Source organism: Flavobacterium sp. LAR06 (genome assembly GCF_041946075.1).
Classification (GTDB): domain Bacteria; phylum Bacteroidota; class Bacteroidia; order Flavobacteriales; family Flavobacteriaceae; genus Flavobacterium.
The window spans coordinates 1-115343 of sequence record NZ_JAUTYT010000009.1 but is presented as its reverse complement, the minus strand read 5'-3'; the positions used below and the strand labels follow the sequence as shown (position 1 = coordinate 115343).

Here is a 115343-nt window from a genome sequence, read left to right as displayed (position 1 = left end):
AATTAAGCTGGGAGCTTTTCCTTGCAGGGCCTGAGTTGCATTAACATTTGGCCTCCCTTTAAAAGCGTCGCTGCCTACCTGATCAATAGCACTGATTACTTTACGTTTCTTTTGTGTACCGTAACCCACAACAACAACTTCGTCTAAAGTCGAGACATCAAGGTCTAAAGAGACATTAATAGTAGTTCTATTGTTTACTTTAACCTCAATTGATTTATAACCAACCATCGAGAATCTTAAAGTTGCATTGGCATTGGTTACTGCTATAGTATAGTGTCCGTCAAAATCTGCACTAACTGCACTTTTAGGATTACTCACATCGACTACAGTAGCTCCAGGAAGAGATAAGTTATCGGAAAGACCGATGATAACTCCAGTGACCTGGATTTTTTGAGTCTGGGCGTACATATTATACCCCGAACAAATGAGAATAATTAGGAAAAAGAAATGCGTATGCAGCATTCTTTTCTTTCTGAAATCTGATTGTTTCATCATAAAAAATTTTGGTTAGTTACTACTTAATAAAATAATAAGTGAAATTTAAAAGTCATTGAAATCCGATTTCTCAAACTTTTATGGTTATTGAATTAAATAAGCTTTTATCCCTTAAAATGCTCCGGAAAATCTTAATTGATAAAAATTATACAGTTACTATATTATTTAATTCCTAACAAACATACTAAAACGTTTTAGTAATAAAAAATTTTTTTTACTATGTATAATTTTAATGTTAATTTTATAAGAAATGAATTTAATTGAGGTAGTTTTTTAAATATAATTCAATATATTTTCACGAAAACGTTATAAAACGATGTTAAAAAAAAAGAAACCAAAAATTGACAAATAAACAAATTGTCAGAAAAATTGGGGTAATTAAATAAAGAATCGTCTAAAAAAAAAACTAATCTGAATATCAATAGAAAGTATTGACATTCAGATTAGTTTTAAGAGGGTAAAACGTTTTAGTATTTATCGATAAAATACAAGAATAAATTTTATTTAGGCAAGGAAGATTCCCTTACAATCAATTCTGTTTTTAGCACAATTTGATGTGTAATTTCTGCTACATCTTTTTTCTTTAAAAGCGGTAACATTACTTCCATCAAAGCAGTACTTATTTCATTCAAAGGCTGGTAAACAGAAGTAATGGCAGGATCGTAGATTTTAAACATATCATTATCGTCAAATGCGATAATTCCAATCTCATGAATTAATTTTAGATTTTTCTCCTTAAAAACTTCAAGTCCACTCTGAGCCAGATAGTTAGTAGCAAAAAATACCGCATCTAAATCCGGATTTTGATCAAGGAAGCTCTTAATATATTCCTTGCTTTTTCCCTTATTGACTTCACTATAAGGGATTTGAAGTGTAATCGATTTTAAATTATTCTGAGAAACGGCCTTATCGTAACCGGAAAGACGGCCTAACATCTGTGTTTGATCAGATGCTGTAGTAATAAAACCAATGTTCTTAAATTCATTTTGTATCAAATGCAATGTTGCATCAAAAGAAGCCTGTTCATTATCAATAACAACACTATTACAATCTAAACCTTCAAAAAATCTGTCTAATAAAATTACTGGTATATTGTCTTTTATTAAATTTTCGATGGTATCTTTTATACCAGGCGACGGTACAATTATAAAGCCATCAACTTGTCGAAAGTTAAACAAAGTGATTAATTCATTTGATTTCTCATCGTCATTTTCATTACTGCAAAAGATAACTTTATACCCTTTATCGTACGCAATATCTTCAAAGATACGAGCCAGTTTAGAAAAGAAATTATTAGAAATATCTTCCATCATAAAAACCAGGATTTTTGATTTCCCGGTTCGCAGACTTTGTGCAATTTGGTTAGGTCTGTAATTTATTAATTTTGCATAATCTAAAACCTTTTTTGTAAGTTCTTTAGAAATGTGTTTTTCTTTTGCTTTACCATTTAATACAAAAGATACTGTAGTTACAGATATCTTTAATTCATCAGCAATATTTCTAATCGAAACAGGTTTTTTTTTCATTTGAAAATCAATTTAATTTACACTCACAAATTTTCGTCAAATATAGTAAAGTTATTATTGTAGCCTAAAATTAGGGAACTCATCTTTTTGAATTTTTAGTGTGCTTTTTTTTGCATTTAACATTCATTAAATCAGATTTATAAAAGCAAAAGCATACTTCGTATTGTGATTTTTAGATTTAAAATTAAAAAAATGATTTCAAGTAATAATACACTGCAATTTTAGCGACCAAAATCATCCTGAAGGCGAACAATATCTTCTTCGTCAGAAGGGTTGTTCTGATCTGTGTGTTGCCATATTTCAGCAATAACACCCCAGGAGTCAAGACCAATTAATCGATGGCGCTCTCCTATTTCCATTTTTATAAAATCCTGATCATGAAGCGTTTTAAGTTCGCCTTCAACATCTGTATTACTGATTTTCACTCCTACAGGACCTTTAACGACTTTCCAAATTTCAGATCTTCTAAAATGATACTGCCAGGAAAGCCTACGTTCTGGAGCTACCACTAATATTTTCGGACTTAACTTATTTGTAATTTGTACTTCGTCCAGTTTTAGATGCGAAAAAAAAGTTTGTATAAACTCATTTGCCTGATCTTCATCAATTACAAAGAAACCACCCCAAGACCTGGTTTGGTCTTCCTTTATAATAGTAAAATTATGTTTTTCTATTTCATTTCTAACCTTGTCAAAAACAACGGCTTTGCTATCTGTATCGGATATTTGTATACTCATTTGTTATATATTTAAAAATAATAAATTATCAATAACCTAAAAATAAGGCAATTCTGCTTTTAACTTTTCCCAAAAAACTTCATTAAAAAGATAGCTTGAACCCAAAATGCTGGTTTCTTCTGTATTTTCTATAATACTTATGGGTAAACTAATATTTTGATTTCTAAAATTTTCTTCCAGTTTATTCAAAAACAAACGATTCGATTTTGCAATATTTCCGCCTATTACTAGCAAATCGGCCTCAAAATTAATAATATACGGAGTCAAAAATTCGCTTAAATTATTTGCAAAATCATCAAATATTTTTGCTGTTACATAATTTTCAATACTCGCAATCTCTTTTACGCCATCGTTAAGTTTTTGACCTGTACTCTTTTCGTACTGATTTAAAAACCATCTTGTCGAAAAATAATTATCTGCAATATTATCCTCATATGGTTTATCCCATAAGCAGCCATTATGAGGCACGTTACTTCCTTGTGTTACAGGTAATTTATTATCTAAAAAAGCCGCTCCAAAACCAGTTCCCAGCGTAATTGCAATCACTTTATTTTTACCCGACTTTGCTCCTTGTTTAAGTGCTCCGCCTACTCCAAAGCAGCTGGCGTCATTTAGAAATCTAAAACTAATATCCTTTTTAATTAAATACTTTAAAAGCTCATCAGATACAGAAACGTTATACAATGCTTCATATTTATCATTCCCTTCAAACATTGCAATTCCGGTTTGGTATTGAAAAGGTCCGGGCATTGAAAAGGCAATTCCTATTGTTTCGTTTAATTCCTGAGTTTCCCCGATTGCCTGAATAGTTTGATTAATTACTTCAGCCCACTTTTTAATAATTATTTCTTTAGAAGCTTTACTGTCAACAGCACCACAAAAATATGTTCCCGGAACTATCTTAAAATTATCATCACTTACAGCAGCACTACTAATATGACTCCCTCCTATATCAACACCTATTGTTATTGCCATTTTTTATTCCTTTTAATTATTTTTTATTTAATAATCAATTATTAAATTCATTATTACTTTTACTTTTATCTTATTATGGATCCTTCTATTTTCGGGTTTAAAATACTTTTCAAACCTAAAAAGAAAGATTTTCGACATCCAATACTATATTGTCAAAAGACAATACTTTTATCCTAATTGGTTAAACTATTTTACCACTATGCTATAAATTCCCTCTAAGGCTATGGAAAAAGCCTCTTTTATATTAGAAATAAGTAGCTGATTACGTTTTAATTGAAAGAATATCATATTATTTTTTGAGCACCTTTGAAATAGTCTTTTGCAAGATTGGCTCCATTATCGCATACCCGGCTTCATTAGGATGAACACCATCTGTTCCTAATTCTTCTTTTAAACCAAATTTTTCATTAACCATAGCTGAAAAATAATCGACATAAAAAAGTTTGTTTTTTTCTGCATACTCTTTTAAAACTTTGTTCAGCTCAATCACTTTTTGAGCTGGCTCTACACCGCGTTTCCACGGAAAATCTGCTGCAGGAAGAACAGAACAAAGAATAACTTTGATACCATTTTGTTTTGCCAGCTCGCACATAGAAAATAAATTTCCAGATGTTGCCTCAAGAGAATAAGGCCCCGTATTTTGTGCTATATCATTTATTCCGGCTAAAATGACAACTACTGAAGGCTTTAACGCAATTACATCTTGTCTAAATCGTAATAGCATTTGCGGGGTTGTCTGTCCGCTTATGCCTCTGTTAATATATTTATTGACAGAAAAAAAGTCAGGTCTTTTACTTAGCCAGCCTTCCGTAATTGAATTTCCCATAAAAACCACGCGGCTATGATCTTTAGCATTTAGAACCTGCACCTTTGAGTTTTCTTCTTTATACCGATTTAAATTTGGCCAATCCTGACCGTATGATATACTACATAAAGAATTGAGAAAGGCTAAATAAAAGAATTTCTTGATATTCATTATCGAACTAAAAAGATTAAATTAAAATATAGTTTTAATATTTAATAAAATTATATTTCAAATATTTTTGGGTTAATAAAAAATTATTATGCAAAATTTTAACGTTATACATATCAAATAAGTAAGCCAATTACAAAATAACAAAAAGAATATGCAATTTTGGAGCAAATATACTAAAACGTTTTAGCAAAAAAAATATTTTATCTTTTTTTTCTGTTTTTTTTTATAAAAAATAGAATCGATTTAATAATCAATAATTTCACATTCAATTATTTCTGAAAATATTACTATAAATTTTGATCCATTTTATCGTGAAAAAACCAGCCGCAATACTAAATACAGATATCATCTTTTATTTTTTTAACAATTATGAAAGCTATTGTCAAAAAAAGAATAACAAAAACATTCACTAAAGATGTATATTAGTAAAACTAAATCGTTTTATGCGTTTTGTTTTTTTGCAAAAAACAGAAAATTTATAGTAAATTAAACCACTGCTTTATCTAACCTTTTACATTAACTAAACCACAGAAGAATGAAACAAATCACAACAATCTTTTTTTTATTGATCGCATTTAGTTCTGGAGCGCAATCAAATAACTGGCAATCCTTATTTGATGGAAAAACGCTTAATGGATGGAAACAGTTTACAGGTTCTGCCACTTATACGGTAGAAAACGGGATGATCGTTGGTACAACGGTAGATAAATCTCCTAATTCTTTTCTTGTAAGCGACAAACGTTTAACCGGAGATTTTGTATTGGAGATGGAAACCATGATGACGGATGCAAACACCAATTCGGGTATACAATTTAAAAGTAATTTTGATGCAAAAGCCAATGATGGTAAAGGACGTGTATACGGTTACCAGTACGAATTAGATCCCTCTGCCCGTAAATGGAGCGGCGGAATTTATGATGAAGGAAGAAGAGAATGGTTATATCCCGCATCAAACAATCCAAAAGGTCAGCTACTTTTTACACCCAATGTCTTTCATAAAATTCGTGTAGAATGTATTGGGAATACGGTCAAAACATGGCTGGACGGTACTCCGGTTTCTTATCTGGCAGATTCTATAACAAGCAACGAAGGTATACTTGCTTTACAAGTACATTCTATTGGCAAAGCTAAAGATGCAGGTATTAAAATATTTTGGAAGAACATCAGAGTTCAGACAAAGAATATTAAACCGCTTGCCTTTCCGGAAGGTATTTATGTTGCTAACCTTATCCCAAATAAGCTTACCCCGTATGAAGAAAAGAGCGATTGGAAATTATTGTTTGATGGAAAAACTTCAACTGGATGGGTTGGCGCTTACAAAAAATCTTTTCCGGATAAAGGATGGGAATTGAAAGACGGTCTTTTAAAAGTACTGACGTCAAACGGAAGTGAATCGACAAATGGCGGTGATATTGTCACTCAAAAAGAGTATACTGCATTTGATTTGTCATTTGATTTCAAATTGACAGACGGAGCCAATAGCGGTATCAAATATTTTGTAACACTGAGCGAAAAAAATAGTGGGTCTGCGATAGGATTAGAATATCAATTGCTTGATGATGTTCTTCACCCTGATGCAAAATTAGGCAGAGACGGTAACCGTACACTTGGTTCTTTGTATGATTTAATCAAAGCTCAAAAAACAGAACGTTTCTTCCGTAAACCTGGAAATTGGAACACGGGTCGCGTTATTGTTTATCCCAATAACCATGTTGAACATTATCTAAATGGTGTGAAAGTATTGGAATACGACAGGGGTTCACAAGCATTCCGCGATTTAGTAGCCCAAAGTAAATACAAAGTATGGCCAAACTTTGGCGAAGCAGAAAAAGGACATATTTTGATACAGGATCACGGTAACCAAGTAAGCTTTAGAAGTATTAAAATCAGAGAGTTGAAATAGTACTTCGACTGATACTAAATAATAAAAAAAGCCAATCTGTTTTAGGATTGGCTTTCCCTTTATATTAATTTATGCAAAAAATTATACTTTATAATATTGTTCCCATCCTTTGCGCGGCGGCGGCCCAACTAATAATTCATTTGCATTTTTACTACTGGTAATTATTTTTTTACTTCTGTCAAAAACAATTTTTTCACCTGTCCATTGCGCTAAAACTCCAAGGCAAAAAACCTGGCTTAAAGGTCCTGCGATCTCAAAAGGAGAACGTGTTTTTTCCTGTCCTTTACATGCTTTTAGAAAATTAGCGAAGTGATTCGATGTACTTTCCGGAACAGCAGGTAAACGCGAAGCCATCTCTTTTGCTTTTTCTTCAGGAATAATCGACAATGTACTGCCGTGTGAACCACCTTTAAAAGTCAAATCCTTGCTATAAATAATTTTACCCGGATTTAATTTTGCAGGAACAATTGCTCCATTGCTAGGTGGCGGAATATTAGGATCGAGCCCCTGTACACCATATCCTGCCGGTATTGGCGGAAGGTTATCTACTCCGTCATACCACTTAATTTCGACCGGCGGCATGCTGTCCCGTTTAGGAAATTTGAATGAAAGGGTCGTAGACATAGGATAAAAAAAGTCGTTATGTCCTTCTAATTTAATAGGGTCAACTTCATAAGGAAGTCCTAGGTCCAGAAACTGGTGGGCAGTATCCAGAATATGTGCTCCCCAATCGCCTAATGCCCCCATGCCAAAGTCGTACCAACAACGCCATTGACCATTTACAAAGTCTTTGTTATATTGATGTCCCTGGGTTTGCATTTGCCACATATCCCAATCGAGCGTACCTGGTATAGGTTCGGCTGGTGGAAAGGAAGTGATTTTCGGGTTCCAGCTGTGCCAGCGTCTGGGAGAATTCATATGTGCCGTAATAGCGGTTACATCTTTTATTATTCCAGCATCAACCCAGGCTTTAAACTGAAAATAATTAGCCTCAGAGTGTCCTTGATTTCCCATTTGGGTAACCACTTTTGGATGTTTTCTGGCCGCTTTTATCATAAGCTCTACTTCGTTGAAAGTACGGGCCATTGGTTTTTCTACATATACATGTTTACCAAGGCCAATTGCCATCATAGTAATTGGAAAATGAGAAAAATCAGGTGTCCCGATAGAAACTGCTTCTATCTGATTGCCCATTTTATCAAACATCTGTCTAAAATCTTTAAACCGGGGTACATTTGGAAACTCTTTTAATATTTCCAAAGTATGAGGCGCTTCCATATCTACATCGCAAAGCGCCACAATATTGGCTAATCCCGTTTTGTAGAGTTCACGAATAATCTCTCCACCTCTGTTACCAATTCCAACACAGGCTAGATTTACTTTTTCAGCACTTCCAAAACCAGAAAATTTTAGCTCGTTGGCAAACAAAAAACCAGGTGTTGCAACTGCAGCTGATGCCAATATAGCTTGCGTTAAAAACTTTCTTCTTGAATAATTATTGTCAGACATATAAAAGTGATTTTTTTTTAAATATAAAAATTAAACAAACTCAATATCAAATCAAAAGCAATGGTAGTACTACAAACTTAATAAAAAAATACGCACTTTTTTGTAGCTTTTTAAACGAGGTTAAATTCAGACTGCCATTTTTCAAGGCCGTTCTTATAAATTGCTTTATTCATAAGATGCACACAACAAGCTGTTTTAGCACCAGTTATAACATTAGATACGGGCGTAGCATTTGTTGTGATGCTTTTATAAAATTCCTGTAGGGCATACCAGCTTCCATCTTTTGATTTTTCCTTAAGGATAGGAGTACCTCCATCCTTGTTCCATTCAATTTTTGAAGCGCCGGTAACGCCATCAACTGTTTCAAGTTCCTTCCTTGTTTGTTTCTCAGGATAAAATAGTCCTTCATCCATCAACAATTCAATTGTTCCTTTAGTTCCTTTCAGCTTAAAAAGATAGCCGTCTTTTTCATTAGCGCAAGTAGCTCCAAAATTCCCGATCATTCCCTCTTTATTGTAACGAAGAATGGTTTGTACATTATCAAAAGTTTCTCTTCCATCTTTGTAAAAATCAACTCCGCCAGTTCCCAATATTTCATCAGGGTGGGTGTTAAAAGCCCAGTTAATAAAATCAACCTGATGCGATAACAATTCAGCCGGCAAACCACCTGAATATTCCTTATACATTCGCCAGTTTATTTGTTGATCTGTATAACCTGCAGGTACAGTTCTTCTCCAGTTTGCGTTACGGTCCCATCGACAATCAATCTGTGTCACCTTGCCCAGATAACCGCTATCAATCATTTGTTTTACTTTAAAATAAAGTGGTGTGTAGCGATATTGATGGCCGACCTGTAAAACCAGATTAGGATTTTCCTTTTTCAGCGAAACAAGTTCAATGGCCTGTTTTGCATTGTAGGTCATTGTTTTTTCTAAATATACATGCTTCCCTGCTTTGATGGCAGCTGTTGCAATTTCGTAATGATTGTAAAGAGGCGTCGCAATAATTACTGCATCAATTGTTTTATCATCCAACAATCTTCGGTAATCTTTTTCGTAACGTATATTATTATATTTATCCAATATCTTGGCCTGTTCCAACCGAAATGGCAATACATCGCAAACCGATTTCAATTGAAACTCTTCAGGCATATTGTTAATCACACTCCCCAGACCTTTGCCTCTGTCTCCACAACCTATTATTCCAATTGAAATGATTTTTGCTGTTTCTGTAAAAGAGTATGCCTGCAACATTTGCTGATGCAATAAAAGTCCAGCTGTAAATAAACCTGATTGGCGAATAAAATTCCTGCGCTTCATATAGTAAACAAGATTAAAAATTAAAAAGCAAGATTTGCTTTATGGCTAAAATAAATTATCCTTCTAATATAGAAATTAATACTTTCAAAAAATGAAGTGCTAAAAATTTTCAGTAAAAATCAAATTACAATCTTCTACTTTATTTGTTTAAATATTTCTGCTATCTAATTTGAAATAAGCTCATTCAAAAAAGGGCTTAATATTGGTTATTTCCTTGTTTTTTAAGTTTAAAACTTAACCAATCTATGAAAAGATATCTAAGGTTAAGTTTTTCTTATTTAGCAGTATTGAAGTAAAAACATTTATTAGAAATCAATTCATTTTAGTGGTATTAACTCCATGTATTGCATCATTTGTTTTAGAGAATGCTTCAAATGTACTACTATCGGTGCTCTTGTAAAACTACATTTACAATCCAAAAAAATTCACAGTTTGATGCACGCAAACTTGTGAATTTTATTAGCGAAAATAAGCCACGCAAAAAAATAATGCTTTACATACTTTAATAACTTTTATAAAAACTAAAACCACAATGATGAAAAAACAAATTAAAGAATATGTCTTTCTATTTCTAATCCTTTTTGGAAACGGATATGCACAAACAAAAAAGCATATGGATACCACTAAGCCTATTGAAGATCGAATTTCACTCTTGATGAAAGAAATGACATTAGATGAAAAAGTAGGTCAAATGAATCAATACAATGGCTTTTGGGATGTAACGGGACCGGCACCAAAAGGCGGAAGCGCTGAATTAAAATACGAACACTTACGAAAAGGCCTGGTGGGATCAATGCTTACCGTTCGAGGTGTAAAAGAAGTTCGTGCGGTACAGAAAATTGCTGTAGAAGAAACTCGTTTGGGAATTCCTTTGATAATTGGTTTTGATGTTATTCACGGTTATAAGACATTAAGCCCTATTCCACTGGCAGAAGCGGCAAGCTGGGATTTGGAAGCTATTAAAAAATCGGCGGCAATTGCAGCAGCTGAGGCTTCAGCATCCGGTATTAACTGGACATTTGCACCCAATGTTGACGTTTCAAATGATGCACGCTGGGGACGTGTGATGGAAGGTGCTGGTGAAGATCCATATTTGGGAAGTAAAATAGGATACGCAAGAGTAAAAGGTTTTCAGGGAGAAACTGTTGCTGATTTGGCTAAAGTAAATACGATTGCGGCTTGTGCAAAACACTTTGCAGCATACGGTTTTGTTGAAGCTGGATTAGAATATAATAGTGTAGACATTAGTACTTCGAAATTATACAACTCCGTTTTCCCTCCTTTTGAAGCTACTATACAAGCGGGAATTCGTACGTTTATGAATTCGTTTAATACTTTGAATGGAATTCCGGCGACAGGAAATACCTTTTTACAAAGAGATATTTTAAAAGGAAAATGGAAGTTTGACGGGTTTGTGGTTTCAGATTATGCTTCTATTCGTGAAATGATTGCACACGGTTATGCAAAAGACGAAGCCGATGCAACAGCGAAAGCGGTCAATGCAGGTTCTGATATGGATATGGAATCGTATTTATATGTAGCAAAGTTAGTTGCACTTGTAAAAGAAGGAAAAGTAAAAGAAGTATTGGTTGATGATGCCGTTCGCAGAATTTTGCGTGTAAAATTTGAATTAGGCTTATTTGATGATCCGTACAGATATTGCGACGAAAAGCGTGAAAAAGAAGTTGTTGGAAGCAAAGCCAATAATGACGGTGTTTTAGATATGGCAAAAAAATCTATCGTTTTGTTGAAAAATGATAAAAATTTGCTTCCCCTGAAGAAATCCGGGCAAAAAATTGCTTTGATCGGTGCTTTGGCAAATGATAAAAATAGTCCGCTTGGAAGCTGGAGAATTGCAGCAGATGATAACACTGCGGTTTCTGTTTTAGAAGGAATGCAGCAATACAAAGACAATCAATTGACTTTTGAAAAAGGTGCCGATTTGCTTTCGCAGAAAGCTACTTTCCTTACAGAAACCGTTTTCAATACAACAGATAAAAGCGGTTTTGAAGCGGCAAAAACAGCAGCAAAAAATGCTGACGTTGTTGTAATGGTTTTAGGCGAATACGGTTTTCAAAGCGGAGAAGCAAGAAGCAGAACCGATCTTAACTTGCCTGGAATTCAGCAGGAATTATTAGAAGAAATTTACAAAGTAAATCCGAATATCGTTTTAGTTTTAAATAACGGTCGTCCGCTTTCTATTCCTTGGGCGGCAGAACATATTCCTTCAATTGTAGAAGCCTGGCATTTAGGAACTCAAACAGGTAATGCAGTTGCTCAGGTTTTATATGGCGATTATAATCCAAGTGGTAAATTACCTATGTCTTTCCCGAGAAATGTTGGGCAAGTACCTATCTACTATAACAAATACAGTACAGGAAGACCAATTGATAGTGATAAAAATGTTTTTTGGTCACATTATATGGATGTAGAAAAAACACCTCAATTTCCTTTTGGTTTTGGATTGAGTTATACCAAATTCGATTATAAAAACCTTAAAATAAATAAAACATCTTTTGCAAAAGGAGAAAAAATTCAAGTGAGTATTGACGTTACAAACTCAGGAAATTATGACGGAAAAGAAGTAGTCCAGTTGTATGTAAATGATCCTGTTGCAAGTATAGTGAGACCCCTTAAAGAATTAAAAGGTTTTGAGCTTATTTTACTAAAAAAGGGAGAAACTAAAACAGTTCAATTTACATTGACAGGCAAAGAACTTGGTTTTTATGATAATGAAGGTAAATTTTTAGTAGAACCTGGTTTGTTCAATATCATGGTCGGCTGGAATTCTAATGAAGGTCTTACCAGTAAATTTGAACTAAAATAAAGGGAAAGAAATTCATAATTCTTTCCTAACATAAAGTTGTTTTTAAACAACCTAATAACCTGAGTACGATTCATTAATAATCGAGCTCAGGTTTTTGGCAATATGATAAAATTTACATCTAAAAAGTATAATTCCTATTTAGTTTTATTAATATTGTTTATTGCACTTAAAACAAAAGGGGATTTTCAGCGGGAATTGATCAATACTACCATTAAATGAAAAATATTACATATACTCTCGTATGCTATTTTATATGTCTAAATTGTCTGTTTTCTCAAGATAAATTTGACAACTACCAATTTAGAAGTATACAGGAAACTACTTCAAAAAGAGCCATTTCCTCAATTATTCAGGATAAAAATGGTTTTATTTGGATAGGTACAAACGGTAAGGGCCTGTATCGATATGATGGTGTAAATTATTTTGGATACGAATACAACAAAAAGCCCGGTTCCCTAAACAGTAATTTCATTTATGCAACCTTTATTGATTCTGATAATAACTTATGGATTGGTACTGATGATGGTTTATGCTTATACAACAGGGATTTAGATAATTTTACCAAAATAAATATTGAAGATGTAATTAGAAAAGGGTATGACGAACCCATTACTGTAAAAACAATTATTCAGGATAACAACGGCAATTTAATCTTAGGTACTTACGGTTTTGGATTATTCAAACTCAATATAAAAACTTTAAAAGCTTCTCTGATTCCGTCAAAGGTGTTGGAAAAATTTAATTTTCTAATAAAATCTTCAGTAAAAAATAAGTCCGGAATTATTTATTTAGGAACAAGTTATGGCCTTTTAGAACTCGATTTAAACGGAAAACTTAAACAGGTTTATAAAGATAAATTTAAAAGAGAACCTTTATTAGATGACATCGAAAATCTTGTTATAGATAAATTTGGATACATATGGCTTGGAACGACTGAAAACGGTCTGATAAAAATTAAACCTGAAACAGATAATTACCAATTCGAAAATTATTCTATTACCAAAAACAAAATCTTATCGATTATAGAAAGCAGTCATGGTTATATAATTTGTGGTACCGAAAATGACGGATTATTGGTTGTAAATTACAAAGGTCAAGTACTGCAAAAATACCTGCACAGTAAATACAATGACTTTAGTTTAAAATCTAATTCGGTTTGGTCACTATTCGAAGACAAAGAAAAGAGGCTTTGGTTAGGCTATTTTAATAAAGGACTTGGCGTATTTGACAAACCCAATAACAAATTCAACTCACTTGAATCGCAAGTAAACAACAATAATTCTTTACAAACCAGTTATGTAACTTCGGTCATAAAAGATAAAAAGGGTAATCTATTAATTAGTAATGAAGGCGGAGGCCTCGACATTTATAATCTTATCAATAAAAGTTACATTCATGTCAACAAAAACAATCAAAACTACTATTCCGGATTAGATGCTACTGATATTCAGACTATATTTTTAGACAGTAAGCAAAATATCTGGATAGGAAGCTGGGATCGTGGGATCTTCTTTTTAAAAAATGGCACTACCCGATTCATAAACTACAATACAGCAAATACAGCAGGTTTAAAATCGAATCGGATTTTTAGTTTTTCAGAAGATTCTAAAGGCAGAATCTGGATTGGAACTTTTATAAAAGGATTGCATTATTTTGATAATAAAAACAATACATTTATTCATTGTGATTCAAAATCATTTGTAGACAATGCTTTAGATAACGCTTTTATCCGTAAAGTTTTTGTAGACTCTGATAATGTTTTGTGGGTAGGAACGATCTTGGGACTATATCAGGTAAGTTTAAAAGACGACTCTGATTTTAAAGTGACCAAAATGCGCGATGATATGTTTAAAGACAAAACGAAATATAATAGCATTCAGACTATTTTATCGATCTATGAGTCCAATGATAAAAAAATATGGATAGGAACAGATGGTGAAGGATTATTTAATTATAATAAAAAAGACAAGACATTTTCAAACTATAATAATTTTCCGGGTTTTAAGGAAAAATCTGTTCGTGCTATAATTTCTGACAACAATGGTTCTTTATGGATAAGCGGCGGATCCGGATTAACAAAACTCGATTTTAAGAATAAGAAAAGTACCAATTTTAATAAAGATGATGGTCTTATCGACAATGATTTTAATAATAATGCAGTCTTTAAAGATGGAAATGGAGAACTGTATTTTGGCAGTTACGAGGGAGTAAATTATTTTAATCCTAACGAGATCAAAAAAACAGAGAAAGCACCAAAATTGTATTTCAGTGATTTCAAATTATTCAATCGATCCGTAAAACCTAATGAAGATGCCTCACCCTTAACCAAAGTAATTTCTCAAACTAAAGAAATTACCCTTAACTACACTCAATCTGTTTTTACAATTGAATATGTTGGAATTAACTATAACTATTCTAAAAAAAATCAATATGCCTATTATCTTGAAGGTTTTGAAAAGGATTGGAATTATGTAGGGAATAACAGAACAGCAACTTATACCAATCTGGCACCGGGTAATTATACTTTTAAAGTAAAATCGGCCAATGCAGATGGTTCCTGGAGCAATACTGCATTAGAACTAAAAATAAAAATCCTGCCGCCGTGGTGGAAAACCTTTTGGGCTTATTTACTATACGCAGCTGTTCTAATTTTCCTGATTAGATATTTCAATAAAATTTATCAAAATCGTTTTAAAGCCGCACAAGCCATAATTTTAGAAAGAGAAAAGAATATTCAGTCAGAGAAATTAAATAATAATAAATTACAGTTTTTCACGAATATCTCACATGAATTCAGGACTCCATTAACGCTTATTATTAACCCTTTGGAAGATATTTTAAGGAGCAAAAATCTATCTCCTGAAATACATAATAAATTAAAAATTGTACACAAAAGTTCGGATAGACTTTCGAGACTGATCAATGAGCTTATGGATTTTAATAAACTAGAGTTTAATAAAATTTTCCTTCAGGCTAAGAAAATCGAAGTCGTAGCATTTACACAAGGAATTATTGGCTACTTTGATGAAGAAGCTGCTGCCCGGAATATTACTATTAATTTTGAATCAGCATTTGAAGAACTTGAAGACTGGCTAGATCCCAAAATGCTGGAAAAAATACTCTTTAATATTATTTCAAATGCATTTAAATTTACACCGGATCATGGTTCTATTACTATCTCGATAGACAAATCAAGTCCTGATAATTCGTTGTTAATTAATGGCAATAGCGTTCCCTCTTTTTCAATAATAATTACAGATACCGGCTCCGGAATTCATAAAAAAGATCTAAAAAGAATATTTGACCGGTTTTATCAGGTCAATAATGTAAATAAAGAGTACTACGGCAGTACCGGAATTGGTTTAGAGGTCGTAAAAGAATTTATTGAGCTGCATAAAGGAGGGATTGATGTTGAAAGTCAGTTAGGACAAGGCACAAAATTTACGGTAACCTTTCCTTTAGGCAAATCTTTTTATAAGAAAAGCGAAATAGTGGACGAAGTTTTTAAAGTAGAAAAAAATAAAAATCAATTTCTGTCTGAATCTCTTAATCATTTATCTGAAGACAGTGATTTTACAAATGAACCCCTCGAAAATACTGTTGTAGAAATTGCAAAACCATACACTGTTTTAATTGTTGAAGACAATCCTGAATTAAGAAATTATCTTAAGGAAGAACTAAGCAAATCCTATAAGGTTATTGCAGCCGAAAATGGTCAGAAAGGTTATGAACTTGCTGTTCAGAAATTACCTGATCTAATAATTACAGACGTTATTATGCCGGTAATGGATGGGTTGCAATTGTGTAAAAACATAAAAGGCGATTTAAAAACAAGCCATATTCCTTTATTAATGCTCTCTGCAAAAGCAATGGTAAAAGACAGACTCGAAGGTATCGATTCTGGCGCTGATATGTATTTGAGTAAACCATTTGAATTAGATATTTTAAAATCGAGTCTGGCACAGCTTATTACAAGCAGGCAAATCATGTTTAAGAAATTTTATAGCGGAATCACAAAAGATGGTAAAGAAAAAACAACTTCACTCGATAATGATTTCATTCAAAAGATTCTGCATTTTATCAACGAAAATATCAGTGAACCTGAGTTGACTGTAGAATTACTGTCTTCTAAGATTTTCTTAAGCAGAAGTCAGCTGTATCGAAAAATAAAAACATTAACAGGGGTTTCTGTTAATGAGTTTATCAGAAACGTGCGACTAGAAAAAGCAAAACAACTGATCGAAAAAGGAAACAATAATATTAATGAAATAAGTTATAAAGTAGGATTTACTTCTCCCTCCTACTTTGCTAAATGTTATAAAATTAAGTACGGATATCTTCCAACGCAAGAAAAAAAGAATTAAAAAAAAGTACAGGCGTTAAAAAAGCAAGTAAAAAGAGCTTCTGTTTTATCAACCGGAGCTCTTTTTTTGTAAGTCAATTTTTTCAAAAAGCCCTTTATTTGAATTACAATAAAAATCACATAAACAAAATATTTTAGCCTTTTTTCTAGATAAACGATATTTTTAAAGCATATTTTTTAGCAATACCTCAGTTGTGCTTTTACCACTATAATTAGCTTATTTAGCCAGAACATCGTTTTCGCTCTCCTTTTTTGCATCATTTGTTGCACAATATGCTTCATCTGTTCTACAACTGCATACCCCTACATTTTACTTTCGTTAAGAAATATTTAAGAAATAATTCTATTGTCTTAACTCAGATAGTAGACCATGGTATTAAATGTTTTTGAAGACCAAAAATTGACTAATTATTTAAACTAAACTCTAACAACCAATTTTATGCAGAAAAGAACATTAAAAAAACTATTGTGTTTAATAGTATTGATGTGGGGGAATTTTTTCTTCGCTCAAACTGTTAAAGGAAAAGTAACGTCAGGCGGACTCGGATTACCCGGTGTTGGTGTAATCGTACAAGGGACAAAAAATGCAACAACCACCGATTTTGATGGTGGATTTGTTTTAAACAATGTAGATCCAAAAAGCACATTAATCTTTAGTTATATAGGCTATAAAAATGTAACCTTGCCAGCAGACACAAAATCGATGATGCAGGTCGTTATGACTAATGAACTGGAAAAATTAAATGAAGTAGTCGTAATCGGATATGGAACTTCTAAAAGGAAAGATATCAATGGCGCCGTTTCATCAATTAAAGCTTCAGAAATTCAGGACAAACCCTTTACTTCTCTCGATCAGGCTCTTGTAGGTAAAGCAGCAGGTGTAAATGTTACTCAAAATTCTGGTACACCGGGAGGAGGAATTTCAGTTCAAATTCGAGGAATTACTTCTATTAATGGTAATGAACCCTTATATGTTATTGATGGAACCCCGGTTTTTGCGGACAAAAACAACGATTCCTTTTCATTTAGCGCATTAGGTGGAGGAAACGGACAAACTAAAAACTCGGCTTTATCAGGATTGAATATCTCGGATATCGAAACTATTGATATTTTAAAAGATGCATCAGCAACGGCAATATATGGTGCAAATGGTGCAAACGGTGTCGTTTTGATTACAACCAAAAAAGGTAAAAAAGGAAAATCAAAGCTAACCTATGAAACCTATATGGCTACTCAGGCAGTAACCAACACTGTTGATGTTTTAAACTTACCCCAATATGCTGCCTATCAGGCAAAAATTTTCAAATTAAACGGTGAGCCTGTTCCGTATCAATATCAAAAGCCTGATTTATTAGGACAGGGAACAAACTGGCAGGATGAACTTTTTAGAACAGCTACTATGTATAATCATCAGCTGTCATTTTCAGGTGAAAAAGAAGGAACACGTTACTATACCTCTTTAAATTATTTTGATCAGGAAGGAATTGTTTTGAATTCAGATTTTCACAGATTATCTATGCGATTAAATGTAGATTCTAATGTAAAATCATGGCTAAAGATTGGTAATAACTTATCGGTAAGCAAATCATCTCAGCAGGTAGTCCGAAATGATGACCGAGGCGGTTTAGTAATGAACACCTTAAGACAATCGCCGGAATTACCGGTTAGATCAGCTGATGGTTCTTATGCAGGACCAACAACTGGTTTGGGCTCTTCGGCAAATGAAGCTACTAATCCAATTGCTTTGTCGGAATACAACAATGCTACTACAGAAAGATTTAAAATTAATGGTAATTTATTTGCTGATTTTACGATTATCAAAGGGTTGGTTTTTAGATCTGAATTGGGTTATGACCTGAATTTTGCAAAAAGCAGCACTTTCGTACCAAAATATACTCTAGGAACTGTATCTGAACTTTTAAATAAATCATTCAAACAGCAGGATCAAAGCTATTACTGGAATATTAAAAATTATCTAACCTATAATAAGACGATAAACGACAATCATAATTTTACTTTCTTATTAGGTCAGGAAGCACAAGAAAGCCGTTACGAATATTTAAGCGGTTACAGAACAGGTGAGTTTTTAAATAAAGATTTTACGAACTTAAATATTGGTGATATTGATACTGCTCTTAACGGAAATGGTTCTGGAAGATGGTCTATGGCCTCTTATATTTCAAGATTAAACTATAGCTTTTCTGATCGATATTCTTTTTCGGCTTCTTTAAGAGCAGATGCTTCATCAAATTTTGGTCCTAATAACAAATGGGGTTATTTCCCTTCATTTTCAGGAGGATGGACAGCAAGTAACGAAAAGTTCTTTGAGCCTTTATCCAATACTATAAATTATTTAAAATTTAGAGTGGGTTACGGTTCGGTTGGAAATCAAAATATTCCGCCTAATAGATATGACACTATGTTAACATTAACCGCCTCTCCATTTGGAGGCGTTTCTCCAACAATTGATAATTTAGGTAATCCTGATGTTAAATGGGAATCTCTTAAGTCTTTCAATGCCGGTTTTGAATTAGCATTATTTAACAACAGAGTAAAAGTAGATTTTGATTATTATATTAAAAATTCTTCTGATTTCCTTACCAAACAAATCAATGACGAATCCAATCAAAGTGCTCTTAACTTGTATTTTAATACAGGTGAAATTGTCACTAAAGGAGTAGAATTTACATTGAACACAAGAAATATTGTAACCGAAAATTTTACCTGGGACAGTACGCTTATTTTATCAAAATACAATAATGAATTAACTTCTTTTCAAAATGAGGGCCAATATTTATTAGGAAAAGTACAGTTCGATGCCTATACCGTTACTAAAACAATAGCAGGACAGCCAGTAGGTCAATTTTATGGATATGTTACCGACGGATTGTTTAAAAATGCTGCCGACTTAGCTGCAGGACCAACTCAGGAAACAGGAACCGGAATTGGGGATATTCGTTTTAAAGATCTTAATCAGGATGGAAAAATTGATGCTAAAGATCAAACTGCTATAGGAAGTGCAATTCCTGATTTTACGTACTCGTTCACCAATAATCTGAAATACAAAAACTTTAATTTTTCAGTTGTATTAACAGGAAGCGAGGGTAACGAAATTTATAATTTTACCCGCCATTATACTGATGGTGTTTACCCTGGATTTGGAGACCGTTTTGGAAATGTTACAACTCAGGCGCTGCAGGCTTTTGAACCTGGAGTAAATGAAAATACTGATGTTCCGAGAATCACACTTAATGATCCAAATGGGAATGGCAGAATTTCAAATCGATTTGTAGAAGATGGTTCTTATTTAAGAATTCAGAATGTTTCTTTAAGCTATGACTTACCTGAAAAGATATTCGAAAAATCTATTTTCTCTAAAGTTAGATTATATGCCAATGTCCAAAATCTATACACATTTACAAAATACTCCGGTTTTGATCCTGCCCTTGGAAATTTAGATCAAAATATAACCTTGAGTGGTATTGATTTGGGTAGATATCCTGTGCCAAGAACGATTTCTATTGGAATGAATTTAGAATTCTAAGATTTATAAAAAATACATTTAACTTAATGATTCATAATCGTTAACATAAAAAAAATAGTTATGAAAAAACTTTTTAAACTTTTTCTGATGGGAATGCTAATACCATTGCTGTCTTTATTTTCCTGTTCAGATGATTTTTTGGATGCACCATCTGAAAACCAATTGACCCCGGCTGATTTACCCGAAGGCATTACTGCTTTTGATGGGATAGCGGAGAGTTTGTACTTCAAGCCGTGGTTTACTTTTAATGATAAATTCCTGATTGCTGTAGGAGATATGTATGCCGGAAATGCTTTTTCGTTTGATGGTGCGTACGCCCAATTTAAAGATGCACAGGTAACCTCGCAAAACCCAATCCTGGCAGAAGGATATGTTTCGTTATTTTCTGTGGTCGATCAGTCCAATAACCTAATGAAATTGGTTGAAGACAGAAAAAGTGAATTGCCTGAAGCCTCTTATAAAAATGCTATAGCAATATCAAGATTTATGAGAGCCAATGCGTATTTCTATTTGGTTAGAACATTTGGTGCTGTTCCAATTATTAGTAAAGCAGGTTCTGCAAAACAACCAAAAAGGAATCTTATTTCAGATATCTATAAATTCATAAAACAGGATTTGGAATATGCCGTTCAAAATTTACCTGAAAAATCAGCGAAAAAAGGGTATGTTACTAAATTTGTTGCTATGGGTATTCTTGCAAAAGTCCATTTAACCTTAAATGAATATACAGACAGTGCCGCTTTAACCCAGCAAATTATTGGAAACCAATATACTTTAATTCAGGATTACGGGAACTTATTTAGCAGTCCTGAAAATAACAATAGTGCCGAAAGCATGTTTGCCCTGCAATGGAAAGCAATTGCTACCGAATGGGGAACTCAAAATACCAATCAGGCGTATATAGTTCCGGGAGACACAGGAATAACCGGTGGCGGCGACGGCTGGGGAGTTTACCTCCCTTCTATTTCATTGCAGGATGATTTTGAACCAAATGATACCAGAAAAAAGAACACCATCATGACAGATGGCGATTTTTATCCTGAATTGCTAAAAACTCAGGGCGGTTTCAGATATAAAAAAATATACTCTTCTACGGCAGCTAATTTCAGAAAATACATTGTAGGTTCTGCAGCTGAAAGGAATGATGTGTTTTTTATGAGAACGTCACAAAACACCATTATTTTAAGATATTCTGATGTTTTATTAATGCATGCCGAAGCCATTATGGGCAGAGCAGGTTCTACTACTTCTGAAGCTGCTTTAAGCGCTTTTAATGAAGTGAGATTAAGAGCTGGATTACCAGCTAAAACAATACTTACCAGAGATGATTTGTTTAATGAAAGAAGAGTTGAATTTGCACTTGAAGGACAGTACTTTTTCGATCTAAAACGTCGTGGCCTGGCTGAAGCTACAGCAATTATTTCACAGCAGGAAGTCGGTTTTTATTCTGACCCTGCCAGAACAGAATTAGTTTCCAGAAAGATAACCCCGGGAAACAATTATTTTGAATTGCCATTACCTCAATCTGCGATTGATACCAATCCATCATTATTAGAACCGCCAGTTCCTTTTAACTTCAACTAATTTTTATACTATGATCACTAAAATAAAATATAGCATTATAATTCTTTTGGCACTGGCTTCTTTTACAGCTTGCCAAAATGATGATAATACAGTTACTGCAAATATAGATGCAATGGTTGCTGAACCCGGAGATTTACTTAACCAGGCCTTTCCGCTTAATAAAGTCAGAGTCGAAGGTGAAGGTTTGGCAGGATTAAAAAAGATTACACTGGACAATAAAATTAATATCAGTTTCAATCCGAATCATAATTCAGATAAAGCGTTCATTTTTACTGTTCCCTTTGATGAAAAATTAGGAAGCAGATTTGGTGTGCAGCCCATTACGTTTGTAACTGCTACTACTTCCTTTACAAAAAACATTGAGATTTTACAGCCTGTTCCTACCATTACAAAAACAATTCCGGCTGTCGCAACTCCTGGATTTCCTCTGGAAATTGAGGGAACCTGGTTTTATAATGTTTCTTCGGTTACTTTAGGAGGAAAAGCATTGACTTATACGCTAAAATCGTCTTCTTCAATTGTTATTGGTTTACCTGCCAATGCCGTTTCGGGATCGGAGCTGGTAATTACCACACCGGGCGGTGCAGCAAAAAAGATAATAGAATTTGCTACACTAATCCTTGTATCTGATTTTGACGGGAATGGTATAAGAAAAGACTGGTTCTCTTACGGTGATGTTGCTGCTTTTAATGCAAATAGTGCTGGTGGTCCATCAGGTAATTACGCAACCTTTACTTGGTCTGGTTCGACTTCAAATGGCTACAACGGAAGCAGTGCCGGAGGAGGAAGCAGTTTCTTAAGCGCAACTAATACGGATGCTAAAAAAGCGTATATCGATATTGATATAAGTGCGAATGTTACAGGTGCTCAATTTACCATTCAGTTAAATACTATTAACAATGACAACTATGCTTATAATTTTAAAGTTACGGATGTAAACTGGACGACCAAAACAATTTCAATAGCCGATTTTAAAGATAATTATGGTTTTGGCTCAAATACAGCAGCTACATTGAATGTTTCTAAAATAAATGAAATCAAAATTGGCGTTATTCAGGATGACACCCCTAATCCAAGTGTAATTAAATTTGATAATATCAGGATCCGTTACCAATAATTGATGGTTGTACATTAAAAAAAAGGGGCTGTCGTAAAGCAGCCTCTTTACTAACGTAAATCATACAATAAATAATAAAACAGAAACCATAAATGAGCGTATTCTCTCCAAGTAGAAGAATATTCTATAATACAAAACAATATGAAAATTAAATTTTTACTAGTACTCACCAGCCTCTTCTTTTTTTTAAGTGCCTGCTCTAAAGATGACAGCGAAGTCGCTGATACTTTAGAAACTCCCGTAGCCAACCCGGCAAAAGACGTGAAGGATGGCGGTTTTAAAGCTAAATGGAATTACGTTTCCAATTCGAAAAGTTATCTTTTGGATGTTTCAACCAGCGAAAATTTTGCAACACTTATACCTAATTACAATTCAAAAGAAGTTACGGACTTAAACGAAGTTGTAGTTGGTTTAGCAGGAGGCACGCAGTATTACTACAGAGTGAGAGCAAAAAATCAGACACAAATTTCAGATTATTCAAATATTATTAGTGTGGTAACTACAGGTTCCAGCAATATCCCTGAAGATCCAACTTTCCTAAAAGTAAAAGTCAATAAACTGACTAATCCCTTTTTTATTGGTATGGCAATAAAGGCTTCGCAATTAAGCAGCGGAAGCCCTTATGATATTATTTTAAAAAATGAATTCAGCAGTATTTCTGCCGAATACGAAATGAAAATGGATCAGATTTCTACCGCAAGTGGTGTTTATAACTGGACTGTGGCAGATAAAATTGTGGCTTACGGAAATGCCAATGGTATCAATGTTCACGGTCATGCTTTGGTATGGCATAATTCAGTACCACAATGGTTAAAAGATTTTTCCGGTACCGATGCCGAATTTAAAGCAGAAGTAAAAAAATACATTACGGCGGTAGTTACTCATTATGCAGGAAAAGTAAAATCATGGGATGTGGTTAATGAAGCAGTGGATGACAATGGCGGCACTATGAGAAATACAATTTTTCTGCAACGAATGGGTGCCAACTATGTAAAAGATTGTTTTCAATGGGCAAAAGATGCAGCAATCGCAGCTGATGACAGCTCTCTATTGTTGTTTTATAATGATTATGCAACCTCAACTAATATCCCAAAACAAGATAAAGTTTTTAGCATTGTTGACGATTTAAAAGCAAGTAATCTTATTGATGGTGTTGGTTTTCAAATGCATAATACTTATTTAAGTCCAACCAAAGCGCAGATAGAAACTGACATTAACAAAGCTGTAGTAAAAGGCCTGAAAATCCATGTTTCAGAATTAGATATACAGGTAAATCAGTCAAATGACATCTCTACTTTTACAAATGAGAGAAGGTTAGCCCAAAAGGAAAAATACAAAGAAATTGTAAAAATCTATAACGCTCTACCGGCTGCTAATAAATATGCCTTAACCGTTTGGGGCATGAAGGATAATGAGTCCTGGATTCCATTTAGTACAGAACTTAACCACCCAGGAAATGACTGGCCTTTATTGTACGATTCGAATTTTGCAATTAAAAGCTCGCATACTGGATTTCTGGAAGGTTTAGATTAGTTTTTTGAAAATAATACTTTACTACAACTATTAATTAACCAAAAAAGAAAATTATGAAAAAATTAAATTTGTTCGCATTAGCAGTGACATGTGTATTAGGTTTAGGATTTACATCCTGCGCAGAAGACACAAGTCCAATAGCAAAAGACCAATCAGTAACTGCAAGTGCAAATACAAAAAACAGTACAGGCAAAGTAGCTGCTGCACCATGGGTCAAACAATTTGAAGATACCTTTAACGTTGGCTCAAGCCTGTCACAATGGACCAAAGAGCAACGAGCGGATTATAATTCATGGTATTGTGACTATTACAGCTCTGTGCCAACTACACAATGGCGGGACGGAAGACAATGCTTAGAAATCAAGACTACAAAATTGAGCACGTACAAATATCAGTCTGGGTTCATAACTTCTAATTACCAATACAAACCGGAAAACAATACAGAGTATATGCTTTCTGCCAATATTAAATTAATAGCGATGGATGGCGGGACTTACAAGTCTTTCACAGATACTTATGGTGCCTGGCCTGCCTTTTGGTCTGTACAGGGAAATGCCTGGCCAACCAAAGGAGAAATTGATATCATGGAAGGTTATTCTTTTGCTCCTAATACTAGTCGTTTTACTTCAAATCTTTTTTATGGAACTTCTAGCGGAACAAACTTATTAGGAAACGCCGCCGAAAGAAACTATCCTGGTAGTTTTAATATAAACGGAAATGGCGGATGGCATTTATACGAGTCCTTTTGGAAGATGAAAAACAATGTCGTAACAGTTACTATTATGGTAGACAATATAACAGTTGCAACGTATACCAATAGCAGTGCCGCCAATCTTAATCTAAATAATTTCGGACCCCACTCGATTATGTTAAATATGAACGTTGGATCTAAAGACTCCAATTTTATTGATCCTAACAAAATTAACTTATTTACAAGTGCAATGATGTGGGTAGATGATGTAACAGTCTACAAAAGACCTATCTAATTTATACTATCGTTGCAATTATCCAAAATTACTTAAAAATAGACAAGCCACAGTAGTTTAAGATGTGATATAGACACGTGTTTAGGCGATTAAACTCAAATCCTGCTCTCCCCAAGAAATAGGAAAAAGAAGAAAAGGCTGACTTTTTTCAATCTTATAAAAAAGCCAAAATCGTGCAAAAACCTGTAAATCTAAGGATTCGCAGGTTTTTTTGTTTTATGGCAGTTTTTAATATAATATATGCGGCTACTTAAACCGCAACCCCTTCCTATCGCCTGGAGAATTTCCAGTTTGCCTAACCCTAAAAAAATACAAGATTACTATTTTTCTTAATCTACATTAATCAACAGGCTTTCGCAGTTTCTGTAAGTTTGTAAAAGAAATTTAACAACTGAAAAAAAAGAATTTAGGACTTTGATTCTGTCTGGAGCTACCATGATAGCTCATTAATCATAACACACTGAAAACTAAGCTAAAACAGATTTAAAATTGCAAATTTATTATAATCATAGTATCTTTAAGAAAAGATTATTGATTCTCTTTTATCTGCTAAAAACAAAAATATAATTTAACATATATGGAAACTATCAAACTGGAATTAGACGAGAAAAAACATGGCGCTTTTAATCTTTATGTGGATGATAAAAAATTAGGCGAAATGACGGTCAGCATCAAAGATGATTTATTAACTGTTTACCATACTGGAGTTGAACCAGAAGGAGAAGGAAAAGGTTATGCTAAGAAACTTCTGGAAGAAATGACAACGTATGTGCGTGCTAATAATATGATGGTTTTACCGCTTTGCCCATACGTGCATGCACAATTCAAAAGACATCCGGATGAATATCAGGATATCTGGAAAAAACAATCTTAAAACATACTATTATGAACATAGAAACCTTAACAAACGGTGTACCTTTAAATGAAGCTAAAAAGGCCTTAATTATGATTCACGGACGTGGCGCTGGTGCACATGACATCCTTTCTATTGCAAAGCATCTTAAAGTTGACGATTTTGCATTGGTTGCACCGCAGGCAGAAAACAGAACCTGGTATCCGTATTCGTTTTTAGTGCCTATTAACGAAAATGAACCTTCTTTTTCAAAATCATTAGAGGCCATTCATCAGGTTGTTGTGGCAGTTCAGCAAAACGGAATTGAAAAAGAGAATATCTATTTCCTTGGTTTTTCACAGGGAGCTTGTCTTGCCTTAGAATTTACGGCCAGAAATGCTGCAAAATACGGAGGAGTTATAGCTTTTACAGGTGGACTTATAGGCGATAAAGTTTATGAAGATCATTATGCCGGAAATTTCGAAAACACTCCTATTTTCATCGGAACAAGCGATCCTGATTTCCATGTTCCGGTTGAAAGAGTAAATGAAACCGAAGCACTTCTGCAAAAAATGGGCGCAGATGTTACCAAGAAAATCTACCCGAATATGGGACATACTATAAGTCAGGACGAGGTAGATTGTGCAAACGCATTGGTTTTTAATAAAAAATAATGATTCAGATAACCCGGGTTTACAGCGACGCAAATGGCGAAAGTCATTTTGAGGATTTCGAAGTTCCGTTGAAAAACAATGGTGATATTGGTTTTTTATCTGATGATGAACCGGTAAAGTCAATTGTTTTTAGAGAAGTCAATCCTTCTTATGATTATGATTTTCATAATGCTCCAGACCGCCAATATATTGTTTTATTGGAAGGTGGAGTAGAAATCGAAACTTCACTAGGAGAAAAAAGGACATTTGAAACAGGATCAATTCTACTGGTTGAAGACACCACAGGAAAAGGACACAAAACAAAAAACATTGAATCGAAACTTCGAAAATCAATATTTATAAAATTATAAAATTGGAAAAAGAAACGGTAGTACCAGAGATGGGGCTTTTAAATTCCTATAGGTTTTCTAAATATAGGGAATGCAATTCTTAAAATTACGATATATCGAGGGATTAAAAACCCAACCAAGCAATAAACAGCTTATTTACAACAACTTAACCCAGATGGAATATTATTTGGTTATTAATGGACAAATGAAAACTGAACTGCTTTTTATTTCTTAATCTAGGTTAATCGATGCAGAAGTATAACAGAAGTAAATTTGTATAAGAAAATCAATAACAACTAAATAAATAAAAATACCATGGAAAATAAAATTTTAGGCTTACACCATATTACTGCAATTGCAGGTGACGCTAAACGCAATTTTAACTTTTACTCTAATATATTAGGATTACGTTTTATAAAAAAAACAGTGAATTTTGATGATCCGGGAACCTATCACTTTTACTTTGGCGATGAAGTTGGAAGTGCCGGAACCATCTTGACTTTTTTCCCTTGGGGAGAAGGAATTCAACAAGCAAGAAAAGGTTCTGGAATGGCAACCGAAATTGGATATTCTGTTCCAAAAGGAAGCCTGGATTTCTGGCAAAAACGTTTTGAGCAACACAATGTTATTTACAATAAACCTGCTGAAAAATTCGGCGAAAAATATCTTACTTTCTTAGATCCCGATGGTTTAAAATTAGAATTAATCGAATCTAAAACTGGTGATGACAGAAAACCCTGGGAAACTGATGAAGTAAAAGCTGATGTAGCAACAAGAGGTTTCCATAACATTACTTTGACTTTAAACAGCATTAAAGCTACAGCTGCCATCTTAACTGATATTTTTGGTTACAAACTGATCCAACAAGATGTAAACCGTTACCGTTATGCAACTGATGCTGTAGAGAATGCAGCCATTGTTGACTTAGTGGAATTGGCTGAAGAAAAACGTGGCCATGTGGCAAACGGATCTGTTCACCACGTAGCTTTCCGAGTTCAAAATGATGAAATTTTAATGCACTTCCGTGAAAAAATTGAGGAATACGGATTGTCTATTACACCACAGATTGACAGAAACTATTTCCACTCTCTTTATTTTAGAGAACCAGGAGGAGTTTTGTTTGAAATCGCTACAGAAAATCCTGGATTTACTGTTGATGAAAGTTTAGCAGAATTAGGTAAAAACTTAAAACTTCCTGCACAATACGAGTCAGACAGAGCTGCTATTGAGGCGCATTTGGTTAAAATTAATTAATATTATAATCTCTTAATAATTTGTTATTAAAAGCTGTCTGTTTTTAGGCAGCTTTTTTTTTACATATTATACAAATAACATTATAAAATACTCATCGTTAATTGAATAACTTCTGTTTAAAGTATTTTATTGAATTAAATAGAATTTAGCTCAATAAAAATATTAATAATAAAAACACTATTTCAACTGGCTTAATGCATTTTCCAGTTTATTTTTTTCTAGTACATAGTCTGCTTCTAATGAGTCAAGTTGAGGCTGTAGAGATGAATCATAATGTTCTATATGTCCAACAAACTCTTTAGTAAATTTTACTTTTTTCTTCAATTGGTCAAGATGCTGCTGAGCTTCTGTAATATAATTACTCATGTACTCACGCTCATCCTGCGGGTGGGACTCTACCTCTTCTCTCTGCTGTTGAATAATCCGCTGAGCCGAGTTAATTATACTGTCTGATTCTTTATTTAATGAGAACCACTTTCTAAGCATAGTATCATTGACACCCGAAATTTCATCCGGATCTATCTCTGTGTCGTTTTCTTTTTTCTGGCAGCAAAATAGCAACGCAACAATAATAGCGAGTATGTAAAACTTTGTTTTCATGGTAGTACTTATTTGATTTTCCATACGATTATTACGTTAAAATTTAATTACTAAAGATTTAATCTACTTTACTTTCTATTTCTTAACCATCTTTCAACAGGTTCAAGAGCAGTATTAACAAATGTTACTAAAAAAGTGCACATTAAAGCTTCTATAAAATAACCTGAAGCAGCAATACACCCAATAGCAGCACTACACCAAATTGTAGCTGCAGAGTTTAAACCATGTACATTAGGTCCTTCTCTAAAAATAACTCCTGCCCCCAGAAAACCAACTCCCATCACTACTTGCGCCGTAATTCTGGTAACATCAATATTTGGAGCGGTGGCAGCAACTTTTATAGATAATAATACAAAGGCTGCCGCACCTGTGGCTACCAGCATATTGGTTTTGAGGCCCGTTTCTTTATGATGCCATTGTCTTTCAAAACCAATAATTAATCCAGCGAACAATGCTATTATCAAACGGGTTAAAAATTCTGTTGTAGTCAAAACGTCCATTTTTTAAATTACTAAAACAATTGCTTTTTCTTCTATTGATACCTTAAACATTCTGCTGTTGGTTCAATTCCTGCAGACGAGCTTGTGTCGCAAAATAGGCTTGTCCAAGCGCTACCGGTTTTAAAGTAGGATCTGCATTTTGAATTATAAGATAACAGCCGTAGCGTGATAATTTTATGTCTCCCCCATTCCTTTGCAAATCATTACCACCTGATTTTATTGCTCTAAAATCTTTAAAATGTAATGCCGTCTCCTGATCGGTATTAATGCAGGCAGCCTTTGCTTTATCGACCACCTTGATAAATAAACTATACTTAGTGTACCCTAGTAATTTTGCTACATCCTTGGCACTCCAATACTCATTACCAGTCTTATCTGTTTTTCTCACTTTCTCAAATACTGATATGCTTTTATATTATGATTTATTTGTTTCCATTTTAGTTCTTATTTAAAACTTGAAATTACTTTTCTAAACCTGACCATTAAGTAATCGAATAAGACAAATTTCATCTATTATCTCAAATAGTAAAATGATCTGCGTCACTTGGTACAAATGTTCTAAATCGTAAAAGATGATTACGATCATTTCCCTTTTTTAAGCATCGAACTATCTTTAATTCAAATTAAAACTATAGAGATGAGAGATTTGAAAATAATGAAAATGGAAAAATATATTTTAAAGTTTAGTCAGATCGGAATTAAGGATATTAACAAAGTAGGAGGCAAAAATGCTTCTCTTGGAGAGATGTACAATAATCTTAGTGCTCATGGCATTAGAATTCCCAATGGTTTTGCCATAACTACAACTGCTTACAAAGATTTTATAGAATATAATAAATTAGGTTTAGCACTGAATGAACTAATGCAACTTCTGGATAAGAAAGACTTTAGCAACTTAACCGAAATTGGTGAGAAAACAAGAAAGCTGCTACTTGATGCAAAATTTCCTCTGGATCTTCAAACCGAAATTTCAGACGCTTACTTCTCCTTATGTGAAAACCACGATATGGCAGTTGCCGTTAGAAGCAGTGCCACTGCAGAGGATCTTGCCAATGCAAGCTTCGCTGGACAGCACGATTCATTTCTGAATATTAAAGGTGAAATGCCGCTGATTTATGCGGTGAAATGTTGTTTTGTATCACTCTATACAGACAGAGCCATCAAGTACAGACTCGATAAAGGTTTTGAGCATGACAAAGTATTTCTTTCTGTAGGCATACAACAAATGGTTCGTTCAGATTTAGCTTGTTCCGGTATCGGATTTACGCTGGAACCTGAGTCAGGATTCCTTGATGTAATTCATATTGCAGGAACCTGGGGTCTGGGTGAAACAATAGTACAGGGTACTGTCACTCCTGACGAGTTTCTTATATTTAAAAGAGCTATTAAAAATAATAAAAAAGCTATTTTGCAGAAAAATCTTGGAGCAAAAAATAAAATGCTCGTTTATAATGATAATTCATCAGGCACTAATTCAACGGTTTTAAAAATTACGCCCCGAAAATGGTGCAACAAATTTGTCCTTGACGACTCCGAAATTGAAAAACTCGCCAGATGGGCACTTATTATAGAAGAACATTATAATAAACCAATGGATTTTGAATGGGCGAAAGATGGCCTTAATGGTGAGCTTTATATTATTCAGGCAAGACCAGAAACGGTACATTCCCTCGTAAAACCAATATCAATTACTACTTATAAATTAGAAAAAAAAGGAGTAGCACTGGTACAGGGCGAGGCTATAGGAAAACGTATAATTTGCGGTACTGCAAGAATTCTACTATCATCAAAAGAAGCTTCAAAACTCCAAAGCGGTGAAATTCTGGTTACTAATTTTACCAGCCCGGATTGGGATCCTATCCTAAAAAAAGTGGCTGGAATCATTACCAATAAAGGTGGACGAACAAGTCATGCCTCTATAGTAGCCAGAGAAATGGGAACACCAGCCATTGTCGGAACGGGCAATGCCACTGAAATTATTAAAGACGGAGATCTTATTACCCTGAGCTGTGCAGAAGGAAAAACCGGTTATGTCTACAAAGGCAAACTAAAATACCTGCAAACAACTTCTCCTCTCAGCAAAATACAACTACCCGAAAAACCAAAAGTGCAGCTAATAGTTTCTGAACCTGAAAAAGCATTTGAATTATCATTTTATCCAAATGATGGCGTAGGCTTACTTCGCATTGAATTTATAATAAGCCACGAGGTAAAAATACATCCCATGGCGCTCATTCATCCAGAAAAAGTACTTGACCCTGATCAAAGTTTAGCAATAAAAGAACTCACACAAAATTATAATCACAAACCAAATTACCTCATCGAAAAACTCTCACAGGGTGTCGCTACAATTGCTGCAGCCTTTTATCCCAAAGAAGTCATTGTCAGAATGAGTGATTTTAAAAGCAATGAATATTCTCAACTTCTTGGAGGCACTTTTTTTGAGCCTCACGAAGAAAATCCGATGCTCGGTTTCCGGGGCGCTTCTCGTTATTACCATGAAAAATATCGCGAAGGATTCAGGCTTGAATGTGAAGCGATGAAAATAGTTCGGGATGAAATGGGGCTTACCAATGTAAAACTCATGATTCCATTTTGTCGTACGCCCGAGGAAGGGAAAAAAGTAATCGCTCTAATGGAGGAATACGGTTTAAAACAGCATAATAATGGCCTTGAAATATATGTCATGGCCGAATTACCCTCTAATATTTTACTGGCGAAAGAATTTGGGAAAATTTTTGATGGTTTCTCTATAGGATCTAACGACCTAACACAACTCACCTTGGGTATAGATCGTGACTCTGAGCTAATTTCAGATTTATTTGATGAGGAAAATGAAGCTCCGGAACAGCTGATATTTCAAATGATTCATACAGCAAACAATCTAGGAAAGAAAATTGGTCTTTGCGGACAGGCACCAAGCAACTCGCCAGGTTTTACATTTTTTTTGGTTGCGGCAGGAATTAATAGTATCTCATTCAATTCAGATGCTTTAATAAATGGCATTGAAATTATAAATGCGGCTGTAAACACCTCTAAAATAAGGGATACAATGCCTGGTGAAATGGCAATAGTCCATTTTAACAAATTAAAAATATAAGCAACTGATTATCAAAAACATTTCACGATATTTGTTATAAAAAAATCGATTGCGAAATGAAAAACCAGGCACTTTTAAATGCAATTATTGAAAATGCAATCGATGGAATTATTACAATCAACGAAAAGGGAATTGTTGAATCAATTAATCCTTCTGCCTGCCGACTTTTTTTATATACTCCTGATGAAATAATAGGCAAAAACATTGCTTTGTTGATGCCTTCTCCTGATAGAGAAAAACACGATTCTTATATAGAAAATTATAAATCTTCCGGAATTCCACATATTATTGGCCATGACAGAGATGTACTTGGACGGAAAAAAGACGGAAACATTTTTCCTTTTAGACTTGGAGTAAGTGAAGTCAAATTTGAGGGACAGCGAATTTTTGCAGGTTTCATTCACGATATGAGCCATCAAAAAGAAGCAGAAAACCGCTTAATGCAATACACTCAGCATCTGGAAGAACTCGTAAAAGATCGCACACAGACATTAAATAAAACCATTAAAGCCCTAACCGTCACACAAGAAGAAGTTAGTAACACCCTCGAAAAAGAGAAAGAACTTAATAAAATTAAAAGCCGGCTTTTATCTATGGCCTCCCACGAATTTAGAACACCGTTGAGCACTATTCAGCTCTCCACGTCCCTACTTCAGCGTTACGTAGAAAATATCGATAATCCGAAAATTGAACCCCATATTCGAAAAATCAAAAGCGCTATTGCAAATCTTACTGCAATTCTGGATGATTTTCTGCTCCTTGAAAAAGCAGAATCAAATAAAATAACCTTACAGATAACCAGTTTTAATCTGCAGGATTTTATCAAAGAAATTATAGGAGAACTGAAGCTTCTCACAAAAAAGAAACAAAAGATAATCAGTATCCCTAATACTGAAATTACATTGGTAAAACTAGACAAAAACCTACTCAAAAATTGTATTATTAATCTCGTATCCAATGCCATAAAATATTCTGGAGAAGAAACAGAAATCGAACTATCGACTTCTATAACTGATACTATAGTAACCATCAATGTAAAAGATAACGGCATTGGTATTCCCGAGGAAGATCATAAACATTTGTTTGAAGCTTTCTTCAGAGCGCATAATACAGGAAATATTCCCGGGACTGGTCTGGGACTCCATATTGTTTCACGCTATGTATCACTAATGCATGGTACTATTTCATTTAAAAGCGCCATAGATAAAGGAACCTTATTTACTATTGAACTGCCACGTTATGACTAAAATACTTATCATTGAAGATAATGACAATATTAGAGAAAATGTTGTTGAAATACTTGAACTCTCCGGATATGAGGTTTTTGCGGCTGCTAATGGAAAAACAGGAGTTGAAACAGCACTTAAAATATTGCCTGATCTTATACTCTGTGATATTATGATGCCTGAACTTGATGGATATGGCGTTTTACATATTCTTCACAAACACCCTGAAACACAAGCAACACCTATTATATTTTTGACTGCCAAAGCGGAAAGAGCCGATATCCGAAAAGGAATGGAACTAGGAGTTGATGATTACCTTACCAAACCATTTGATGATATTGAACTCCTGAAGGCAATAGAAGCCCGGTTGAAGAAAAAAGAACTGCAACAACTTTTTTATGGACAGAGTGCAGAAAACCTCAACGCAGTTATTTCTAAAGAAGACGGACTCGTAAAACTAAAAGAAATCATGCTTGATCGCAGTACGCGACATTATAAAAAAAATCAATATATTCATTACGAAGGCGATCATGTACTAGGGATCTATTATATCATAAGCGGAAAAGTCAAAACCGTAAAACTTACTCAGGAAGGACGTGAACTTATTACGGGTGTTTATAAAGAAAACGATTATTTGGATATTAGTATACTGTTCTCAAACGATACCTATAACGATACAACTATCGCACTCGAAGAAACCGTTTTAAGCTTTTTGCCAACAGAACAACTTGATAAACTTCTTTTTCTGTATCCTGATGTAGGTGCCAAATTCATTAAAATTCTCGCAAATGATATGCGAGAAAAAGAAGAACGATTGCTGCAGATTGCCTATATGTCAGTACGAAAAAGAATTGCCCAAGGCATTGTACACCTGCTACAGCAGCACAGCTCTGATGGAACCAGTATTAAATTCTCCAGAGACGATCTTGCAGCTTTTTCAGGAACTTCACCCGAAACTGTAAGCCGAACCCTAAGTGATTTTAAAGAAGAAGGATTGATAGAAAAGACTTCGAGCATTATACATGTACTGAATTTAGAGAAACTAAGCAGAATAAAAAACTAAAAACTCAATTTATGATGAAGATCATATTCGCAAATGATTGTTGTCACCCTGTCTAGGGATAATCTATAGTAATTTTGATTTGACTATTTCAACAAAACAGATAAAATCTTATTTCCTTTTAATCAAAGTATTCTAATCGTCTTGTAAAACTCTTGAATAATGAAAGTAATTAAGCACTCAGGACATGTTGTACCTTTCGATATTGAAAAGTTAAAACTTTCTCTTCAAAAATCAGGAGCTGATCCTGATCTTATCAGCGAGTGCCTTGTACAGATACAAAATCAAATGTATGAAGGCATAACCACCAAGCAAATATATAAACTGGCATTTGCGATCTTAAAAAAAGCATCAAACGGACATGCTGCGCGATATAACCTGCGCTACGCATTACAACTGCTTGGACCGGCAGGTTTTTTCTTTGAAAAATTCATATCCAGACTTTATGCTGCTGAAGGTTATAAAACAAGGACAAATCTAACGCTGCAAGGAAAATGTGTATCGCATGAAGTAGATGTAGCACTCAAAAAAGAGAACAAAGTCCAGATGGTTGAATGCAAATTTCACAGCAGCAGAGAAGGCACTTCAGATGTAAAAGTCCCCATGTATATTCTGTCACGGTTTAATGATCTCAAATCAAAACAACACACTATTTTTAGCGGAAGTGAAAACATAGACTCCTGTATAATAGTCACTAACAACCGATTTACTAAAGATGCTGAAAATTTTGCCATTTGTAGTGGAGTAACACTCTTAAGCTGGGACTATCCTAAAAATGACAGCATTAAAAACAAAATAGATAAAGGAGGACTCTACCCGATTACCTGCCTCACGACGCTCTCAATGGTTGAAAAAGAAAAATTACTTATTCTGGATCAAATATTGGTAAAAGATCTTATTAATGATTCGAAAAGTCTTCATAAGATAGGAATTAGCGAAAACCGGATCAGAAATGTATTAAAAGAAGCTTCACAAATTTGTAAACTTATTTGAAATGAAAATAAAATTTATTGGAGGCGCCGGAACCGTAACAGGCTCAAAGACACTCATAGAAAGTAATGGTAGTAGAATATTGATTGATTGTGGGCTTTTTCAGGGCCTTAAAGCTCTTAGACAACTTAACTGGGATCCTCTGCCTGTTTTACCTGCCACCATAGATTATGTGCTTCTTACCCATGGTCACCTGGATCATTGTGGATGGCTTCCCAGACTCGTTGCACAGGGATTCACAGGTAAAATATACTGCACTTCCCCTACCAAGGATGTGGCCAAACTTGTTCTTTTAGACAGTGCTAAAATTCAGGAAGAAGAAGCCAATAAAGCCAACAAAGAGCATTATTCCAAACATGAAAAGGCAGAGCCTCTTTATACTTTAGAACAAGCTGAAGCTGTTCTTCCCTATTTTAAAATCGTACAACCCGACATTTCAACTGACATTGCTCCTGATATTACTGCTACTTATACTGGTGCAGGACATATTATAGGTGCCTGCACTATTACACTAATACTTGAAGGCAAAACTTTGGTGTTTTCAGGGGACATAGGACGTGATGATGATGTCTTGATGTTTCCGCCAATAAAACCCATACTAGGGGATTATCTCTTTTTAGAAAGTACTTATGGCAACCGCCTTCATCCTGATCTGGATGCAAAAAAAGAGCTTGAAAACTATATCAATACCACTATAGAACAAAAAGGAACTGTAATTATTCCAGGATTTGCCGTTGAAAGAGCACAATCCATAATGTATTTGCTATGGCAGCTTAAAACGGAGGGCAGAATTCCAAATATTCCTTATATTCTGGATACACCGATGGGTGCCAGTGTCCTGGATATTTTTTTACAGAATATGCAATGGCACAAACTCGCTGCCAATGACTGTCACGAAATGTGCAAAATGTTTAAAATAGTTTCTGAATACGAACAGACTATGCGAATCATTGAAGATCCTCAGCCCAAAGTAATCATTGCCGCAAGCGGAATGGCCACAGGAGGTCGCGTATTATCGTATTTTGAACATTATATAGGCCTGGAGAAAACTACTGTTGTAATGGTAGGTTATCAGGCTGAAGGCACTCGAGGAAGAAGACTTCTTGAAGGTGCCAATGAAATTAAAATATACGGAAACTACTATAACGTAGCGGCTAAAATAGTTCAGATTGAAGGACTCTCTGCTCATGGAGATCAACAAGATCTTGTAAACTGGCTTTCAGCACTTAAAAATGTTCCCAAATGTATTTACTTAGTACATGGAGAAAATCTTCCGGCAGATGAACTTCGAATTAAAATTCAGGAGCGATATGGTTTTAACTGCAGTGTTCCGCTCATAGGAAGCGAAATAGAAATCTAGTAGATTTTTCATTTCCTTCTAAGATATTTTGGAACCTCAAACCATAATACGGATACTGATCCTGCCAATACACATACAATGAGCTGAAAAAATGTAGGCATTTCAAAATTAAATAAAGAACGCAAAAAGGGTACTGCAAATAGTAGTATAGCCAAAAGCACTGTAATGCCTATTAAAAGCGAAACCATGAAATTTTTATATTGAAGTGTTACCCATAATGAATAATAAAAAGATCTGTTTACCAATGTGAGTACAACATTGGCCGTAATCAAAGTTAAAAAAACCATACTTCGCGTGCTGTCTTCATTCCATTGATTGTATACTGACCACCGATATATACCTAATACCCCTATGGTAATAACAAATCCCTGCAAAATACTTGTTATTAATTCTTTTGTCTTGAAAAAAGTAGATGTTAATGCTCTTGGCCCCCTTTGCATGGTATCGGCTTCAGCAGGTTCATTCTCATAGAGTATTGAACAGGTTGGTCCCATAATTAGTTCTAGCAGAATTACATGCAGCGGACTGAATATATTGGGATAAATCCATCCTAAAGCAAGTGGAATAAAAACGATCAGAATTATGGGTATATGTATTGATATAATGTATTGAATTGCCTTTTTCAGATTCGTATAAATTCTTCTTCCCATTGCTACGGCCTCTACCATTTTAGAAAGATCATCTTCTACCAAAATCAATGAGGCAGCATCTTTTGCTATAGCTGTTCCCTTTTTCCCCATGGCAATACCGATATGCGCTGCTTTAAGAGAAGGTCCATCATTAACACCATCTCCAGTCATAGCAACAATTTGTCCATTTGCTTTCAAAGCGTTGACAATTCTTAGTTTGGCTTCTGGAAACATTCGGCTAAACAAATTGATATCCATTACTTTACTTTGTAATTCTGCATTGTTTAGTTTCATAAGTTCATCACCTGTAATGGATTTTTCAAATCCCCTAAAGCCGATCTGCTGAGCAATTGCGTTTGTTGTACGGGCATTATCTCCGGTAATAATCTTTACTCCTATTCCGGCTTCGTAAAAAGACTGCAGTACCTGCGAAATATTATCCTTTGGTGGATCATAGAAAGCAACAAGGCCTTTAAACGCAAAGGGAATTTCCTGCTGTTTTTCAGGATAACTATTTCCTTCCAAAACACCTTTGGCAACACCAAGAACCCTGTAGCCTTTTCCGGTTAATTTATCCATAGCCAATTGTACAACTTCTCTTTCCTTAGTTGTAAGATGGCAAACTTCAAAAATTGCTTCAGGTGCCCCTTTTGCAGCAATAATTCGATTTCCTCCATCATCTTCAAAAATATGAGTCATCATTGGCGGCTTGCCTGATAATGGATATTCATGAATCATTTTAAAGTTGGCAGTCAAATCTTTAGCTGTAAACTTTTTATAAGTAGTGTGAAGAGCAATTTCCATCGGATCAAAAGGTATGGGCTCACTTGCCCACATCGCAGTTGTTATAAGATCCTCGGTTTCTTTTAATTCTCTAAAAGTATTTACGTCTGTATCTAACCCTGACGGTAAATAAAGACCTGCTAACTCCATTTTATTCTGAGTTATGGTTCCTGTTTTATCTGTACAGATAATGGTGGCACTGCCCAAAGTTTCAACTGTTTTCATTTGTTTGACTACAATACCCATCTTCATTAACCGGCGTGCTCCCAGTGCCATAAATGTTGTAAAAGCAACAGGAATCTCCTCTGGTAATATACTCATTGCCAAAGTAAGCGCTACCAAAAGGCTTCCCAGAATATTACCCATTCTGGAATAATTGATAGCCCATACCAGAATAAAAACCAGAACCCCAACAAAAACCATCTTTTTTATAAAATTCCCAATCTGAAGCTCTAATGGTGTCTTTTCTTCGGTAATAGCTTCGAGACTGCTCCCTATTTTACCCAGCCTTGTTTCATTGCCAACTTCTGTTACTTTAATTATAGCTAATCCGCTTACAATGGTAGTTCCCGAAAACACTTTATTATCTTCTTTTTCTTTATCTTTAAAAACACTCATCGACTCACCGGTAAGTATCGATTCGTTTACTGAAAAATCATTTGAACTCATGATAACTCCGTCAGCAGGGACCAATCCCCCTTCCTCTACAATTACCATGTCACTAACGACAATATCTTGTGTTTTAATATTTTGCTGTTTCCCCTGCCGAATAACTTTGCACAGCGGCTCTGTAAATTCCTGTAATTTTGCCAAAGCATTTTGGCTTCTCTTTTCCTGATAAAGTGATATTGCCGCTATTAATAAAATTGAAAGAGTAAGAAATACTGCGTCGCTATATTGTTTATTGATAAAATAAATTCCGGCAGCAACGAGTAATAAAAGAATCATGGGTTCTGCAAAGATGCTTTTTAGAAAAGCTACAAGCCTGTTCTCTTTTTTGTAATTATACTTATTGATTCCATATTTTGCTCTAAAGTCAAGTACTTCTTCAATATTTAGTCCCTGTAATTCTTGTTCCTTATTATTCATAGGTTAGCTACATAAATTGGATCACAGTATAATATCTTAAAGATACGAAATAAGTTTTTGTTTTAACAGCCGCTTGGAAGTATTGAAAGAGCTTTTCATTTTCATTCCAGATTAACCGATGGAAAGATGTGTAGTCTTACTTTTAAGGCCTTTAAAACCAAACAATGTTGCGTACAGAGCGAAAAAATTTTCAATGTTTTATTAATCTGATTACTTTCTTCAATACTTACTACAGGTTTTAGAATGATATCAGTTATCTCTGAAAATTCATCTGATACTAGTATAGCTGCCCGGGCGGTACTTTTGAACTTTTTAAACTTGATTCCTTTGTGTTTGGCTGTATTAAAAAAGGCGGTCATATACGAACTTTCTACGGCGGCGAGAAATAAATGTTCTGCTGACCAGGTATTTTCATCGAGATTTTTTAAACACGAATAAGACGATATTTCTATATCATTATTAAAGATGACGGCACTTACTCTTCCAGTTCCATTTACCTGACATTCCAAATCTACCTGATATTCGTGTGAAGTTTTCATAATAACTAAATTAGTTAGTTCTTCACTAGTAATAAATGATATCCAACATATCTTTTTATCTGGTAGTAAATTAAAAACTAAAAATAAAAGTGCTAAAAGTCATCAATACAAATGATTTAGATCATTTTAATTTTTTGTTTTTTAATGCAATTTTACACAGCAAATCAACAGGAGTTAATGGTTAATTTTAGATTTAAGAGTTCCAGTAGCTTCTAATTTCTAAAAACCTAATAGAATCTTATACTAACCCAAAAAAAGATAGCCATGGAAAATCAACAATTATTCGTAGCAAATTATAAATCACTGCAGCATGCTGAAGATGCAATCAAAAAATTAAAAAAAAGTGGATACGACATTACAAAACTTTCAATAATTGGTAAAGATTGCTATACCGAACAAAATGTTCTTGAATACTTTAACATTTATGATAAAATGGAAAAATGGAGTACTACCGGGTTATTCGCTATAGGGTTATGCGGGTTATTGTTTGGATTACTTTTTATTTTCAACCTCACTGCCAATCTTCCTTACTTCAGAATACCAATCATATATGCCTGTGTCGCCGTACTTCTAGGAGCTACGTTGCCCTTAATAGGTATGGGATTTTCAAAAGACAAAACCATAAAATATAAAACCGAAGTAAAAGCCCGTAAATATGTGCTGCTTGCTCAGGAAACAAATGCCAACATTGAAATTATGAGAACCACACTTAATACTCATGTTCCTAAAGAAAATTCAATAGAGGAAAAAGAGAACCGAGCTATATTAGAGAACGAAGCTTTTCACCTCTAACAAATAAAACGCTATAAATTCAAATTAAGCAACTATCTAAATGAAAATAATATGAAAACAAATGAAGAATTGCAAAGAGATGTTCAAGACGCCATTAAATGGGAGCCACAATTGCATGCAGCAGAAATTGGTGTAACTGCAAAAGATGGTGTAGTAACCCTAATGGGAACTGTAGACGCCTATTATAAAAAAATTGAAGCTGAAAATGCCGCCAAAAATGTTGATGGCGTCAAAGCAGTTGTTGAAGAAATTGAAATCAAATATTCCAGCAATACCAAGTCTGATGAAGATATAGCCAACGATGCCTTAAAGGCTCTAACAGATAACTGGAATGTACCTCAGGAAAAGATTCAGATTAAAGTTGAAAAAGGCTGGGTCACCCTGGAGGGTCAGGTAATCTGGAATTATCAAAAAGAAGCCGCTAATAAATCCGTCGGCCATCTTACAGGTGTGAAAGGCGTAACCAACCGTATCAAAATAAAATCTGAAATACAGGATGAAATTGAGAAAAAAAATATTGTAAGAGCCTTAGAAAGCAACTGGACACTCCACTCTGAAAACATATTCGTTAAAGTCAATGGTACAACGGTGACATTAACAGGAGCTGTTTCTTCCCTTTTTCAAAAAGATCTTGCAGAAAAAATAGTTTGGAAGACCCCGGGAATCTGGTCCGTCAATAATCAGCTTGTTGTGGAACATAAGTATGCCATATCAGAATAACTTTAAAAGGGAGATGAAATTCTCCCCTCTATTCCAGTTTTTTAAAACGCATAAGAGGTTTCATTTTGACAGTTTTCCCTGAAAATTATTTTTAAGATTAAAAATCATGAAAACAATAATAACCTTAATGGCAATTACAGCCATCACTGCTGTAATTCTGATTATAACATAAAACCAAAAAAAACTAACTCTTAAATATCAATATCATGGAACCAAGCTGGATCATATTAGCATTTCTTAGCATCGTAATTTTAATCGTGATGATTTACATCTTTATACAAAACAACAAAGACCGAAAACAATATGAAAAAGATTTAAATTCAACTTCAAATTTCTATGAGGACGAATCTGAAGTAAATAACTTAGATAAATTTTAATTTTTTTATCCTGTAAAGAATATGAAAACTACAATACTGTATGTCCTGTTTCTCATAACTGCGACACTTACGCTAGTAAATCGCTACACTCCTTTTTATATCAATAATTCAGTACTTCATTTTATCATCCTTTTTATTGCATCTTTGACTTTTGTATTTATTATAGGCCAGTTAGTTGGAAAATTAAAAAGATCAAGATCACAGTTACTGGCATTCATTATTGTTGGAGTTATCTGTTTTATTAAATCCTTCCTTACTTGGGGTGGTGACTGGAAAACACAAACAATTATCTACAAGAACTTGACCAATGATAATAAAACTATAGAGTTTCAAATGCGAGGGGATCGCTTTTCATTCGGATATAAAAAACGTATTGTAAACAGGTTAAAATTATTTCCCGGATTTGACTGGACTACTGATATTGATACCACAACAATCGATCACAAACACTGGAAAAAAATGAATCTTTATGTTAATGAAATGAAGTTTGCTTCAAAATAATACTAAACTGAATTCCTCATTAATTAAAATAATTAGGGCTTCGTTCCCGATCTAAAAATCTAGAAAGCATGAAAAAAATACTTGTTACAACCGACTTATCTCATAGCTCCAAAGTAGCTGTACGTTTTGCTATTCAGCTGGCCTCTCAAATAGGTTATGAACTTACATTTCTATATGTAAATACGTCATTTATTATTGATCCCTTTTCAGCTGTTACTTTTGTAGGTCTTCCGGAGCCAGATAACAAAAAACAGGAACAAGCTCTTATAAAATTTGTACATACGCTCTACAGACAAACCAACAAACAGCCAGGTAAAACAACCTATATTGCGGAAAATAAACTTGATGTAAGCGAAGCCATTTTAAATTGTGCCAAAAGAATTAAAGCTGATTATATCTGTATGAGTACAAGAGGCGGTGGTCTTGTAAATAAGCTATTGGGAAGTCATACGACCAGAATATTACATGACTCTCCGATCCCACTTCTGGTTGTTCCAAGACATTACAGAATAAAAAAATTAAGTACTATTTTATACCCGTCAGATTTAGAAAAAATAGAAGCTGAACTTCCGTTGATTAAAAAATTTGGATCCACGTTTGATGCTTCGATCGCTGTTTACCATTATGATTATTTTACAGAGGAAGAAGAAATCAACAAAAAACTCAATAAAATAGAGCATAAATTTAAGTCTGACAAAGTATCTTTTCATTTCAAAAAGTTAAATCCGGAAGTATCTCTATTACGGCACTTACAAATTGATATTATGACAATCAAACCATCTATCATAACCATGTTTGCTAAAGAAAACCGAAACTGGTTGGAGCAATTATTTCAACCACTTAAAACTTCTGAAAAAGGTTTTAATACCAGAACTCCAATGCTTGTATTTAAAAAATAATAATTGGCAGGAAAATCAGATATACGATTTAACCTGCCAATACTTTATATCTTAAACAATCCTGCTTTTTCGTAATAGCAGTAGTATCTTTAATGGTTCATAATCTTTGAATATTACTTTTAAAAATCCTCTTTATATTCAATCAAGGTTGAAATCATAATCTCATACTGTTATAGAACGGGTAATCAAAAAACAATTACAATGAAAAGAAGTATATGGTTCATTATAGTATTGTCTGTTTTTTTAGTTCAATGCTCTAGCTCAAGTATAATTAGTTCATGGCAGGCCTCTGAGAAGCTAAATGTAAAAACTGGTCGTATCGTCGTAGTTGGATTGATAAAAGAATCAGACAAATCGCTTCAGTGGCAAATGGAAAATCACCTTGCTGACGATCTCTGCAATCTTGGTTATGATGCCATTCCATCTATTGAACTTTATGGCTTTGAAGCGTTTAAAGCAAAGGATGAAAAAGAGATTCTAAAACAATTAGAGCAAGATGATATAGCTGCCGTTTTAACGATTGTATTGCTTAATAAACAAAAAGAAAAGTACTATGCTCTAAAAAGTATGTATGATTTGGCAGACCCCTATAATGATAATGACTTCTCTATTTATTATAACGCCATTTACACCAAAATCTACCAGGAAGGATATTATGTCAATGATACCTATTATTTTTGGGAAAGTAATCTGTTTACAATGCCAGATCAAAAATTAGAATATTCCGTACAGACACAATCCTTTAATCCCTTAAACGCTACTAGTCTTGCACATACATATGGAAAACTAATTATACAGGATATGCTTAGCAATAATATAATTCATAATAGTCATAAACAAAAATAGAGCCATTCGGCTTCAAAAAGCTGTTGTAAAAAATGATTTCAAAAGACTACATTTTAAATTACGATATGTAAAATGAAAAGCCAAAAAACTTAAATCCAACGAATGGGCGTATGCTGAAATTTTGGTTTTAATCCATAATTTTTAATGCTATGCTCAATTATAAAAAGCCTTGCCTGTTCAATATCATCTGTAATCATGAATAATTTCGAATCAGCATCATTAATGGTTCCTTCTCTTTTCATTAGGCCAATATGCTCAATGACCGCTTTATGGTATTGTGTATTGAAAATTATTATTGGAAAGTTTTTAATCTTGCCCGTCTGTATAAGTGTAAGCGCTTCAAAATATTCATCTAATGTTCCAAAACCTCCAGGCACAACTACAAAGGCAAAAGAATATTTTACCAAAAGTATTTTACGAACAAAAAAATGTTTTGCCTCTACCCATTTATCAAGGTAAGAGTTAGGCGTTTGACCACTAGGAAGCTTAATATTACATCCAACAGACTTTCCACCCACTTCTTTTGCGCCGCGATTAGCCGCTTCCATAAGACCTGGTCCTCCACCTGTCATTATTGTAAAACCAAGTTTGGCAAATTCACCTGCAGCCCTTTTGGTAAATTCATAATAAAGGTGATCTTCCTTAAAACGGGAAGAGCCAAAAAAAGTAATGCAGGGACCAATATAATAGAGTTTACGAAAGCATTTTATCAGTTCCCATAAAATAATAATTATAAATTTCAGTTCAGCAAATCTCGACTGTGGCCCTTCTAAAAACTTAATTTCTGACTTATCACTTTGAGTTTTTTGCTCTGTCATAATTTCAATCGATTTATTATTTAACACAAATAAGGCTGTTCAAGGTTCACTTTTAAATGATTGATAACTTTGATTACTCCCGGCGTTTTATACGCAATCCTTTCCGCTTCTTCTTTTTGAAAAATTGAACCAACCGTTCCAGATAACTGCACAGTTGCACCGGCAACCGCAACATCGATCTCATCTGTATCAAACGCCCAATGTCTTTGTAATGCCTTTTCCAGTAATTCTTTCTCCACCTGATCGTATACTTCTCTTTTAAGTTTAATGTTATTGGTAACTTCCCTTACCCCTTTCTGGTTTTTAATTAACTCTAAAGCGTGCTCTCTTTGAAAATTCCATGGTAAAATACCCTCTGCTGTGACACAGCCTTTTTCTACAATTATACCAACGGTATTTTGTGGAACGATCTGATTCTCTTTCAATTTTGTGACAATTTGAGTTGCAATTTCCTGATCAGAGGTATAGGATTTTTTTCCAAGTACAACCTGAATTTCGTCGACAATTGCCGCTACACCTTTAATTCTCTTTGCAGCATGAAGGGCTTCTGTCTTTTTAACAAGCAAGTCAACATTTCCCGTAAGGGTCACTACACCTTCTTTTACAATAACACCAATTTCGGCTGCATGCAGCAAAGGCTCAAATTTAAGTGCTTCCTGAATTTCCTTTTGTAAAATATCATTACTTCTCATATTTTTTAAATTTATGGTTAAAAATCAATCAACTTCGACTAAAAGCTCATTATCTACAAAGCAAACACCAGGTGTATTCCATGCAATTCTTTCTGCTTCCTCTTTCTGAAATAAGGAGCTGACAATGCCACTAAGGATAATCGTCTTATTATCAACTCTGACCCTGATATTATCAATATCAAGAAGCCAGCTGCGGCGAAGCGCTTTTTCAACGAACTCCTTTTCTAGTTCGTTTTTTATTTCAGCCTCAATTTTTATTTTATCAATTACTCCCCTAACACCTTCTAAATAACGAATAGCATTGTCTGCTGCTTTTCTTTGAAAATTCCAGTGCAAAATCCCCTCAAGTGTTACCCACCCATTCTCTACCGTTACTTTGAGCAAATGGTCTGGAACAGCCCAGTTTTCGCGCAATACTTTAATAACCGCAGCAGCTATATCAGTATCACTTTTAATTGCTGAAAAATATAAATCAACTTTTACATCGTCTACAACTGCTTTTACACCAGCAATATTTTTAACAGTTTGCTCCGCCTCTTTTTTCTGCGTATAATTATCTACCGTACCTCCTAGCGTAACAATACCATCATCAACGCTAACATCTATTTCGTTAGAATTTAAAATAGGCTCCCATTTGATCGCTTCTATTACTTCTTTACGTAAAACATCATTACTTTTTTTCATGACAAAAAAATTTAAAAATTATAGCTTTGAATGATAATAAACAAAGCATTATCCTTTTTTATAGTTAGGTAAAATTCAAAAAAGCAGATTGAAAAACAAATGATCCCTATCAATCTCAAAAGTGATGTAAATCATTATCAATAAGTAAGAGATATACTAAATTTATCGAAAGTATTTGAAAGATTTATGAATGTAAATTATAATTATTCTGGGCAGATATTTAAAAGTCTGCAACCTCATTACTCTTAGCTCTTATCCCAAAATAATTAATAGCTTAAATTATATTGTTCTAAAAAAACTGCCTTATTTATAAGAAGTCACACAGTATTAAAATGAATAGAACGCCTTAAAATAATTTGATTGCAAATTTGCCACAAAACTTAAGGCGTTTTTTTAGAAATATTTCTACGTGCTTTGAGTTATAGAATTTCCCTTGTTCATTGCCAGAAAGTACGCTTGCGCAATACACCAAACTAAAATGAAATTCAAGCAGAATACAAATTGAATTTTAATTTTATCTGAGCGAACCTTGACGTTTTTTGATTTTTGGAATCCTTTCTAACATCATATGCAAAACCAAATCATTTTAGAATTAGCTGCTTCATAATTTTGAAGAAGATTTTAAGATCAGCTTAACATTGAAAGATATTGGCTAAAAACATGATTGTTAATGTAAATAATTAATCATGACAATAAAAGTAAAGTCTTTTTTAATATTGTAGTATTTTTATTTACTTTTGAGCGATATTCACATTTAACTATTATAGTAACAATTCCTAATTAAAACCATTAAAACTAACACCGCTAACAACCAAAACCTCGCAAAAAAATTATGAATTTCATAATACCAAGTCACTACACTTCAGTAAACCTGTATCAAAAGGTACTATTTCAATTTCTATTTTAGGATCTACAATCTTGCTTACACAAAAACAAATCACACACAAGTGCATTTTATTTCTATTTTTCAAAAAATAGAATAGAACTATAATGCCTCTTTTTCAAAAAACCAAAACCAATTAATGAGACAAACAATTCTAGCATTATGTTGCGTTCTTTTTTTATCAAATACTTTACAGGCACAAATATCAGGCACAGTTAAAGGATATGTAACAGATACCATAAACAATTCTTCTTTAACGAAAGCATCAGTCTCTTTGTTAAGAGCACAAGATTCCATTTTAGTAAAATTTACCCGAGCCAAAGAAAATGGTTATTTTGAGTTGAATAATATTAAAGCCGGTAAATTTATTTTGCTGGTTTCTTATCCCAAATATGCTGATTTTGTAGATCAATTTTCTGTTGATTCCACAAAGTTAATCAAAGATTATGGTAAAATTAATTTGGCTGATAAGGGTAGACTGCTGTCAGAAATAATTATAAAAGGCAATAGAGCCGCCATGAAAATCAAAGGGGATACGTTAGAATTTGATCCAAAAGCATTTAAAATAGAGCCTAATGCAAAAGTGGAAGATCTGATAAAACAATTCCCAGGAATACAAATTGATAAGGATGGAAAAATTACCGCTCAGGGCGAAACTGTAACCAAAGTTTTGGTTGATGGTGAAGAATTTTTTGGTGATGATCCCACTTTAGTTACAAAAAATCTACGTGCGGACATGGTTGATAAAGTACAATTGTACGACAAAAAAAGTGATCAGGCCGCTTTTACAGGAATTGATGATGGTCAGAAAACCAAAACGCTAAATGTTAAACTTAAAGAAGACAAAAAAAATGGCCATTTCGGTAAAGTAGAACTCGGAGGAGGAACTGATAATTTTTACAAAGGTCAAGCCATGTTTAATAAGTTTTGGGATAAGAAAAAATTAGCAGCTTATGGCATTTTAGGCAACACCGGACAAGTAGGATTAGGATGGGGAGATAAAGATAAATATGGCCAAAGCAGTTATCAAGTAACTGATGACGGCGGTATTAACTTTTCAAACAATGGAAATGATGAATTTGAAAGTTGGGATGGACAATTTAATGGTGAAGGAATTCCGGTAGCTCAAACTGGCGGAATACATTTTGACAATAAATGGAACAACGATAAAGAATCTATCAATGCAAATTATAAAATTGGCGATATCAAACTTTCAGGAAGTCGCAATGATATTAACCAGCAAAATTTAAGTTCTAGCAGCATTTATAATACTTCAGACAAGAGTTTTGAAAAAAACATGACTAAAAATAAACTTGATCTGGCTTATGAAATTAAAATTGATACTACTTTAACTTTAAAATTAAATGTAGATGGGTTATTTAAAAATAGTAATTCAAGTGAAGCAGAAATGCGAAAAGGTACTGACGAACAAGGTAACCAATTGAATAATTTGAAACAGACCACTACAAACGATGTTGATGATAAAGCTTTTAATATAAATACTTTATTAACCAAAAGACTAAAAAAAACGGGCCGAACATTATCTCTTAATTTAAGCCAATCAAGTACAGATAGTAAAAGTGATGGTTACTTAAATTCCAGAGCTGAATTTTTTACAGCATCCGTAATTAGTCCCGATAGCACCAAAGTAGTCGATCAAAATAAAGTCAATAATATTAGCAATACAGCTTTTAAATCAAATTTAATCTATACCGAACCGTTATCCAAAAGTCTATCTGTAATTCTTAATTATGGCTTCAACATTAGTAACGGAAAAGCTGATCGTAAATCTTTTAATCAATCTCCAAATGGCGATTATAATGTTTTGGATTCCATCTTTAGTAATAATTATGAATTAGACCAAACGATAAACCAACTTGGAGCTATTTTTAATTACAAAAAAAATAAAACTGTTTTTTCTTTTGGCTCTAAATTTAGTGGTGTAAACTTTAAACAATATGATGTTTATACAGATAGTTCTTTTAAGCAAAAATTTGTCAACTACATGCCTCAGATAAACTATCAATATAATTTCAAACAAAGAGAATCATTGCGTTTGTCGTATAACGGAAACACCGATCAGCCAACATTAGAACAAATACAGCCTATCCGAAACAATCAAAATCAATTGAATACAATTGTGGGTAATCCAAATTTAGATCCTTCTTTTAGAAATAATTTTAGAGGAAATTATTATTCGTATAAAGTACTTAGCAATCAATATTTTTCGGTTAATGGATCGTATAATTTTACGCTAAATCCAATAATAAGTAATGTGGTTACAAATGACAGAGGAGAAAGTATATCAAAATTTGTAAACCTAAAAGACAAAGCTACAACAAGTTATTATTTGAATAGTAATTTTGGCAAAACAATCAAAGCCATAGACATGACAGCAGGAATTGGTTTAAGCGCCAACAAAAATGTAAACTATAATTACATCAATACAAAACTGAATCAAACTAAAAATTCAAGTTATTCCTTTAATTTAAACTTATCAAAGTATAAAGAAAAAAAATACAATTTTAATACCAGCTTCGGACCTGTTTACAACGTTGCTAATGCAAGTATCAACGAAAATAGTGATAGTAATGGTTGGGGTTTTAATGGAAATTTCTGGACCAGTGTAGAATTGCCTTTCAAACTAGAAATTAGCACAGATGGTAATTATCAATATAATGGAAAAACGCAAGTGATTCAGGAAACTTTTGAACGTTTTATTTGGAATGCATCTATCACCAAAAAATTCTTAAAAACCGATAATTTAAGAGTTTCTATAACGGGAAGAGATCTTTTGAACCAAAATGTAGGATTTAATCGTTCTGCATTCAATGGAAATATCAACCAAAGTACTTATACCACTATCCAAAGATACTTTATGTTCTCTGTAAGCTGGGATTTCAGCAAAATGGGCGGAGGAGAAATTAAACAAAACTAAAACCATGAAAACAATAATAAATCGCATCTTAATTCTAATAATTGTATTGACAAGCTGCAATAATTTTGCACAAAATGACCACTTTGTACAAAATGGCGTAATCGAATTTGAGAAAAAATCGAATATGTATGCTTTGATTACAAAAAAAATAAAAGGAGAAACTGATAGCTATTATCAAGCTGCTTTTGAAAGTTATAAAAAAACCAATCCACAATTTAAAACTACAAAAAGCATTCTCAGTTTTTCGAAAAACAAGAGTTTATACAAATGGGATGAAACAAATCAATCAGCAAGCAACAGTTGGATTGCTGACGATGCAATGGCTAATTTAAAAAATGTTATCGCTACAGATCTAGATACCCAAACCAGCATTACCCAAAAAAACGTTTACGATGATTTATACCTAGTTAAAGACAGTTTACGCAAAATTGATTGGAAAATCACCGATGAAACCAGAGAAATTGCGGGTTATGAATGCCGCAGAGCGAATGCTATAATTATCGATTCTGTTTATGTTGTTGCCTATTATACAATTCAAATTCCATTCTCAGGCGGCCCTGAATCTTTTACAGGCTTACCCGGAACAATTTTAGGATTGGCTCTGCCACACGAAAATATGACATGGTTTGCTACAAAAGTTACAGAAATTCCAGTCTCTGACAAAGATTTAGCCCCACCAATTAAAGGCAAACCTACTGACAATAAAGGACTAAACAAAATACTTTTGGATGCTTTGAAAGACTGGGGAAAATGGGCAAAAAAAACATTACAAGCCTACTCCTTGTAACAAGCTATTAAAACTTATTTCTTACACAAAAACTAATCTAAATGGTTCCTGAGATTTCCAGAATATATCAATGGAGCCAATGGAGCTACCTTCAAAACTGCCACACAAAGCTAAGGCGGTTTTTTAAAATATTTTTGCACGGTTTGAGTTAGAGAATTCAGAATAGAACAACCATTATTCGAAAACACGCGAAATAAATTCTTAAAAAAAAATCTATCAAGAATGAAATAATATCTATTTGAAATGCTCAGATAAGCCATAAAAAAATCCATTATTTCTAATGGATTTTTTTATGAAACTCAAATTTGGGTCGAGTCCAAAATTGTGCTTTATTACTGCTCGGTTTGGGGCATGAAAATTTATTATTTTTTCCTCTATTCAAAAGTCTCTGAGGCTACAAATTCTAGTTTTAATTTCCTTTTTTTAGCTCAAATACGAAGCATTTCAAAAGCATTCTTATTTTTAAAAAATCATTATTTCCACTTAATTACGTTAAATAAAATAATGCTTTTTGAAGTATATCTAGCTGTATTTTAGATATCTTTGAGTCTACGATTTTTTTTCTACGCGCTATTTTGGGGATTAAACCTGATGGTTTTTTAAAATACAATTTCAAATCTTCAAAAAGTTCTGCCTTATTTTTTGAAGCATCTATTAAAACTAAGTCTTTAATTTCTTCTATCAATGATAAACTATTGTAAAGATGTTTACTAAATAAGCAAACCGTAAAATTTGTTCTTATATTATCTAATTCGAAAAATTCTACCAGCTCTGAATAATCATATACTACAAATACCGAATAATCAAATTTATCCCGTTTGTTCTTATTTTTCAGTAAAAAAGAATCTTCAGAAAATTCAAATTCATCTTTAAACTTTCTTTTAAACATTTTTAAAAAAATTCCTTTATTATCCCGAACTAAAACTCTTTTTTTAATCATCTTTAAGAATTAACATTTATCTTTCTTATAATAATTTATACTCTAATTATACAGTGACAGGGAATTATCCCGGAATATAAAAAAGAGCTTATTTTATATTCAGAACACTTTAAAGACATGCTTAAAACAAGGAAAGAATTATTATTAAATTCAATTATAAACTCTGCGAAACTTTTGAGTGCAAACAAGTATCAATTTTGGCAAAAAATAATAAAAGACAATATTATTTCACTTCACAAAAAATCATAACCGATAAGGTTGATTTTTGCAAAACATTCCTGGAAAAAATAAACGAAGAAAATGATTCTAACCAACATTAAGATTCGAAGTTCCTGTTGAACTCAAATTCTTAATTTTTTTAATTTTATCATTCAATTTCAAAACCCGATCCAATTGTTTTTGTTGAATCGTGTATTTCGTATAATATTTATACCATTCTTTCCCAATAAAAAAGGTCGTCACAGAAACTCCTGTAAGTAAACCAACAAAGTAATTAGTAATATCCATAATTTCTATTTTTTAGTTAAAAAGCATTTTTATCTCCTTTCAAGGTTACAATAACTGTTAATAAGCAAATTTTAATATCAGTGATTAAGCTCCAGCGCTGCACATATTCGATGTCTGTCGTAACGCGGCGCTTCATATCGGATACTTTTTTGGTTTCGCCTCTAAGTCCCGATACCTGAGCCAGACCGGTAATTCCCGGTTTGACAAAATGACGAACCATAAAATTATTAATATGACCATTGTAGTCTGAGGTATGTTTGATCATATGAGGCCGTGGTCCTACTATACTCATTTTTCCCATCAGGACATTAAAAAATTGAGGCATCTCATCCAGACTAGTACGTCGAAGGAATTTCCCAATTGGTGTAATTCGGGAATCTTCTCTTTTTGCCTGTTCACTTTCATCACCCATATTTACATACATACTTCGGAATTTATAACACCAAAAATGTTCGTTTTTTTTACCCGTTCGCATTTGTTTGAATAAAACAGGTCCTTTACTTTGTCTCTTAATAAGAATGGCTAACAAAGGATAAAGCCATGACAAAATGAAAATAATGACCAACATGCTGAAAACAAGATCAAATATTCTCTTAACTAACCGATTGTAGGCATTTTGTAATGGTTCAAAACGTGGTTTGATAACATGAAAATTATTTAAATGGCTGGAATTAAAATGTTTTTTTGAAATGGATGAAAAATCAGGAACAAATTTCAAACGCATACAATGTTTATCTCCCAGCTCAAAGAAATAATTCAAATCTGAGATAAAATCAGGCTTAGATACTATGAATAATTCATTAATATTATCTCTCGATGCATTATCAATAGCTTCGGAAAGCGCTTCACTGAAATCTTCATTATTTATGTATTCAACAGAAGAATTTTCGTTGAGAATACCTACGAAATCAATAAAAAAAGAGTTGCTCTCTAAATGAGATGCCAATTCGATACTTGTTTTGTTAAACCCCCATATCGCAACTGTATAACGTTTGAAAACCCATCCTTTAATTTGTCCTATAACTACAGTAAATAAAATTCTGGATAGCAAAAAATAGAACAGCAAAAAACTTATTTGAAATAAATTTGCCCTGCTACTAAAGAAGTACAATACATTATCCTGAAAAATAAATATATAACTGTGCCACAGTATTCTTTGTGTAAAGAAAGCACGCCAGCTATTACGGAAAAAGGTTTCTAAACTGAAAAGAACATTTACTTTATATAATTGAAAATAAGTAACCGAGAATAACCAACTTAAAATTGTAATTGGAATCATCTTGTTCAAAAATAAGGCATTCCATCCAATCTTTTCTTCACTTGCATAATTCAAAAATAGTATGGTAGCAAATACCATAGCGATCATGTCTGCAATAGCACAGCAAATTATGAACGCAAATTTATGTCTGTTTCGCATTTCTGATTTTTTTTAAATAAATTGTAACCTACTGCTCCTATTACACTTCCAATAATTCCGTAAAAAACATCCATTAAATCCGGACTTCTTTTATGAATTAAAAATTGCCCGCCCTCAGCTATACAAACAATTATTGTCGCGATACCAATATTTTGTATAAAATTGAAATTTTTAGCAGGATTTAATTCATTTGAATTCTTGTACTTCGTATAGGCTTCGAGTAAAAAACCGACAGCTATAAAAGGAATAGCAGTACGCAAATTATAATAATGATTACTCCACTTCAAAAGCCAGTTTGGCAAATAGCTTTCACTTTTAAGGCCGGGATCAGGTAACCAGGAAAAATAAAAAACGACAGCGATAATTAAAAGCAATATCATTAGAAGTATTTTATGAACCATTTTTATCTTTTAATATTAATAAACCGTTTTTTGTTTGAGATGGATTTGTAGCGCCAGACTATTATTAGGCTTCTTTCATCGTAAGGCCTCTCTTATACCACGGGCGTCTTACTTTTACCTCCTTGTATTGATAACCATAGTTTAGTCCATAGCCGTAGCTATAAGCGGTTTTCATATTTACTCCGTTGATAAGGATCCCTACATTTTTCAACTGCTCTTTCTTAATAAAATTATTTATGTGAACTAAATTACTTTTATCTGTAAAACCATATTTTACTACAAATACGGTAACATCAGCCAAATAACTAAAATTGAGTGTGTCAGATACTATTTGTACCGGAGCAGTATCCAGTAGTATAAAATCATAAAGCTTTTTTGCCTCTTCAATTAAGGATTCAAAATTAGAATTGGTTATTAATTGTGAAGGATTAGGGGGAGCCTCTCCTGCAAATAAAATATCCAGGTTTTTAGAAAAAATAGTATCTTTTTGTACGAATCCTTTCCAGTCATCACTTTTATTAGCCAGGAAATTGGTGAGCCCTAATTTATTTTTATCCACTTTAAAATAATCATGCAATTGAGGATTTCTTAGATCAACACCTATTAACAATACTTTTTTATTGAGGTTACTAACGGTTATAGCATTATGAAATGCGCTAAAGGATTTCCCTTCTCCCTGAATAGAAGAAGTAAACAATATTACTCGTCCTTTCTTTTCCTCTTTTTTGGGTAGTAAATAAGATATATTTGAAACCACAGTACGTGTTGCTTCTGCTATCATAGAACGTGAAGTAGCTGTGTTATCGAGTTTTTCACCATTATCTACTTTAGGAATGTACCCTAAAATAGGAATATTAGACATTATTTTCAGAATATCGTCTTCGTTATGTATTTTGGTATCTAAGACTAAACGCAGGTATATGAATCCAAAAGGAAGAAGGAAACCAAACATAAACGCACCAAGTAAAAATGATTTTGGTTGCGGAAATATTGCCGTATAATTCGTTTCGGGCGCGTTTAAAGTATTTAAATTTGATTCTAAAATCGCACCATTTAAAACAGCCTCTTCCCTCTTTTGTAATAATGCTATATAAGTTTCTTCTTTCATACTAAGATCACTATTGATATTGCCCAAAACTTTATCTTGCGTAGGAATGTTTTTAACTTTTGATTCGGCAATATTTTCTTCCGATTTATTAACTCTGTTATTTTGATTTAAAAAGTTTAAATAACCTTCTAAAGTATTCACTATCTGCTGCTTTTGACTAGTTAATTGGGTTATTAAAGTAATGTAGGCAGGATTGTTTTTTTGTGCTCTTTCCAGGATTACTTCACTCTCAAGGAGTTTTGCATTATAATTTAAAAGCATTTGATTAACTATCGGTGATTCTAAATTATAATCTGTACCTAAAGTTTGGGTAGCACCAGCTCTCTTAATATCACTAATAGCATAACTAGTAAGCGTAATTTGTTTTTCATTAAGCATAGAGCTTTCTTTTTTCTGGCTTCTCTCGGCGGTTCTTTCGATAGCATAATTGTCCATTACCGCTATATCATTATTTTGCAAATATTTTTCCTTTACACTTTCAATAGAATCTTTTTCTTTAGTGAAACTTTTTATTCTTTGATTTAAGTAAGAAACCGTATTTGTAAATAATTTTTGCTTGTTGATAACAATATTTTTATCCAGCAAAACGATAATTTCATTTAATATTTTTCTTGAAAGCACAGGACTTGAACCAGTGTGATTTAATTCTATTGTTCCTTTTGACTTTTCATCGGACAAAACGATAAGCGATGACTTTAGATTTTTTAAAGCAATAGCTGTAGGTTCAAGACTCACTTTATATTCGTTTTCGAAATAATAGGCTGGATTTTTCCTCGCTTTTTGAGATAACTGAATTTTAAATGGTAAGCCTTTAATGATCTGATCTCCTTTGTATCCTTTAGCGTTATACTTTTCTTCGGTCTCAGGATCTGTAATGGTAAATCCTTCTTTATTTACTTTAATGTCATAAGAAACTTGTGGTAACGAATCATTAGAAACCGTAAATTTCAAAATGAAGGGAACTTCATTTACATTATTATTTTGGATAGTATATACTTTTTCAAAATAGCTAATATTTAAATTCACATTTTTTACTACATCCATCAAAAATTCATTAGAGGTAATCAGACGGATTTCTTCCTCTACATTATCATCATCATTTTTTTGATTCGTAGTGATGGTAATTATTTTTGTTTTGTCTTCTTGTTTTTTATCTATAAAGATCAAAGCCGAAGTTTGGTATGTTGGTGGTACTATTTTGATAAAAATAAAAGCGGCACCTACACATAAAATTAAGCTTAGCAAAAACCAAGGCCAATACTGTAAATACTTTAAAAACTCTTTTTTAAAATCCATAATTATTTTAATTAAGTAGAAAAATGGTAGTACTATTTAAGAAGCACAACAAATTGAATGCTAAAGTGTAAAATTCTCTTTTATATCAGTATTAATCTGTCAGCAAAAGAATAACTGTTAAAATAGAGGCAGATATAGCCAGCAGTTGTATCGGGTCCTTGATTAATCCCCCGCTATTTACTTTTAGTTTATTAGGTGTGACCACAATAACATCGTTTTGTCTTATTCGGAAATTTGGATTAGACATCCAGGCAGCCGTAGTTAAATCGATGTGGTAAACCAAACGCTTTCCGTCTTGTTCTCTAATAAGTTTTACATCTTTTCGAATGGCTGAATAAGTTAAATCTTTTGCCAGCCCTATTGCATCAAGTAAGCTAATAGACTCTTCACTAAAAGATATTACACCTGGAGCATTTACTTCTCCCAAAATGGTAAATTTATTATTGAGAACGCGAACCTGCACTGTAGGATTTACTAAATAACCTTCATTTACAAGACGCCCTTTTATTTTTATCTCTGCATCGGCCGGTGTTAAACCACCCACTTTAATTTCGTTTAAAATTGGCATCGTGATATTCCCCTGAGGAGTTACTAAATAGCCTGATAATCTCATCATTTCAACTGATGTTTGTGAAGTCGAAGTCGTATTTATATTAAAAGGCGCCGCTACTAAAGGGTTAAGATCACCAACTTCAACTTTTAAAATATCATTCGGTTGTATTTTACTCGATGTATAATTTAAATTAGAGTTCGCATAGCTATCTAAATCTTGTAAATACAACATTTGTTTTTTGGTTGTACAAGACTGCAGCATCAATAAAAGCAATAAAATAATCGAAAGGAAAATTTTCTTCATTTTAACTGTATATATGTTAATATTTATCTATTCCAGATTCTAATCAATTAAAATGAAAACTTTTTCAGTGCTGAAAATATCCTTATTCAGAATGTTCTCATAAACGAAAAAAGTTTTCATTTTCTGGTTATAATTACTGGTTTTATTTAATTTATCTATTTGGCAAATCCTTCTGTGAACCCACTTTTTCCCTGATGATTTAGACTATCAAAAAACAAAGTAGACAGATTAATTTTGATCTTTTATAAATGCAGCATGTATTGTCTTAAAGCAATAGTCTTTTTAAGAAAGACAGTCTGAATTGCTGTTAAACCATGAAACTTATAAATCTTATAATCTTCATATAAAACTTCAAACGCAGATTTAAAACTGGTACTCATACCTCCCATTCTCATTCTAACGATATAAGAATCGATATAACTCATCTTAATTTTATATTTGTACAAGTAGCGAAGTAAAAATTCAGTATCGGATGCTATTTTAAAATCAAGGTTATAAGCACCATTATTATCTATTATTGTTTTCTTTAGGTAAACAGTAGGATGCAAAGGCAACCAACCTTCTTTAATTTTTTTGAGACTAAAGACACCCCCTATACGATCGCGAATCAGACGCTCTTCCTTATCGTTCGAAACATAAACACCATCACCATAAACGCCATCAATACTGGGGTCAGCATTAAAACGAGCTGCAATTCTTCCAATGGCCTTTTTATCATAAAATTCATCATCAGAATGCATCAAACCAATAACATCTCCTGTTGCCAATTTGAGTCCTTTATTTATTGCATCATACATTCCACTATCAGGCTCTGAGACAAATTTGCATATTTTGTCTCCGTAAGATTCAATAATTTCTTTTGTACCATCTGTAGAATTACCATCAATGATAATGTATTCAATATCATGATAATTTTGTTCCAATACACTTTTGATAGCTTTTTCGATAGTAGCTTTTCTATTGAAACATACGGTTATAATAGTTATTCTCATTATATAGATTTTAAGATTAATACTAACTGAATTTTTAGCGTAAAAAAACCTGATCCCCAAATAAAAAACTGAGGAAAAAAAGTAGAAATAAATTGTATTATTAAAAAAAAAGAGGTTGCTTATAGTTTTAACAATAACTTATCAAAATAGCTGATCGTAGTAACCAAACCTTCCCGCAATTGTATTTTAGGCTCCCAGCCATTAAGCTTATTATTTGCCAAAGAAATATCTGGCTGCCTTTGTTTTGGATCATCTTGCGGTAAATCAAGATGAATAATTTTCGATTTGGAACCTGTCAATTCAATAATTGCCTGTGCCAGTTCGAGCATCGTAAATTCGTTAGGGTTGCCTAAATTTACCGGACCCAGAAATGAAGGTTCAGACCCCATCATACGAATCATGCCTTCAACTAAATCATCAACGTATTGAAATGAACGGGTTTGCAAACCATCTCCAAAAATGGTAATATCTTTTCCCTGCAGAGCCTGTACAATAAAATTCGAAACCACTCTCCCATCACCCGGGTTCATATTAGGCCCGTAAGTATTAAATATTCTAATGATTTTAATGGCAACTTTGTTCTGATTGTGATAATCCATAAATAAAGTTTCAGCACAACGCTTTCCTTCGTCATAACAGGAACGAATACCTATTGGGTTTACATGCCCCCAATAGCTTTCGGTTTGAGGATGTACCAATGGATCTCCATACACTTCACTAGTACTGGCTTGTAATACTTTAGCATTAACACGTTTGGCTAATCCTAAAACATTGATGGCACCCATTACAGAAGTTTTAATTGTTTTTATCGGATTATATTGGTAATGAACAGGAGATGCAGGACAAGCCAGATTGTAAATCTCGTCAACCTCAGCATAATAAGACTCTGTTATGTCATGTCTTACCATTTCAAAATAAGGATTATCCAACAGCTCAATTATATTGGATTTGGTTCCCGTAAAGTAATTATCCAGACAAATCACTTCATTTCCTTCATTCAACAATCTTTTACACAGATGAGAACCGACAAATCCAGTTCCTCCAGTTATCAATATTCTTTTCATTTTAATTCGATGTTTTTTTTGAATGAATCAATTTTAGTTTGAACTTGAAAAAAGTAATGTGACTTAAAACGTGCCAGATAAAATCCTTCCTTCCCATCTAAAAAACCCAATTTAAAGAAGTAAGCGCCTAAAAAATAGACCGCAGGAAGTAGTCCTGTATTAATCAGGTTGTATTTAATTTTTTGATTGAAAGATAGAAGACTATTTTTCGTTTGCTTTAACTGCAGGTATCTGTGGGCTTCCCAAGTAGAATAAGCATTGTGTTTGGATATATAATGTTCTAAGTTTTTAAAATCTTTATGAACAACTTTCGATTTAATAAGCCCAACCTTACCTTCAATAATTGGATGTTCATGGACCTCCATGTCTAAATGGCTCCACAAATCTTCATCTATTTTTTCATAGGCGCCTTTTGATTTCTTAAAAAGAGCCGACTTTTGAAACCCATACCCATATTTAAGTTTCCTTCCCATAAAATAGTTTTCAAAACGTATTGTGAAACCATTATAATAGGGATCGTGAATTTTGATACCGACTTCGGTTACAAATTCATCAGAAACAAATTCATCAGCATCCAAAAACAAAATCCACTCGTGGCGAAGGTCAGCATTTTGTAGTGCCCAATTGCGTTTTTTTGGAAATTTACCATTCCATTGAAACTCCAATACTTCGGCCCCCTTGGTCTTTGCAATAATCGGAGTATCATCGGTACTGCAGGAATCTACTACAATTATTTGATCAAAACGCTCTAGTTTATCCAAACAAGATGGTAAATTTAAAGCTTCGTTTTTTACAGAAACGATTACAGAAATTGGAATTTTATTCAAAGCTTCTAGGTTTTATAAGTTTGGCAGGATTTCCTCCTACTATGGTATTTTTTTCGACATTTTTAGTCACTAAACTTCCTGCTCCTATAATAGCATTTTCTCCTACTATTATGCCAGGCATTATGATGGCTCTTACCCCAATAAAAACATTTCTCTGTATTACTATTTTACTGGTTATCAAATTCATAGCAGGCTCATTAAATGCATGAGTGCCAGTACACAGATATACTTCCTGGCCTACTGTGGCGTGCTCAAATATTTCTATAACTCCCAACGTATAAGCATTGGCCCGATCACCCAGGCATGCGTGATCGTGTAAGATTAGGTTCCATGGAATTTGGATTCTTGCCCTTTGATGTACAAATGGTTTTCCATAAATTTTACATCCGAACAATTTGAGCCAGAACAACCTCCATGAATTAGCAGGTTTTGGAGTCCAGGTACAAAATAATAACCAAACATATTCCCATACTATCATTTTAATACGCTGCGATACAGACCATGGTGAATCGTATGGTGAATTTTGAGAATACTTTTGTTTCATTCTTAATTTTGGTTGATTTTCATAGACTCAAATTCATTTAAGAATTCTGCTGCTAATTTTTCATTGGAATGTGTATCATTTACCATCAAGCCTGCTGTTGCTAGGTCATTGATTAGTTTTGGATTATTTATTAAGTCTTTAAGGTACTGACTCAAAATTTCGACTCTTCTTTCTGCGCGATGATCGAAACACAAACCATTTTTATTATGAATTAAAAAATCTTTAAAACAATCTAAATTTGAAACTATTGTAGCACATCCCCAACTCATAGCTTCTAACGGTGAAACGCCAAAAGTCTCCCCTTGTTCTGCTATAGAAGGATAGACAAATACAGAGGCTTTTGAATATATTACATTTAATTTATCGATATCGAAAATAGGTTCCAGAAATCTCACGTTGCTATTTTGGGCTAACTGCTTTAGTTTATCCAGATAAGCTCCTCCTCCTCCTCCGGTTTCTGTAGAATAAGGGCCTACAATAAGTAATTGCCAATCTTTTGCGTCAAGAGTGACAAAAGATTTTATTAAAATATCTAAACCTTTTTCAGGATGAATTCGGCCCGTATATAAAATTATTTTTTGCTTTTTTGAAAAATCAATAGTAGTTGTGTTTCTGTAAGGTAATGTATTAGGTATCATAACCACCTTATCAAAGTATTCGGTCTTAATTTCATCCTTTATTGCTTTTGCTACAGGGCTGGAATTAGCTCTTAAACGTGCATTTTTTGTATAAAATTTCATTTGTCCTTTTGGCATTCTCGCCACATCTATCATACATTTTTTCTTTTGCTTCAATGATAAAATAATAGGTAGCCAAAAGGTATTCGAAATTATGATATCTGTATTAGTGGCAATTTTTCGAACAGCTTTTAAAGTGTAAAATAAATCCAGAATCTTTAGTACTATACCAGAAGAGGGTGCTTTATAACCTTTTACTCTAATATGGTCAATTCCACCTTCACTTTCAAGATTTGAAAGTCCTTCAAATGATTTTGAGATATAGTTTACTTCGTGTCCCCGATTAGCAAATTCTTTTGCTAAACCGTACCACATTTTTTCAACAGCTCCGCCCATTAATGGGGGCACAGGAAAAAAAGCGCCCTGAACTATTGTTATTTTCATCGCTTAGATATTCTTATATAATTCCAACATTTGCTTACCCATTACTTCCATGTCGTATTTATTTTTAACTAGTTCCCGGCCCTGTCTTCCCATAACTTCTAATAACATGATTGGTGCATTGAAGGCTTTAAATAATGCATCTTCTAAATTCCTAACCGATAAATCAATCCACCACCCACATTTATATACTTCTAAATCTTCCCACGGTGTACCTTGAGTTGTTATTACCGGAACCCCTACTGCCAGAGCTTCGGCAACTACGATTCCAAAATTCTCGCTATGCGTTGGCAGTACCATTACATCGGCAGATCTCAAGAAGTCCCACTTTTCTTCACCATACTGTGCTCCAACAAAACGCACATTTTCTAAATCCTCGACACTTTGAATTAGACTTGCCATGTAATTTTCCTCACCTGTTCCTGCAATTTCAAGAGTCCAATCCTCTGTATAACAATTCCTCCAGGCTTCCAACAGGATTTCAATACCTTTTTTAGGATGAATCCGGGACATAAATATCATTTTTTTTGTTCCGTAATATTCCTTCATCACTTTTATATCACTTAAATAAACTCCGTTTGGAATAATATGAATAGGATTTTTATAACCTAAAGCTTTAATATTTGCTGCCTCCATCTGAGCAGTTGCATGAAGACATATTGACTGTTTCAGAGCTCTCTTTTGATATAAAAACAATGCGATCTTTTTTTTGAATGAATTATGAGCCAGGATCCAGGGTTCGAGCATACCATGAGGTGATACTACTACTTTTATTCCCTGTTTTTGAGCTACATTTTGAAAACCCCAATTTTGAGGGGTCCATATTCCGTTAATATGCACAATATCAGGTTTTTCACTTTTAAGAAAAGAGTGAAACTCATTCATCAAGGAAAACCATCGGAATAAATTGCTGTTAAAAAACTTTATTGGAACACCTTCAATATTTATAGGGTCCTTAGAAATACCTGTAGCAATGCTAAAGGAGGTATCTTTTTTTAATGCTGCGCTGAGCAACCGCATATATTCAGTGGTTCCACCGCCACTTTTATCAATACTAGCTATATAATGAATTATTTTCATGTCTGGATCATTATTTTAGTTATGTTGATAGTCTGAGTATTCAAAAGACAAAACCTTTTTGTCTATTAAAATATTTACAATTTTTTGACAGTTCTTTGATTTCTTTAGCAGGATTTCCACCGTATAATCTGTAAGGAACTGTAAACTTTTTATTTAATAAGGCATTTGCTCCAAGGACAGAATTGGCTGGTAAAGACGCGCCGCCTAAAATAGTCGAAGCAGTTCCAACAAAACAATAATCTCCGATAGTTATGGGATGACTGTCCTGAATATTTAATTCGATATTAATAGAATGGGTAAGCAATTGACTTGAATAACCTGCAATTGTAACAAAATTGCCAATATGAATCATGTTAGTGCAGTCTATATGATGTTTTTTTGTAATAGCCGAATGTTCACCAATTATTAAATTTGATTTGCGGTCTGGCTGATGGGAAAAATGTTTAGAATTAGTGTTAGTAGGAAATCCAGTGATCCAATTACCTCTTGCAATGCTGGAGTGTTTTCCAATTATTAGTAAATGTAAATGTACTGCGACATTAAAGTTTCCAATATTAGAATCCAAATCCATAATCAGCCTTTTAGGATAAATCCATGAAAAACCAATTCTGGCCGATGAATGAATTTCATATTTAAAAAAATGAATCAGAACAAATCGTTTTAAAGGCCAAGGCAATAAAACGGTTATTATTTTTAGTACCAACATGATTAATTTTCTATTAATTCAACATATTGACGAATTGTATTACTGAAATCAAATCGTTTTGCATTTTCATATCCAAGTTTAATGGTAGCGTTTCTAAATTTTATATCATTAAATTTTAAAAACTGATTTGCAAAAGAGCTTGCATCGTTTGGATCAGCATATAATGCAGCATTTCCTCCTACTTCATCCATCATAGGAGCTTTATTGCTTGTAATAACAGGCGATCCACAAGCCTGAGCTTCGATTATTGGCCAGCCGAAACCTTCAGAATAAGAGGGAAAAATCATGGCCTGACACCTGGAATAAAGTGCTATAATTTCAATATCACTAGGATTCTGTATTTGCAAAATTCTATCGGAAACATTTAATTTTTGAATTAACTCAAGCAGTTGTGCATTTAGTGCTTCTCCGGCCAAAACTAATAATCCATCCCAATTCTGTTGCAATTCATAAATCATATAGATTAATAATTTTCGGTTCTTACGTTCCAGATCAGAACCTACATGCAAAATAATGTCCTTGCCTTTTAGTTGTTGAAACTTATTCAATACTACCTGAATCTGCTCTTCTGGTAAAGGCACAAACTTTTCAGATAAAGCATTATGAATAATTATCCAATTTTTGTTGCTATCACTTTTTGTATCAATCTCTAATAATTGATTTAGTGTAAATTCAGATACTGCGGCCAGTTTTTTAGCTCCTGATAAGGCTTTTAAAATTATCTTTTGCAATACTTTGCCAGATGTTGTGGCATGACAATAGGTATCTCCAAATCCAAGACCCGCTCTTATTGCTAAAACATCATGACAGGTGATAATTGTTTTCTTTTTAGGTAAAAAATAAAGGTAAAAAGCATTAGAATGATCACAAATATGATAACTTACTGATCTAAACAAGATAAAATTTATACTTCTCGTAACTAAAAGCTGAATAGGGAATAAAAAAAACTTGTCTATATATCCTAACCATTTCATTACGCCTTGCTTATTTAAGCTTAATTTTCTGAATATCTCACTAGGGCGAATCACTTTAACGCGAAGCTTGGATTTTGTGTATCCTTCTGCCATTAGAACTTCAAAAATTTGCATGCTAAATTGCTTGTCGGGCTTATAATTACCAATTAAAATTATTCTTCTAATCATAAACTATTTTTTTTCGACGAAGTTTCCTCCTTTTTTAAACTAGCCATAACTAAACCCGTCATAATAACTGCATAACCTAAAATACTGGGTTGAGCCCATTGTCCTTGAAATATTGCTATGCAGGCAGCTCCGCAAATAATAAATGGCAGGAGTTTTTCTTCTTTCGGTAACTTTAAAGACTGAACAGCAATACTAATTGCTAAAACGATACGCAAAACCATAAGTCCCCCTCCAAGAATAATTCCCTGTTCACCTCCTATACGACTAAATTCTGTTTCTCCAACCAAAAAGACAATTTTGCCTGTTAACATCTGAGCACCAGCATTTGTCCCCATACCTAAATTTCCTGCAAACAGTGGCTGATCAAATAGTTCCAAAATAGGTCCGGTGAATTCATTTATCGCCCTTAAAAAAATTGAATCAGTTAAACCTCCACCAGTTACTTTATTCACGGTATCAACACGATCCATAAATACTTCAGTACCTAAGCTAAATATTGTAGAATATTTTTGTAAAATGAGTATCACCAGATAAAAAGCAATACCGCTAATAAGTAATTTAACTACCATTTTACCTGAAGTTACTGATGCGATGATAGCAAATAAGCCTACAATAGCAACAGCCACAACGGCACCACGGCTTATAGTAAGAGGCAACGCAATAACTAAAGCAATGGTACTGGTATAAAGTAAAATTTTGGAACAATAATCCTTAGACAACCAAAAATAAAAAACGAAGACAGAGACCGCTGTATAGAAAATAGACAAACCTGAAATAAACGAAAATGTTCCCGGTGGCCTGCTGTAACCCATCGCTCCGGAAAATCCTGCACTTCCTTCTCCTCCAACACCAATATTTATAAATGCTGATTGAGGACTTATAAATTGAAAATAAACAATAGTTGTCATTAAAATGTTCATTACTAAAAGAAATCGTCCGACTTTTAGCACATCTTCTTTTACCAGAACTTTTCCAATTATAAAAATAAGTGGAAAATGAAGCAGCATAATTCTGGCACCATAAATACCTACAAAAAGATTTTCATGCCCAAATGTTAGTGTAATTACTAACCCAAACAAGGTAAATATCGATCCAAAAATAATATATGGATTTATAAATTTTACATTCTCATATAAAGCCCTGCCTATTATAAAAATAGCAACAGGATCACGTACAATCAGTAATGGCGTAGCCAGTCCTGGTAAAACCCATTTTCGCAAAGCACCTTCAAAAATCCAAAGTAAAAAATACAACCAAATAGCTATTTTTAAAAAGTTATATCTTGGCTCTACTACTTCTTCTATCTTACTATCCATTTATTCTATTTGTTTTAAATCTCTAACGAAGAAAGTGCATCAGCCATTTCCTGTCCATAAACAGACCATGGTCTGGCTTTAGCTTTATTTTGAGCTGCTAGTCCGAATTGTTCCAGTATTTCTGGTTTTTCCAGTATTTTAATAAGAACTTCTTTCAGTGCCGATGAAGAACCGGCAGGCACAATCCATCCATCTTCGTCATCCCTGATCAAATCCGGTCCTGCTGTACGATCTGTTGTAATGACTGGTACTCCTTGCGACATTGCTTCTGTTATTACCAAACCAAAACCTTCAAAAAGAGAAGGAAAAACAAATACATCATGTTCACTCATACAGGTTAATATTTCTTCATGAGGTAAAGACGGAATCCATGTGTGTTTTTCCAAGGCTTTATTCAGTGCAGTGCAATTAGCTACTGATTTTTGACCTACAATAGTCAACTCTACTTTATTTTGCATTCCTTCGACTGCTTCAAATAAATAAGAGATCCCTTTTCGTTGAGATAGACCGCCTATAAATAAAACTTTAAGCTTTCTATTTCCAAGCGGCCGATACTTTTTCTTTTGCTTAACTTCCGGAAAACCATACGGAATTACTTTTATTTCCGGTAAGTCTCCTGAATACTCTTTTAATGTTTCTTTGGTAAAACTACTTGCTACAAAGAGCACATCTGCCAATGCTAATTCCTGATCTTTTTTTTGGAGTTTATCTACTGAGTCATTAAATCCTGTAAGTGTGCCTGACCAATCAGGATTGACGTCAAATTCTTCCTGCAGTAATAACCGAGCACTTTTCCAATAACCAATAGGTAAGTCATAAATACAACAAAGGCCTAATTGTTTTGCTTTTTTAAAGGTAGACAATGCTCCGTCTTCATAGGCATAGACTCCTGATAGGCCTCTTTTCTTTGCTTTCGCTAAATTATTTGAAACCCATTTATCATGCTTTTGATAAACTTTGTCAATACAAAAAATACCATTTTCATGTGCTATTAAACTATCTAAATTCAATTTTGAAGTTAATAAACGTCCAAACTCAAAAAAAGAGTTTGATCTTGTGTAAGGTTGCCATGTTTTATCTAAAGTTCTTCTTTTTAAATCTTTTAATTTGGGGTTACTGCTTAATTTGTATAATAGCTGCCCCGGGAATATTGCTATCGATGTAAATAATTTAAAAACTAGCTTATTTTGCAATAATCCAATCATCAGATTTTTTGAATTCGCATTTAATGTTGGATGAGAAACCAATAGCTTCATGATACGAAAATTGAATTAATAAACTGTGTGGCCATATTTTGCGTATCAGGAACTTCAATATCCATCGGAATTATATTCAAATTATTTTTTTCATATTTGATCATTTGCGGTATAACGTACTGTCCCTTTATTGGGGTCCATTCGCGTGAAACACAAATCGTATTTAGCTGATGCTCTTTGTAGGCAGCATAAACTCCGCTTTTTTCGCTCTGGTAATAAGGTGTTGTAGATATTCCAAAATCACTATCACGGAGTACTTGTGATATTACATTTTCAGATTGTACGCCTAGAACCTCATAACCTATTTTATAATGATCCAGTATAGAGGTGTAACTTGTAAGTTCCGGGCCGTTTTTACCAATAAAAACAAATTTTATTGGTTTTTCAAACTTATTTGAAGTACTCATTAAATCAGCAACAAAATCTTCAAAAGGAGCTCCATTATGAATTGTACCAAATAAAACAAACTGCACAAATTCCAGCGATTCTTTTTTTATTCCTGTCAAAGGTATATTACCACAAATTGGTAAAATTTCTGCACTAATATTATGAGATTGCAGAAAGAATTGATATAACTTATTTTGAGTACTTATATAATGTGTTTTAGTATTATGAATTACCTTTTTAGCTATAATTTGTTGTAATCGACCAATACATTTGTGTTTAATAGAAGATTCAACATCGATCCCTAACCATAATTCATGAAACATTATATGCCACTTATGATTTCCTTTTATTCTTTTTAAGTAAGACGGAAGCCAAAATGGCAATCCTTTCGGGTTAAAACTGTAAGGGACATATTGTAAAGAAATCCAATCGGGTTCAAAAGTTTTCAAAACACTTTGTAACCAAATTAAGCGTTGCTTATTGGGAGTTGAAATAGGTATTCGATGTACCAGTACTTCCGTTTCTTCTGTTATTTGAGTTTCACTGATAAAAGAATTTGCCTGATGGTCACATAAAGATAAAATTTGAGCTTCATGGCCTGATTTTATAAGTTTTCCACATAATCGACGAGCATAATCACCTACACCATCATTACCAATTTCGGCTGAGCCGCAAATAAAAAGAATTTCCATATTGTCAAATAAAACTGTCTAAGAACTTACTGATATTAATAATTATTTATTTTTCTATTTCTCTTAAAACCCCATTTTACAGGGTTAATTCTTTATCATTATTTTTTATTAGAAAAATATTATATAAACAAAACAAAATGGTTTGCAACAATGAAACTACTCCTAAGGCTATATTAAAAAATAAAACTCCTTTTAAGCTCCTTAAATCTAATACACTTGCAAAAAAAACAATCGAAAACAAATTAATTAAAATTGACACTATTGGAGACATAGCCCAACCTCTTGATGTATATAAGTTAAAAACGACTCCCCCTAGTAAGCCAATACAGCTACTAATTATACTTAATAACAACTCAAATTGCAAACCTTTGTAAGCGTCTCCAAGGACCCATAGAATTGGAGTAGGAAATAAATAAACTATTAAAGCGATAGCATTTACTAAAACAAGCAAAAGCCCCATTATTTGCAAGAAACGGTTAAGCAATAGATATTTATCTGAAATTAATTTAGCAAAGTGAGGAATAATTAATGTTGCAATTATTACATTAAAAATGGACAACATAACACTTACTTTACTTAAAGCTCCTAATTGAGCCAAAGAATGAGTATTGCCAAAAATAGAAACTAACCAAATTGTAATTTGCCCTGAAAAACAATAATAAATAGAGGTTGGAAGTATTCGTTTAACTAAACTTAATATTTCACTTCTCACTTCTTTGTCAGGTTTTTTATCTTGATCAGCCATAGTATAGACTATTTTCCTTAAACCGACATTTCCCCATATACGAGGGATACCTGCCGTTAATATAGCTACAAAAGCCCACGGAAAAATAAACATAGTTAAACCTGATAAAAATAATCTGGCAACTCCTACCTCGATTTGATTTCGTTGTAATGGTACAATGGTCTGGTTCAATTTAGGAATAATCTCTAACAAAGAATCTGAAAGAGTCGCGTAAAAAGCAGGAATCAGCGCCGTTGCTATAAGTAATGCCATAATCCAGCTAGCACCATTATGCAATAAAAGATAAAACAAAATAGGTACTGAGATTAACAAACTTGCAATTGCAAATTTTCTTCTTAAATCTAAACCAGTTGCTAAAACAGTGCCCATTTTTTGCTTATTTTCCCAAACTTTTCCCCCTTGAGCCATGACCCCCGGAACGATACCCCCGTCAGCAAGTACGGCCATCATCCCCAGCATTGTATTAGCTAAGGTATAAAAAGCATATTCCTGAACAGTTAACAAACGGATTATTAAAATACCCGAACCAAATCCTAAAATCTGTATAATAATTTGAGCACTTCCGGTAATCGAAAGCAATTTTCCCCAACTTATGACTGTATCATACTTAGGATGCTGTTTGAACTTTATCAAAATATTTTTCAAGGAATGAAAATAAAATGGTTAAAAAAATAGTTTTTTTATTTACTCGATTAGCTTACCCTTTTCCAATTCCCTTAATCTGAAAACCAATTGTTTTTAATTTTTCTGCATCCAGAATATTACGGCCATCAAATACAAAAGCAGGCTTATACATTCTGGAATAAATAGTCGCCCAGTCATACGTTTTAAATTCATCCCATTCAGTTAACACTGCAACGGCATGAGCTTGATCAAGAGCATCCATTGCTGTTTTATAAACGAAAATTTGTTTTATTTTTGATTCAATTTTCTGTTCTGTAAGTCCCTTTAATTCCAATATATAGCGCATATCGGATTTGATTTTTTCTTCAGAAACTTTTGGGTCATAAATGTGAATTTCTGCGCCATCTTCAATGAGATGTTCTCCTACATAAATAGCAGCGGACTCTCTGGTATCGTTGGTGTTTTTTTTAAATGCCCAACCTAAAAAAGTTATTTTCTTTCCACTAACTGTATTAAAAAGCGTGTTGATAATATTCTTTGCAAAACGATATTTCTGATAATCGTTCAGGATAATAATCTGCTCTCAATAATTAGCCACTTCAGGTAAATTAAAATAGCGGCATAAATAGACTAAATTTAGAATATCTTTTTGAAAACAAGATCCTCCAAAACCTACTGAAGCTTTAAGAAATTTTGATCCAATTCGAGTATCAGTTCCAATGGCATTGGCAACTTCATCGACATCTGCTTCAGTTACTTCACATAAAGCAGATAACGCATTAATCGAGGAAATTCTTTGTGCTAAAAATGCATTGGCTGTTAATTTTGATAATTCTGAAGACCATACATTTGTGGTTAAAATTTGTTTTGGTGACAACCAATGCCTGTAAATATCAACCAAAAACTGAATTGCCTGTAGACCACTCTCCGTTTGTTTTCCTCCAATTAAAACTCTGTCGGCATTAAGTAAATCATCAATAGCTGTTCCTTCTGCTAAAAACTCTGGATTTGAAAGTACTTCAAATTTAACACCGTTTCCTGTATGATCTAAAATAGTCTGTAATGTTTCGGCTGTCCGGACTGGAAGAGTTGATTTTTCTACTATTATTTTATCCGTTTTTGCTACTCGGGCTATTTGTCTGGCACAAAGCTCAACAAATTTTAAATCTGCCGCCATTCCTTTACCTTCTCCATAAGTTTTCGTGGGAGTATTTACTGCTATAAAAATCATATCTGCAGCTTCAATTGCACGCTCTACTTCGGTTGAAAAAAACAAATTACGACCTCTTGCCTCACGAATTACTTCTGCAAGTCCAGGTTCATAAACAGGTAACTTATCCAGATCCGCCTCATTCCATGCCGAAATGCGAGCTTCGTTTAAATCTACAACAGTTACTTTAATTTCCGGGCATTTTAATGCGATAACAGACATCGTTGGACCACCAACGTAACCGGCACCTAAACAGCAAATATTTTTAATTTTCATTTAATATCTTTTAGCAGGCATAAAAAATTACGTTCTACTGCTTTATTATTGGTTTACTCGAAATAATTTAAGATGCTATAACCACATTCCTTTAAATGCTGTTCTCTAGCCATCAACTTTAAATCAGATTCCATCATTTCTTTTACCAATGCAGGTAAATCGTATTGGCATTGCCAACCTAGTTTAGTCCTGGCTTTTGAAGCATCTCCTATTAGTAAATCTACTTCTGTAGGTCTGAAATAATTTGGATCAACTGCCAATACTTCTGTCCCTATAGTAATCTGATAATCCGGGTTGCTACAATATTTCACAAAGCCTTTCTCTTCTACACCTTTACCTTTAAATTCTAATTCAATACCTACTTCAGCAAAACTCATACGAACAAATTCACGAACTGGAGTAGTTGTTCCTGTCGCAATTACCCAATCTTCAGGTTCTTCTGCTTGTAAAATCATCCACATCATACGCACATAATCTTTGGCATGCCCCCAATCGCGTTTGGCATCCAGATTTCCTAAATATAATTTTTCTTGCAATCCTAAAGCTATTCTTGAAGTTGCTCTGGTAATTTTACGCGTTACAAAAGTTTCTCCACGAATAGGTGATTCATGATTAAACAAGATTCCGTTACAGGCATACATTCCATAAGCTTCTCTATAATTTACGGTAATCCAATAGGCATACATTTTTGCCACAGCATAAGGCGAGCGTGGATAAAAAGGTGTTTTTTCAGTTTGGGGTACTTCCTGTACTTTCCCATACAACTCTGAAGTCGATGCCTGATAAATTCGTGTCTTTTTTTCCAACCCCAGTAAACGAATTGCATCCAGAAGGCGCAAGGTTCCTAATCCATCTGCATTTCCAGTATACTCCGGAGTTTCAAATGAAACTGCTACATGACTCATCGCCGCCAAATTATAAATCTCATCAGGCTGAATTTGCTGAATTAAACGAGTCAAATTGGTACTATCAGTCATATCACCATAATGCAAAATAAAATTCCTGTTTTCTATATATGGATCTTGATATAAATGATCGATACGATCTGTATTAAACATAGAAGTTCGTCTTTTTAAACCGTGTACGATATAGCCTTTTTCTAGTAAAAATTCACTCAAATAAGCTCCGTCTTGTCCGGTAACACCTGTAATAAAAGCTATTTTTTTTAATGGATTCATAATGTTAAGTATAAGGCACAAGGCATTGTGTTGCAAAGTGCAAATTTTTAAAATCGTAACGATAAAATTTTTGTTGGAGGTAAATTAAAAGGACCTACTAATAGATCTTTTCTTTGAAATTTTCAATGTTTTCCAAAAACCAATTGTAGGTTTTTTGAATTCCTTGTTCAAGATTGACCTGGTGTTTCCAACCAATCTTATGCATTTTAGAAACATCCAGTAATTTCCTTGGTGTCCCATCGGGTTTGTTATCATCCCAAATAATCTGTCCGGTATGCCCGACGATTTTTTGTATTATGGCAGCTAATTCTTTGATCGTAATATCTTCTCCGCTTCCCACATTGTACAAATGTCCCGGAAGTTCATTTTCCAAAGCAAAAATTACCGCTTCTGCCATATCATCTACAAATAGAAATTCCCGCATTGGTTTACCTGTACCCCAAAGGATAACTGAAGCATTATTATTTTCTTTGCCTTCATGAAATTTACGAATCATCGCCGGCAAAACGTGAGAACTGTTCAAATCAAAATTGTCATGGATACCGTATAAATTTGTTGGCATTAAACTCACAAAATCTTTTTTGAATTGCTTGCGTATAGCCTGGCATAATTTTACACCACTAATTTTTGCTAAAGCATACCACTCGTTTGTAGTTTCTAACGAACCTGTCATCAAATACTCTTCTTTTAAAGGCTGTAATGCCAATTTTGGATAAATACACGAACTACCTAAAAAGATAAACTTGCTTACACCCAACTTATGAGCTTCGCCAATAAGGTTATTTTGAATTTGCATGTTTTCCATCAAAAATTGATACGGAAAATCATTATTCGCCATAATCCCTCCTACTTTTGCCGCAGCATCTATAATAACATCAGGTTTTATTTTTTGAAGAAAGTCCCGAACATCTTCTTGTTCTCTTAAATCCAATTCTTTACTTGAAGCTCCTATAAGATTATGGTAACCTTTTGCTTTTAAGGTTCTCCAAATAGCACTTCCAACCATTCCTTGGTGTCCGGCAATATATATTGCAGCATTTTTGTCGATCATTGTAGGCTCGTTTATAAAAAAATTAAAATGAATTATAATAATGGCGAAGCAATAGATTCTAAATGTTGATAAACTTGTTTTACCTCTTGAGAATTTTCTTTTTGCAAAACCATTAAGGCATCGGCGGTGTAAATTAAAATGCAATTTTTAACCCCAATAAAAGTAGTGTGTAATGAAGTTCCAATGGCAATATTTCTGTTTTGGTCAATTGGATGGCCTTTCTGCACCAGATAATCATAAACCGATTCGAACGAACCTAGATCAGACCATTCAAAATGACCAGGGACAACTTTAATGTCTTTGCTCCGTTCCATAACAGCATAATCAATACTTATGGAAGGAATATTTAGTGACAATTCATAATTCAGAAAGCCGTTTTGATTTACTTCCCAAACCGCTTTTGAAGCCCAATAAACCTCAGGCTCCTGCTTTTGAAGCTCTTCTAAAAATTTTTCTGCTTTAAAACAAAAAAGGCCACTGTTCCAAAAATAATTTCCGTTTTGAAGATAAGCTGTTGCCGTTTCGAAATCTGGCTTTTCATGAAATGCAACTACATTTTCATTCTCAAATTCAATGTAACCATAACCCGTTTCCGGTTTAATAGGTTTTATACCAAACGTAACAAGGCAATCCTGATTAGCCAGTACAATCGCTTTTTGCAAAGCAGCATCATATAACTGATTGCTTTCTATAATATGATCTGATGGTGTAATCAGTAAAATATCTTCCGGCTTTGATGCAAATGCAGCAAATGCAATTGCTGCAGCTGTATTACGAGGTACAGCTTCTACAATATGAGTAAAAGACTTACTTAATTTTGACATAATGGCATTACTCATTTTGTAATTTTCTATATTTCCAACCACTATCGTTTTATTGGAAATAACTTGATTACGGTTCACTGTTTTTTCAAAAAGTGACTCTCCGTCAAAAAGTTCAAGATATTGCTTAGGAAGTGTTTTTCTGGATAGAGGCCACAATCTGCTGCCAACTCCCCCTGTTAGAATTACATGAGTAAGAGTACTAATTGCCATTACTGTTTATTAAAATTTCTTTCTGATACACTTCATGACGCAAATTGGTACTTGAAAAACGATGGTCTCTTATATTAAAGTACAACTCAATTCCTTTTTCTTCACAATAGCTTCTGCCTGTAAAATCTCTCTCCTTATATTCATCTCCTAAGATACGCACATCAATAGTAAAGGCTTTCAAAATATCTTCTAAGTCCTGTTCAGTGGCATAAGGAACTATTTCATCAACAAACTTACACGCTTTTAATTGTATGTAACGTTCGACAACAGTTTGGGTTGGTTTATTTTTAGTTGGGCGATCCAAGGTGGGATCCGTCTGTAAACCAACAATTAAATAATCACAATGTAGTTTTGCTTCTTCAAGCATTTTCACGTGCCCTGCATGTAATAAATCAAAAGCACTAAAAGTTATTCCAATTTTCATAAGCTTAATGTTTTTAAGTTAAAAGTAAGTTTGTTAATATGGATTTTGTAGTCGAAATACATTATTAACCTTGTTACAGGATTTTAATGCTTCTTTTTTGGAAATGAAAAGGGGTTCCCCGTGAATAGCTACAATCTAGCTATCCAAAAAAGAAAAATTTATGTTTAAAGAAATTAAAATTATTGTTCCTTATAAGGATAAAAACTATTCAAGTTCAGACTTAAGATCCAGAAATTAGAAATCATTTTTATCGGCTATATCAACAATGTTAATTTATGTTAAAATTATAATACTAATGTAGAATTAAAACTACATTTTCGTTGCTAAATGTCCTTACTAAGGAAAAAATGCTATTAAAAATGTAAATGCTTACCGTACTTGGAATTAAATTCACAAAGCAATTAATACTTGAAACAGCTAGTCTGATTATTAATAAAAAAGGCTGTAAACCCTCGTGATTGTTTAGATTTTGAAGAATATTTATTTGCAGTAAAAAATTAAAGTAGAGCTATTACTCTTAAAAAAATCACTGAGGTAAATACAAAAGAGTAAATCTCTATTTAAATCATAATGTATTTAATACAATAAATAATTTAAGATTATGAAATGGTACGTCGTATACACTAGGCCCAAATGGGAAAAAAGAGCCGCAGAACAATTAACCAAGTTTAATGTCAATTGTTATTGTCCTTTGATTAAAAAAATCATACAAAGATCTGATAGAAAAATAAAGGTCGAATCACCATTATTTGATCATTATATATTTGTACAATTGGAAGAAAAAGATAGAAATCTGGTTTTTAATTCACCTGGTGTGGTAAGGTATTTATTTTGGCTAGGTAAACATGCTGTTGTAAAAGACCAGGAAATTGAGACAATAAAAGAATGGCTTAAAAGTGGCGATACTGCCAAAGAAATATCGGTTATGCAGTACCAAATTGGAGATGAAATACATTTGAATTCCGGACCCTTTTGTGATCATAATGCTGTTGTCAAGGACATCACAAAAACGCATTATGTTTTAATTCTGGAATCTTTGGGATATGTTTTAAAAGTAAAAAAATAAATATAGCTAATAATTAGGAAGTAAAAAATTAGAGTTCTTTTAATAGTGAACTCTAATTTTTTAGTGAATAACAAAAATGTTTTTTTTCTAAAATTAAGTATCCAATTTGAAAATTTCACTTTTTTTGATTCCTAAAATTTTCACTAACTTATCTAACTTTGATAATTTGAGATCAACCATTCCTTTCTCAATACTCTCATACTTTTTCAAACTCATTTCCATTTGAATAGCTATATATTCAGAAGTATGATTATTTTCTATCCGATACTTTTTGATTCTTAAATAGTAATTTTCCATAACTTTATTATTTAATTTACTCTATTTATGTCTCGCTATTAAAACTTTTAATTTTACATTTTTTCAGAATACTTTATTTTGCCGTTTCATTAAAAAAAATAGACACATCAAATTTAAATATGAACTCAATTGAAACATCTAAAACTTTTGAAATTTCAATTAATTTAGAAACAGTTAAATCGACATCTCCTCTTTCAATTTTACCATAGCCACTAGGGCTCATTTTTAATTCAGCCGCGACAAACTCTCTGGTTAAGTTTTTTAATTCTCTTATTTTTCTGATATTTTCGTATACACTGTATTTCATAAAAATAAAAAATTTTAATAATTCTTATCTTGAATTACTATTGTAGTTAAAAATAATTCGCCCTTCTTTCAATGTTATCAAAAAGTTAAACTTTAACCTTAAATGATAAATTATTAACAACATTTTTAGCCAAACAATCAATTTTGTTTTGCCAATTTTAAATTTCGCTCAAAAATATGCATTTTTCACAGTTTTAAATAATAAATCTGTCCAACGGATTTTAAAATCGATAAAATGCAATTAGTTGCCCTCTAGAGCCGCTTTAGGGCGTCTAAAAGTTAAATTTAATCAGATAAAGACTATTTTTTTAACATATTGCGAAATAGAACTTATATTATTAAGACAATGAAAAAAGGAAAAATCTTGCCAAAAATAAATTTTAATTAAAACAGTGCACGAAAATTTTTGAAATCAGATTTTATAAACTACGAAAGTATCTGATTTTTTTTAGAACTCATTTGGGATTTTTGATCCCTAATTATCCAAATACTAAAAGAAACAAGACAATACGTCTAATAACTATATAATGCACAAGAGGTCTTTAAAACAAAAAACTGATCAATAAAAAAATTGATCAGTTAAGTTAGATGTATATAAAAAAATATACTGTTTATCGTGTTACTAAAAGCTGGGGATAAGGATTAGAAGCTGTATTTATAATTACCGTTGCCGTACCTTCTTTTACATTTACTAACAGTTTGCTAAGTGTAGGGTTTGACTTAAAATTACTGTTCATAAATACTCCTGAATATTTACTGTTCCAATCGCCATCTATCACTAAAGAAGATACTGTACTTGTTACGGTAGAGTTTGTTATATAGGCATTTACAGGATTATATATAACAGATGAAAATAAGGTCGTTGCATCTGAAAAATTACATCCTTCAATATAGGAATTAATAGATTTAATAGTTGAAGCTGTAGTGCTGTTACTGTAAAAATTAGAATTATAAAGAGAGATATCTCCACTGCTTATAACTTGCTTTCCTGTAAAGCCTGTAAAATCACAATTGGCAGCTATTGGATAATTATTTCCACCTAAGATAAGAGCGGATTGTCCTCCACTAAATTTACAATCTACCCAGGCATTTAAATTGTCTGCCCTTGTTGCTAACATAGAAACCGCTGTATTGCAATTTATAAACTGACTTCTGTAAAACATTGTTTTATCAACAAAGCTGGAATGGTCAGAATCTCCTTTTACAAGAGGATCTTGAAAAAATCCTTTATTGCAATTTACAAAAGAAATATTGTCAAAGAAATTATTATCAAAGCCCATCATTTGATCTAACTGAAAGCCATAATTTTGATCTCTAAATACTACATATTTTAACCATACAAAACTCATATGCTGTGTACCAAAGTTTTGTGATGAATAAACACCTACGCTGCCGCCTTGCAGCGTCAAATGTGCCAATACAAAATTGTCGTCCTGACCACCCGTAAGCGTTATTAAAGGGAAATCATCTTTCAAACCTACTATGGAAGTCTTTCCTGTACCCTTACCCATAATTCCATGCGCTCTGTCAAGAGGAACTTTTAAAGTAGCACTAATATAAAAGACACCCTCAGGAAGTTCTGCGACTCCATTTGTATTTATTAAATTCTGAATATAAGTCGTACTGTCTGGTTTACCTACTCTATCAGATCTCCAATTTGCACCTGTCGGATCCGGTAATGTCTCCCATGCTGGTCGGCTCCAGGGTGCATATTGACTTCCCAGAATAGAAGCGCTAAGATTTGAAACTATTGCTGTATTAGTTATAGCAGTCGTTTGTTCAACATTATTATATTTTAGAGAGTTGGTATTATCTAAATTTCCCAAGAGATCATATCCGGTGACTGTTCCGCTCCCTCTTTTATATCCCCCTAAAGCAGCTATCATTATCATGTTAGTTCTCGGTGATATTACATCAAATTCTGTAAAAAGTTTTTTATTCAATATAGATACATTAGCAGCATCAATATCATAAGCTCCGGTTCGAACAGCAGAGTATGAGTTACCGCCTCCTAAATCTGTTATTTTAACATTGCCCATATTACTAGCCTTAAACATAGCTTTGGTTCCATCTCCGGTAAGGTTCCAGCCTTCTGCGTCAATACCAACAAAAGTAGCTGATACTAAATTATCCAGTTCGCTTGTATCTCCATGCGGTGTTAGAAAATTAGTGTGTAAATGCACATTACCATAACTAGGAGTTGTGGTATTTCCTTTCATAGTCAAAACCGTCGTTAACCCTCCTGATTGGTGTTTTATAAATTTATTATTTCTAAAATAACCAGACTGGCTACAATCTATTAAAATATTACCACCGTAATTTATAAAGGTATTATTTGTAAACGTTGCATTTGTTGCCTTTAAAGTTGCCCACTTTATAGATTTAAAAGTACAATTAGAAATTACTCCTCCTGCCTGAAGCGTTATCGTTTTATCTTGTGGAAGTAAGTTTTCTAAAACCACTCCTGTACTTCCGGCTGTTATGGTAATATTAGATACTTTGGTCAATGATGGATATCCATATAGTCTCTGATTACTTTTCATAACAATATCTACTCCTGAATAATCTCCTTTTTCCAATCTTACAGAGCCATGTAAATCTAAAGCAGCCTGAAGATTCGCTTTTTGAGCAATTGGTAACAAAAAAGCTTCAAAATATTTAATTTCTTCTAATTGATTATTGACTCCTGGTGGTATTTCTGGAGTTTTTACGGGAGCATCGTCAATAGCATAATGATAGTTTTGTGAAAAAACTATAGTTGAAAAGAGTAAAAAAAATATTAAATGTTTCATTGTCCAGATATAATATAGGAATTTGTGCCCGTTTTTCTAAGAAAGCCAAACCTTACGTTTCCAGAAACACTGGTAAACTTTGCACTACCATTTGCATTGTAGTTAATTGACACCCCTGATGGGGCTTGTATCGTTAATACAGCACCGTTATGCGCTTCTAAATTAATAGTCTCCCCCACTAGCATGCTACTAAAATCGGCAGTTAAGGTTAATGTGGCCGATGTTTTACATTCTATTGTATTATTTACATCCGCAGCGGCAATGTTTCTTGAAGAAGTAAACGAAATGACGGTGGCTTTGGTAATTGGAGCAGTTACGCCTCCGGTTAATCTGTCAGCTGTTTTGGCATGTAACGCATATGGCACACTCAAAAGCTGTGTAACTCCGGTAATATTATAATTAGAACCACCGTTTACATCAACTTGCGTTTCTATAAAATAAGGTCCTTTATCCCAGGCTATCTGGCTAAAATTACCTATCGAAACAGTTCCTGTTCCAATTTCAAGCGAAACTAAACCGTTGTTATTTGTAGTAGGAGAATGTGTTTCCTGATATACACTTGTTCCGTTAACAGTACTTTGATGTATAATAACTTTAAGGCTAATTCTCGAATTCATGATCAGACTATTATCTTGTGCGCGAATAATTGCCTGATAACTCATTTTTTCAGGTGCTTGAGCAAATACTGTAAAGGTAAAAGTCAAAAATAAAAGTATCGTAAGTGCAATTTTCATTATATTATTTTTTTAATATTTTAAAAGATTTATAAAGTTTGTTATCCACATATACCGTAAGTACATAAAGGGATGAACTAAAGTTATTTAAGCTAATCTGGGTTTCGGTTTGAGTAATTACATTTTGTTTTAAAAGCCTGCCTTGCAAGTCATAAAGACGATAGGATCTATTTGCGCCTTCGAGCTCATCTCCTTTCATACTTATATAAACAAAATCTACTGTTGGATTTGGGAAAACAAATATTTCTGTTGTAGGTTTTTCAATTTCTGGTGTACCCAGATTTTCATCATTTTCCTGATGCTGTATACCCTGAGCCACATTATAGACTGTTTGTAATCCTATATAAGTATAGAATACCTGGCCAATTGAATAAGTTACAGAACCAGAACTTCCTGTTGCATTACTACCAGATGTAATTATGGTTTCCATAATATCTTGTGTATTTTGACTATTTCCTTTAAAAGGAAAGAACAACAGCATAATTATGAGCAGATTAATAATTTTTAAATTTTGATACTTCACAGTTTTACAGGCTTATTATTTTACTGCAAAAATATTTATTTACAAAATAAAACCGATATAACTAATTTTAATTCCGATAAACGACATTAAATGTAGTATTTTAATGACTATTTACCTACATTGAAAAAATCTTTTACAGCGTTCCTACCTCTTTACTAAAAAAAATTAATGAGCCAAATCATACCTATATGACAACGGTTATGTTTTCATGAAATACTTTTTCAACACCTTTTTTTATTATTACCATATCTGATTTCTTTAAAAATCTGAACAGCTGTTACTAGATATTTACCTTCCAAAAAAAAGGTAACCATCTAAACAAAAGCAACTTATTAAAACGTAAAATTAAATATTTTATTTCTGTCAAAATAAATACTGTCCTGTTCAAGGGTAAATTGGTCTCAACGAGGAATTATTGCCTTTTAAAACAAAAACCAGAAAGATAAATAGGTAGGATATTTACATATAAAAATCTCGCAGTTGCAAAAAAGGAAAATTGGTAAACGAAATTGGTTTTGTAAACAACTTATCAGATTTAATAAAATTACCCAAATCTAATATAGAATATGTCATTCATAGATGATAATAGCATAATGATGAAAATACAAGTATAAGCGAAGAAAAAACTTTATTTTAAAAAATAATTAATAGCTAATTAACAGATACATACAAAATATTTTACATCAAAATTATTAGCCAAAAAAGAATTATAACTCCCACATCTATTTGTAGATAAACAAACTATTTAGTTAAAAAAACACTCAGTTTTAAGTAATAAATTATAAATATCATGACGTTAAACTCATCATATTATTTTGCTCAACTTTAATTTTAATAGCATTAAAATGAAAAGACTTAACAAAAATAATTTAGACAACAAGATAAGTTGGACTAAAATGACGTACCCAACAAGTGCCTTACATGACCTCTTTGCAGAGCAAGCTGCCATTTTCCCTAATTCAATAGCGCTCGAATTTGAAGATGAAAAGCTCACCTATGGAGAATTATTAAAAAAGACAAACCAAATGGCTAACTATTTTCTGTCTCAGGGCTTATCCTCTGGGCAAATAGTTGCTGTTTCCATGGAGCGAAGTCCTAAATTAATTATCGCTCTCTTTGCCATTTTACAATGTGGTGCCTCCTACTTACCATTAGATCCTAAATTTCCAACTGCACGTTTAGAATTTATGCTTGAAGATTCTGAGGCTAGTTTTTTGCTAACTACAAAATCACTTGCAGCTTCATTGCCCATATATTCAAAAACAATATTGGTCGAAAACGCGTTGTCTGCAATAGACAACTATCCTATTTCACCTGTTTTGGTTACTGTTGCACAAGAGGCTGTTGCTTATATGATGTATACCTCCGGATCTACCGGAAAACCAAAAGGAGTTACTGTAACTCATAAAAATTTAGTAAACTTCTTATTCAGCATGGCGATTGAGCCAGGTATAAATCCTGAAGATAAATTACTGTCCATTACGACAATTTCTTTTGATATTGCAGGTCTCGAATTATTTCTACCATTAATTAAAGGTGCCACAGTAGTTTTTGCTGATTACCAGACTACTCATGATGGACAGCTTTTACTTCAGCTTTTGCAAAAAAAAGAAATTACAATACTGCAGGCCACGCCAACTACATGGCAATTACTACTTGATTCTGGCTGGGAAACACCATTGGGGTTAAAAGCCCTTTGTGGCGGCGAAGCTATGCCTTTAAATCTGGCGCGTCAGTTAACTGCAAGATGTGATTCTCTTTGGAATATGTACGGCCCAACAGAAACTACAATATGGTCAGCTATCAAGCAAATTAACGCCGAAGATGAATTAATTACAATTGGAGGACCTATTGCAAACACACAAATTTACTTATTAGATGAGCATGGGCAAGCTGTTGCTCCGGGAACAATTGGAGAAATCGTTATTGGTGGAGATGGTGTTGCTCAAGGTTATTGGAAACGTCCGGAACTTACAGCTGAAAAATTTATTCCAGATTCATTTTCGACAGAACCAAATGCTATTCTTTATCGTACTGGTGACTTGGGGAAATTATTACCGAATGGAGAATTTCAATGTTTGGGGCGTATAGATCATCAAGTGAAAATTAGAGGACATCGTATTGAATTAGGTGAAATTGAAACTGCTCTAAATAGTTTTCCAGGAATAAAACAGTCAGCAGTAATCGTAAGCAATTATTATGGAAGTGAAGATAAACTTATAGCTTATTTTAAATCTAATGAACAACTAAAGGATGAAAAAATAATTCATGAGGCACTTTCAAAAATTTTACCAGAAATATTATTACCCTCCAAATATATTTGGGTAGAGGATTTTCCAATAACACCAAACGGGAAAATTGATAAAAAGAATTTACCAATTCCTGAATATACCAGACCAGACTCTGCTCCTCTATTCAATAAACCTAATACGCAATTAGAAAAAGATATTGCAAAGATCTGGAGCGAGGAATTAAAAATACCAAGTATAGGTATAGATGATGATTTTTTTGATATTGGGGGTAGTTCAGTATTGGCACAAAAAATTACTTCGGTATTGAGACAACGTTTATCGATTGAAGTACCTGTTTCAAAAATGTACATCTTCCCTACAATTAGAGAGCTTTCTACAATTTTAGGGGAAGATAAGAATGGAGAAAAAAATAAGGAAGATTTGTTTGCCTTTAAAGAGGCCAAAAACAAAACTGTTTCTGCAGACATTGCCGTAATTGGTATGGCTGGAAGATTCCCTGGTTCTGACTCAATTGAGGAATTATGGGAGAACTTAAAAAATGGAAAAGAGACAATATCTTATTTTACAAAAGACGAATTAGATGTTAGTTTGCCTGAAAGTCTTCGTAAAGACCCGCTTTATATAGGTGCTCGTGGGATTTTGCCTTCCGCCAAAACATTTGATGCCAATTTCTTTGGATTAAACCCACAACTTGCGGCCGCTATGGATCCACAAATAAGGGTGTTTCTAGAAATTTCATTTGAGGCATTAGAGCAATCCGGGCATCTTCCTAAACATTACAAAGGAAGTATTGGAGTATACTCAGGCAGTGAAATTAATACTTACTACGAAAATAATATATTTTCAAACAAAGAGCTAAAAAGTTCAATAGGCGAACTTCAGATCTATACTGTAAATGGAAAAGATTTTATTGCACCCCGAACTTCATATCATTTAAATTTAAAAGGCCCTTCTGTTAGTGTGCATTCAGCTTGCTCAACTTCGTTATTAGCAGTCGCTGAAGCGGTAAAAGCAATAAGAACCGGAATGTGTGACGTTGCTCTCGCGGGCGGTTCCAGTGTAACTTCACCCATAAATAGTGGTCACCTTTATGATGATGGATTTATTAAAAGCCCAGATGGTTCTACCAGATCTTTTGATGCTTCTGGAAAAGGTACCGTTTTTAGTGATGGCGCAGGAGTCGTTTTACTTAAAAGGTTAGAAGAAGCTGAAAAAGATGGAGATATTATTTACGGAGTAATTAAAGGAGTTGGTGTAAATAACGACGGAGGAGACAAAGGTAGTTTTATGGCACCAAGCCCAAAAGGCCAGGCTGGAGCAATAATAAATGCATTCAATGATGCTCAAATATCTCCCTCAACCATTACTTATATGGAAGCACATGGTACCGCAACTCCTATTGGTGATCCAATAGAAATAGAAGGACTTAAAATCGCTTATGGCAAACAAGAAAAAAATGGCTATTGTGCTTTGGGATCTATAAAAAGTAATATGGGCCATACCACTGCTGCTGCAGGTGCTGCAGGCCTAATAAAGACATTATTAGCAATGCGCCATAAGCAAATACCTCCAATGGTTAATTTCAAGAAACCAAATCCAAATATAGATTTTGATAATAGCCCTTTTTACATCAATAACAAATTGATTGACTGGAAAGCAGATGGTAAAAGAAGAGCTGGTGTGAGCTCATTTGGTATAGGAAGTACCAATGTACATGTTATTGTCGAAGAATATGAGATGAAACCTTTGCCACCTTCAACTACACGACCACTTCAAATACTCACGTGGTCTGCTAAAAGTCAAAATAGTCTGCTGTGCTATGAAAATGAACTGGGTAACTTTATTGATAAAGCAAAAGACAATAATTTAGCAGATATAGCTTATTCATTGAGTGTAACACGGGATGACTTTAACCACAGAAGCTTTTTAATAGCCAATGCTGCAACTGATGCTGTCGAAAAATTAATTTCTCTCAAACCAAAAAGCATTAAATCCGCACAATTAAAAAGTGTACCTGGCGAAATGGGATTTTTATTCCCGGGACAAGGAGCGCAATTTTTACAAATGGGCAAAACCCTTTATGATAACGAAGAAGTATATCGCAATGCAATAGATAAATGCGCTGAACTATTGATGGAAGATTTAAATTTAGATATACGTGATATAATCTATCCCGAAATTAACTCCAGTGAGGCAGAAGAACTTTTGAAAGATACTCGTTTAACGCAACCTGCTTTATTCGTTACCGAATATGCATTGTCTCAATTATGGATGAGTTGGGGAATAAAACCAACTTTTCTTTGTGGACATAGTATTGGTGAATTTGCTGCCGCACATTTGGCAGGAATCATGACTTTAAAAGACGCTTTACATATCGTTGCGGTTAGAGGACAATTAATCAGTGGGCTCCCTGGCGGGTCTATGCTGGCTGTACGTGTACCAATTGAGCAATTAAATGAATTGCTTCCGGAAACACTTTCACTGGCGGCAATAAATTCAAATCAGTTTTGTGTGGTTTCAGGCACAAAAGAAGATATTACTGATTTTAATAATAAACTTGATTCGCAAGATATTCCCAACAAAATACTCCTTACCAGCCATGCCTTTCACTCTTTTATGATGGATCCTATTTTAGAATCATTTAAAAATGAAGTAGAAAAAATAAAATTAAATATTCCTCGCTTACCTATTATCTCGACAGTAACGGGAACCTGGCTTTCAGATACAGAAGCCACAAGTGCAATCTATTGGGTAAACCATTTAAAAAATACGGTAAGATTTGCAGATGCAATGGATACTGCATTTGGTTTAGAGGATTATATACTATTAGAAGTTGGCCCTGGACAAACACTGATTACTTTAGCGCGTCAACAAGCCGCTGGTAAAGTCATACCCGCTTTTCCTAGTCTAACTTTTCCTAAGGATGAACAAGAAAATGAATATTCTACTTTGTTAAACGCTTTAGGCGACTTATGGATTAGAGGTATAAAACCTGACTGGCATGCTTTTTACGATCAACAACAGAGGCAAAAAATAAAATTACCAAGTTATGTTTTTGATCGCAAACCTTGTTGGATTGAACCTTTAAGTACGGTTGAGACAGCAGTACCTCAAAAAACTGTCGTTGCTGATATACCGGCAATTTTAAATACACCTATAGCTTCAATAGAAACCGATAGCGCTGCCAAAGCAAACAACTCAGGAAAAGATTCAATACTATTTAAGATTTCAGAAATTATTAGGAACGCATCAGGAATAAGTTATGAATCTGATGCAGCATCAAATACTTTCTTAGAACTTGGACTTGATTCCTTATCTCTTACCCAATTGTCAGGTAAACTGAAAAAAGAGTTTGACTTGCCAATTACTTTTAGACAACTTAACGAAGTTTTTTCAACACCATCTCTTTTAGCTGATTATATTGACCTTAACCTTCCTGAAAAGGATCTTAGTGAATCAAAAAAAGAAATTGAAATAACTCCTAATGAAATCATTGAATCTAATACTTTAATAAATAAACCTCAATTATCTTCAATTCAAAATCAAATTTCATTAGAACAAATTGTTCAGCAAATACAGCTTTTAAGCAAAAAGATCGACCAATTACAAAATTATCGAAATACCACATTAAATGGAAAATATGCTCTTGGAAGTCTGAAAACAGAACATTTAGATGCCAAAACTTTTAATCCCGAAAAGGTCATTGAAACAAATGAAACCCTACAGCCAGAAAAACCTTTTGATGTTTTGAAGATTAATGATCAGCAATTTTTGGAGAACAAAATCGCAGATAAAAAGTATATCATAATGGCTAATGATCCTCCTATAAAGGGCGGAAAATTAGGACGCGACGAAAACGGGAATCCAGCGTGGTTTATAGAAGACTCTAATAAAAAAGGGAAGTTCATAAAAATACAGCTATTAGAATCTTGCAACCATGATTAATAATCAATTATTTTAAATTGTCACTTCACGAACTGTACAATTTCATTTAAAAATAGAATTATGATAGTAATGAAAAACAAACCTCAGCCCCAAATTCAATCTAAAAATGAAATTCAATTTTTTCCATTTTCACCTGAGATTGAAAGAGTAATCTATTCAACAAATTCTCAACAGGAAATATGGTCAGATTGTATTTTTGGAAGTAGTGATGCCAATAAAGCATATAACTTATCTGTTTCGATTAAATTTAAGGGTAATTTAGTTGTAGATATATTTGAGCAAGCACTAAAAACTTTAGTACAACGTCATGAAGGACTTAGAGCTTCCTTCAGTCCAGACGGGCACTTTATGTGTATTTATACGGGAGCTGATATCAAAATATCTTACAATAATTTTTCTAACCTGACCGCTATTGAAAAAGGAAAATGCATAGATAGTGTAGTCAAGGAAGAAGTTAATGCTGTATTTGACCTTGTCAATGGTCCTCTGTTCAGAGTTAGTGTAATTAATGTGGACGATTTTGAATATTTAGTCACCTTTACAATTCACCATATTATAGGTGACGGACTTAGTATCGATATAATATTAGAAGAACTCGGAACAATTTATTCAGCCTATATTGAAAATACAGTACCGGAACTTCCAGCTCCAGAGCGATTCAGTGATTATGCCGAAAAAATAAATTCTTTTATGGAAAGTACTGAATATCAAAATTTAGAAGATTTTTGGCTAAATATCTATAAAGAATCGGTTCCAACAATTGAACTACCATTGGATTATGTAAGACCTTCATTACGAACATATAATAGTGCTCGCCTGGATTTTCCTTTAGATGATAAAATTATAACCTCACTAAAAAATATAGGAATAAATGCCGGTTGTAGTTTGGTGACCACAATACTAGCGGCCTTTGAGGTCTTTTTATGCAAGCTTACTGGTCAACACGATTTGGTTGTCGGATTCCCTTCTTCAGGAAATACATTATATGATATGCGACAGCTGATTGGAGATTGTGTTAATTTACTTCCGCTACGCAGTAAAATTAATCCTGACATTAGCTTTTTAGACTATCTAAAGCAAAGAAATTCTCAGTTGTTTGATGCATATGAACATCAACAAGTTAGTTTTGGTCATCTTCTTAAGAGTTTTGCAATTGCCAGAGATCCTTCAAGAATTCCGTTAGTTCCGGTTATACTAACTGTTGATTTGAATCGGACTATCGAAAATGAATTTTCATTTACGGGTCTAACTCACGAATTAAACATGAATCCGAGAGAATACGGAACCTTCGAAATTCAACTTCATATTTTTAAATCTAAAAATGGACCTATCTTTCAATGGTCATACAATACTACATTATTCAAACCAGAAAAAATAACTCAAATGATGCTTTCATTTGAAGATATAATGCATAAAGTAATATCAGGTTCAGACAATCCATTATCGGATTTACTAGGAGGTAATTATTTAGCAGATTACGACATCTTAAATAGTACTGAAATGCCATATCCAAATGTGACTTTGACGGAGTTACTTAGAAAACAAGCAGAAATTACACCTAAAAATATAGCCTTAGAATTTCATGATTCAAAAACTACTTACGTCGGGTTACATGAAAAAGTGAACCAGTTAGCACATTATTTAAAAGCGCAAGGAATACAATCTGGTGATTTTATTGCCGTTTCTTTTTCACGAAGCCCGGAACTGCTTTACACTTTACTAGCCATTTTACAATGCGGCGCGGCCTATATACCATTGGATCCCGAATATCCAAAAGAACGCTTAGAGTTTATGCTTAATGATTCTGATGCAAAGATGTTAATAACCAGTAAAGCTTTATTTGCATCCTTACCGTCATGGTCGCATACTATTTTTATAGAAGATGCTATTGATTTATTAAACCAATATTCTGCCTTACCGCTTGCTTTTACCGTTAGTTCAGATAATGTTGCTTATATACTATATACATCTGGATCAACCGGCAACCCAAAGGGAGTTCCTATCACCCATAGGAATTTGGTTAACTTTCTTTTGAGTATGGCCTTAGAACCTGGTATTAACGAAAATGACAGAGTATTATCTATAACTACCATCTCCTTTGATATTGCAGGTTTAGAATTGTATTTACCACTTATTAAAGGCGCAACATTAGTAATTGCAGACCATGAAACAGCTAGAGATGGAAGACTTTTACTTGAATTAATAAAAAAAGGAAACATCAATTTTCTGCAAGCGACTCCCACAACATGGTCAATGCTTTTAGACTCTGGTTGGTCTGAACCTTTACCGCTTAAAGCTTTATGCGGTGGTGAAGCTATGCCCGAAGATCTTGCCAAAGAGCTTTTAAGTAAATGCCATACGCTTTGGAATGTCTATGGTCCAACAGAAACTACCATTTGGTCATCCATAAAACAAATAAGTACTGAAGATACAGTAATAACAATTGGAAAACCTATTGCAAATACACAATTTTACATCATTGACGAGCAAGGACAACTTGCAGCACCAGGAAAGATTGGTGAAATTGTAATAGGTGGCCACGGTGTTGCAAAAGGCTACTGGAAAAGACCTGAACTTACATCAGAAAAATTTATTAAAAATAGATTTTCTGCAGGCAAAAACGATATAATTTATCGTACAGGTGATTTGGGAAAAATACTTCCTAACAACGAAATAGAATGCTTAGGGCGTCTCGATCAACAGGTTAAAATTAGAGGACATCGTATCGAACCAGGAGAAGTAGAACAAGCACTATTATTACTTGATGGTATAAAATATGCCGTTGTATTAGCTGACGAAAATTTTCTTGTAGCACATATTGTACCTCATTCCAATATAGAGAGTAACGAAAATCTAATACCTATATGGCGCGAAGCTTTGGCATCAAAATTACCGTCACAATTAATTCCACATAATTTTAATTTAATAGAGAAAATGCCAACAACGCTCAATGGCAAAATAGACCGTAAAGCATTATCAAATTATAAAGTAAATAAAAAAACTAAATATACTGCTCCCCGAACAGAAGAAGAAAATATAGTTGCAGCTATTTGGAAAGAAAGCTTAAATATACAGAACATAGATATTTTTAGCGATTTCTTCGAGATGGGAGGACATTCAATCAAGGGAGTAAAAGTTATGATTGAAATAGAGAGACACACTGGCAAGCGAATTCCTTTGTCTGCTTTATTTAAATATTCAACAGTAGAAAAATTTGCTAAGCTACTAAACACGGGAACCGAAATTTATGCAGAATGTTTAGTCCCAATAAAACCTGATGGAAACAAAGTACCTCTTTTTATCGTACACGGAGCAGGACTTAATGTTTTAAACTTTATCAATTTAAGTAAACACTTTGATGAGGATCAACCTATTTATGGTATTCAGGGCACAAAACCGAAAGGTTTTGATGGATGGTATGAATCAATTGAAGCTATGGCAACACATTACATAAATGCCATCATAAAAGTAAACCCAAAGGGACCATACGCCTTAGCAGGTTTTTCTTTTGGTGGCATAGTTGCCTTCGAAATGACGCGTCAGTTAAAAGAACAAGGAAAAACAGTAACCCTAACGGCATTACTCGACTCTTATGTTGATTCTTCTTATTATTATGGAAGTTACAGACGAAAACAATTAGTCAGATACTTTGATATTACGCACAGAAGATTAGACTTTCTAAAAGAAATGCTATTGAGCTGGAAGGCTTTTAAAATGCGCTTTAATGGGAAAAAAGATTATATCTTAAAAAGACATTTTGGCAAGAACGACACGATGACTGAACAAGAAACTTTGGCCTTTAAACAATTCATAGAAGCTGATAGTTTGGTTAAAAAAATTGTTGATCGCTATCACCTTAAACCACAAAACTTTGAAGTAGATTTATTTCGATCAAAAGATGATATTAACTATAAACTAGACCCTACACATTTAGGATGGAAAAAAGCGGCATTAAAAGGCGTGACAATTCATAATATCTCCGGTAATCATCTAGAAATTGTGGCACCACCAAATGATAGAGTATTAGCACGACTAATTCAGGATATTTTAGATAAAAAACATGAAAACATCTAGGCTCTATATTTCTTTTTCAAATATCAGGAGCGCTAAGTTATTCTCTGGTAAGGAATACTCCTTAAATACAAATGATATAATTATTTACTGTATTTATTTACCTGACTTCATCGATTTAAAATCTGATTTGTATAAGTTCCTTAATTCAATAGAAATTAAAAAAGCAAAACGCTTTTACAAAGAAATAGACAGAAACCGATTCATTATATACAGATCAATTTTAAAAATAATTTTAGGAGCCTATACTAAATTAGCTGTAAAAAACATTTACCTTGATTATGATTTTAATAAAAAACCATATTTAGCATCGCATCCTTGGTTACATTTCAATATCTCACATTCCGAAGACTTTGCTATCATTGCAATTTCACGCAAAAAAGTTGGAATAGATATCGAATATCTATCTGAAGATTTTAAATTCACAAATCTTCTTCCTGATATTTTTGATGAAAACGAAAGGTTAGCGATTCAAAAAGCTACTGACAAAAAAAAAACCTTTTACAGTTTATGGACACGCAAAGAATCTTTTGTAAAAGCATTAGGAAAAGGTATTGATGAAGATTTTAAACATATTCCATGTTTAGATGGATATCATAGCGTAGACTTCAAACTAATAAAAAATACTCAAAACTGGCAGGTGTATAGTTTTGATCTTTCAGATTACTATTTGGGTGCTGTAGCTTTTGAAGGTTTGTCTTCGTCATATAATAACTTAGAAATGTACATCATACCAAATACTATGACTGACTTATTGAAGCTGATTCCAATTAAATAATTTATCCACTTAGAAAAACTGCTTCATCTAAAATATGATTGGTGTAAATTACCAAACTAAATTTATTAATATGACACTCCAAACTATCTTATTGACTGCACCAAATGAAGAGTGGTTAAAAATCAGGTTAATACAGAAGATTTTAGTAGTAAAAGTGAGGCTATTAACTATTTGATTAAGCAAGCTCGTTCCCAAGAAGAGTACTATGATTTTGTGGGAACTAAAATAAAAAAACCAACTCGTCACGTCGACAAGTTGGGTTTCTACCATAAACCGTAAAAAATCTCTCTATTACAAATATAATGGTATAAAGTAAAAATTGAATTCAAAAACTTGTAGTAACATAACTACAAATGTGCAGAATTTATACGACAACAACCAAAAAAGGATTAGTAAATTAAAGTACTAAAGAACACCTAAAAACCTTTGAATATAAAGGTTCGCAGATTTTTTTCGTCTAAAGCACTTTGTAAATATTTTTATAAACCCAAAAGCTACCGTTACAAAATTATGGCACAAGAAGTTTATTTATAATTATTCTTTTTCAGGACAGAAACATTGATTTTTTTTTTAGCACAAGCTTCCTAAATTATAATTTCTCCTTTCAAGGGAATCTGTTTTATTAAAATCAGGCCTAAAATTCATATCGTTTTTTACATAAAATCATTCAGAAAATGACGTTTTTATTTTTCATCCTATAATTTGTGAGAATAAAAAAGGTTTTTTTTAACAAAATAAAACCGTTAAAGGGGTAAAAAAACAGAATTAAAAAACAAAAACAAGCTCCACCACCAAAACATTATTTTTTGGAACTAAACAAAAAAACTTTTTAAAGCAATTATCTGTAGCTCTGTCTAAAATTAATTTTTGCTTAAGATATGAAAGAGACAACACCTAGTACATACTTTTTATATATTTTAGTGTTTATAAGACCCTTACACTTACTGCTAAAGCAAAACAATCCCAATAATCACGGATCGTATTAATAATCTAAATCATAATTAATTTAAATTGAAAAAGATCAAATTACAAGAAATGCGTTTAAAGCGAGAAATAACGCAGGATGTAATGGCTAATCTACTCGATATGACCCAAGCCACTTACAGTCGTAAAGAGCGTGGTTTAACTAAAATTACTATCGAAGAATGGAATAGAATAGCAAAAGTATTGGGCGTGGACAAAAGTGAAGTTGCTGAAGAAAACACCAAAAAAGATTCTATATCCACTAATTTCACAAAACGATTTACCACAATTCCAAATAGTCTACTGGATCAAATTGCTTTTTTAACCAAAGAAAATCTAGAACTTAAAGAGAAATTAAGGAAGTTCGAAAACCAAGATAACTAACAAACTTCCAGTAAATTAGTATCTTTATTCTAATAGAAAATAAATTACTCCGCAGCAAAACAATTGCTTCTAAAGTATTTAGATCAAATTCCATTATAATGTAATAATTTATAAATGAGAAAAATTAGTCTTCTTTTATTTTTACTACTGATATCTTATAATTCTTTGGCACAAAACACCATTGTAGTAGACAGTATTCAGACGGATACTGTTCGAAATATACGTTTCAATTATAAACAACTTATAATACCAGGTATTTTAATTGGATATGGATTTTGGGGAATCGAAAGTGGACAGATAAAAAGTTTTAATTTTCAGATTCGCGATGAAATTACAGAAAACATAGATACAAAGATAACAATAGATGATTTTACAAGATATGTTCCTGCTGTTTCTGTATATGCGCTTAACGCTTTTGGTGTAAAAGGAAAAAATAATATGAGAGATCGTTCTGTTATTTTAGCCACTTCAACTATTCTTACCGTTGGAGCGGTTTTCGGATTAAAATCGATTACCAATGTTGAAAGACCCGATGGAACTTCAAATGATTCTTTTCCTTCAGGGCATACAGCAATTGCCTTTGCAGGTGCCGAATTTTTATACCAGGAATATAAAGACAAATCGATATGGTATGGTGTAGCTGGTTACGCCATTGCTACCGGAACAGGAATATTCAGAATGTATAATAACAGGCACTGGTTAACCGATGTAGCGGCCGGAGCCGGAATTGGAATACTATGTACCAAAGCAGCATATTGGATGAATCCTTATTTGACACGCAAACTATTTGGCAAAAAAGAAGATAAGTCGACCTCTTTTATTTCGCCTTCATATGATGGAAAAAGTTTTACAATTAATTATATCAAAACATTTTAATGCAAACTTACATAATAAAAAGCAAAAGCACCTTTAACAGGTGCTTTTGCTTTTTATACTACTGATTTATTCTCACATAAAAATAAATACCAACTACTACTATCGTTAAAAATTTAGTACTTCACTATTTTGACATCATTTATATAATGAAATTGTATCCATCAGATTTTCTCTAGTTATGAATGCTTTAATATATTCCTGCACTTCATTCGTAGTTTCAACGGGAGTTTCAAAAGAATTAATATGGAATTCATCATCCTGATCCAGAATATGTATTATTTCTGTATAGCCTTTGGAAATTAAGCTCCCTTTCAATCTAATAATATTCAATTGCTGCTGACCATTTAACTCCTTGCGCACTTTTAATTGTATAGCTCTTTCCATAATAAATATTTTAAATTAATAAGCCGTTAATTAATTCAAATATAAATATTTATTACTTTGAATCCCTCATCAAAACAAACTATAAACCATTATTTATCAACACATTAATAACAATTTAAAAAAATATATAACTACTATTTTTTTAACTAAAATTCATGATTTTATTTATTTTTTAGATCCTTCTTACAGATATGATTATCTAAGATTCAAAAATTCGGAACATGTTAATTCAAAATTACATTACTTTTTTTACTAAGCTTTAAAAACCTCTCACTTGGTCAACAAGATTCAAAAAATTCATAAGCTCTTTTTTCAGCATACGAATACTCTGAATCACGCAATGGAAAAGCACAATGTCCACCGTACTTTGGAGTTTCAAGATAAACATAAGCGCTGTCTTGCGCTATAGCTCTGGGATAACATCTTTCTCCTAAAAAAGGGTCATCAAGAGAATTAATAATTAAAACCGGAGTCGTAATATTTTTAAGGGAAAATTCCGGAGAGACACGCTGATAATAATCATCACGGCTTGCGAAACCATGCAACGGTGCGGTAAAATAATGATCAACCTCGTCAAAAGAAGTAATTTTATCAATTTGATCCCGGTTTATAAAATCGGGAAACTGCGCTGCTTTATATTTCAGTTTTCTTTTTATATCGATTGTAAAATTCTTTAAATAAACTCTGTTAAAGCCTTGCTTAAGTACTTCAGCACTTGTAGCAATATGAGTTGGCACTGAAATCGAAACTGCTGCTTTTACACGCGTATCGATTTTTGTCCATCCCAAATAATTCAGAAGCTGAACACCTCCCATTGAATATCCGATCAAATAAACATCTTCAAATCCTTTTTTCAAAACAAACTGAACCACTTCATCAAGATCATCGACAGCTCCATGATGATAAAGTCTTGGAAGACGATTCATTTCTCCGCCACAGGTACGATTGTTCCATGCGAAAACTGAAAAACCTTTTTGTTGAAAATAAACCGCACAGCTATTATTATAAGTTCTGCGGGAATCTCCTTCTAAACCATGACATAAAATCACAGCTTTTTTAGGGTCATTTATAATAAAATCGATATTAATAAAATCTCCATCACTCAACTCAAGCTTTTCCCTTATGTATCCCGGAGCGTCAAACTTTTTAAACAAAGCGGCGTAAATAGTAGAAATATGCCTGTTTCGATGCATAATAGAAGGGAAATCATATTCTGATTGTTCAATTATAGGCATGATTAAAAGAGTTTTTGATGCATACTACAAATCTAAGAAATCAATCACTTACAAAATAAATTTAGAAGGAAAATTAATTTATAATATTAATTCTCATAAATGTTCTGAGAGCCATTATTGGGAATACTTAGTTTTAATTTTCATCAAACATAAGCAAGTTTGCCCTTTCCGAATGAGAATGCAAACGAACTATTCCCACATCTTCCTTATTGGCTTGTCTTAATTCAATATAATCAAAGAAGAAAAAAGGTTCTATCTTTTGGAATCCAGATTAAACTGACCGATTTCTGTTCCATCATCTTTGAACATGGTTAAACTCAATTTTTTTGAAGTAGCCTCAATTCTGGTCAATGTTCTTGTTCCTGTTTCAGGGCCTCCTCCAATGGCAAAATGGTACGAATGCTCCTTATTAGGGGCATACAATCCGTATTCGTGTGTATGTCCGGCTATAAATAAATCTATTTTATACTTTTCGAATAAGGGCTGAAAAAGTTGTCTGCAATGCAGAGTCCCGTGCGCATCATCAGAATGAAAATGCGGGATATGCATCATCACGACACGAAAAGGTGCTTTTTTAAAAGCTTTAGTTTTCATTTGGCTCTCTAACCAAATCGCTTGTTCTTCTCTATAACGATCAAAGTCAACTGCTCCGCCATAAACAGGATGTGAATCTTCTTTGTCTTCACCAGTATCTAAAACCATTGTAAAAACGGGTCCTATCTGAAAAGAGTAATATTCCCTGTTATCATAATTATAGTAATAATCATAAAGATCTCTGGAGAATTCTCCTCGGGTTTCATGGTTACCTCTAACATATAAAAAAGGCTTTTCGGTTGAAAACAAACTGCAAGGGTTCAATAAATGATTGACAACCTGCATTTCATCTATCTGATAATCAAACATATCTCCATTTAAAAAAACAAAGTCATACGGCTTGTTCTGATTGAGTGCCATCAATTCTGCAAATGATTCCGGTCGATCGTGCAAATCATTCAAAACCAACCAAGTGACTTTCTCTGCCTTAGGATCCAACGTTGTAAATGAATAGGTTTCACTGGTAATCACTTCTCCAAAAGTCATTTTATAGGGTTGAAACTTTATAATTTGTTTAGAAAACACTTTATAAAAATATCTTGTATTGGGTTTAAGATCTTTTAATTCTACACAATTTATCTTAGAATGGGTATTGAGCATTCCGTTTGTCACTTGTTGTGCTTTATGGCCTAACTTTTCAGTCTCACCAAACTCTACCCAATTCACACATTTTAAATTTGTGAGCCACATAATCGTCATACTATTTACTCCCGGTGCCTGTAAATAGGGCTTAGTCAAAAAGGTATGAGACCCGTCAGCGAAGGAAACATCTGCCTCTGCCGTATTTGCAAAAGCAGATAAAGGCAATGCACTTGCCGCCATAGCTCCGGTTACGCCCACAATGGATTTTGTTAGAAAAGAACGACGTGTATTATTTGCTTTCATAGATTTATTTGGTTTCGATTAAGTAATTGCAATTATCATTAATATTCGTAAATGGTTAAAGTAGTTATCCTATTCTTTGCCAAAAAACACAATGTCCTTTATGGCTACTTTACTATTCTCCGGTTGCACATCTTCTACTATAATTTTAATAAATTTCCCTTTCACTGACTCGTGTAGTACAGGTTTGTAATCCTGTCCTGATGTTTTTCTTTGCTGGATTACATTAGTCCAGTCAGTTCCGTTTTCAGAAATAGCAACAGTATAGGTATACCAGTCGCTGTCTTTTCCCCATATAAATCGGCTTCCTTGTAAATAGTATTGTTTTCCTAAATCTATTATTAGTTCTACCGGTTTTGAAGTTTTACTGGCGGCCCAGACAGTAGCTGTATTGCCATCAAGTAAGTTCTCAGCTTCTTTACTTATATCCTTTGAAGCCATTATTATTTTCGCTCCTATAATTTTTAACGCAGCAGGAATTACTATTGCTTGTGAAGCAACATCCTGAGTATCGAATTCAATCGAATCGGATTCATCCAGCCAATAGGCATGTTCACCGTCTGTTGCAAAGGTTCCACTGAAAGGTAATGTGTTTATTGAACTGTGGGCTGATTTCAATCCTGTAGAACTGGCCGTAATTTCAATTTTTCCTTTCTCTAATGAAGTGCGAATCATTCCGTACCCGATACCACTTTCTGTTTGTTGCTGAGCAATGCTGATACGAGGAACATTAGCGCCTATTAATTTTCCATTTCCCGAAACCTTTAGATTAATCTCAAAGGATTCCATAGGGTTTACATTTGAAATAACTGTTCCGTTCTTATCACATACTTTAACATAAAAAGGGATTATATCTGAACCATCAGCTATTGGGTCAACTCCTTTAGTAGCCCATTCTATTTCAAGATGATCTGGTTCTTCAGGAATTTTTACAATGTGGGTAGATACTACTTTTCCGTTAAGAATGCCCTGAGCCTTTAGTTCACCTTTTTGATATTGGTCAGTCTTGAAAAGAAAATAAGGGCTACCTCCTTTACCTGCTACAAATGGCGCCGTTTTTACATTCTCTTCTCTTGTAATTTCTTTTATAAAAATAGTATTACGATAAAGTCTTACTTTATCACAATTGGAGAAAACCACAATATCCTTGTCCAGATCAGCACGGTTATTATAACTTGCTATGAAAACCATAGGGCCGTAAGTTGGATTTCTGGCATCCTGCATCGATTGAAGCTGGTAGTAGCCAAACTTTTCGTAACGGTCAATATCTACCACACCACAAAAAGCAGTTGTCACATCACTTCCTCGGGCAACATCATTAAAACTCCAAAGAAAATACCCGCCAATTCGTGGATTGGCATCAAGTCTTGCATGATCCCAATAACCACCCTCTTCTTCGAGCATTGTTCCATTAAGGGCATTTTGCCTGAGTAAACATTGGTTAATTAGCCCTTTTTCAGTATAAATTCTTGAAGCTCTAAGTCCATCTTCCTTAGCTGGATCTGCAATCCATGTATCTCCCCATTCACGCGTGAGCGATGGCATTTCAGGCATTGGATCTGTTGCATCTTCATTAATTACCTTGTAACTTACGTCATAGTATTTTTTTCCTTTCGCAAAAAAATCATCAGCAGTAAACATTTGATTGTTCGGCATTTCCTGATGTGCAATTGCTACGATGTCTTTTGCCCAGTAATCTGGCGTTGGAGATTCATTTAACGAAGTTTCCCAAAGAAAGATACACGGGCGATTGCGATCGCGTCTGATCATTTCTCTTACGTTATCTTGTGTACGGGTTATAAAGACTGCATCTTCATTATAAAATTGCCAACTTGGTTCGCATTCAATTACCAATAATCCGATCTTATCACAAGCATCTAAAAAGTCAGGAGATTGTGGATAATGAGAGGCTCTAACAGAATTAAAACCTCCTTTTTTTAATTGGAGCGCATCACGATATTGCATAGAAGCAGGAGCTGCATCTCCAATGTTTTGATAGCATTGATGTCGATTAGCTCCTCTGAGATATAACTTTTCTCCATTAATGTAAAAACCGTCGGTTTTTCCTGTTGGGGATTTGAAAGCTATCGACCGAATTCCTATCGGAGTCGTTTTTTGATCTGTCAGTTGTGTATTATTGTAAATTTGAGTAACTAAATCATACAGGTAAGGATGGTCCGGATGCCATAGTTTTGGTTTGGTTACAACCAGTTTTTGTACAAATTCTTTATCCCCCACAACCATTTCATTCGAACTTGAGTGGGCCACTACAATACCTTCTTTATTTCTGATACTATTAACTACGATAGTCTTAACCTCTGCTTTACTTTGGTTAACAACATGTGTTTTTACCTGAATTTCTGCTGCTGCTTTGCTGACTTTGGGAAAAGTGACAAATAAACCTCCTCCTGCAATTTTATTAGCTTCTAAAGGATCCGAAATATATAATGTATTGGTTATCGTCAGAAATACATTTCTGTAAATTCCACCATAATAATAGAAATCTAATTTAGACTGTGGTCTTCCCGGAGGAGTTAAAGGATCATCCAGACTGGAAACCCTTACCGCCAATACATTATTTTCGTTAAACTTAACTTTATCTGTAATATCGATCACAAAACCAATATAACCTCCGTAATGCGTGGTTAACTTTTCGCCATTGAGATACACGTCACAGTTTTTTTGAACGCCTTCAAAGTTGAGGGTAATTCTTTTTGGGGAAGCCGGTTTCTCTATTTTGAAATATTTTCGGTACCAGCCAATTCCCTGAAAAATAGTGCCACCTCCACAGTGTTTGGCTTCCAAGCGCATGGTATGCGGAATAGACACCCCTAGCCAATTTTTATCCTGAAAATCTATTTTTTCGCCATCCTTGACATCACCTCTAAAAAAAGCCCAGCTACTGTTTAAATTTAAATTGATTCGGGCACTTTTTTCAGATTTTACAGCTTTACGGAAAACTTTTTTTTGAGCATATCCTGCTGTGTAAATCAGTAAAAAAACGATGTTCAATACAAGTAAATAGCGCGTGATTTTAAACATAGTGCTTTTTAATTTTTATAATTAAATGATTCTCACACTTATATTCCTGGAAAAGGATTATTGCTGATATAGACCTGATAATCTTTTATTCGCCCATTAGGGGAATCTTGTCGCGGAAGGAATTTGATTCCGCCTATATTCTTAATACTTCCCAAATCAATTACGATCTGATGAGGAAAATCATCACTGGTCTCTGAATATTGTGTGTGCCAATAAGTAGTACTTTGTAAATCAAATACGTTATCTGATCTTCCATCTCCACTATCTACTTCTTCACTATCGGCATATACGACTTTCCATTTGGTGCGTGGAATTTCTTTTCCATTTTGATCCAAAAGATATAATTCTGCTAAAGTAGCATAAGGCCGATTATCCTGATGTCCATTTAGTGCCTCCAGGCAGAAATAACGTCCCTTTGTATTTTTAAATTTTACTTCCTGCCATTCAATTGACGCTTTTGCTTGTCCTTTAAATACAGGACTCATCGCATTCAGCTGTAATTTTTGATTCTCTTTTTTATGCTTTGTCATCACAAGAGAAGGATCCAAAGCATCCAATATTGGAAGCTCCATCCCTGATAAGCTATTCGTTGACGGTCCTAAATAATCTAAAACGATCACTTCATTATTTCCTTTTTTTAACCACGGTCCGCAAACATACATAGACTGTGTTGGGCCAATATTCCAAAATCTCCCCAGGCAATGTCCATTAATCCAAACCAAACCTTTACCCCAGGTACTAACATCAAGAAAGGTATCTCCGGTTTCCTCCAGAAAAAAAGTTCCTTTATGAAAGGCAGGCATTATGGTATTTCCTGTTTCGAATTTTAAATAATTTGGAGTCTCGTTATTGCTTAATGCAATTGGAAATACTTTCCAGTTGTATAAATCAGTGATTTTTCCGCCTTCATCTTTTAGAAATACTTTTTCAGTAATTCCTTTTCGATCGTGCAGGTCACCACCATAATTTACGCGACCGGTCGCTTCAATCAAAATATCCAAAACTGATCCTTTCCTGGTAGCCGGTATTTTACAGCTATATTCTTCTTTTCTTCTGTCCAGAGTTGCTATTTTTTTACCATCTATAAAAATCAAAGCAAAATCGTGTACTTCTTTTATATTTAGTGTGGTCACTTTTCCTCCTTCTAATGTGGTTCTGTACAAGATGCTTCCATACCCCTGATTATATTGTTCCATATTTTGAGGAACTTTATCCTGTATAAAATCAGGAAGATTTGAAAATAAAGGAGCAATCTCTGTAGTTGCAAATTCTGGTATTTTGATCACTTTGTTTCGTGCTGGCACATCAGGCAATGTTTCTCCTTGCTGCAAATAGCCGGAAAAAAGATTGCGCAATGCGTAGAACTTTTCAGTATCCCAACCTGCTTCGCTAATTGGAGCATCATAATCATAGCTTGAGGTTTGTGGTAAATAAGGAGGGCTATTAGCACCCGTCCACATGCCAAAAGTAGTACCGCCGTGCGCCATGTATATACTAAAAGACGCTTTGTTGTCCAACATATATTTTATCTCTTTGACCACATTATCTACGGAACCTGTATGGTGCTTGGTTCCCCAGGAATCAAACCAACCCGGATAATATTCTCCACACATTAAAGGGCCTGTAGGACGAACCTCTCTTAAGGATTTAAAAGCCGACTCGGGATTTCCTCCAAAATTTACAACACTGAAAATATCATCTCTTACATCGCTTTTTAATTGTGAAGGACCATCACAAGTAAACAAGGGGACTGTAAAACCTGCTTCTTTTAGAAAATCTCTTATTTTTCCTAAATATTCTTTGTCATTTCCGTAAGAACCATATTCATTCTCTACCTGAGTCATGATAATGTTTCCTCCTTTATCAATCTGATATGGTGCTAAAACCCTCCCAACTTCTTTTAAATACATACGGCAACGCTCTAAATAATAGGGATCTTGCGTACGGAGTTTGATGTCTTTCTTTTTAAGTAACCACCACGGGAAACCTCCAAAATCCCATTCTGCACAAGCATATGGTCCCGGCCGTAAAATAACATATAATCCTTGCTTTTGTGCCAGCTTACAAAACGCTGCCGCATCGGCCATTCCATCCCAATTGAATTTGTCTGGTTCCGGTTCATGCACATTCCAAAACAAATAAGCACAAACGGTGTTGAGTCCCATTGCTTTTGCCATTTTCAAACGGTGTTCCCAATATTCTCTGGGAATTCTTGCAAGGTGCATTTCACCACATCGGATCACATATGGCTTTCCGTTAAGCATAAAATCATTATCTCCTATTTTAAAATTTGTTGACTGGTCAGTTGACAATTGACTCTTGGGAAGATTTTGAGATGATGCTATTTGTAGGAATAGCAAGGATAAAAGCGCAATTAAATTTTTCATCGTTTTATTTTATTTTGATCTTATATTCTTTTAAACCTATTAACTACCTATTCAATTAATACTCTTTTATTTCCATTCCCTTAATTACAGCTCCATTTTCCGTTTGGCGCAATCCTAGAAGCAGTACATTCTTTTTGTTTTTTTCAAAATGCAGCCAACACTCTGGTAAATAAAATTCACGTTGCGGACCTACTTCCCAATGTCTTCCTATATTATGTCCGTTCAGATACATATAACCATTTCCTGATGCATTTATCAAAAGGCGCCATGTAGTTTCTGGATTTGTATTTGGATCAAGTTCAAACTCTACGCTATACCAGGTTACCAAACCAGTTGGGTTTGCCTTGGCTGGTACTCCCTTTGCCTTTCTTACTACTTCAGAAGTACTATCAAGGTTAATTTTTTTCCATTTTAAAGCCTTGAATCCTTCTTTGGTGAAACCTTCGGTAATACCTGCCAAATCTTTAGCGATTTCCCATTGTAGCGGATAATTAATTTTAGAAGTAGCATCAGATAAACCTGCAGTTTTGATACCCGCCAATTCTTCCATTGGCATATAACCGTGGGCATGGCCTAAATTTTCATAGACAACTATAATTTCATTATTTCCCTCTTTTAATAATCCGGATGTATCAAATTGGTTGTCAAACACATCTGATCCAATACGAATAAAACAGTCTCGGGTTGGCCAGGATTGCGCATCAGCTTTATCGGGCGCTACTCTTTTGGCTATTTGCCCATTGATCTGAGCATTAACAATATCACGAGTAAACATATTGAATAAAAGCTTGTTTTGGCTTGCAGCCTGAGCAGCTGTTAGTTTAATATTGCCTTTGTAATAACAATATCTAAAGTCGTTAACCCCAATTTCTGATAATGCCGTTGCTGGTTTCAAAGGTTGCCATTTTGCTTTTGTCAATGGATCCTCTAACACTTGTGCTTTGGTGATACGGATACTTTTTGGAACCGAAACAGATTTAGTCTCCACAATGTTTTTTGGCCACCATTCCCCTTGAGAAGCCGTTTTCCCGGGAGCAATTACTAAAACTTTGGCATCCAAATCATTTAACTGGTAATCGACGTCAAAGGAAGGAATACTAACAGCTTCATTTAGTTTAACATTATTAGTGTGGATTAATACTTTTTCGCCATTCTGGTTGATGTTGTAAAGAGGTTCATCGTCTTTATTGATCTTACCAGGTGATAAGGTAACTCTACCTGAAATAGCTTTTTTATCATCGGTATTGTGAAGAAAAACGAATTTGGTTCCATCGGGTGCAATGCGTACTCCTCCAAAAAGATTTTTAGGCGCGGGTTTTCCATCAACATCCAGCTGGCACGGTCCTCCTTGAGATTGCATCAGCTTAGTTCCATATATTTTTAGGAAATCTCCAATTTTTTGGGAAACATAATACTTTGCGCTAAGTGCTCCATTTTCTCTAATCGCCGCATTATAATCATAGGAAGTAGTCATTCCACGTGCTCCCCATCCATCAAAATGAGTGCCTCCGTAAAACATATAAGCATTCAATCCTGAAGCTCCACCTAACAGACTCATCATCGTAATGGCCTTATAGTGGCGGGCATCTGAATAATTTTCTTCGCTAAGTCTCCCGTTAACCAAAGAAAACCATCCTCCCTGAAGTTCAGTAACAAATCCAGGTGAATCAGTTTGTTTATTTCTAAGATCAGCCATTCGTATAGCACAACTTGGTGCTTCATTAAGACCTACGTAATAATTATCACTGTCAAAAACTTGCGACAGCTCGGGGTCTTTACTGCTACGGCATTCTTCTGTTAAACAGGTAAACATCGGTACATTGATACCATTCTCTTTTACAGATTCATATAAACCCTTAAGTAAGACGTCTTTATTGGTAGAATCGTCATGATTGTATTCGTTCTCAATTTGAAATAAAATAATGCCTTTTTCCCCTTTTGCCTTTTTTGTGATCTGCTCGTTAGCAACAGCTTTACAAACAGCCTTGTACCAATGCTGCGACCATTTGATATGTTCAGGATCAGAGCTTCTTAACCAAAATTCTTCTTTACCAGGGGTATATTTTGCCAGCCATTGCGGATAACCTCCCCCAGACCACTCGGCACAAATAAAAGGACCAGGACGGACGATCGTATAGAAACCAAATTCTTCGTGGGCCATTTTTAGCCAAGCCATCAAATCTGTAAAGTCAAATTTTGAGTAATCATCTATACTAGCAGGCATTTCACGTTCGTGCCAATTCCATGGCACATAGGTCTCCACGGTATTGAATCCAGCTTCTTTTATTTTTTTAAAACGATCTCTCCATAATTCTTTTGGACAACGGAAATAATGGAAAGCCGCGCTATAAGTAAAAAATTCTTTTCCTTCAATGATCATTCCTTTTCCGTCGTAACGAATGCGCTCGGGATTAGAGAACTTTTTTGGGATTAATGCTTTGCTTTTACTGCTCTCAAATGCATTTTCATTATCAAAGTGAAACCAGTTAAAATCGGCGAATCCGTTAATGCCCGTTTTTGCGGTACTAAAATTAAATAACGCAAAACGATTTGCGGTCCAATCCAAACCCAGACCCATTTTTAAAGTGTTTCCAATAGATTCGAATTTTTTCCCATCTGTACTGTACTCGAAAGTGGCAATATAGTCTTTATGAGAGACATTGGCTTTAAGCCAAATAGTATTTCCGGTAAATTGGGTTGAAGTAATAATGGTATCGTTATTTACCATCACTAAGTTTCTTTGCTTCCCCTTTTGTTGAACAGCTATGTAAGCATAAGGCATTTGAAAAATAGCAAAGCCCGCTGTATTTCCGTCCTTGATACCACTCACATTCATTTCTACAGTACCTGTAGAATAGGGACCTTGTACCCTTTGTGTCAGCGTATTTCTGGCTTCATAAAGTCTGGAGGCTTGGGAAGCTTTCAAACGCATATAACCTTTGCGTTCTTTTAGCGACCATTTTTTATTATCAGGGTTATGATTCCATTGCCATTGAAGGCCAAGTGTAGGAGTATTGAATTCATCGGAAGTTGCAGGAACTGTGATTGGGAATGCTTTTTCGACATTGGGCTTTTTATAGTTTTCCACGCCTTTACCATCTACCCCCAGCATAGGCCACCCATCTATCCAAGTAACTGGTTCCAAATTAGGAGTACGACCAATTGGTCCGCGATCCTGCATAATGATAAACCACCAGGAACCATCTTTTAGCTGTGTCATTCCGCCCTGGTGTAAACCATTTCCCGGATAAGTATGATCGTCGTTAATTATTACTTTGGATTCATAAGGACCGTAAACATTGTCTGATCTCAAACAAACCTGTCGCCCTTTTGTACCTCCAGTAGAACCTAAGATATAATATTTTCCATTGACTTTATACATATGTGACCCTTCTAAATAAGGATAATCACGATTATTGTAGATTTCTTTTTGAGGTGTTTTAACCGACAAAGCGTCGGCATTTAATTCGGTTATATAAAGTTTTTGTTGTCCATGCGCCACATATACTTTTCCATTATCATCAAAAAACAAACCCGGATCATATAAATATTCAGGAAAAATGGTTCTTGTCCAGGGCCCTTTTATATCCTTGGCAGTGCAAATAGAAAAATTGCCTTTTTCCTTATCCCAATTTGGTGTACAAAACCCAACATAAAATAATCCATTGTGATGCCGAATGGTAGCAGCCCAGGAGCCTCTGAGGTATCGCTCTCCATTTTGCAAATTATAGCGAGAATCTTCATTATATTGATCCACGGCATAACCAGCCATCTCCCAATTTACCAAATCCTTCGATTTTAAAATAGGGCACCCTGGAACATAATGCATGCTGGTAGACACAAAATAAAATTCATCACCCACACGAATAAAATCCGGGTCAGGCCAATCACCCCACAACAATGGATTTTTATAAGTGCCATCATTATTATCGGCAGCCCATACTTTTGGTGTAGTATGTATTTGTGCTGTAAGTATTGTTGCCTTTGCAAAAAAAAAGAAAAGCAATAACAAGAGTACTTTTTTCATATGTTTAAAATTCATTAAAACAACTGTAGATAATTAATTTACCTAACTTTTATTTTTTTTAATGCCTGTATTCCTTAAGAGATAAATAAGTTTAAATAATTTCAAAAAAATAAACTTTAAATAAAAAAGAGGAGCCTGAGCTCCTCTCTCAACCAATCCAAAAACAAGGGTATCAAACCACAATAAACATTAATAACCTGGGTTTTGCTTTAGATTTTTATTGATATCAATTTCTTTTTGTTTAATTGGTAACAAATAATGCTTCGGATTTGTAAAGACACGCGTGGTAACTTCTTTAACTGTATTTGGTTCCAATGTAAGCTCGCCGTTTTCAGGGTTAACAGACCCTTTTAAAATACCCTTCACCATTCCAGGCATTACTTGTTCAGCAATTTTCCAACGTCTGGTATCAACAAATCTTAATCCTTCAAACGCTAACTCTACTCTTCTCTCTCTGCGTATTAACTCACGCATTTTTGTTTGATTATTATAAACCGTTTTATCAACATTTGGCATTCCAGCTCTGGTTCTTACCTTATCGATAGCATCATATACTGATTGGTCAATTTGATTTAATTCAATTTTAGCCTCTGCATAAGTCAATAATACCTCTGCATATCGAATTACCATTACAGCTCCGCCAATATTGTCTATATCTGTACCATAATCAGTTCCTCTATAATCATCAAGATTAGCGATGTACTTTTTAAGATTATAACCGGTTTGTGATGTATTATCGCCTACCAAATTATAATCATCATCTCCTTGATAAGGATCAAAATAAGCACCCATGTAAAGAGATCCAGGTCTTATAATACTCATATCCAAACGAGGATCTCTGTCTTTATAAGGTTGTAATGGGTCATAGGTTGCATCTTCTGCAATTGTTTTACCATTAATGGTTTCATAAGTATCAACCAATGCTTGAGTTGGCGCATAAGAACTCCATCCTCCCTGTGACTTAGGAGCGTATGCAATTGGGTACCAATCAGCATTAAGATCTTTTAGAGCCTGGCAATTAAGCAATGTTTCCTGATTGTCATGATTCATTGGTCTGAAAAGTTCCTGAAAATTATCAAACAAACTATAATTAAAAGGTGCTCCCATCAAAGCTGCACTAGTAGCGGCTACGCCTGTGTAATCCCCTTCGATTAGCTGAATTCTGGCTTTTAGTCCAAGTGTTGCTCCCCTGGTAATGCGTCCTGCATCTGAAGCAGGATAACTAACCGGTAACAAAGGAGCAATTTCATTTAATTCTTTTGTAATAAACGCAATCACTTCTGCTTTGGGAGTTCTTGTGACAACATTCGATTCAGCCGGTGTTAATGAAGTTAAAACCAAAGGTACATCTCCATAATAAACGCTCATCTTATAATATTGATACGCTCTTAAAAAGCGAACCTCAGATTTCATTCTGTTTTTTAAATCTTCGGGTAAAGAAGAAACTGGAGTTTTATCGACATTACTTAAAAACCAGTTACATCTTTGAATAGTTTTGTAACTCCAAAAGTTTGGGAACCATTCATCACCAGGACTAACTAGTCCGGAAGCCATCGGCTCATATCCATCCCAGCCAAATTGGTCAAAACCATTGTCTGTAAAACAATCATCACCAATAATAATAGCACCAAATTCCCATCCGGCATAACAACCGTTTAAGGCCGCAGTAGCATCGGCTTTTGAAGACCATAATGAAGCATCACTATAAGCATCCTTTGGAGCTCTCTCCAAAAAGTCGTCCTGACAGCTCCCTAAAAGAATAGCCGTAAAACTTATAAAAAGAAATATTTTCTTCATAACTATATTGTTTAAAAAAATCTTTAATTAAAAATTGACTGTAAGTCCAATTGAGTTTGTAACCACTTGCGGATAACTATAAATACTTGCCGAAGAACCAACTTCCGGATCTATCCAAGAATAGAAATTAGTAAAAGTCAGAATGTTTTGACCTGTATAATAAATCTTGGCATTGACAACACCTAGTTTTTTATTCAAACTCTCAGGAAAATTAAATGCTATTGTTAACGCTTTCAAACGTAAGTATGAAGCATCTTTTACCCAAAAAGAAGATGGAGTGCTTTCCGGATCATTTTGTTTGTATGATGTCCAAAGTCTTGGGAAAGAAGCATCTGGATTATCAACAGTCCAGTTGTCTAAAAATGCAGAGGTTGGTTTAGAGCTTGTTCCTCCAATTTGACCAATCATATTCGATACGTTTGCTTTTACACCTGCAGCTCCTTGAAAAAATGCAGAGATTTCAAATGTTTTATATGTAGCACCTATGTTAAATCCATAGGTAGTTTTTGGAAAATACGTGCCTAAATAGCTTCTATCTTCTGAGTCAATCTTACCGTCGTTATTGATGTCAGTATATTTCAAATCTCCGGGAGCCGTATTTGAACCTTGTGTCGCATGATCCAATACTTCTTGTTGAGATCTAAAAATACCCTCTGCTTTATAACCGTAAAGTGAATTAATTGGGTAACCTACATCCTGGAAAGTAGAACTTCCGGAACCAACGATCGGGCCAACACCTTTCAAATCAGTAATTTTATTGTCAATATAAGTAAGGTTAGCACCTAAATCAAGATTAACTGCTCCAATATTGGCATTATATTTTCCGGAAAATTCCCAACCTTTATTAGATACAGACCCTGCATTTACAACCGGAGCACTCAAACCATACACTTCGCCAACTGGCAGAGTCATCAAAATATCATCGGTCATTTTAGTAAAATAATCAACCGTAAATGACAGCTTATTACTAAGGAAAGAGAAATCCAAACCGAAATCGGTTGCTGTGGTAGTTTCCCATTTAGCATCTGCATTTGCACCAGCATTTGGCGCAATACCAGGAGCTAATGACTGATTAAAAGAATAATTTTGTCCAGATTCAACAGTTGCATAAGTTGGGTAATTCGATGAAGCTTGTTGATTTCCTAATTGTCCCCAGGAAGCTCTGAATTTTAATGAATTAACGATATCTGTTAATGGTTCAAAAAAATGCTCATTCGAAATATTCCATCCTGCAGAAAATGAAGGGAATGCAGCCCATTTATTATCTCCCGCAAAACGAGAAGAACCGTCATATCTGTAATTGGCTTCAAATAAATAACGTTCATTGTAATTGTAATTGAATCGTCCAAAGTATCCAAGCAAAGCCCAGTCGTTAGAATATCCTTCCGTTTTTTGTCCTGCTGCAGGTCCGGCATTTATTTCTGTCAATTCATTATTTAAGAAATCCTGACGATAAGCCGACATAAATTCATAAAGACTATACTCTTTGGTTGCTCCTCCTAAGAAACTAAGATGATGTTTCTCTCCCAGGTTCAATTTATAATCCAATAATGCTTGAACATTATAATAAGTACTTTTATCTGAAGTTTGATACAACTGATTAGGGCCTTGGGTTTTGGTTAAAGCTCCTGTTGTCTGGCTAAAATATTCGATTTTTTCCATGAATTGCTTTCTTTGGCCCGAAGTACCACGATATTGCAATGCTGGTTTAAAATGTAAATTCTTCACAATTTCCCAGTCGGCACCAAAATTTGCTGTTAGTGTATTTGCTATGGTCTTGTTTTCAGAACCTGAATCCAGCCAAGCCATTGGATTTCCATCCCCTACATAGCCATATTGACCATTTGGATATTGATTTACTACGGTATTAGAAATACGATTAAGCAGCTTTAACATTGAACTGAACCCAGGCGCATAGGAGCTTATTGGTTCAACAGTTGGCATATATTGGTAAGCTATATTTCCGCTGATACTAAATCGATCACTAACTTTTGTATTGATATTAAATCTTGTTGATACTTTTTGACTTCTTAATCCGTCTACGTTACCATTTTGATCAAAATATCCCATAGAAAAAGAATATTGTGATTTACCATCTCCCCCTCCTATACTAAGATAATGATTGGTTTGTAGCGCTGCACGTTTATAAAACAAATCAAGCCAATCCGTATTGGGATAATTATAAGGATCACTACCGTCTTTTAATTTTTGGATTTTATCAGCACTCCATGGTAAGTTTGCAATGGCAGTCCCTTCATTTAACTTGGCCTGGTTAAACATTTCTGCTTGTTGCCAGGAAGGTAAATAATCAGGTAATGGCCCCAAATTCTGAACTCCCATATTGGATTCGAAATGAATCTGAACCCCTCCCTTTTTTCCTTTTTTGGTTGTAACCAAAATTACACCATTTGCCGCTCTGGAACCATAAATTGCAGAAGAAGCTGCATCTTTTAATACCGTTACATTTTCAACATCAGAAGGATTTACTTCACTCATGGTAGCGATCACTCCATCAACAACAACCAAAGGATTACTATTATTTAAGGTTCCTATTCCACGTATTTTAATGGCGGCTCCATCTTTGCCAGGCTGTCCATTTGTAGTGGTAACAGTAACTCCCGACATAGTTCCTTGCAAACCAGTCGTTAAGCTAGTAATTGGTCTGTCTTGAAGAGCTTTTTGACTTACAGCTGCTTGTGCACCTGTCAGTGTCTTTTTCTTTTGGGTTCCGTAAGCAACCTGCACCATAATTTCGTCTAATTTTTGTCCTTGCGCAATCAAAACAACAGGTAAAAAATCACTGGAAACTATTACTTCCTGAGTTTGCATCCCCATAAAGGAAATAATCAATATAGTATTAGAAGATGGTACAGAAATAGTAAAACTACCATCCAGATCAGTTTGTACCGATGCTACTCCGTTTTTTACTCTAACATTTGCTCCTGGAATAGGTAGACCAGCTTCATCAGTTACTTTCCCTTTAACTTGCTTTTCTACCGATTTCAAATGGACCACCTCTTTTATTATCTCCACTTTAGGAACAAACGAAATTGTTTTTCCCTCGATGATCCACGTGACAGGCTGACCTGCGAAAGTTTGTTCTAAAACTTTCTCAATAGGAGCATTTATTAAATTAAGAGAAATTGGTTTAACATTTTTCAGGACTTCAACATCATAGAAAAAAACATAATTTGTTTGATTTTTTATGACGTTTAATACTTTCTTAATCGCAACATTCTTTCCTGAAAAAGTAATGTTTTGTGAAGATACTGCTGCCGAAACTTGTAAAGTAAGGACAATAACCAGTATGGATGTTAATTTCATAACTTTCCAGGTTTTTGATGTCAGCCAATAATTCTTTGGCTGGGATTTTGGTAATAATTTCATACTTTCGTAATGGTTTTGGTTAATAATAAATTCTCTATGCTTGCTTGGCTGGTTTATCTATTTATTTTTCCATAACTGTTCTGCTTTCAGAACTTAGCCAGCAATGCTTCCAACATCTGCTGGCTTTTTTATGGACAATAAATAAATATTCTGTAAAAAGGGTTTCCCCATTGTAATCTAATCAGGCATTACCCTTAAAATCTTTCCTTCAATCTTGAAATGAATCTTATTCTTTTCTAAAATTTTTAATACTTGTGAGAGTTTTAGATCTCTTTGTATTTCTCCTTCAAATGCTCTTGCCGGCACTCCTTTTTCAAAAACAACATCTACATCATACCAACGACTCAATTGTCGTAAAACTTTTTCAAGGCTTGCATTTTCAAAATAAAACAAACCGTTTTTCCATCCCATGACCACATCCATATTCACATTATTGTTAACAGAAATTACTCCTGACTTCTGTTTTTGAGCTTGCTGTCCTGGTTTTAACAGTATTTTTTTACTTTGTTCAGTTATTAACACGCTACCTTCTAAAAGAGTAGTATTTACTGTTTCTTCATCATGATAAGCATTTACATTAAAATGAGTACCTAATACATTGACTTGCATATCATTTACTAAAACTCTAAAAGGCTTGGTTTTATCTTTGGCTACTTCAAAATAAACCTCTCCGGTTATCTTTACTTTTCTTTCATTTTTAGCAAAAGAAGTTGGGAAAGTAATTGAAGATGAAGCGTTAAGCCATACTTTTGTACCATCTGATAATTCCAGATTATACTGACGGGCTCTTGGTGTAGTCATGGTATTGTATACTACTTCTGCATTTGTACCTGAGGTATACACTACCCCACCATTCTTTTTTGAAACAGTTGTATTGTTCTGATTGGCCAACAAACCGTTCCCTACACTATCCAAAACTATCTTAGAACCATTAGACAGCGTAAGTATCGCCCCAGTTTTACCAGGCTTTTTATCATGTGTTTCTTTTGATGCGACCGCTACTGACATTCTATTGTCTTTCTGAAAAACATAATGACTTCCAAGCCCTACCACTAAAAGGATACTTGCCGCAGTTACAATTTTTCTCCAATTCAACAGATTCAAAACAGTAGAATCTCCATTCTCTGTCTTAGAAGATTTCCCCATTTTAATTTTTAACTCCTGTATAAATTTTCCTGTGACTTCAGGGCTCACTCGAGGGATTTCTACAGAATCATAATTTTCCCGCAGAATTGTATTGAGTTCTTGTGAATACTTTGGATTATCAAGCATTGAAAGTAGCATTTCTTTCCCTCTAGGGGTAATCTCGCCCGAGACAAACTGCTCCATAAGTTCTTTAAACAATTCTTCTTGATACATAAATAAAATAATTTTGTAGGGATCTAAAAAGGGCTCCAATTATAAAGACGAGGATTCAATACCAAAGTGGCAATGAAAAATGAAAATTTTATGAAAAAAAATATGAGATAAATAAAAATAACATCATTAGATCGATATTATATTGACTATGTAGGTGTTTTCTAAGAAAATTTAAGGCTTGTAACAAGTGCCAACGCACAGTTCTGGTAGCTATACCGAGTTCTTTGCTGATATAATCCGTATCCCTGCCTTCCATTCTGCTTAACAGAAAAACAGAACGTCTTGGTTCTTGCAAAAGTGCAGCTCCATCGTTTATTATTTCAATCAATTCTTTAAACTCATATTGTTCATCAGGATTGAAAAATAGCTCTTGCAATTTTTCATCTTTTAATGAATCTGTTTCTATCAGTTTTTTCCGAATATGACTAATGATCAAATTTCGACTCACTATGAAAAGATAATTATTAAAGCATTTTACCTCTGCTAATTTTTCACGTTTATCCCATATCTGAATAAAGACATCTTGAGTTAACTCCTCGGCAATTGGATATGATTTTACAAAGCTGAGCGCATGCTGCAGTACCTTTTGCCAATATTTTTCTACAAGACGGGTATAGGTCAATTCATCTCCCTCTGCCACTTTTAATAAAAGCACAGGTTCGTTTAGTAAAATTAACGGGGGGTGAATTGTAGTCACAGCATATTTTTTTAATGAAATATGCGCAAACATAATTAAAAAAATTACACTTAGATACAAAAACTAGAAAAAATGTGCTCGAACACATGTTTGTTCATTGTAAAAGTTAGTTTTCTGAAATTTTTACAGAAAAAACAATTATTGATTTAATAAGCATCAATTTCATTTTTTTTTCGGATATACATTTAATAATATTCATACATTGTCAACTTTGTTTGTAAGAAGATAAGAAAAAAATGATATTTTAAGTTCGATATTTTACCAGCTTACTATCATTTACAAAAACAATAGTCTTACAAATATATGATCTAATAAACATGACGAATTCATATTTTAAAAACACATCACGAAGAGTAACTGCGACCAATTGGTTATACTAAAAAAGTTATGACACAATTGAATAATTACAAAATGAAATCAAAAATCAATATAATGGGCTTCTTTTTCTACTATTTATATTGAGATATAGATTATAACAAAGTTTAATATTGAAAAGTTAAGTTCCAAGCATTCCTAAAAGATATTGTATGCCTAATGCATACTATTGCAGAAAATATCGAAGCATATATTACCGATTTTCGGAAAAACTTTATAGCTGCAGCTACCATAAAAACATTTTACATAGGCAAAAGAAACCGTTCAGCAATAAAATATACTTTCTTAGACTGTCAATTAAGATCATCTCAAACACTTTGATGGTTTTATTTACTAATACAAATAACCATTCAGAAAGTCTTTATCCAATAAAAATTAAAGAGAAAAACCCCAACATTGCACTTTTCACATTAGTTAATCAGGCTTTTTAATAGCTCTTACCAACGAGAAACTATTTTATGGAGGACTTGATCATTTTGTAATTAAATAACACCTAAAAGTTTCAGCAGCGTAAGAAATGTGAAACTTTTCATTTTACACTAAAAATATTTCTGCTTTGAAGAAAAGAAGTAAAAACAAAAAATTTATTGCATAAAAAAGCCCTTTCAAATTGAAAGGGCTTTCTTGTACTCAGAGCGGGACTTGAACCCGCACGAACATTGCTGTTCACTGGATTTTAAGTCCAGCGTGTCTACCAATTTCA

The 115343-nt window shown here is 33.8% G+C and carries 82 protein-coding genes and 2 pseudogenes (1 of these 84 running past the window's edge); 31 read left to right on the top strand and 53 right to left on the bottom strand.

The features are described 5' to 3' along the window. The 5 genes from Q7C23_RS14310 to Q7C23_RS14290 form a co-directional block, all read right to left on the bottom strand. Positions 1-495: the start of a SusC/RagA family TonB-linked outer membrane protein gene (locus tag Q7C23_RS14310; RefSeq protein ID WP_375033168.1), read on the bottom strand. It extends 2595 nt beyond the left edge of the window; only the first 495 of its 3090 coding nucleotides appear in the window; its start codon is at positions 493-495; its stop codon lies beyond the left edge, outside the window. Positions 496-995: 500 nt separating this feature from the next. Further along, positions 996-2021, bottom strand: coding sequence for a LacI family DNA-binding transcriptional regulator (locus Q7C23_RS14305; protein ID WP_375033167.1), 1026 nt, complete (start codon positions 2019-2021; stop codon positions 996-998). 221 nt (positions 2022-2242) lie between these two features. Next, a complete protein-coding gene (locus Q7C23_RS14300; RefSeq protein ID WP_375033166.1) occupies positions 2243-2758 on the bottom strand; it encodes a phosphoheptose isomerase in 516 nt (171 codons plus the stop codon). 36 nt (positions 2759-2794) lie between these two features. Then, complete coding sequence (locus Q7C23_RS14295; RefSeq protein WP_375033165.1) at positions 2795-3733, bottom strand: ROK family protein; 939 nt, start codon at positions 3731-3733, stop codon at positions 2795-2797. Between the two features lie 289 nt (positions 3734-4022). Then, complete coding sequence (locus Q7C23_RS14290) at positions 4023-4709, bottom strand: SGNH/GDSL hydrolase family protein (RefSeq protein ID WP_375033164.1); 687 nt, start codon at positions 4707-4709, stop codon at positions 4023-4025. A gap of 535 nt (positions 4710-5244) precedes the next feature. Between Q7C23_RS14290 and Q7C23_RS14285 the strand changes: the two genes are divergently transcribed. After that, positions 5245-6612: a DUF1080 domain-containing protein gene (locus Q7C23_RS14285; protein WP_375033163.1), complete on the top strand. Its 1368-nt coding sequence runs from the start codon at positions 5245-5247 to the stop codon at positions 6610-6612. An 81-nt stretch (positions 6613-6693) separates the two neighbouring features. Here the strand turns inward: Q7C23_RS14285 and Q7C23_RS14280 are convergent, their stop codons facing one another. Continuing rightward, a complete protein-coding gene (locus tag Q7C23_RS14280; RefSeq protein WP_375033162.1) occupies positions 6694-8121 on the bottom strand; it encodes a Gfo/Idh/MocA family protein in 1428 nt (475 codons plus the stop codon). A 110-nt stretch (positions 8122-8231) separates the two neighbouring features. Continuing rightward, positions 8232-9440 carry a Gfo/Idh/MocA family protein gene (locus tag Q7C23_RS14275; protein ID WP_375033161.1) on the bottom strand — a complete coding sequence of 403 codons (1209 nt, stop codon included), beginning with the start codon at positions 9438-9440 and terminating at the stop codon, positions 8232-8234. 535 nt (positions 9441-9975) lie between these two features. Between Q7C23_RS14275 and bglX the strand changes: the two genes are divergently transcribed. From bglX to Q7C23_RS14220, 11 genes are all read left to right on the top strand, one after another. Beyond that, the gene (bglX, locus tag Q7C23_RS14270; protein WP_375033266.1) at positions 9976-12267 is read left to right on the top strand and encodes a beta-glucosidase BglX; all 2292 of its coding nucleotides are present in this window, start codon (positions 9976-9978) and stop codon (positions 12265-12267) included. Between the two features lie 215 nt (positions 12268-12482). Beyond that, positions 12483-16631 carry a two-component regulator propeller domain-containing protein gene (locus Q7C23_RS14265; protein ID WP_375033160.1) on the top strand — a complete coding sequence of 1383 codons (4149 nt, stop codon included), beginning with the start codon at positions 12483-12485 and terminating at the stop codon, positions 16629-16631. A 438-nt stretch (positions 16632-17069) separates the two neighbouring features. Then, entirely contained in the window at positions 17070-20174 is a 3105-nt protein-coding gene (locus tag Q7C23_RS14260; RefSeq protein ID WP_375033159.1) for a SusC/RagA family TonB-linked outer membrane protein, read from the top strand. Between the two features lie 60 nt (positions 20175-20234). Beyond that, positions 20235-21758: a RagB/SusD family nutrient uptake outer membrane protein gene (locus tag Q7C23_RS14255; protein ID WP_375033158.1), complete on the top strand. Its 1524-nt coding sequence runs from the start codon at positions 20235-20237 to the stop codon at positions 21756-21758. A gap of 10 nt (positions 21759-21768) precedes the next feature. Then, entirely contained in the window at positions 21769-22875 is a 1107-nt protein-coding gene (locus Q7C23_RS14250; RefSeq protein WP_375033157.1) for a hypothetical protein, read from the top strand. Positions 22876-23016: 141 nt separating this feature from the next. Then, positions 23017-24408: an endo-1,4-beta-xylanase gene (locus Q7C23_RS14245; protein ID WP_375033156.1), complete on the top strand. Its 1392-nt coding sequence runs from the start codon at positions 23017-23019 to the stop codon at positions 24406-24408. A gap of 53 nt (positions 24409-24461) precedes the next feature. Further along, positions 24462-25394, top strand: a complete 933-nt coding sequence (locus Q7C23_RS14240; protein ID WP_375033155.1) for a glycoside hydrolase — start codon at positions 24462-24464, stop codon at positions 25392-25394. A gap of 577 nt (positions 25395-25971) precedes the next feature. After that, positions 25972-26268: a GNAT family N-acetyltransferase gene (locus tag Q7C23_RS14235; RefSeq protein ID WP_375033154.1), complete on the top strand. Its 297-nt coding sequence runs from the start codon at positions 25972-25974 to the stop codon at positions 26266-26268. An 11-nt stretch (positions 26269-26279) separates the two neighbouring features. Next, entirely contained in the window at positions 26280-26900 is a 621-nt protein-coding gene (locus Q7C23_RS14230) for an alpha/beta hydrolase (protein WP_375033153.1), read from the top strand. After that, complete coding sequence (locus Q7C23_RS14225) at positions 26900-27250, top strand: hypothetical protein (RefSeq protein ID WP_375033152.1); 351 nt, start codon at positions 26900-26902, stop codon at positions 27248-27250. The genes Q7C23_RS14230 and Q7C23_RS14225 overlap by 1 nt, the downstream gene beginning before the upstream one ends. A gap of 294 nt (positions 27251-27544) precedes the next feature. Beyond that, on the top strand, positions 27545-28483 hold the full coding sequence (locus Q7C23_RS14220; RefSeq protein ID WP_375033151.1) for a ring-cleaving dioxygenase: 939 nt from the start codon (positions 27545-27547) through the stop codon (positions 28481-28483). 177 nt (positions 28484-28660) lie between these two features. On the opposite strand, the gene Q7C23_RS14215 is transcribed toward Q7C23_RS14220, so the two are convergent. From Q7C23_RS14215 to Q7C23_RS14205, 3 genes are all read right to left on the bottom strand, one after another. Next, positions 28661-29083, bottom strand: coding sequence for a hypothetical protein (locus Q7C23_RS14215; protein ID WP_375033150.1), 423 nt, complete (start codon positions 29081-29083; stop codon positions 28661-28663). Between the two features lie 68 nt (positions 29084-29151). Further along, positions 29152-29583: an MgtC/SapB family protein gene (locus Q7C23_RS14210; RefSeq protein ID WP_375033149.1), complete on the bottom strand. Its 432-nt coding sequence runs from the start codon at positions 29581-29583 to the stop codon at positions 29152-29154. Positions 29584-29626: 43 nt separating this feature from the next. Further along, on the bottom strand, positions 29627-29971 hold the full coding sequence (locus Q7C23_RS14205; RefSeq protein ID WP_375033148.1) for a BRO family protein: 345 nt from the start codon (positions 29969-29971) through the stop codon (positions 29627-29629). A 273-nt stretch (positions 29972-30244) separates the two neighbouring features. Here Q7C23_RS14205 and ppsA point away from each other — a divergent pair, with 273 nt between their 5' ends. From ppsA to Q7C23_RS14180, 5 genes are all read left to right on the top strand, one after another. Beyond that, positions 30245-32683, top strand: a complete 2439-nt coding sequence (gene ppsA / locus Q7C23_RS14200; protein ID WP_375033147.1) for a phosphoenolpyruvate synthase — start codon at positions 30245-30247, stop codon at positions 32681-32683. A 56-nt stretch (positions 32684-32739) separates the two neighbouring features. Continuing rightward, complete coding sequence (locus tag Q7C23_RS14195; protein WP_375033146.1) at positions 32740-33930, top strand: ATP-binding protein; 1191 nt, start codon at positions 32740-32742, stop codon at positions 33928-33930. Further along, positions 33923-34972: a response regulator gene (locus Q7C23_RS14190; RefSeq protein ID WP_375033145.1), complete on the top strand. Its 1050-nt coding sequence runs from the start codon at positions 33923-33925 to the stop codon at positions 34970-34972. Before Q7C23_RS14195 ends, Q7C23_RS14190 begins: the two co-directional genes overlap by 8 nt. A 159-nt stretch (positions 34973-35131) precedes the next feature. Beyond that, a complete protein-coding gene (locus Q7C23_RS14185; protein ID WP_375033144.1) occupies positions 35132-35962 on the top strand; it encodes an ATP cone domain-containing protein in 831 nt (276 codons plus the stop codon). A gap of 1 nt (position 35963) precedes the next feature. Then, positions 35964-37319, top strand: a complete 1356-nt coding sequence (locus Q7C23_RS14180; RefSeq protein WP_375033143.1) for an MBL fold metallo-hydrolase — start codon at positions 35964-35966, stop codon at positions 37317-37319. An 8-nt stretch (positions 37320-37327) separates the two neighbouring features. Here Q7C23_RS14180 and Q7C23_RS14175 read toward each other — a convergent pair whose 3' ends face one another. Both Q7C23_RS14175 and Q7C23_RS14170 read right to left on the bottom strand, forming a co-directional pair. Further along, on the bottom strand, positions 37328-39820 hold the full coding sequence (locus tag Q7C23_RS14175) for a cation-translocating P-type ATPase (RefSeq protein WP_375033142.1): 2493 nt from the start codon (positions 39818-39820) through the stop codon (positions 37328-37330). A gap of 101 nt (positions 39821-39921) precedes the next feature. Continuing rightward, positions 39922-40359 (bottom strand): OsmC family protein, encoded by a 438-nt coding sequence (locus Q7C23_RS14170; RefSeq protein ID WP_375033141.1) that lies wholly within the window; start codon positions 40357-40359, stop codon positions 39922-39924. A 264-nt stretch (positions 40360-40623) separates the two neighbouring features. On the opposite strand from Q7C23_RS14170, the gene Q7C23_RS14165 reads away from it, so the two are divergent. The 6 genes from Q7C23_RS14165 (at position 40624) to Q7C23_RS14140 (ending at position 44494) form a co-directional block, all read left to right on the top strand. After that, positions 40624-41151, top strand: coding sequence for a hypothetical protein (locus Q7C23_RS14165; RefSeq protein ID WP_375033140.1), 528 nt, complete (start codon positions 40624-40626; stop codon positions 41149-41151). Positions 41152-41202: 51 nt separating this feature from the next. Further along, a complete protein-coding gene (locus Q7C23_RS14160; protein WP_375033139.1) occupies positions 41203-41871 on the top strand; it encodes a BON domain-containing protein in 669 nt (222 codons plus the stop codon). Positions 41872-42077: 206 nt separating this feature from the next. After that, a complete protein-coding gene (locus Q7C23_RS14155; protein ID WP_375033138.1) occupies positions 42078-42248 on the top strand; it encodes a hypothetical protein in 171 nt (56 codons plus the stop codon). Positions 42249-42269: 21 nt separating this feature from the next. Continuing rightward, a complete protein-coding gene (locus Q7C23_RS14150; RefSeq protein WP_375033137.1) occupies positions 42270-42749 on the top strand; it encodes a hypothetical protein in 480 nt (159 codons plus the stop codon). A gap of 68 nt (positions 42750-42817) precedes the next feature. Further along, positions 42818-43648, top strand: a complete 831-nt coding sequence (locus Q7C23_RS14145) for a universal stress protein (RefSeq protein ID WP_375033136.1) — start codon at positions 42818-42820, stop codon at positions 43646-43648. A gap of 201 nt (positions 43649-43849) precedes the next feature. Beyond that, the gene (locus Q7C23_RS14140) at positions 43850-44494 is read left to right on the top strand and encodes a hypothetical protein (RefSeq protein WP_375033135.1); all 645 of its coding nucleotides are present in this window, start codon (positions 43850-43852) and stop codon (positions 44492-44494) included. Between the two features lie 89 nt (positions 44495-44583). Here Q7C23_RS14140 and Q7C23_RS14135 read toward each other — a convergent pair whose 3' ends face one another. From Q7C23_RS14135 to Q7C23_RS14125, 3 genes are read right to left on the bottom strand one after another with little or no spacing between them, the layout of a single operon-like run. Beyond that, a complete protein-coding gene (locus Q7C23_RS14135) occupies positions 44584-45339 on the bottom strand; it encodes a TIGR00730 family Rossman fold protein (RefSeq protein ID WP_375033134.1) in 756 nt (251 codons plus the stop codon). Then, the gene (locus Q7C23_RS14130; protein WP_375033133.1) at positions 45333-46004 is read right to left on the bottom strand and encodes a BON domain-containing protein; all 672 of its coding nucleotides are present in this window, start codon (positions 46002-46004) and stop codon (positions 45333-45335) included. The genes Q7C23_RS14135 and Q7C23_RS14130 overlap by 7 nt, the downstream gene beginning before the upstream one ends. A 24-nt stretch (positions 46005-46028) precedes the next feature. Continuing rightward, positions 46029-46688 (bottom strand): BON domain-containing protein, encoded by a 660-nt coding sequence (locus Q7C23_RS14125; protein ID WP_375033132.1) that lies wholly within the window; start codon positions 46686-46688, stop codon positions 46029-46031. Between the two features lie 1022 nt (positions 46689-47710). Between Q7C23_RS14125 and Q7C23_RS14120 the strand changes: the two genes are divergently transcribed. Both Q7C23_RS14120 and Q7C23_RS14115 read left to right on the top strand, forming a co-directional pair. Next, a complete protein-coding gene (locus Q7C23_RS14120) occupies positions 47711-50509 on the top strand; it encodes an outer membrane beta-barrel family protein (protein WP_375033131.1) in 2799 nt (932 codons plus the stop codon). A 4-nt stretch (positions 50510-50513) separates the two neighbouring features. Further along, the gene (locus tag Q7C23_RS14115; RefSeq protein ID WP_375033130.1) at positions 50514-51296 is read left to right on the top strand and encodes a GLPGLI family protein; all 783 of its coding nucleotides are present in this window, start codon (positions 50514-50516) and stop codon (positions 51294-51296) included. A 487-nt stretch (positions 51297-51783) separates the two neighbouring features. Here the strand turns inward: Q7C23_RS14115 and Q7C23_RS14110 are convergent, their stop codons facing one another. From Q7C23_RS14110 to Q7C23_RS14000, 23 genes and pseudogenes are all read right to left on the bottom strand, one after another. Further along, the gene (locus Q7C23_RS14110; protein WP_375033129.1) at positions 51784-52236 is read right to left on the bottom strand and encodes a hypothetical protein; all 453 of its coding nucleotides are present in this window, start codon (positions 52234-52236) and stop codon (positions 51784-51786) included. A gap of 306 nt (positions 52237-52542) precedes the next feature. Continuing rightward, positions 52543-52743 (bottom strand): hypothetical protein, encoded by a 201-nt coding sequence (locus tag Q7C23_RS14105; protein WP_194655979.1) that lies wholly within the window; start codon positions 52741-52743, stop codon positions 52543-52545. A 16-nt stretch (positions 52744-52759) separates the two neighbouring features. Further along, positions 52760-54160 carry an exopolysaccharide biosynthesis polyprenyl glycosylphosphotransferase gene (locus Q7C23_RS14100; RefSeq protein ID WP_375033128.1) on the bottom strand — a complete coding sequence of 467 codons (1401 nt, stop codon included), beginning with the start codon at positions 54158-54160 and terminating at the stop codon, positions 52760-52762. Beyond that, positions 54130-54561 (bottom strand): VanZ family protein, encoded by a 432-nt coding sequence (locus Q7C23_RS14095; RefSeq protein ID WP_375033127.1) that lies wholly within the window; start codon positions 54559-54561, stop codon positions 54130-54132. The genes Q7C23_RS14100 and Q7C23_RS14095 overlap by 31 nt, the downstream gene beginning before the upstream one ends. 64 nt (positions 54562-54625) lie before the next feature. Further along, positions 54626-56965 carry a GumC family protein gene (locus Q7C23_RS14090; RefSeq protein WP_375033126.1) on the bottom strand — a complete coding sequence of 780 codons (2340 nt, stop codon included), beginning with the start codon at positions 56963-56965 and terminating at the stop codon, positions 54626-54628. Positions 56966-57056: 91 nt separating this feature from the next. Further along, on the bottom strand, positions 57057-57821 hold the full coding sequence (locus Q7C23_RS14085) for a polysaccharide biosynthesis/export family protein (protein ID WP_375033125.1): 765 nt from the start codon (positions 57819-57821) through the stop codon (positions 57057-57059). A gap of 242 nt (positions 57822-58063) precedes the next feature. Further along, positions 58064-58813, bottom strand: coding sequence for a glycosyltransferase family 2 protein (locus tag Q7C23_RS14080; RefSeq protein WP_375033124.1), 750 nt, complete (start codon positions 58811-58813; stop codon positions 58064-58066). 119 nt (positions 58814-58932) lie between these two features. Then, positions 58933-59877, bottom strand: coding sequence for a UDP-glucuronic acid decarboxylase family protein (locus Q7C23_RS14075; protein ID WP_375033123.1), 945 nt, complete (start codon positions 59875-59877; stop codon positions 58933-58935). After that, the gene (locus tag Q7C23_RS14070) at positions 59874-60704 is read right to left on the bottom strand and encodes a glycosyltransferase family 2 protein (RefSeq protein ID WP_375033122.1); all 831 of its coding nucleotides are present in this window, start codon (positions 60702-60704) and stop codon (positions 59874-59876) included. The genes Q7C23_RS14075 and Q7C23_RS14070 overlap by 4 nt, the downstream gene beginning before the upstream one ends. Positions 60705-60708: 4 nt before the next feature. Then, a pseudogene (locus tag Q7C23_RS14065) lies at positions 60709-60867 on the bottom strand (DapH/DapD/GlmU-related protein); the annotation flags it as partial. Between the two features lie 383 nt (positions 60868-61250). Then, complete coding sequence (locus tag Q7C23_RS14060; protein ID WP_375033121.1) at positions 61251-62369, bottom strand: glycosyltransferase family 4 protein; 1119 nt, start codon at positions 62367-62369, stop codon at positions 61251-61253. Between the two features lie 3 nt (positions 62370-62372). Beyond that, positions 62373-63446: a glycosyltransferase gene (locus tag Q7C23_RS14055; RefSeq protein ID WP_375033120.1), complete on the bottom strand. Its 1074-nt coding sequence runs from the start codon at positions 63444-63446 to the stop codon at positions 62373-62375. 40 nt (positions 63447-63486) lie between these two features. Next, positions 63487-64152 carry an acyltransferase gene (locus Q7C23_RS14050; RefSeq protein ID WP_375033119.1) on the bottom strand — a complete coding sequence of 222 codons (666 nt, stop codon included), beginning with the start codon at positions 64150-64152 and terminating at the stop codon, positions 63487-63489. Between the two features lie 2 nt (positions 64153-64154). Next, complete coding sequence (locus Q7C23_RS14045; protein ID WP_375033118.1) at positions 64155-65294, bottom strand: glycosyltransferase family 4 protein; 1140 nt, start codon at positions 65292-65294, stop codon at positions 64155-64157. Beyond that, the gene (locus tag Q7C23_RS14040; protein ID WP_375033117.1) at positions 65291-66610 is read right to left on the bottom strand and encodes a hypothetical protein; all 1320 of its coding nucleotides are present in this window, start codon (positions 66608-66610) and stop codon (positions 65291-65293) included. The genes Q7C23_RS14045 and Q7C23_RS14040 overlap by 4 nt, the downstream gene beginning before the upstream one ends. Before the next feature lie 14 nt (positions 66611-66624). Then, entirely contained in the window at positions 66625-67866 is a 1242-nt protein-coding gene (locus Q7C23_RS14035) for a glycosyltransferase family 4 protein (RefSeq protein ID WP_375033116.1), read from the bottom strand. Further along, entirely contained in the window at positions 67863-68945 is a 1083-nt protein-coding gene (locus Q7C23_RS14030) for a hypothetical protein (RefSeq protein ID WP_375033115.1), read from the bottom strand. Before Q7C23_RS14030 ends, Q7C23_RS14035 begins: the two co-directional genes overlap by 4 nt. A 76-nt stretch (positions 68946-69021) precedes the next feature. Then, on the bottom strand, positions 69022-70335 hold the full coding sequence (locus tag Q7C23_RS14025) for a polysaccharide biosynthesis protein (RefSeq protein WP_375033114.1): 1314 nt from the start codon (positions 70333-70335) through the stop codon (positions 69022-69024). 52 nt (positions 70336-70387) lie between these two features. After that, a pseudogene (locus Q7C23_RS14020) lies at positions 70388-71800 on the bottom strand (nucleotide sugar dehydrogenase). A gap of 53 nt (positions 71801-71853) precedes the next feature. Beyond that, positions 71854-72978, bottom strand: coding sequence for a GDP-mannose 4,6-dehydratase (gene gmd / locus Q7C23_RS14015; protein WP_375033113.1), 1125 nt, complete (start codon positions 72976-72978; stop codon positions 71854-71856). Positions 72979-73075: 97 nt separating this feature from the next. Continuing rightward, on the bottom strand, positions 73076-74029 hold the full coding sequence (locus Q7C23_RS14010) for a GDP-L-fucose synthase family protein (RefSeq protein ID WP_375033112.1): 954 nt from the start codon (positions 74027-74029) through the stop codon (positions 73076-73078). Between the two features lie 32 nt (positions 74030-74061). Beyond that, entirely contained in the window at positions 74062-75063 is a 1002-nt protein-coding gene (locus Q7C23_RS14005; RefSeq protein WP_375033111.1) for a mannose-1-phosphate guanylyltransferase, read from the bottom strand. After that, a complete protein-coding gene (locus Q7C23_RS14000) occupies positions 75053-75487 on the bottom strand; it encodes an adenylyltransferase/cytidyltransferase family protein (RefSeq protein WP_375033110.1) in 435 nt (144 codons plus the stop codon). The genes Q7C23_RS14005 and Q7C23_RS14000 overlap by 11 nt, the downstream gene beginning before the upstream one ends. A 601-nt stretch (positions 75488-76088) precedes the next feature. On the opposite strand from Q7C23_RS14000, the gene Q7C23_RS13995 reads away from it, so the two are divergent. After that, positions 76089-76553 carry a UpxY family transcription antiterminator gene (locus Q7C23_RS13995; protein WP_375033109.1) on the top strand — a complete coding sequence of 155 codons (465 nt, stop codon included), beginning with the start codon at positions 76089-76091 and terminating at the stop codon, positions 76551-76553. Between the two features lie 93 nt (positions 76554-76646). Here Q7C23_RS13995 and Q7C23_RS13990 read toward each other — a convergent pair whose 3' ends face one another. The 5 genes from Q7C23_RS13990 to Q7C23_RS13970 form a co-directional block, all read right to left on the bottom strand. Beyond that, positions 76647-76850: a helix-turn-helix transcriptional regulator gene (locus Q7C23_RS13990; RefSeq protein ID WP_194655958.1), complete on the bottom strand. Its 204-nt coding sequence runs from the start codon at positions 76848-76850 to the stop codon at positions 76647-76649. A 73-nt stretch (positions 76851-76923) separates the two neighbouring features. Beyond that, positions 76924-77157, bottom strand: coding sequence for a helix-turn-helix domain-containing protein (locus Q7C23_RS13985; protein ID WP_072973991.1), 234 nt, complete (start codon positions 77155-77157; stop codon positions 76924-76926). 610 nt (positions 77158-77767) lie between these two features. Continuing rightward, positions 77768-79948 carry a hypothetical protein gene (locus tag Q7C23_RS13980; RefSeq protein ID WP_375033108.1) on the bottom strand — a complete coding sequence of 727 codons (2181 nt, stop codon included), beginning with the start codon at positions 79946-79948 and terminating at the stop codon, positions 77768-77770. Beyond that, a complete protein-coding gene (locus Q7C23_RS13975; RefSeq protein ID WP_375033107.1) occupies positions 79945-80682 on the bottom strand; it encodes a hypothetical protein in 738 nt (245 codons plus the stop codon). The genes Q7C23_RS13980 and Q7C23_RS13975 overlap by 4 nt, the downstream gene beginning before the upstream one ends. Before the next feature lie 4 nt (positions 80683-80686). Next, the gene (locus tag Q7C23_RS13970; protein WP_375033106.1) at positions 80687-81112 is read right to left on the bottom strand and encodes a T9SS type A sorting domain-containing protein; all 426 of its coding nucleotides are present in this window, start codon (positions 81110-81112) and stop codon (positions 80687-80689) included. Between the two features lie 938 nt (positions 81113-82050). On the opposite strand from Q7C23_RS13970, the gene Q7C23_RS13965 reads away from it, so the two are divergent. From Q7C23_RS13965 to Q7C23_RS13945, 5 genes are all read left to right on the top strand, one after another. Beyond that, positions 82051-87402, top strand: coding sequence for an amino acid adenylation domain-containing protein (locus Q7C23_RS13965; RefSeq protein ID WP_375033105.1), 5352 nt, complete (start codon positions 82051-82053; stop codon positions 87400-87402). A gap of 60 nt (positions 87403-87462) precedes the next feature. Next, a complete protein-coding gene (locus tag Q7C23_RS13960) occupies positions 87463-91476 on the top strand; it encodes an amino acid adenylation domain-containing protein (protein WP_375033104.1) in 4014 nt (1337 codons plus the stop codon). Beyond that, the gene (locus tag Q7C23_RS13955) at positions 91463-92251 is read left to right on the top strand and encodes a 4'-phosphopantetheinyl transferase family protein (RefSeq protein ID WP_375033103.1); all 789 of its coding nucleotides are present in this window, start codon (positions 91463-91465) and stop codon (positions 92249-92251) included. Before Q7C23_RS13960 ends, Q7C23_RS13955 begins: the two co-directional genes overlap by 14 nt. Before the next feature lie 1011 nt (positions 92252-93262). Further along, the gene (locus Q7C23_RS13950; RefSeq protein WP_375033102.1) at positions 93263-93598 is read left to right on the top strand and encodes a helix-turn-helix domain-containing protein; all 336 of its coding nucleotides are present in this window, start codon (positions 93263-93265) and stop codon (positions 93596-93598) included. A 114-nt stretch (positions 93599-93712) separates the two neighbouring features. Next, complete coding sequence (locus Q7C23_RS13945; protein ID WP_375033101.1) at positions 93713-94474, top strand: phosphatase PAP2 family protein; 762 nt, start codon at positions 93713-93715, stop codon at positions 94472-94474. Positions 94475-94609: 135 nt separating this feature from the next. Here Q7C23_RS13945 and Q7C23_RS13940 read toward each other — a convergent pair whose 3' ends face one another. The 10 genes from Q7C23_RS13940 to Q7C23_RS13895 form a co-directional block, all read right to left on the bottom strand. Continuing rightward, positions 94610-94858 (bottom strand): hypothetical protein, encoded by a 249-nt coding sequence (locus tag Q7C23_RS13940; RefSeq protein WP_375033100.1) that lies wholly within the window; start codon positions 94856-94858, stop codon positions 94610-94612. 278 nt (positions 94859-95136) lie between these two features. Then, the gene (locus Q7C23_RS13935) at positions 95137-96093 is read right to left on the bottom strand and encodes a YheT family hydrolase (RefSeq protein ID WP_375033099.1); all 957 of its coding nucleotides are present in this window, start codon (positions 96091-96093) and stop codon (positions 95137-95139) included. Between the two features lie 252 nt (positions 96094-96345). Further along, positions 96346-97572, bottom strand: coding sequence for a metallophosphoesterase (locus Q7C23_RS13930; protein ID WP_375033098.1), 1227 nt, complete (start codon positions 97570-97572; stop codon positions 96346-96348). Positions 97573-97641: 69 nt separating this feature from the next. After that, complete coding sequence (locus Q7C23_RS13925; protein WP_375033097.1) at positions 97642-100611, bottom strand: glycoside hydrolase family 2 TIM barrel-domain containing protein; 2970 nt, start codon at positions 100609-100611, stop codon at positions 97642-97644. Between the two features lie 38 nt (positions 100612-100649). Next, positions 100650-102998: a beta-galactosidase gene (locus Q7C23_RS13920; RefSeq protein WP_375033096.1), complete on the bottom strand. Its 2349-nt coding sequence runs from the start codon at positions 102996-102998 to the stop codon at positions 100650-100652. Between the two features lie 55 nt (positions 102999-103053). Beyond that, a complete protein-coding gene (locus tag Q7C23_RS13915; RefSeq protein WP_375033095.1) occupies positions 103054-107025 on the bottom strand; it encodes a beta-galactosidase in 3972 nt (1323 codons plus the stop codon). 189 nt (positions 107026-107214) lie between these two features. Next, entirely contained in the window at positions 107215-108822 is a 1608-nt protein-coding gene (locus Q7C23_RS13910; protein ID WP_375033094.1) for a RagB/SusD family nutrient uptake outer membrane protein, read from the bottom strand. Between the two features lie 27 nt (positions 108823-108849). Further along, on the bottom strand, positions 108850-112209 hold the full coding sequence (locus Q7C23_RS13905; RefSeq protein WP_375033093.1) for a TonB-dependent receptor: 3360 nt from the start codon (positions 112207-112209) through the stop codon (positions 108850-108852). 177 nt (positions 112210-112386) lie between these two features. Beyond that, positions 112387-113568 (bottom strand): FecR family protein, encoded by a 1182-nt coding sequence (locus tag Q7C23_RS13900; RefSeq protein ID WP_375033092.1) that lies wholly within the window; start codon positions 113566-113568, stop codon positions 112387-112389. Between the two features lie 88 nt (positions 113569-113656). Then, entirely contained in the window at positions 113657-114265 is a 609-nt protein-coding gene (locus Q7C23_RS13895) for an RNA polymerase sigma factor (protein WP_375033091.1), read from the bottom strand. Positions 114266-115343 lie beyond the last annotated feature (1078 nt).

Bases quoted from the DNA above. Each gene is read 5' to 3' on its own strand.
- Q7C23_RS14300 (WP_375033166.1), bottom strand. From the start codon at position 2,758: ATGAGTATACAAATATCCGATACAGATAGCAAAGCCGTTGTTTTTGAC.
- Q7C23_RS13940 (WP_375033100.1), bottom strand. From the start codon at position 94,858: ATGGAAAGAGCTATACAATTAAAAGTGCGCAAGGAGTTAAATGGTCAG.
- Q7C23_RS14160 (WP_375033139.1), top strand. From the start codon at position 41,203: ATGAAAACAAATGAAGAATTGCAAAGAGATGTTCAAGACGCCATTAAA.
- Q7C23_RS14140 (WP_375033135.1), top strand. From the start codon at position 43,850: ATGAAAAGAAGTATATGGTTCATTATAGTATTGTCTGTTTTTTTAGTT.
- bglX (WP_375033266.1), top strand. From the start codon at position 9,976: ATGAAAAAACAAATTAAAGAATATGTCTTTCTATTTCTAATCCTTTTT.
- Q7C23_RS13900 (WP_375033092.1), bottom strand. From the start codon at position 113,568: ATGTATCAAGAAGAATTGTTTAAAGAACTTATGGAGCAGTTTGTCTCG.
- Q7C23_RS13995 (WP_375033109.1), top strand. From the start codon at position 76,089: ATGAAATGGTACGTCGTATACACTAGGCCCAAATGGGAAAAAAGAGCC.
- Q7C23_RS14210 (WP_375033149.1), bottom strand. From the start codon at position 29,583: ATGGACGTTTTGACTACAACAGAATTTTTAACCCGTTTGATAATAGCA.
- Q7C23_RS14035 (WP_375033116.1), bottom strand. From the start codon at position 67,866: ATGAAGCTATTGGTTTCTCATCCAACATTAAATGCGAATTCAAAAAAT.
- Q7C23_RS14225 (WP_375033152.1), top strand. From the start codon at position 26,900: ATGATTCAGATAACCCGGGTTTACAGCGACGCAAATGGCGAAAGTCAT.
- Q7C23_RS13935 (WP_375033099.1), bottom strand. From the start codon at position 96,093: ATGCCTATAATTGAACAATCAGAATATGATTTCCCTTCTATTATGCAT.
- Q7C23_RS14235 (WP_375033154.1), top strand. From the start codon at position 25,972: ATGGAAACTATCAAACTGGAATTAGACGAGAAAAAACATGGCGCTTTT.
- Q7C23_RS14030 (WP_375033115.1), bottom strand. From the start codon at position 68,945: ATGGAAATTCTTTTTATTTGCGGCTCAGCCGAAATTGGTAATGATGGT.
- Q7C23_RS14230 (WP_375033153.1), top strand. From the start codon at position 26,280: ATGAACATAGAAACCTTAACAAACGGTGTACCTTTAAATGAAGCTAAA.
- Q7C23_RS13990 (WP_194655958.1), bottom strand. From the start codon at position 76,850: ATGGAAAATTACTATTTAAGAATCAAAAAGTATCGGATAGAAAATAAT.
- Q7C23_RS13960 (WP_375033104.1), top strand. From the start codon at position 87,463: ATGATAGTAATGAAAAACAAACCTCAGCCCCAAATTCAATCTAAAAAT.
- Q7C23_RS14125 (WP_375033132.1), bottom strand. From the start codon at position 46,688: ATGAAAAAAAGTAATGATGTTTTACGTAAAGAAGTAATAGAAGCGATC.
- Q7C23_RS14180 (WP_375033143.1), top strand. From the start codon at position 35,964: ATGAAAATAAAATTTATTGGAGGCGCCGGAACCGTAACAGGCTCAAAG.
- Q7C23_RS13910 (WP_375033094.1), bottom strand. From the start codon at position 108,822: ATGAAGAAAATATTTCTTTTTATAAGTTTTACGGCTATTCTTTTAGGG.
- Q7C23_RS13945 (WP_375033101.1), top strand. From the start codon at position 93,713: ATGAGAAAAATTAGTCTTCTTTTATTTTTACTACTGATATCTTATAAT.
- Q7C23_RS14170 (WP_375033141.1), bottom strand. From the start codon at position 40,359: ATGAAAACTTCACACGAATATCAGGTAGATTTGGAATGTCAGGTAAAT.
- Q7C23_RS14090 (WP_375033126.1), bottom strand. From the start codon at position 56,965: ATGGATTTTAAAAAAGAGTTTTTAAAGTATTTACAGTATTGGCCTTGG.
- gmd (WP_375033113.1), bottom strand. From the start codon at position 72,978: ATGAATCCATTAAAAAAAATAGCTTTTATTACAGGTGTTACCGGACAA.
- Q7C23_RS14165 (WP_375033140.1), top strand. From the start codon at position 40,624: ATGGAAAATCAACAATTATTCGTAGCAAATTATAAATCACTGCAGCAT.
- Q7C23_RS14155 (WP_375033138.1), top strand. From the start codon at position 42,078: ATGGAACCAAGCTGGATCATATTAGCATTTCTTAGCATCGTAATTTTA.
- Q7C23_RS14080 (WP_375033124.1), bottom strand. From the start codon at position 58,813: ATGAGAATAACTATTATAACCGTATGTTTCAATAGAAAAGCTACTATC.
- Q7C23_RS13915 (WP_375033095.1), bottom strand. From the start codon at position 107,025: ATGAAAAAAGTACTCTTGTTATTGCTTTTCTTTTTTTTTGCAAAGGCA.
- Q7C23_RS14045 (WP_375033118.1), bottom strand. From the start codon at position 65,294: ATGATTAGAAGAATAATTTTAATTGGTAATTATAAGCCCGACAAGCAA.
- Q7C23_RS14255 (WP_375033158.1), top strand. From the start codon at position 20,235: ATGAAAAAACTTTTTAAACTTTTTCTGATGGGAATGCTAATACCATTG.
- Q7C23_RS14085 (WP_375033125.1), bottom strand. From the start codon at position 57,821: ATGAAGAAAATTTTCCTTTCGATTATTTTATTGCTTTTATTGATGCTG.
- Q7C23_RS14100 (WP_375033128.1), bottom strand. From the start codon at position 54,160: ATGCGAAACAGACATAAATTTGCGTTCATAATTTGCTGTGCTATTGCA.
- ppsA (WP_375033147.1), top strand. From the start codon at position 30,245: ATGGAAAAATATATTTTAAAGTTTAGTCAGATCGGAATTAAGGATATT.
- Q7C23_RS13930 (WP_375033098.1), bottom strand. From the start codon at position 97,572: ATGAAAGCAAATAATACACGTCGTTCTTTTCTAACAAAATCCATTGTG.
- Q7C23_RS14190 (WP_375033145.1), top strand. From the start codon at position 33,923: ATGACTAAAATACTTATCATTGAAGATAATGACAATATTAGAGAAAAT.
- Q7C23_RS14265 (WP_375033160.1), top strand. From the start codon at position 12,483: ATGAAAAATATTACATATACTCTCGTATGCTATTTTATATGTCTAAAT.
- Q7C23_RS14075 (WP_375033123.1), bottom strand. From the start codon at position 59,877: ATGAAAAGAATATTGATAACTGGAGGAACTGGATTTGTCGGTTCTCAT.
- Q7C23_RS14000 (WP_375033110.1), bottom strand. From the start codon at position 75,487: ATGAAAATTGGAATAACTTTTAGTGCTTTTGATTTATTACATGCAGGG.
- Q7C23_RS14260 (WP_375033159.1), top strand. From the start codon at position 17,070: ATGCAGAAAAGAACATTAAAAAAACTATTGTGTTTAATAGTATTGATG.
- Q7C23_RS13975 (WP_375033107.1), bottom strand. From the start codon at position 80,682: ATGAAAATTGCACTTACGATACTTTTATTTTTGACTTTTACCTTTACA.
- Q7C23_RS14195 (WP_375033146.1), top strand. From the start codon at position 32,740: ATGAAAAACCAGGCACTTTTAAATGCAATTATTGAAAATGCAATCGAT.
- Q7C23_RS13905 (WP_375033093.1), bottom strand. From the start codon at position 112,209: ATGAAATTATTACCAAAATCCCAGCCAAAGAATTATTGGCTGACATCA.
- Q7C23_RS14055 (WP_375033120.1), bottom strand. From the start codon at position 63,446: ATGAAAATAATTCATTATATAGCTAGTATTGATAAAAGTGGCGGTGGA.
- Q7C23_RS14275 (WP_375033161.1), bottom strand. From the start codon at position 9,440: ATGAAGCGCAGGAATTTTATTCGCCAATCAGGTTTATTTACAGCTGGA.
- Q7C23_RS13970 (WP_375033106.1), bottom strand. From the start codon at position 81,112: ATGGAAACCATAATTACATCTGGTAGTAATGCAACAGGAAGTTCTGGT.
- Q7C23_RS14115 (WP_375033130.1), top strand. From the start codon at position 50,514: ATGAAAACAATAATAAATCGCATCTTAATTCTAATAATTGTATTGACA.
- Q7C23_RS13925 (WP_375033097.1), bottom strand. From the start codon at position 100,611: ATGTTTAAAATCACGCGCTATTTACTTGTATTGAACATCGTTTTTTTA.
- Q7C23_RS14220 (WP_375033151.1), top strand. From the start codon at position 27,545: ATGGAAAATAAAATTTTAGGCTTACACCATATTACTGCAATTGCAGGT.
- Q7C23_RS14010 (WP_375033112.1), bottom strand. From the start codon at position 74,029: ATGATCGACAAAAATGCTGCAATATATATTGCCGGACACCAAGGAATG.
- Q7C23_RS14305 (WP_375033167.1), bottom strand. From the start codon at position 2,021: ATGAAAAAAAAACCTGTTTCGATTAGAAATATTGCTGATGAATTAAAG.
- Q7C23_RS13965 (WP_375033105.1), top strand. From the start codon at position 82,051: ATGAAAAGACTTAACAAAAATAATTTAGACAACAAGATAAGTTGGACT.
- Q7C23_RS14245 (WP_375033156.1), top strand. From the start codon at position 23,017: ATGAAAATTAAATTTTTACTAGTACTCACCAGCCTCTTCTTTTTTTTA.
- Q7C23_RS14280 (WP_375033162.1), bottom strand. From the start codon at position 8,121: ATGTCTGACAATAATTATTCAAGAAGAAAGTTTTTAACGCAAGCTATA.
- Q7C23_RS14110 (WP_375033129.1), bottom strand. From the start codon at position 52,236: ATGATTAAAAAAAGAGTTTTAGTTCGGGATAATAAAGGAATTTTTTTA.
- Q7C23_RS14050 (WP_375033119.1), bottom strand. From the start codon at position 64,152: ATGTTGGTACTAAAAATAATAACCGTTTTATTGCCTTGGCCTTTAAAA.
- Q7C23_RS14040 (WP_375033117.1), bottom strand. From the start codon at position 66,610: ATGGATAGTAAGATAGAAGAAGTAGTAGAGCCAAGATATAACTTTTTA.
- Q7C23_RS14145 (WP_375033136.1), top strand. From the start codon at position 42,818: ATGAAAAAAATACTTGTTACAACCGACTTATCTCATAGCTCCAAAGTA.
- Q7C23_RS14250 (WP_375033157.1), top strand. From the start codon at position 21,769: ATGATCACTAAAATAAAATATAGCATTATAATTCTTTTGGCACTGGCT.
- Q7C23_RS14105 (WP_194655979.1), bottom strand. From the start codon at position 52,743: ATGGATATTACTAATTACTTTGTTGGTTTACTTACAGGAGTTTCTGTG.
- Q7C23_RS14175 (WP_375033142.1), bottom strand. From the start codon at position 39,820: ATGAATAATAAGGAACAAGAATTACAGGGACTAAATATTGAAGAAGTA.
- Q7C23_RS14240 (WP_375033155.1), top strand. From the start codon at position 24,462: ATGAAAAAATTAAATTTGTTCGCATTAGCAGTGACATGTGTATTAGGT.
- Q7C23_RS13985 (WP_072973991.1), bottom strand. From the start codon at position 77,157: ATGAAATACAGTGTATACGAAAATATCAGAAAAATAAGAGAATTAAAA.
- Q7C23_RS14120 (WP_375033131.1), top strand. From the start codon at position 47,711: ATGAGACAAACAATTCTAGCATTATGTTGCGTTCTTTTTTTATCAAAT.
- Q7C23_RS14295 (WP_375033165.1), bottom strand. From the start codon at position 3,733: ATGGCAATAACAATAGGTGTTGATATAGGAGGGAGTCATATTAGTAGT.
- Q7C23_RS14285 (WP_375033163.1), top strand. From the start codon at position 5,245: ATGAAACAAATCACAACAATCTTTTTTTTATTGATCGCATTTAGTTCT.
- Q7C23_RS14130 (WP_375033133.1), bottom strand. From the start codon at position 46,004: ATGAGAAGTAATGATATTTTACAAAAGGAAATTCAGGAAGCACTTAAA.
- Q7C23_RS13955 (WP_375033103.1), top strand. From the start codon at position 91,463: ATGAAAACATCTAGGCTCTATATTTCTTTTTCAAATATCAGGAGCGCT.
- Q7C23_RS13920 (WP_375033096.1), bottom strand. From the start codon at position 102,998: ATGAAAAATTTAATTGCGCTTTTATCCTTGCTATTCCTACAAATAGCA.
- Q7C23_RS13980 (WP_375033108.1), bottom strand. From the start codon at position 79,948: ATGAAACATTTAATATTTTTTTTACTCTTTTCAACTATAGTTTTTTCA.
- Q7C23_RS14005 (WP_375033111.1), bottom strand. From the start codon at position 75,063: ATGGCAATTAGTACTCTTACTCATGTAATTCTAACAGGGGGAGTTGGC.
- Q7C23_RS14185 (WP_375033144.1), top strand. From the start codon at position 35,132: ATGAAAGTAATTAAGCACTCAGGACATGTTGTACCTTTCGATATTGAA.
- Q7C23_RS14215 (WP_375033150.1), bottom strand. From the start codon at position 29,083: ATGAAAACAAAGTTTTACATACTCGCTATTATTGTTGCGTTGCTATTT.
- Q7C23_RS14095 (WP_375033127.1), bottom strand. From the start codon at position 54,561: ATGGTTCATAAAATACTTCTAATGATATTGCTTTTAATTATCGCTGTC.
- Q7C23_RS14060 (WP_375033121.1), bottom strand. From the start codon at position 62,369: ATGAAAATAACAATAGTTCAGGGCGCTTTTTTTCCTGTGCCCCCATTA.
- Q7C23_RS14150 (WP_375033137.1), top strand. From the start codon at position 42,270: ATGAAAACTACAATACTGTATGTCCTGTTTCTCATAACTGCGACACTT.
- Q7C23_RS14290 (WP_375033164.1), bottom strand. From the start codon at position 4,709: ATGAATATCAAGAAATTCTTTTATTTAGCCTTTCTCAATTCTTTATGT.